Annotated in this window: 98 protein-coding genes and 4 pseudogenes (2 of these 102 running past the window's edge); 69 read left to right on the forward strand and 33 right to left on the reverse strand. The window is 72.4% G+C overall.

The genetic code is table 11. The annotated features are described in order from the left end of the window. The 4 genes and pseudogenes from ACZ4Z3_RS12955 to ACZ4Z3_RS12970 form a co-directional block, all read left to right on the forward strand. Positions 1 to 46, forward strand: the 3' portion of a protein-coding gene (locus ACZ4Z3_RS12955; protein ID WP_468501008.1) for a LapA family protein. Its footprint begins 221 nt before the window's first position; only the last 46 of its 267 coding nucleotides appear in the window; the start codon falls outside the window, past its left edge; the stop codon is at positions 44 to 46. 74 nt (positions 47 to 120) lie between these two features. Beyond that, positions 121 to 684: a GNAT family N-acetyltransferase gene (locus ACZ4Z3_RS12960; protein WP_468501009.1), complete on the forward strand. Its 564-nt coding sequence runs from the start codon at positions 121 to 123 to the stop codon at positions 682 to 684. A gap of 53 nt (positions 685 to 737) precedes the next feature. Next, positions 738 to 1,682 (forward strand): C45 family autoproteolytic acyltransferase/hydolase, encoded by a 945-nt coding sequence (locus tag ACZ4Z3_RS12965; protein ID WP_468501010.1) that lies wholly within the window; start codon positions 738 to 740, stop codon positions 1,680 to 1,682. Positions 1,683 to 1,713: 31 nt separating this feature from the next. Next, positions 1,714 to 2,034: pseudogene (locus ACZ4Z3_RS12970) on the forward strand (arginase family protein); the annotation flags it as partial. Positions 2,035 to 2,066: 32 nt separating this feature from the next. On the opposite strand, the gene ACZ4Z3_RS12975 reads toward ACZ4Z3_RS12970, so the two are convergent. Beyond that, positions 2,067 to 2,420, reverse strand: a complete 354-nt coding sequence (locus tag ACZ4Z3_RS12975) for a VOC family protein (RefSeq protein ID WP_468501011.1) — start codon at positions 2,418 to 2,420, stop codon at positions 2,067 to 2,069. A gap of 145 nt (positions 2,421 to 2,565) precedes the next feature. Here ACZ4Z3_RS12975 and ACZ4Z3_RS12980 point away from each other — a divergent pair, with 145 nt between their 5' ends. After that, positions 2,566 to 3,054 (forward strand): phage holin family protein, encoded by a 489-nt coding sequence (locus tag ACZ4Z3_RS12980; RefSeq protein WP_468501012.1) that lies wholly within the window; start codon positions 2,566 to 2,568, stop codon positions 3,052 to 3,054. A 6-nt stretch (positions 3,055 to 3,060) separates the two neighbouring features. Continuing rightward, positions 3,061 to 4,104 carry an SDR family oxidoreductase gene (locus tag ACZ4Z3_RS12985; protein ID WP_468501013.1) on the forward strand — a complete coding sequence of 348 codons (1,044 nt, stop codon included), beginning with the start codon at positions 3,061 to 3,063 and terminating at the stop codon, positions 4,102 to 4,104. Positions 4,105 to 4,229: 125 nt separating this feature from the next. On the opposite strand, the gene ACZ4Z3_RS12990 is transcribed toward ACZ4Z3_RS12985, so the two are convergent. Beyond that, on the reverse strand, positions 4,230 to 5,189 hold the full coding sequence (locus tag ACZ4Z3_RS12990) for an LLM class F420-dependent oxidoreductase (RefSeq protein WP_468501014.1): 960 nt from the start codon (positions 5,187 to 5,189) through the stop codon (positions 4,230 to 4,232). Positions 5,190 to 5,422: 233 nt separating this feature from the next. On the opposite strand from ACZ4Z3_RS12990, the gene ACZ4Z3_RS12995 reads away from it, so the two are divergent. From ACZ4Z3_RS12995 to ACZ4Z3_RS13055, 13 genes are all read left to right on the forward strand, one after another. Further along, on the forward strand, positions 5,423 to 6,913 hold the full coding sequence (locus ACZ4Z3_RS12995; protein ID WP_468501015.1) for an NAD(P)/FAD-dependent oxidoreductase: 1,491 nt from the start codon (positions 5,423 to 5,425) through the stop codon (positions 6,911 to 6,913). Then, positions 6,910 to 8,757 carry a transketolase gene (locus ACZ4Z3_RS13000; RefSeq protein WP_468501016.1) on the forward strand — a complete coding sequence of 616 codons (1,848 nt, stop codon included), beginning with the start codon at positions 6,910 to 6,912 and terminating at the stop codon, positions 8,755 to 8,757. Before ACZ4Z3_RS12995 ends, ACZ4Z3_RS13000 begins: the two co-directional genes overlap by 4 nt. Before the next feature lie 42 nt (positions 8,758 to 8,799). Continuing rightward, positions 8,800 to 9,738, forward strand: a complete 939-nt coding sequence (gene ligD, locus ACZ4Z3_RS13005; protein ID WP_468501017.1) for a non-homologous end-joining DNA ligase — start codon at positions 8,800 to 8,802, stop codon at positions 9,736 to 9,738. 62 nt (positions 9,739 to 9,800) lie between these two features. Next, positions 9,801 to 10,214 carry a gas vesicle protein GvpO gene (locus tag ACZ4Z3_RS13010; protein WP_468501018.1) on the forward strand — a complete coding sequence of 138 codons (414 nt, stop codon included), beginning with the start codon at positions 9,801 to 9,803 and terminating at the stop codon, positions 10,212 to 10,214. 93 nt (positions 10,215 to 10,307) lie between these two features. Then, on the forward strand, positions 10,308 to 10,733 hold the full coding sequence (locus tag ACZ4Z3_RS13015) for a gas vesicle structural protein GvpA (RefSeq protein WP_468501019.1): 426 nt from the start codon (positions 10,308 to 10,310) through the stop codon (positions 10,731 to 10,733). Beyond that, positions 10,730 to 11,491, forward strand: a complete 762-nt coding sequence (locus ACZ4Z3_RS13020) for a GvpL/GvpF family gas vesicle protein (protein WP_468501020.1) — start codon at positions 10,730 to 10,732, stop codon at positions 11,489 to 11,491. Before ACZ4Z3_RS13015 ends, ACZ4Z3_RS13020 begins: the two co-directional genes overlap by 4 nt. A 61-nt stretch (positions 11,492 to 11,552) precedes the next feature. Continuing rightward, positions 11,553 to 11,813: a gas vesicle protein GvpG gene (locus ACZ4Z3_RS13025; protein ID WP_355402580.1), complete on the forward strand. Its 261-nt coding sequence runs from the start codon at positions 11,553 to 11,555 to the stop codon at positions 11,811 to 11,813. Beyond that, positions 11,813 to 12,487: a DNA primase gene (locus ACZ4Z3_RS13030; protein WP_468501428.1), complete on the forward strand. Its 675-nt coding sequence runs from the start codon at positions 11,813 to 11,815 to the stop codon at positions 12,485 to 12,487. The genes ACZ4Z3_RS13025 and ACZ4Z3_RS13030 overlap by 1 nt, the downstream gene beginning before the upstream one ends. Then, a complete protein-coding gene (locus tag ACZ4Z3_RS13035) occupies positions 12,480 to 13,754 on the forward strand; it encodes an SRPBCC family protein (RefSeq protein WP_468501021.1) in 1,275 nt (424 codons plus the stop codon). The genes ACZ4Z3_RS13030 and ACZ4Z3_RS13035 overlap by 8 nt, the downstream gene beginning before the upstream one ends. Next, positions 13,751 to 14,116, forward strand: coding sequence for a gas vesicle protein (locus ACZ4Z3_RS13040; protein ID WP_055512022.1), 366 nt, complete (start codon positions 13,751 to 13,753; stop codon positions 14,114 to 14,116). Before ACZ4Z3_RS13035 ends, ACZ4Z3_RS13040 begins: the two co-directional genes overlap by 4 nt. Then, entirely contained in the window at positions 14,113 to 14,907 is a 795-nt protein-coding gene (locus ACZ4Z3_RS13045; protein WP_468501022.1) for a GvpL/GvpF family gas vesicle protein, read from the forward strand. Before ACZ4Z3_RS13040 ends, ACZ4Z3_RS13045 begins: the two co-directional genes overlap by 4 nt. Beyond that, positions 14,904 to 15,092, forward strand: a complete 189-nt coding sequence (locus ACZ4Z3_RS13050; protein ID WP_055512018.1) for a gas vesicle protein — start codon at positions 14,904 to 14,906, stop codon at positions 15,090 to 15,092. Before ACZ4Z3_RS13045 ends, ACZ4Z3_RS13050 begins: the two co-directional genes overlap by 4 nt. Beyond that, complete coding sequence (locus ACZ4Z3_RS13055; protein WP_055539027.1) at positions 15,089 to 15,370, forward strand: gas vesicle protein K; 282 nt, start codon at positions 15,089 to 15,091, stop codon at positions 15,368 to 15,370. The genes ACZ4Z3_RS13050 and ACZ4Z3_RS13055 overlap by 4 nt, the downstream gene beginning before the upstream one ends. 45 nt (positions 15,371 to 15,415) lie before the next feature. Here ACZ4Z3_RS13055 and ACZ4Z3_RS13060 read toward each other — a convergent pair whose 3' ends face one another. From ACZ4Z3_RS13060 to ACZ4Z3_RS13070, 3 genes are all read right to left on the reverse strand, one after another. Then, positions 15,416 to 15,586: a hydrophobic protein gene (locus ACZ4Z3_RS13060; RefSeq protein WP_468501023.1), complete on the reverse strand. Its 171-nt coding sequence runs from the start codon at positions 15,584 to 15,586 to the stop codon at positions 15,416 to 15,418. A gap of 43 nt (positions 15,587 to 15,629) precedes the next feature. Continuing rightward, positions 15,630 to 16,451, reverse strand: coding sequence for a class I SAM-dependent methyltransferase (locus ACZ4Z3_RS13065; RefSeq protein WP_468501024.1), 822 nt, complete (start codon positions 16,449 to 16,451; stop codon positions 15,630 to 15,632). 88 nt (positions 16,452 to 16,539) lie between these two features. Beyond that, entirely contained in the window at positions 16,540 to 18,027 is a 1,488-nt protein-coding gene (locus ACZ4Z3_RS13070; protein WP_468501025.1) for a phosphatase PAP2 family protein, read from the reverse strand. Positions 18,028 to 18,595: 568 nt separating this feature from the next. Between ACZ4Z3_RS13070 and ACZ4Z3_RS13075 the strand changes: the two genes are divergently transcribed. Then, positions 18,596 to 20,215, forward strand: a complete 1,620-nt coding sequence (locus ACZ4Z3_RS13075; protein WP_468501026.1) for an ABC-F family ATP-binding cassette domain-containing protein — start codon at positions 18,596 to 18,598, stop codon at positions 20,213 to 20,215. 82 nt (positions 20,216 to 20,297) lie between these two features. Here the strand turns inward: ACZ4Z3_RS13075 and ACZ4Z3_RS13080 are convergent, their stop codons facing one another. Beyond that, entirely contained in the window at positions 20,298 to 21,419 is a 1,122-nt protein-coding gene (locus ACZ4Z3_RS13080; protein ID WP_468501027.1) for a baeRF2 domain-containing protein, read from the reverse strand. 87 nt (positions 21,420 to 21,506) lie between these two features. Between ACZ4Z3_RS13080 and ACZ4Z3_RS13085 the strand changes: the two genes are divergently transcribed. Both ACZ4Z3_RS13085 and ACZ4Z3_RS13090 read left to right on the forward strand, forming a co-directional pair. Continuing rightward, entirely contained in the window at positions 21,507 to 21,740 is a 234-nt protein-coding gene (locus ACZ4Z3_RS13085) for a DUF6158 family protein (RefSeq protein WP_079054787.1), read from the forward strand. Then, the gene (locus ACZ4Z3_RS13090) at positions 21,737 to 22,357 is read left to right on the forward strand and encodes a TIGR03086 family metal-binding protein (protein WP_468501028.1); all 621 of its coding nucleotides are present in this window, start codon (positions 21,737 to 21,739) and stop codon (positions 22,355 to 22,357) included. Before ACZ4Z3_RS13085 ends, ACZ4Z3_RS13090 begins: the two co-directional genes overlap by 4 nt. Positions 22,358 to 22,415: 58 nt before the next feature. Here the strand turns inward: ACZ4Z3_RS13090 and ACZ4Z3_RS13095 are convergent, their stop codons facing one another. From ACZ4Z3_RS13095 to ACZ4Z3_RS13105, 3 genes are all read right to left on the reverse strand, one after another. Continuing rightward, positions 22,416 to 22,958 carry a type 1 glutamine amidotransferase domain-containing protein gene (locus tag ACZ4Z3_RS13095; RefSeq protein WP_468501029.1) on the reverse strand — a complete coding sequence of 181 codons (543 nt, stop codon included), beginning with the start codon at positions 22,956 to 22,958 and terminating at the stop codon, positions 22,416 to 22,418. Positions 22,959 to 22,994: 36 nt separating this feature from the next. Then, positions 22,995 to 23,435: a CBS domain-containing protein gene (locus tag ACZ4Z3_RS13100; RefSeq protein WP_468501030.1), complete on the reverse strand. Its 441-nt coding sequence runs from the start codon at positions 23,433 to 23,435 to the stop codon at positions 22,995 to 22,997. Between the two features lie 128 nt (positions 23,436 to 23,563). Then, a complete protein-coding gene (locus tag ACZ4Z3_RS13105; RefSeq protein ID WP_468501031.1) occupies positions 23,564 to 23,959 on the reverse strand; it encodes a DUF2795 domain-containing protein in 396 nt (131 codons plus the stop codon). A gap of 186 nt (positions 23,960 to 24,145) precedes the next feature. Between ACZ4Z3_RS13105 and ACZ4Z3_RS13110 the strand changes: the two genes are divergently transcribed. Both ACZ4Z3_RS13110 and ACZ4Z3_RS13115 read left to right on the forward strand, forming a co-directional pair. Beyond that, positions 24,146 to 24,274, forward strand: a complete 129-nt coding sequence (locus ACZ4Z3_RS13110) for a hypothetical protein (protein ID WP_468501032.1) — start codon at positions 24,146 to 24,148, stop codon at positions 24,272 to 24,274. Positions 24,275 to 24,860: 586 nt separating this feature from the next. Continuing rightward, positions 24,861 to 25,511, forward strand: coding sequence for a TetR family transcriptional regulator (locus ACZ4Z3_RS13115; protein ID WP_468501033.1), 651 nt, complete (start codon positions 24,861 to 24,863; stop codon positions 25,509 to 25,511). 306 nt (positions 25,512 to 25,817) lie between these two features. Here ACZ4Z3_RS13115 and ACZ4Z3_RS13120 read toward each other — a convergent pair whose 3' ends face one another. Then, a complete protein-coding gene (locus ACZ4Z3_RS13120; RefSeq protein ID WP_468501034.1) occupies positions 25,818 to 27,431 on the reverse strand; it encodes an MFS transporter in 1,614 nt (537 codons plus the stop codon). Positions 27,432 to 27,615: 184 nt separating this feature from the next. Here ACZ4Z3_RS13120 and ACZ4Z3_RS13125 point away from each other — a divergent pair, with 184 nt between their 5' ends. Next, positions 27,616 to 28,266 carry a TetR/AcrR family transcriptional regulator gene (locus ACZ4Z3_RS13125; RefSeq protein ID WP_468501035.1) on the forward strand — a complete coding sequence of 217 codons (651 nt, stop codon included), beginning with the start codon at positions 27,616 to 27,618 and terminating at the stop codon, positions 28,264 to 28,266. 73 nt (positions 28,267 to 28,339) lie between these two features. Here the strand turns inward: ACZ4Z3_RS13125 and ACZ4Z3_RS13130 are convergent, their stop codons facing one another. Beyond that, complete coding sequence (locus ACZ4Z3_RS13130) at positions 28,340 to 28,975, reverse strand: TetR/AcrR family transcriptional regulator (RefSeq protein WP_468501036.1); 636 nt, start codon at positions 28,973 to 28,975, stop codon at positions 28,340 to 28,342. Between the two features lie 135 nt (positions 28,976 to 29,110). On the opposite strand from ACZ4Z3_RS13130, the gene ACZ4Z3_RS13135 reads away from it, so the two are divergent. Genes ACZ4Z3_RS13135 through ACZ4Z3_RS13155 form a run of 5 tightly spaced genes read left to right on the forward strand, consistent with a single transcriptional unit; the run spans position 29,111 to position 34,948 of the window. Continuing rightward, on the forward strand, positions 29,111 to 30,256 hold the full coding sequence (locus tag ACZ4Z3_RS13135) for a VOC family protein (RefSeq protein WP_468501037.1): 1,146 nt from the start codon (positions 29,111 to 29,113) through the stop codon (positions 30,254 to 30,256). 23 nt (positions 30,257 to 30,279) lie between these two features. Next, complete coding sequence (locus tag ACZ4Z3_RS13140) at positions 30,280 to 31,218, forward strand: fumarylacetoacetate hydrolase family protein (protein WP_468501038.1); 939 nt, start codon at positions 30,280 to 30,282, stop codon at positions 31,216 to 31,218. An 18-nt stretch (positions 31,219 to 31,236) separates the two neighbouring features. Continuing rightward, a complete protein-coding gene (gene mhpA, locus ACZ4Z3_RS13145; protein WP_468501039.1) occupies positions 31,237 to 32,820 on the forward strand; it encodes a bifunctional 3-(3-hydroxy-phenyl)propionate/3-hydroxycinnamic acid hydroxylase MhpA in 1,584 nt (527 codons plus the stop codon). Beyond that, positions 32,817 to 34,784, forward strand: a complete 1,968-nt coding sequence (locus tag ACZ4Z3_RS13150) for an acetoacetate--CoA ligase (protein WP_468501040.1) — start codon at positions 32,817 to 32,819, stop codon at positions 34,782 to 34,784. The genes mhpA and ACZ4Z3_RS13150 overlap by 4 nt, the downstream gene beginning before the upstream one ends. Continuing rightward, the gene (locus tag ACZ4Z3_RS13155) at positions 34,781 to 34,948 is read left to right on the forward strand and encodes a hypothetical protein (protein ID WP_468501041.1); all 168 of its coding nucleotides are present in this window, start codon (positions 34,781 to 34,783) and stop codon (positions 34,946 to 34,948) included. Before ACZ4Z3_RS13150 ends, ACZ4Z3_RS13155 begins: the two co-directional genes overlap by 4 nt. 77 nt (positions 34,949 to 35,025) lie before the next feature. On the opposite strand, the gene ACZ4Z3_RS13160 is transcribed toward ACZ4Z3_RS13155, so the two are convergent. After that, positions 35,026 to 35,613, reverse strand: coding sequence for a TetR/AcrR family transcriptional regulator (locus ACZ4Z3_RS13160; protein WP_468501042.1), 588 nt, complete (start codon positions 35,611 to 35,613; stop codon positions 35,026 to 35,028). A 58-nt stretch (positions 35,614 to 35,671) separates the two neighbouring features. Here ACZ4Z3_RS13160 and ACZ4Z3_RS13165 point away from each other — a divergent pair, with 58 nt between their 5' ends. Together ACZ4Z3_RS13165 and ACZ4Z3_RS13170 are read left to right on the forward strand one after the other, a co-directional pair. Next, on the forward strand, positions 35,672 to 36,616 hold the full coding sequence (locus ACZ4Z3_RS13165; protein ID WP_468501043.1) for a patatin-like phospholipase family protein: 945 nt from the start codon (positions 35,672 to 35,674) through the stop codon (positions 36,614 to 36,616). After that, complete coding sequence (locus ACZ4Z3_RS13170; RefSeq protein WP_468501044.1) at positions 36,613 to 38,064, forward strand: flavin-containing monooxygenase; 1,452 nt, start codon at positions 36,613 to 36,615, stop codon at positions 38,062 to 38,064. Before ACZ4Z3_RS13165 ends, ACZ4Z3_RS13170 begins: the two co-directional genes overlap by 4 nt. Here the strand turns inward: ACZ4Z3_RS13170 and ACZ4Z3_RS13175 are convergent. Both ACZ4Z3_RS13175 and ACZ4Z3_RS13180 read right to left on the reverse strand, forming a co-directional pair. Further along, a complete protein-coding gene (locus ACZ4Z3_RS13175; protein WP_468501045.1) occupies positions 38,051 to 38,491 on the reverse strand; it encodes an alpha/beta hydrolase fold domain-containing protein in 441 nt (146 codons plus the stop codon). The genes ACZ4Z3_RS13170 and ACZ4Z3_RS13175 overlap by 14 nt on opposite strands. Before the next feature lie 364 nt (positions 38,492 to 38,855). Next, a complete protein-coding gene (locus tag ACZ4Z3_RS13180) occupies positions 38,856 to 40,658 on the reverse strand; it encodes a thiamine pyrophosphate-requiring protein (RefSeq protein ID WP_468501046.1) in 1,803 nt (600 codons plus the stop codon). 237 nt (positions 40,659 to 40,895) lie between these two features. Here ACZ4Z3_RS13180 and ACZ4Z3_RS13185 point away from each other — a divergent pair, with 237 nt between their 5' ends. Next, positions 40,896 to 41,702: an RNA polymerase sigma factor SigF gene (locus tag ACZ4Z3_RS13185; protein WP_468501047.1), complete on the forward strand. Its 807-nt coding sequence runs from the start codon at positions 40,896 to 40,898 to the stop codon at positions 41,700 to 41,702. Between the two features lie 112 nt (positions 41,703 to 41,814). On the opposite strand, the gene ACZ4Z3_RS13190 is transcribed toward ACZ4Z3_RS13185, so the two are convergent. Beyond that, on the reverse strand, positions 41,815 to 42,921 hold the full coding sequence (locus tag ACZ4Z3_RS13190) for a PAS domain-containing protein (RefSeq protein WP_468501048.1): 1,107 nt from the start codon (positions 42,919 to 42,921) through the stop codon (positions 41,815 to 41,817). A 149-nt stretch (positions 42,922 to 43,070) separates the two neighbouring features. Here ACZ4Z3_RS13190 and ACZ4Z3_RS13195 point away from each other — a divergent pair, with 149 nt between their 5' ends. The 4 genes from ACZ4Z3_RS13195 to ACZ4Z3_RS13210 all read left to right on the forward strand — a co-directional run bounded on the left by ACZ4Z3_RS13195 (position 43,071) and on the right by ACZ4Z3_RS13210 (position 47,552). Beyond that, positions 43,071 to 43,787: an ANTAR domain-containing response regulator gene (locus ACZ4Z3_RS13195; RefSeq protein ID WP_468501049.1), complete on the forward strand. Its 717-nt coding sequence runs from the start codon at positions 43,071 to 43,073 to the stop codon at positions 43,785 to 43,787. Between the two features lie 345 nt (positions 43,788 to 44,132). Beyond that, on the forward strand, positions 44,133 to 44,897 hold the full coding sequence (locus tag ACZ4Z3_RS13200; RefSeq protein ID WP_468501050.1) for a hypothetical protein: 765 nt from the start codon (positions 44,133 to 44,135) through the stop codon (positions 44,895 to 44,897). Between the two features lie 191 nt (positions 44,898 to 45,088). Continuing rightward, positions 45,089 to 46,318 (forward strand): aminotransferase class I/II-fold pyridoxal phosphate-dependent enzyme, encoded by a 1,230-nt coding sequence (locus tag ACZ4Z3_RS13205; RefSeq protein ID WP_468501051.1) that lies wholly within the window; start codon positions 45,089 to 45,091, stop codon positions 46,316 to 46,318. Between the two features lie 109 nt (positions 46,319 to 46,427). After that, complete coding sequence (locus ACZ4Z3_RS13210; protein WP_468501052.1) at positions 46,428 to 47,552, forward strand: MBL fold metallo-hydrolase; 1,125 nt, start codon at positions 46,428 to 46,430, stop codon at positions 47,550 to 47,552. Between the two features lie 45 nt (positions 47,553 to 47,597). Here ACZ4Z3_RS13210 and ACZ4Z3_RS13215 read toward each other — a convergent pair whose 3' ends face one another. Further along, positions 47,598 to 48,209, reverse strand: a complete 612-nt coding sequence (locus ACZ4Z3_RS13215) for a DedA family protein (RefSeq protein ID WP_185093495.1) — start codon at positions 48,207 to 48,209, stop codon at positions 47,598 to 47,600. A 37-nt stretch (positions 48,210 to 48,246) separates the two neighbouring features. Next, complete coding sequence (locus ACZ4Z3_RS13220) at positions 48,247 to 49,020, reverse strand: MBL fold metallo-hydrolase (RefSeq protein ID WP_468501053.1); 774 nt, start codon at positions 49,018 to 49,020, stop codon at positions 48,247 to 48,249. A 128-nt stretch (positions 49,021 to 49,148) separates the two neighbouring features. On the opposite strand from ACZ4Z3_RS13220, the gene ACZ4Z3_RS13225 reads away from it, so the two are divergent. From ACZ4Z3_RS13225 to dnaK, 5 genes are all read left to right on the forward strand, one after another. After that, positions 49,149 to 49,589 (forward strand): hypothetical protein, encoded by a 441-nt coding sequence (locus ACZ4Z3_RS13225; protein ID WP_468501429.1) that lies wholly within the window; start codon positions 49,149 to 49,151, stop codon positions 49,587 to 49,589. A 344-nt stretch (positions 49,590 to 49,933) separates the two neighbouring features. After that, positions 49,934 to 52,045, forward strand: coding sequence for a phage holin family protein (locus ACZ4Z3_RS13230; RefSeq protein ID WP_468501430.1), 2,112 nt, complete (start codon positions 49,934 to 49,936; stop codon positions 52,043 to 52,045). A 534-nt stretch (positions 52,046 to 52,579) separates the two neighbouring features. After that, a complete protein-coding gene (locus tag ACZ4Z3_RS13235) occupies positions 52,580 to 53,008 on the forward strand; it encodes an OsmC family protein (RefSeq protein WP_468501054.1) in 429 nt (142 codons plus the stop codon). 103 nt (positions 53,009 to 53,111) lie between these two features. Continuing rightward, a complete protein-coding gene (locus tag ACZ4Z3_RS13240) occupies positions 53,112 to 53,744 on the forward strand; it encodes a hypothetical protein (RefSeq protein ID WP_468501055.1) in 633 nt (210 codons plus the stop codon). A 375-nt stretch (positions 53,745 to 54,119) separates the two neighbouring features. Then, on the forward strand, positions 54,120 to 55,982 hold the full coding sequence (gene dnaK / locus ACZ4Z3_RS13245) for a molecular chaperone DnaK (RefSeq protein ID WP_468501056.1): 1,863 nt from the start codon (positions 54,120 to 54,122) through the stop codon (positions 55,980 to 55,982). Positions 55,983 to 56,038: 56 nt separating this feature from the next. On the opposite strand, the gene ACZ4Z3_RS13250 is transcribed toward dnaK, so the two are convergent. Both ACZ4Z3_RS13250 and ACZ4Z3_RS13255 read right to left on the reverse strand, forming a co-directional pair. Beyond that, positions 56,039 to 60,862 (reverse strand): hypothetical protein, encoded by a 4,824-nt coding sequence (locus ACZ4Z3_RS13250; RefSeq protein ID WP_468501057.1) that lies wholly within the window; start codon positions 60,860 to 60,862, stop codon positions 56,039 to 56,041. A 107-nt stretch (positions 60,863 to 60,969) separates the two neighbouring features. Beyond that, on the reverse strand, positions 60,970 to 61,833 hold the full coding sequence (locus tag ACZ4Z3_RS13255) for a helix-turn-helix domain-containing protein (protein ID WP_468501058.1): 864 nt from the start codon (positions 61,831 to 61,833) through the stop codon (positions 60,970 to 60,972). A 395-nt stretch (positions 61,834 to 62,228) separates the two neighbouring features. Here ACZ4Z3_RS13255 and ACZ4Z3_RS13260 point away from each other — a divergent pair, with 395 nt between their 5' ends. Further along, positions 62,229 to 62,645: a hypothetical protein gene (locus ACZ4Z3_RS13260; RefSeq protein ID WP_468501059.1), complete on the forward strand. Its 417-nt coding sequence runs from the start codon at positions 62,229 to 62,231 to the stop codon at positions 62,643 to 62,645. Positions 62,646 to 62,652: 7 nt separating this feature from the next. Here the strand turns inward: ACZ4Z3_RS13260 and ACZ4Z3_RS13265 are convergent, their stop codons facing one another. Further along, the gene (locus ACZ4Z3_RS13265; protein WP_468501060.1) at positions 62,653 to 63,486 is read right to left on the reverse strand and encodes a helix-turn-helix domain-containing protein; all 834 of its coding nucleotides are present in this window, start codon (positions 63,484 to 63,486) and stop codon (positions 62,653 to 62,655) included. On the opposite strand from ACZ4Z3_RS13265, the gene ACZ4Z3_RS13270 reads away from it, so the two are divergent. The 3 genes from ACZ4Z3_RS13270 to ACZ4Z3_RS13280 all read left to right on the forward strand — a co-directional run bounded on the left by ACZ4Z3_RS13270 (position 63,479) and on the right by ACZ4Z3_RS13280 (position 65,806). Then, positions 63,479 to 64,591, forward strand: coding sequence for an ADP-ribosylglycohydrolase family protein (locus ACZ4Z3_RS13270; protein ID WP_468501061.1), 1,113 nt, complete (start codon positions 63,479 to 63,481; stop codon positions 64,589 to 64,591). The two genes, ACZ4Z3_RS13265 and ACZ4Z3_RS13270, sit on opposite strands and share 8 nt — an antisense overlap. A gap of 164 nt (positions 64,592 to 64,755) precedes the next feature. Beyond that, the gene (locus ACZ4Z3_RS13275; RefSeq protein WP_468501062.1) at positions 64,756 to 65,061 is read left to right on the forward strand and encodes a 4a-hydroxytetrahydrobiopterin dehydratase; all 306 of its coding nucleotides are present in this window, start codon (positions 64,756 to 64,758) and stop codon (positions 65,059 to 65,061) included. A gap of 4 nt (positions 65,062 to 65,065) precedes the next feature. Next, entirely contained in the window at positions 65,066 to 65,806 is a 741-nt protein-coding gene (locus ACZ4Z3_RS13280) for a class I SAM-dependent methyltransferase (RefSeq protein ID WP_468501063.1), read from the forward strand. A 13-nt stretch (positions 65,807 to 65,819) separates the two neighbouring features. Here the strand turns inward: ACZ4Z3_RS13280 and ACZ4Z3_RS13285 are convergent. Next, positions 65,820 to 66,286, reverse strand: a pseudogene (locus ACZ4Z3_RS13285) (hypothetical protein). Then, positions 66,283 to 66,531: pseudogene (locus ACZ4Z3_RS13290) on the reverse strand (hypothetical protein); the annotation flags it as partial. The pseudogenes ACZ4Z3_RS13285 and ACZ4Z3_RS13290, both read right to left, overlap by 4 nt. Here ACZ4Z3_RS13290 and ACZ4Z3_RS13295 point away from each other — a divergent pair. Then, complete coding sequence (locus ACZ4Z3_RS13295) at positions 66,437 to 66,841, forward strand: WYL domain-containing protein (RefSeq protein WP_468501064.1); 405 nt, start codon at positions 66,437 to 66,439, stop codon at positions 66,839 to 66,841. The pseudogene ACZ4Z3_RS13290 and the gene ACZ4Z3_RS13295 sit on opposite strands and share 95 nt — an antisense overlap. A 451-nt stretch (positions 66,842 to 67,292) precedes the next feature. On the opposite strand, the gene ACZ4Z3_RS13300 is transcribed toward ACZ4Z3_RS13295, so the two are convergent. Together ACZ4Z3_RS13300 and ACZ4Z3_RS13305 are read right to left on the reverse strand one after the other, a co-directional pair. Further along, positions 67,293 to 69,977: a cellulose binding domain-containing protein gene (locus ACZ4Z3_RS13300; RefSeq protein WP_468501065.1), complete on the reverse strand. Its 2,685-nt coding sequence runs from the start codon at positions 69,975 to 69,977 to the stop codon at positions 67,293 to 67,295. Between the two features lie 146 nt (positions 69,978 to 70,123). Further along, complete coding sequence (locus tag ACZ4Z3_RS13305) at positions 70,124 to 73,039, reverse strand: glycoside hydrolase family 48 protein (protein WP_468501066.1); 2,916 nt, start codon at positions 73,037 to 73,039, stop codon at positions 70,124 to 70,126. A 660-nt stretch (positions 73,040 to 73,699) separates the two neighbouring features. Here ACZ4Z3_RS13305 and ACZ4Z3_RS13310 point away from each other — a divergent pair. The 3 genes from ACZ4Z3_RS13310 to ACZ4Z3_RS13320 all read left to right on the forward strand — a co-directional run bounded on the left by ACZ4Z3_RS13310 (position 73,700) and on the right by ACZ4Z3_RS13320 (position 77,310). After that, positions 73,700 to 75,412 carry a glycoside hydrolase family 6 protein gene (locus ACZ4Z3_RS13310; protein WP_468501067.1) on the forward strand — a complete coding sequence of 571 codons (1,713 nt, stop codon included), beginning with the start codon at positions 73,700 to 73,702 and terminating at the stop codon, positions 75,410 to 75,412. A 250-nt stretch (positions 75,413 to 75,662) separates the two neighbouring features. Continuing rightward, complete coding sequence (locus ACZ4Z3_RS13315) at positions 75,663 to 76,256, forward strand: dihydrofolate reductase family protein (protein ID WP_468501068.1); 594 nt, start codon at positions 75,663 to 75,665, stop codon at positions 76,254 to 76,256. Positions 76,257 to 76,380: 124 nt separating this feature from the next. Then, positions 76,381 to 77,310, forward strand: a complete 930-nt coding sequence (locus ACZ4Z3_RS13320; RefSeq protein ID WP_468501069.1) for a class I SAM-dependent methyltransferase — start codon at positions 76,381 to 76,383, stop codon at positions 77,308 to 77,310. Between the two features lie 83 nt (positions 77,311 to 77,393). Here the strand turns inward: ACZ4Z3_RS13320 and ACZ4Z3_RS13325 are convergent, their stop codons facing one another. Next, a complete protein-coding gene (locus ACZ4Z3_RS13325; protein WP_468501070.1) occupies positions 77,394 to 78,230 on the reverse strand; it encodes an aldo/keto reductase in 837 nt (278 codons plus the stop codon). A 231-nt stretch (positions 78,231 to 78,461) separates the two neighbouring features. Between ACZ4Z3_RS13325 and ACZ4Z3_RS13330 the strand changes: the two genes are divergently transcribed. Continuing rightward, positions 78,462 to 79,238: a Tat pathway signal sequence domain protein gene (locus tag ACZ4Z3_RS13330; RefSeq protein WP_468501071.1), complete on the forward strand. Its 777-nt coding sequence runs from the start codon at positions 78,462 to 78,464 to the stop codon at positions 79,236 to 79,238. A 40-nt stretch (positions 79,239 to 79,278) separates the two neighbouring features. Here ACZ4Z3_RS13330 and ACZ4Z3_RS13335 read toward each other — a convergent pair whose 3' ends face one another. Both ACZ4Z3_RS13335 and ACZ4Z3_RS13340 read right to left on the reverse strand, forming a co-directional pair. After that, on the reverse strand, positions 79,279 to 81,105 hold the full coding sequence (locus ACZ4Z3_RS13335) for an AMP-dependent synthetase/ligase (protein WP_468501072.1): 1,827 nt from the start codon (positions 81,103 to 81,105) through the stop codon (positions 79,279 to 79,281). Positions 81,106 to 81,412: 307 nt separating this feature from the next. Then, a complete protein-coding gene (locus ACZ4Z3_RS13340) occupies positions 81,413 to 82,288 on the reverse strand; it encodes a LysR substrate-binding domain-containing protein (RefSeq protein WP_468501073.1) in 876 nt (291 codons plus the stop codon). A gap of 144 nt (positions 82,289 to 82,432) precedes the next feature. On the opposite strand from ACZ4Z3_RS13340, the gene ACZ4Z3_RS13345 reads away from it, so the two are divergent. Continuing rightward, a complete protein-coding gene (locus ACZ4Z3_RS13345) occupies positions 82,433 to 83,473 on the forward strand; it encodes a bile acid:sodium symporter family protein (protein WP_468501074.1) in 1,041 nt (346 codons plus the stop codon). Here ACZ4Z3_RS13345 and ACZ4Z3_RS13350 read toward each other — a convergent pair. From ACZ4Z3_RS13350 to ACZ4Z3_RS13365, 4 genes and pseudogenes are all read right to left on the reverse strand, one after another. Then, positions 83,412 to 84,650: a hypothetical protein gene (locus ACZ4Z3_RS13350; RefSeq protein WP_468501075.1), complete on the reverse strand. Its 1,239-nt coding sequence runs from the start codon at positions 84,648 to 84,650 to the stop codon at positions 83,412 to 83,414. The genes ACZ4Z3_RS13345 and ACZ4Z3_RS13350 overlap by 62 nt on opposite strands. Before the next feature lie 10 nt (positions 84,651 to 84,660). Continuing rightward, positions 84,661 to 86,586 (reverse strand): exo-alpha-sialidase, encoded by a 1,926-nt coding sequence (locus ACZ4Z3_RS13355; protein ID WP_468501076.1) that lies wholly within the window; start codon positions 86,584 to 86,586, stop codon positions 84,661 to 84,663. Between the two features lie 233 nt (positions 86,587 to 86,819). Beyond that, positions 86,820 to 87,686, reverse strand: coding sequence for a formate dehydrogenase accessory sulfurtransferase FdhD (gene fdhD / locus ACZ4Z3_RS13360; protein WP_468501077.1), 867 nt, complete (start codon positions 87,684 to 87,686; stop codon positions 86,820 to 86,822). 28 nt (positions 87,687 to 87,714) lie between these two features. Continuing rightward, positions 87,715 to 87,816, reverse strand: a pseudogene (locus tag ACZ4Z3_RS13365) (2Fe-2S iron-sulfur cluster-binding protein); the annotation flags it as partial. A gap of 833 nt (positions 87,817 to 88,649) precedes the next feature. On the opposite strand from ACZ4Z3_RS13365, the gene ACZ4Z3_RS13370 reads away from it, so the two are divergent. From ACZ4Z3_RS13370 to ACZ4Z3_RS13385, 4 genes are all read left to right on the forward strand, one after another. Continuing rightward, positions 88,650 to 89,984: an OFA family MFS transporter gene (locus ACZ4Z3_RS13370; protein ID WP_468501431.1), complete on the forward strand. Its 1,335-nt coding sequence runs from the start codon at positions 88,650 to 88,652 to the stop codon at positions 89,982 to 89,984. Then, positions 89,950 to 90,087: an MFS transporter small subunit gene (locus ACZ4Z3_RS13375; RefSeq protein WP_468501078.1), complete on the forward strand. Its 138-nt coding sequence runs from the start codon at positions 89,950 to 89,952 to the stop codon at positions 90,085 to 90,087. Before ACZ4Z3_RS13370 ends, ACZ4Z3_RS13375 begins: the two co-directional genes overlap by 35 nt. A 150-nt stretch (positions 90,088 to 90,237) precedes the next feature. Next, positions 90,238 to 91,188 carry a beta-ketoacyl-ACP synthase III gene (locus ACZ4Z3_RS13380; RefSeq protein WP_468501079.1) on the forward strand — a complete coding sequence of 317 codons (951 nt, stop codon included), beginning with the start codon at positions 90,238 to 90,240 and terminating at the stop codon, positions 91,186 to 91,188. Between the two features lie 171 nt (positions 91,189 to 91,359). Continuing rightward, on the forward strand, positions 91,360 to 92,037 hold the full coding sequence (locus ACZ4Z3_RS13385) for a GntR family transcriptional regulator (RefSeq protein WP_468501080.1): 678 nt from the start codon (positions 91,360 to 91,362) through the stop codon (positions 92,035 to 92,037). Positions 92,038 to 92,065: 28 nt separating this feature from the next. On the opposite strand, the gene ACZ4Z3_RS13390 is transcribed toward ACZ4Z3_RS13385, so the two are convergent. Together ACZ4Z3_RS13390 and ACZ4Z3_RS13395 are read right to left on the reverse strand one after the other, a co-directional pair. After that, entirely contained in the window at positions 92,066 to 93,286 is a 1,221-nt protein-coding gene (locus ACZ4Z3_RS13390) for a hypothetical protein (RefSeq protein ID WP_468501081.1), read from the reverse strand. Then, complete coding sequence (locus ACZ4Z3_RS13395) at positions 93,283 to 95,967, reverse strand: hypothetical protein (RefSeq protein ID WP_468501082.1); 2,685 nt, start codon at positions 95,965 to 95,967, stop codon at positions 93,283 to 93,285. Before ACZ4Z3_RS13395 ends, ACZ4Z3_RS13390 begins: the two co-directional genes overlap by 4 nt. A gap of 308 nt (positions 95,968 to 96,275) precedes the next feature. Here ACZ4Z3_RS13395 and ACZ4Z3_RS13400 point away from each other — a divergent pair, with 308 nt between their 5' ends. The 13 genes from ACZ4Z3_RS13400 to eboE form a co-directional block, all read left to right on the forward strand. Further along, the gene (locus tag ACZ4Z3_RS13400; protein ID WP_468501083.1) at positions 96,276 to 97,457 is read left to right on the forward strand and encodes an ROK family transcriptional regulator; all 1,182 of its coding nucleotides are present in this window, start codon (positions 96,276 to 96,278) and stop codon (positions 97,455 to 97,457) included. 238 nt (positions 97,458 to 97,695) lie between these two features. Continuing rightward, entirely contained in the window at positions 97,696 to 99,342 is a 1,647-nt protein-coding gene (locus tag ACZ4Z3_RS13405; RefSeq protein WP_468501084.1) for a sugar ABC transporter ATP-binding protein, read from the forward strand. Further along, positions 99,339 to 100,358 (forward strand): ABC transporter permease, encoded by a 1,020-nt coding sequence (locus ACZ4Z3_RS13410; protein WP_107461619.1) that lies wholly within the window; start codon positions 99,339 to 99,341, stop codon positions 100,356 to 100,358. The genes ACZ4Z3_RS13405 and ACZ4Z3_RS13410 overlap by 4 nt, the downstream gene beginning before the upstream one ends. A gap of 36 nt (positions 100,359 to 100,394) precedes the next feature. Next, entirely contained in the window at positions 100,395 to 101,432 is a 1,038-nt protein-coding gene (locus ACZ4Z3_RS13415) for a substrate-binding domain-containing protein (RefSeq protein WP_468501085.1), read from the forward strand. Between the two features lie 118 nt (positions 101,433 to 101,550). Continuing rightward, entirely contained in the window at positions 101,551 to 102,825 is a 1,275-nt protein-coding gene (locus tag ACZ4Z3_RS13420; protein WP_468501086.1) for a Gfo/Idh/MocA family protein, read from the forward strand. 14 nt (positions 102,826 to 102,839) lie between these two features. After that, positions 102,840 to 103,844 (forward strand): sugar phosphate isomerase/epimerase family protein, encoded by a 1,005-nt coding sequence (locus ACZ4Z3_RS13425; RefSeq protein WP_468501087.1) that lies wholly within the window; start codon positions 102,840 to 102,842, stop codon positions 103,842 to 103,844. Positions 103,845 to 104,021: 177 nt separating this feature from the next. After that, positions 104,022 to 106,514: a PQQ-dependent sugar dehydrogenase gene (locus ACZ4Z3_RS13430; RefSeq protein WP_468501088.1), complete on the forward strand. Its 2,493-nt coding sequence runs from the start codon at positions 104,022 to 104,024 to the stop codon at positions 106,512 to 106,514. A 9-nt stretch (positions 106,515 to 106,523) separates the two neighbouring features. Continuing rightward, positions 106,524 to 107,915 carry a ThuA domain-containing protein gene (locus ACZ4Z3_RS13435; protein WP_468501089.1) on the forward strand — a complete coding sequence of 464 codons (1,392 nt, stop codon included), beginning with the start codon at positions 106,524 to 106,526 and terminating at the stop codon, positions 107,913 to 107,915. A 148-nt stretch (positions 107,916 to 108,063) separates the two neighbouring features. Next, positions 108,064 to 109,377 (forward strand): inositol-3-phosphate synthase, encoded by a 1,314-nt coding sequence (locus ACZ4Z3_RS13440; protein WP_468501090.1) that lies wholly within the window; start codon positions 108,064 to 108,066, stop codon positions 109,375 to 109,377. Then, positions 109,374 to 110,282 (forward strand): sugar phosphate isomerase/epimerase family protein, encoded by a 909-nt coding sequence (locus ACZ4Z3_RS13445; protein ID WP_468501091.1) that lies wholly within the window; start codon positions 109,374 to 109,376, stop codon positions 110,280 to 110,282. Before ACZ4Z3_RS13440 ends, ACZ4Z3_RS13445 begins: the two co-directional genes overlap by 4 nt. After that, entirely contained in the window at positions 110,282 to 110,977 is a 696-nt protein-coding gene (locus ACZ4Z3_RS13450) for an EboA domain-containing protein (protein WP_468501432.1), read from the forward strand. Before ACZ4Z3_RS13445 ends, ACZ4Z3_RS13450 begins: the two co-directional genes overlap by 1 nt. Continuing rightward, positions 110,977 to 111,825, forward strand: a complete 849-nt coding sequence (locus tag ACZ4Z3_RS13455) for a TatD family hydrolase (RefSeq protein WP_468501092.1) — start codon at positions 110,977 to 110,979, stop codon at positions 111,823 to 111,825. Before ACZ4Z3_RS13450 ends, ACZ4Z3_RS13455 begins: the two co-directional genes overlap by 1 nt. 3 nt (positions 111,826 to 111,828) lie before the next feature. Then, positions 111,829 to 112,973, forward strand: partial view of a metabolite traffic protein EboE gene (gene eboE / locus ACZ4Z3_RS13460; RefSeq protein ID WP_468501093.1) — the 5' portion only. Its footprint extends 25 nt past the window's final position; the window shows 1,145 of its 1,170 coding nt (coding positions 1-1,145); its start codon is at positions 111,829 to 111,831; the stop codon falls past the right edge of the window.

Genomic DNA, 112,973 nt, shown 5'->3' on the forward strand with positions numbered 1-112,973 from the left:
AGCGGTGTGCGGGGCGTACTGGGCGTACGTCATGAAACGCCGCTGAGGCGGCCGTCGGCACCAGGTCCCCGGCCGGGCGGCGGACGGGGGACGGGGGGCGGCTCGGCGTACCGTAACCGGGTGTCCGAGAACATCCTTCACCTCGCCGAGGGCCCCCGCGTGGGCATACGGCACTTCACCCTCGACGACGGCCCCGAGTTCATCGCGCGGGCTCGGGAGAGCCGCGACCTGCACCGCCCGTGGATCTTTCCGCCCACCACACCCGTCGCGTACGCCACCTACGCGGGGCGGCTCATCGAGGACCCCACGAGGGCCGGGTTCCTGGTGTGCGAGCGGAACGGCGGGGCCATCGCCGGGTTCATCAACATCAACAACATCGTGGAGGGCGCCTTCCAGTGCGGTGCCCTCGGCTACGGGGCCTTCGCCCACGCCGCCGGGCGGGGGCTGATGGGGGAGGGGCTCGGGCTGGTCGTCGAGCACGCGTTCACCGCCCTGGGGCTGCACCGGCTGGAGATCAACGTGCAGCCCGGCAACGCCGCCTCCATCGCCCTGGCCCGGCGCTGCGGGTTCCGGCTGGAGGGCTTCTCACCCGACTTCCTGTTCATCGACGGGGCATGGCGGGACCACGAGCGGTGGGCGCTCACCACACAGATGCGCTCCGACGATCTGGCCAACCGCCGCTGAAATTGACTACGTTGCCGTCGACCCACCGTGTGCACGAGGGAGCGGCAGCCGTCATGGGGGACCTGGGCAAGACCTTTCGCGCGATCGACGTCGGCGACGGCGGGGACGGACGGTGGGCCGCCCACACGCGCCCGCTGTGGTCGCTCGCCGAGAGGTGGATGACCGAGGAGGGCCGCACCCCCGAGGGCGCCGAGCGGGCCCGGAAGCTGTTCGAGACGCACATGCCGGAGCTGGTCCCGTTACTGGACCGGCTCGCCCGGCAGCTCGACCGGCCCGAGGCGGAGACCTTCCTCACCCTGGCGGCCCTGCGCCCCTTCTTCTCGGGCTGCACCCAGATCGGCGGCGCCGGAACCCTGCTGCGCAACTACGACTTCGACCCCGACGAGTGCGAGGGCGTGATCGTCCGCTCCCACTTCCTGCGCCCGGTGATCGGCATGCAGGACGCCGCCTGGGGGCTGCTCGACGGGATGAACGACGCCGGGCTCGCGGTGTCGCTCACCTTCGGCGGGCGGTTCGTCCACGGCCCCGGCTTCGCCGTGCTCATCGTGCTGCGTTATCTGCTGGAGACCTGCGACACCGTCGACGAGGCCGTGGGCAGGCTGCGGTCCATCCCGATCTCCCTCCCGCAGAACGTCACCCTCGTCGACCGCGAGCGGGCGGTCACCGTGTACGTGGGGCCGGACATCGAGCTGACCGAGGCCCCGGACGCCTGCGCCGCCAACCACCAGCATCTGCCGGTGCCCGAGGAGCAGGAGCGGTTCTCCCGGACCGGGCGGCGGCTGGCGGCGGTCCGTGCGGCGGGCGTGGACGTGGCGGCGATGCTCCGGCCGCCGCTCCACCAGACCGCGTACGACGAGGGGCTGGGTACGGTCTACACCGCCCACTACCGGCCCGGCGAGGGACGCGTCACCTACCACTGGCCCGGTGAGTCCTGGGAGCAGTCCTTCGACGCGTTCGCGCCGGGGGAGCGCACGATCCGCCTCGGGCGACCCGGCTGAACCGGGTCCGTCGCGGCGGGCGCCGCCCTCGATCCCCGTGGTGACCGTCGGCGACCTGGGCACCTGGGGCCCGGACGACCTCGCCCGGGTCACCGCGCAGAGCTACGAGACGCCCGAACTCGGCGGCTTCTGGGTGCACCTCGACGCCGGCGTCCTCGACCCGTCCGTCATGCCCGCCGTCGACAGCCCCGACCCCGACGGACTGTTCCCCGGCGAACCGACCGCGCTGCTCGGTCCGTTGGTGACGTCACCGCACTGCGTCGGCCTCGACGTCACCATCCACGACCCCGGTCTCGACCCGGACGGCACGGCGGGGGCGCTGCCCACGGACCTCGTGGTCGACGCCTTCGCGGGCCGGTCCGGGAGCCGAGGCACCGCCGGGGGCTATCCCGGTGCGCGACGGTCGGCGTACTCGTACACCGAGCCGTCCGGGTGCACCGCGATCAGATTGCGGCCGACGGGTGTCGGCACCGGGCCCGCCAGGACCCGGGCACCGGAGGCGGTGAGCACCCGGTTCGCCTCGTCGACGTCCTCGACCGCGATGGTCGCGGTCACCTTCCGCAGCACCTCCAGCTCGGACTCCGGGCCGCTCATCAGCAGGAAGCACCCGATGGCGGCGACCTGGACGCCACCGCGCTCGAAGCGCATCGCCGGTCCGCCCGAGAGTCTCTCGTAGAACGGCACCGCGGCCTCAAGGTCGTCGACGCAGATACGGAGCGTGGTTCCGAGAATCTCCATGCGGAAAAGCCTAGTTGGAAAACCGCCCGGACCGGCCACGCGGGAGATCGTTCCCGACGGCCGGAGCCGGCGGTGCCCGGGTGCGGGCCCGCCCGGGGGCCCGCTCGCCGCGTTACCCGGGGAGGCCGTCGGGTACTCGGGCGGCATGGACCGCTTGGATCATCTGGAACATCTGGACAAGCACCTGGTCGACGAGCTGGCGCTGGTGGCCCGCGAGACCGTGCGGGACGAACTGCGGCAGCAGACCCGCAAGCAGCGTCGCCGGGCCTCGCTCTACGCCGCGTCCGGTGCCCTCGCCCTGTACGCCGGTGCCGCGCTGGCGCTCGCCCTCGGTCTGGCGCTGTCGCTGGGCCTGCCCGACTGGGCCGCCGCGCTGATCACGGCCGTCGTGCTCGGCGCCGTGGCGTACGTCCTGAGGGGCGCGGCCCGTCCCTCCGCGTCCCGGCCCGATGCCGGGCACGGGGTCGAGCGCGCCACCGGCCATGACCATGGCGCCGGCGACATCGCGCCGGGCATGCCGCCGGGTGGTGTGGCACCGGCCGGTTACCCACCGGTCCCGTCCGTCGCCCCGGCCGCCGGGCCGGTGCCGGGTACGCCGGGCGGTGACCCGGAGACGCCGCACCACAGGGCGTGACGCGCCATGGGCGCCGCGCTGTCTGCACGCCGTCGCAGGGCCGTGGTGATCACCGGGGCCAGCGCCGGCGTCGGCCGTGCCACCGCCGTGGCGTTCGCCGCCCGGGGCGACCGGGTGGCGTTGCTGGCGCGCGGACGTGAGGGCCTCGCCGCGGCCGCCGACGATGTCGAGCGGGCCGGGGGCGAGGCCCTCGTCGTGCCCGTCGACATGGCCGACGCCAAGGCGGTGGAGGACGCCGCCCAGCGGGTCGTCGACGCCTTCGGGCACATCGACGTCTGGGTCAACAACGCCTTCGCCGGGGTCTTCGCGCCGTTCCAGGACATCACCCCCGACGAGTTCCGGCGGGTCACCGAAGTGACCTACCTGGGTTATGTGTTCGGAACCCGGGCCGCGCTGCGGCACATGCTGCCCCGTGACCACGGCACGATCGTCCAGGTCGGCTCGGCGCTCGCCTACCGGGGGATCCCGCTCCAGTCCGCGTACTGCGGCGCCAAGCACGCGATCCAGGGCTTCAACGAGTCGCTGCGGTGCGAGCTGCTGCACGACGGGTCGCGGGTGCGGACGACCATGGTGCAGCTGCCGGCCGTGAACACACCCCAGTTCGAGTGGGTGCTGAGCCGGCTGCCGGGACGGGCGCGGCCCGTCGCCCCGATCTTCCAGCCGGAGGTCGCGGCGCGGGCGGTCGTGCACGCGGCCGGGCACGGGCGGCGACGCGAGTACTGGGTGGGCGGCTCGACCGTGGCGACCCTGATCGCCAACGCCGTCGCGCCGGGGCTGCTCGACCGGTACCTCGGCCGCACCGGGTTCGCCTCCCAGCAGGACCGGGGCGAGTACCGCGGGAACGGCAACCTGTGGGTGCCCGCGGACGGCCCCCACGGGCGCGACCACGGGGCGCACGGGCGCTTCGACGCCGAGGCCGGGACCAGGAGCGCGCAGGGCTGGGCGTCACGCAACCGCGACCGGGTGGGCGCGGTGGTCGCGGTCGGCGGGCTGGGGGCCGCGCTGACCGCCGGTCTGCGCCGTCTGGGCCGGACGCCGTCGCGCCGGTAGTGAACAGCCCGGTGGGAACAGCCCGGTAGGAACAACCGGGAACAGCGAGTCCGTACGTGCGCTCGGCCCAGACGATGGGGAGAGAAGGCACCGTCTGGGCCGAGAAACCGGGGGTCCGCCGCGCGTCAGCCCTGGCGGAGCTGCGGCAGCACCTTCGTACGGTAGAAGTCGAAGAAGCCGCGCTGGTCGGGGCCGATCTGACCGACGTACACGCGGTCGAAGCCCGCCTCGACGAAGGTCCGCAGCTCACGGACGTGCTCGTCGACGTCGTCGCCGCACACCGTGTTCTCGCCGACCATCTCCTCGGTCACCAGCGGTCCCAGCTGCTCGAAGTGGCGGGGCGTCGGCAGGATCTGGCCCATCTCGCCGGGCAGGTACTGGTTCGGCCAGAGGCGGTGGGCCGTACGGACGGCCTCCTCGCGGTCCTGGCCCCAGCACACCTTCGTACCGCCGCTGACGAGCTTGCCGCCCCCGCCGCCCTTGCGGTACTGGGTCACCATCTCCTCGTCCGGACCCATCGTGATGAAGCCGTCGCCGACGCGCGCCGCCAGCCCGGCGGCCTTGGGTCCGAACCCGGAGATGTCGATCGGGACGGGCTCGTCGGGAACCGTGTAGAGGCGGGCGTTCTCCACGGTGTAGTGGGGCCCGTGGTGGGTGACCTCCTCGCCGGTGAACAGGCGCCGCATGATCTGGATGGACTCCTCCAGCATCTCCAGGCGCACGTTCGCCGGCGGCCAGTGCGTGCCGAGGATGTGCTCGTTGAGTGCCTCGCCCGAGCCGAGGCCGAGCCGGAACCGGCCCCCGGTCATCACCGCGCTGGTCGCCGCGGCCTGCGCCACCACCGCCGGGTGGATCCGGACGGTCGGGCAGGTCACCGCCGTCTCGACCGGCAGCGACACGGCCTCCGAGAGGGCGCCGATCACCGACCACACGAACGGGCTCTGGCCCTGTTCGTCGTTCCACGGGTGGTAGTGGTCCGAGATCCACAGGCAGTCGAATCCGGCCTGCTCGGCCATCCTCGCCTGCTCGATGAGGTCAGCGGGACCGAACTCCTCGGTCGCCAGGAAGTAGCCGAACTCGGGCATGGGGGGTTTCCTCCGCTGGTGCGGGTCAGGTCGCGGTCCGGGTACCCGGAGGTCACGGTGGAAACCCCCGGCCTCGCCGGCCCCCGCCGGTTTGGGCGCCCCTGCCAGGGGGACGCGATAGGCCCGTACGGCGCGGGCCCAAAGGCCCGAGATGGAGGCCGTACGCCCAGATCCGACCATCGAGGACTCCACGACCGAGGACTCCGTACGCGCGACCCCGCCGGAGGCGAACCGTGAGTCGACCCCGCATCGTGATCGTCGGTGCCGGCTTCGCCGGCTACCGGACGGCCCGCACCCTGGAGCGGCTGACCCGGAACAAGGCCGACATCACCCTGCTGAACCCGACCGACTACTTCCTGTATCTGCCCCTGCTGCCCCAGGTCGCCGCCGGCATCCTGGAACCGCGCCGGGTCACCGTCTCCCTCACCGGTACCCTGCGCCACACGCGCCTGGTGCTCGGCGAGGCCGACGAGATCGATCTGGACGCGCGCACCGTGCGCTACGCCGACCCCGAGGGCGGTGTCGGCACCCTGACCTACGACCGGCTGGTGCTCGCCGCCGGCAGCGTCAACAAACTGCTGCCCATTCCCGGCGTCGCCGAGCACGCCCACGGCTTCCGCGGCCTGCCGGAGGCGCTGTACCTGCGCGACCACGTCACCCGGCAGGTCGAGCTGGCCGCCGGCTCCGAGGACCCCAAGGCCTGCCGCTCGCGCTGCACCTTCGTGGTGGTCGGCGCCGGGTACACCGGCACCGAAGTGGCCGCCCAGGGGCAGCTGTTCACCGATCAGCTGGTGCGGGGGCAGCCGCGCTGGGACGGGGTGCGGCCCCGCTGGATGCTGCTCGACATCGCCGAGCGGGTGATGCCCGAGATGGACGAGAAGCTGTCGGCGACCGCCGACCGGGTGCTGCGGCAGCGGGGCGTCGACGTGCGGATGGGGACCTCCGTGAAGGAGGCGACGCCCAACGGAGTGCTGCTGACCGACGGGGAGTTCGTCGACACCCGCACCGTGGTGTGGTGCGTGGGCGTACGGCCCGATCCGCTCGCCGAGTCGCTCGGGCTGCCCATGGAACGCGGCCGGCTGCTCGTCGAGCCCACGCTCCAGGTGCCCGGTCGCCCCGAGGTGTTCGCCTGCGGGGACGCGGCCGCCGTGCCCGATCTCACCAAGCCCGGCTCGTACACGCCGATGACCGCCCAGCACGCCTGGCGGCAGGGCAAGGTCGCGGCCCTCAACGTGGCCGCCTCCCTCGGCCGCGGCGAGCCGAAGCCGTACCGCCACAGCGACCTGGGCTTCGTCGTGGACCTCGGCGGGGTGAAGGCCGCCGCCAACCCCCTCGGCATCCCCCTGTCCGGCCCCGTCGCCGGAGCCGTCACCCGCGGCTACCACCTGGCCGCGATGCCCGGTAACCGCATCCGCGTCGCCGCCGACTGGCTCCTCGACGCGGTCCTGCCCCGCCAGGGCGTCCAACTCGGCCTCGTCCGCTCCTGGTCGGTCCCCCTGGACACGGACTCCCCGGAACTGGCGAAGGTACCCGGTGCCCCGGCGAAGCCCGGGCCGGACGGACACGGGAGCGCCTCCGGGAGCACGGGCACGGCCGCCTCCGGGAAGCCGGGCACGGCCCGGGAGAAGACCCCGGAGCCGACCGGGGCGGCACGCGGCCGGGGGACGCCGGAGCGGACCGACACCTCGCACAAGCCCGCATCGGGTGCGGAAGGAGACTCATGAACAGCCGTCAACTGAACGAGCTGGCCCAGCAGTTGCGCGTCGACAGCATCCGCTGCTCGGCGGCGGCCGGGTCCGGGCACCCCACGTCGTCGATGTCGGCGGCGGAACTGATGGCGGTGCTGACGGCCCGGCACTTCCGCTACGACTTCGAGCGGCCCGAGCACCCCGGCAACGACCGCTTCGTGCTGTCGAAGGGCCACGCCTCGCCCCTGCTGTACGCGGCGTACAAGGCGGTCGGGGCCATCAACGAGACGGAGCTGATGACCTACCGCAAGCTGGGCAGCCGCCTCGAAGGGCACCCCACGCCGCGCCGCCTGCCCTGGGTGGAGACGGCCACCGGGTCCCTCGGCCAGGGCCTGCCCGTGGCCGTCGGCATCGCGCTCGCCGGGAAGCGGCTGGACCGCACCGGCTACCGGGTCTGGGTGATGTGCGGGGACAGCGAACTCGCCGAGGGCTCCGTCTGGGAGGCCGCCGAGCACGCCGCGTACGAGCACCTCGACAACCTGACCGCGATCGTCGACGTCAACCGGCTCGGCCAGCGCGGCCCCACCCGGCACGGCCACGACCTGGACGCCTACGCCCGCCGCTTCGCCGCCTTCGGCTGGCACACGATCGAGATCGACGGCCATGACGTGGACGCCGTCGACCGCGCCTATGGCGAGGCCGCGTCCACCAAGGGCCAGCCCACCGTGATCCTCGCCCGCACCCTCAAGGGCAAGGGCGTCGAGGCCGTCCAGGACCGCGAAGGGCTGCACGGCAAGCCCCTCAAGGACGCCGACGAGGCGATCGCCGAACTCGGCGGCCCGCGCGACCTCCGCGTCGAGGCGCCCGAACCGCCCGCCGCGCGGATGCTGCACGCCGTACGGACCGGGCACCTCGAGCTGCCCCGCTACGACCTCGGCGACGAGGTGGCCACCCGTGACGCCTTCGGGCAGGCGCTCGCCGCGCTGGGCGGCGCCCGCGGCGACGTCGTCGCCCTGGACGGCGAGGTCGGTGACTCCACCCGTACCGAGTTCTTCGCCAAGGAACACCCCGACCGGTTCTTCGAGTGCTACATCGCCGAACAGCAACTCGTGGCCGCGTCGGTGGGGCTCGCCTCGCGCGGCTGGGTGCCGTTCGCCTCGACGTTCGCCGCGTTCTTCACCCGTGCCCATGACTTCGTCCGCATGGCCTCGATCAGCGGGGCCGGGATCAATCTCGCCGGCTCGCACGCCGGGGTCGCGATCGGCCGGGACGGGCCCTCGCAGATGGGCCTGGAGGACCTGGCGATGATGCGCGCCGTGCACGGCTCGACCGTGCTGTACCCGTGCGACGCCAACCAGACCGCCAAGCTCGTCGGCACCATGGCCGACCTCGAAGGCGTCCGCTATCTGCGCACGTCCAGGGGCGAGACCCCCGTCGTCTACAGCCCGACCGAGGACTTCCCCGTCGGCGGCAGCAAGGTGCTGCGCGCCTCGGACGACGACCGGCTGACCGTCGTCGCCGCCGGGACCACCGTCCACGAGGCGCTCAAGGCCGCCGACGCGCTGGGCCGCGAGGGCATCCCGATCCGGGTGATCGACCTCTACTCGGTCAAGCCCGTCGACCGCCGCACCCTGCGGGAGGCCGCGGAGCGCACCGGCTGCCTCCTCACCGTCGAGGACCACCACCCGGAGGGCGGCCTCGGCGACGCGGTCCTGGAGGCTTTCGCCGACGGGCGCCCGGTGCCCCGCCTGGTGCGCCTCGCGGTGCGGGACATGCCGGGCTCGGCCTCCCCCGAGGAGCAGCTGCACGAGGCGGGCATCGACGCGGAGGCGATCGCGGCGGCCGGCCGCCTCCTGGTGGAGCACGCGATCGCGCGCTGACCGGCGCGGCGTGAACGGTCCGTACGGAGTGAGGAGTTGACCATGGGGGCGGCACGCACCCTGCGGGTCGGTCGGCGCGGCGTGGAGATCCACCGCCCCGAGAAGGTGCTCTTCCCCGCGGACGGCGGTGGGCAGGGCCAGGGCGGCGGCAAGGAGTACACCAAGGGTGACCTCGTGGCGTACTACCGGGCCGTCGCCCCCTTCATGCTGCCGCATCTGCGCGGGCGCCCGCTGATGCTGGAACGGCACCCCGATGGCCTCGGCGGCCCCACCTTCATGCAGAAGAACACCCCCGACCACTATCCCGACTGGATCGAGCGGGTGGAGGTGGCCAAGGAGGGCGGCACGGTCGTCCACACGGTCTGCGACGACACCGCCACCCTCGTCTACCTCGCCGACCAGGCCTGCGTCACCCTGCACCGCTGGCTCTCCCGGTCGGGCCGGATCGACCGGCCCGACCGGATGGTCCTCGACCTCGACCCGGCCGAGGACGACTTCGACCAGGTCCGCCGGGCGGCCCGCGACGTCAAGGAACTGCTCGACGAGCTGCGGCTGCCGTCGGCGCCGATGACCACCGGCTCCAAGGGCCTGCACGTGGTCGTGCCGCTGAACGGGCACGACGACTTCGACGCGGTGCGCGACGTCGCCCGGGAGATCGCCGAGGAACTGGTCCGCGCCCGCCCCGAGCGGCTCACCACCGCCGTCCGCAAGAAGGACCGGGGAGGGCGCCTCTACCTCGACATCCAGCGCAACGCCTACGCCCAGACCGCGGTCGTCCCCTTCACCGTACGGGCCCGCCCCGGCGCCCCCGTCGCCACACCGATCAGCTGGGAGCAGCTCGACGACCCCGCCGTCGACGCGCGCCGCTGGACGATCGAGGACGCCGTCGACCAGGCCCGCACCGACCCATGGGCCGGGGTGATGCGCCGGGCCCGCGCCCTCGGCCCCGCCCGACGGCGGCTCCGCACGCTGCGCGGTTGAGACCGTACGCACCCGGAAGGTTTGGCCAACGGCCGGAGGGCCACTCGGTGTTCGAGGTGGCCATGTCGAACACATCCAGCACATCCAAGACGCAGCGTTCACAGAAAAGTCAGACATCGCAGAAGAACCAGACATCACAGGAAGCGGACGAACCGGAGGGGCGGGAGTCGTCCGGGTCTTCCCGGGACGAGGCGGCCGAGAGCCGTCCCACCCCCATGCAGGTACTGCGCCACGCGCGGACCCAGCTCGCGGAGCTGACCGGCATGGCGCCCGAGTCCGTGTCGTCGTTCGAACAGACCGAGGACGGCTGGACGTTGGAGGTCGAGGTCCTGGAGATGGCCAGGGTCCCCGACACCATGAGCCTGCTCGCGAGCTACCAGGTGGAGCTCGACGCGGACGGTGAGCTCACCGGTTACCGGCGCGTCCGCCGCTACGAACGCGGGAGGGCCGACCCACGTCGTTCCGGCGGCCGCTAGGCCGTCGTCCGGCACCGGCATCCCCGGACACCGGCATCACAAGACACGGTGTCCCCAGACATCAGCATCCCCAGACAAGGAGGAACGGCCGGCATGACCGTAGTCCCGGCACAGCAGTCCGGCGGTGGAGGCGGCAGCAGCGGTCTCTACGACGTCCTGGAACTGGTCCTCGACCGAGGACTGGTCATCGACGCCTTCGTACGGGTCTCCCTCGTGGGCATCGAGATTCTGAAGATCGACGTGCGGGTCGTCGTCGCGAGCGTCGACACCTATCTGCGCTTCGCCGAGGCGTGCAACCGGCTCGACCTGGAGGCCGGGCCGCGCAAGGACCCCGGCCTGCCGGACCTCGTCGGTGAGCTCACCGAGTCCGGCGCGCGCGGCAAGTCGAAGGGGGCGCTGTCCGGCGCCGCCGAGACGATCTCCGATGCCTTCAAGCAGGCCCGCGACGACGGCCAGACCGAATCGCGACCCCGGGCCCGCAAGACCACCAGCTCGCGCAAGAGGGAGGAACAGGAGTGAGCACGTACGTCTACGGCATCACGGCCGGCTCGCACACCGCTCTTCCCGAGGGCATGGGCGGGGTCGGTGACCCGCCGCGCCCCGTGCGCATCCTGCGGGAGGGCGAGCTGGCGGCGATCGTCAGCGACGCCCCGGAGGGGCTGCGCCCCAAGCGCAAGGACCTGCTCGCCCACCAGAACGTGCTGAGCGAGGCGGGCGGGGGCGGCTCCGTGCTGCCCATGCGGTTCGGCAGCGTGGCCCAGGACGACGCGGCTGTCACCGCGGTGCTCGCCGAGCGTGCCGGGCACTACCGGGAGCGGCTGGGAGCCCTCGACGGCAAGGTCGAGTACAACGTCAAGGCCAGCCACGACGAGCAGGGCGTGCTGCACCGCGTGATGAGTGAGAACGCCGAGCTGCGGGCGCTGGCGGAGGCCAATCGCAAGGCCGACGGCGGCACCTACGAGGACCGGCTGCGGCTCGGCGAGATGGTCGCCGGCGCGGTGCAGCAGCGGGAGGCCGAGGACGCGGCGGAGCTCCAGCGGGCGCTGGAGGCGGCCGCGACCGCCGTCAGTGTGGGCCCCGAGTCCACCGGCTGGCTGGCCAATGTCTCGTACCTGGTCGACCGGCAGTCGGCCGAGGTGTTCCTCGCCGCCGTGGAGCAGCTCCGCAAGAGCCATCCGCACATCGAACTGCGGGTCAACGGTCCGCTGCCGCCGTACAGCTTCGTCGAGCCGGGCCCGGCCCAGCACGCGGAGGCGGAGGCGGAGGCGGCGCACTGACGCGCCGCGCGCACGGCGCACGAGGTCGAAGGACACGGACGAGGTCGAAGGAGGCGAGTGCATGGGTCTGATCTCCGAGGTGCTGCTGCTGCCGTTCGCACCGGTGCGCGGCAGCCTCTGGGCGGTGAGACAGGTGCTGGCCGAGGCCGAGCGCCAGTACTACGACCCGGCGGCCGTCCGAGCCGATCTCGCCCGCCTCGAGCAGCGGCTCGACGCGGGCGAGATCGATGAGGAGGAGTTCGACCGCTTGGAGGACGAGCTTCTGGAGCGGCTGGAGATCAGCGCGCGCAGGAGCACGGGAAATGGCGACGGGACGACATGATGAACCGAGTGGGACTGGGCCTCGCTGTCGGGGCCGGATACGTCCTCGGACGTACGAAGAAACTGAAGCTCGCCTTCGCGGTCGGCACCATGGTGGCGGGCAAGCGGTTGAACCTGGGGCCGCGGGGGATCGCTGACCTGGTGTCCCAGCAGCTGAAGGACAATCCGCAGTTCAAGGAGATCGGCGACCAGCTGCGCGGTGATCTGCGCGGAGTCGGCAAGGCGGCCACCGGAGCCCTGATCGAACGCCAGATCGAAGGTCTGGCGGACCGGCTGCACGGCCGCACCTCCCAGGTGCGCGACCAGCTCTCCGGAGCCGCCCCCGGGCGCTCGGACCGCGACGAGGACGACGACGCGTACGAGGACGAGGACGAGCGCGCCGAGGCGTCGGGAGAGGATGACGAGGAGGGCGCCGACGCCCGCTCCGACGCGGACGACGCCGAAGCAGGCGACGAGGGCGAGGAGCCGGAGCGTGAGCGTCCGGCGAGGAAGACCGCCGCGCGGGCCACCAAGAAGGCCCCCGCGAAGAAGACCGCCGCCCCTGCCTCGCGCAAGGGCACGGCGAAGAAGGCCGCCGCCAAGAAGACGGCCGCCAGGAAGACCACCCCGGCCAAGAAGACCGCCCGCAAGGCCACCCGGTCGCGGGCCACGAGGGGAGGCGGTGGCGATGACTGAGACCCTGGGCGCGGCGACCGACCGCGCGACGAGGACGGCGAAGGGCGCGAGCGACACGGCGAAGGGCGCGGCGAACGGCAGCCCGCTCTCCGACCTCGCCCACAGCCCCGCCGTCGACCATCTGAAGGAGGAGGCGCGGGAGTTCCTGGCCGCGCAGGCCCAGCGGATGCTGGTGGGACTCGGCCGCAAGCTCGGCGAGACCACCGGCAAGCTGAACGACATCGCCGACGGCAACAGCCCCGGCTTCGCCAAGCTGGCCCTGGAGGGCGGCCGCAAGCTCGCCGAGGGCAAGGGGCCGCTGCGCACCGCCCTGGAGGTGGGCGCGGGCCGGGCCAAGGACAATGTGCTGGGCGCCCTGAAGAACCTCGGCGGCGGCAAGGGTGGCCGCGGGGGCGGGGCGGGCAACAAGCCCACGGTGATCCTGGAGTCCGTCGACGTGGGTGTGCCCGTGCGCACCGCGTACGACCGGTGGACCCGCTACCAGGACTTCAGCACCTTCGCCAAGGGCGTCAAGAGCGCCGGCCGGGCCGACGACACCCACTCCGACTGGCAGATGAAGGTCTTCTGGTCCAACCGCAGCTGGAAGGCCCACACGACCGAACAAGTGCCCGATGATCGGATCACCTGGACGTCGGAGGGCGCCAAGGGCACGACGAAGGGCACGGTCTCCTTCCACGCGCTCGCGGACAACCTCACGCGGGTGCTGCTGGTGATCGAGTACTACCCGAAGGGGCTGTTCGAGAAGACCGGCAACCTCTGGCGCGCCCAGGGCCGCCGTGCTCGGCTCGACCTCAAACATTTCGCCCGCTTTGTCACTCTTAAGGGTGAAGGGGAGGAAGGCTGGCGCGGAGAGATCCGTGACGGCGAGGTCGTGCGCTCCCACGAGGACGTGGTGGCGGACGAGGAGCGCGAGGAGTCCCCTGACGGCGACGAGGCCCGCGACGAGCACGAGGACGCCTACGAGGACGAGGAGGGCGCCTACGACGACGAGGAGCCCGACGACGAGCCGCGGGACGCCGACGAGGCCCACGAGGAGCCCGACGAGGACGAGTACGCGGACGCCGAGGACGCCGAGGACGCCGAGGACGCCGCGGACGCCGAGGACGCCGAGGACGCTGAGGACGCCGAGGACGCGTACGAGGAGGACTCCGAGGACCCCGACGAGGCGGAGGACGCGTACGAGGACGACGTCGAGGAGGACAGCGGCGAGGAACCGTACGACTATGAGGACGAGGAACAGGCCGCCGTGGGCGGGAGCCGCCGGTGACCTTCCCCAGCCGAGTCCCCGAGCCGTACGGCCAGAACGGCAGCGCCAACCTCGCCGACATCCTGGAGCGTGTACTGGACAAAGGTCTGGTGATCGCGGGCGACATCCGGATCAACCTGCTCGACATCGAACTGCTCACCATCAAACTGCGCCTCATCGTCGCCTCCGTCGACAAGGCCAAGGAGATGGGGATCGACTGGTGGGAGACCGACCCGGCCCTGTCGTCGCACGCCCGCCGCGACGAACTCTCCCGAGAGAACGCCGAGTTGCGCGCCCGGCTCGCCGAGCTGGACGACGGCCGTCCCCGGCGTGAGCCGGAGCCGGCCGTCGAGCGCGGCCGTGCCAGAGAGGAGCCCTCATGACCGGACTGCGCTACGTGTACGCCGTGTGCCGACCCTTCGACGCGCCGCTCCAGTCCCAGATCACGGGCGTCGGGGGCGCCCCTCCCCGGCTGCTGCGCCACCACGACCTGATCGCCGTCGTCAGCGAGGTGCCCGAGCGGGACTTCGCGGAGCAGCCGCTCCGCGCCCACCTGGAAGACCTCGACTGGCTGACCGAGACCGCCCACGCCCACCAGAACGTGATCGACGCGCTCACCGTGGTCACCACCCCGCTGCCGCTGCGCCTCGGCACCGTCTTCCATGACGACAGCGGCGTACGGGTCATGCTGGAGGCCCGCGAGGAGAGCTTCCTGCGCACCCTGGACCGGCTGTCGGGCCGGGTGGAGTGGGGCGTCAAGGTGTACGCGGAACCGGAGGCCGAGGAGCAGCCCCGGGAGCCGGCGAAGGTGACCAGCGGGCGGGACTATCTGCGGCAGCGGCGGCGCAGCCGGCAGGCCCACGAGGAGATGTGGGAGAAGGCCGACCGGTTCGCCCGCCGACTGCACGAGACCCTTTCGGAATGCGCCGAGGACACCCGGCTGCACGCACCCCAGAATTCCGCCCTCTCCGGCGTACCCGGCCGCAATGTGCTGAACGCGGCCTATTTGGTGCCGCGCCGGAATTCCGAGGAGTTCGTGGAACTCGTGGACCGCACGAAGAACGAGGAACCCGGATTGCGCGTGGAACTCACCGGACCCTGGGCCGCCTATTCCTTCAGCGGTGAGGAGCCTGGAGACAGGGACTCCGATGGCATGAGCGGAGAGAATTCGTGACCGTCATAGAACGCCGGGAGGTGGCCCTCGTCGACCTGCTCGACCGGCTGCTCGCCGGCGGGGTCGTCATCACCGGTGACCTCACCCTGCGCATCGCGGACGTCGACCTCGTCCGTATCGACCTGAACGCGCTCATCAGCTCCGTGAACGCGAATGTGCCCGCACCCTGGGGAGGCAGCGAGTGACCGGCCGCAACCGTCTCGAACTGGAACCCGACACGGTGGAACGCGACCTGGTCAAGCTGGTCCTCACCGTCGTCGAACTGCTCCGTCAGCTCATGGAGCGGCAGGCGGTGCGCCGGTTCGACACCGGGGAACTCACCGAGGAGCAGGAGGAGCGCATCGGGCTCACCCTGATGCTGCTGGACGACCGGATGACCGAGCTGCGCGAGCGCTACGGCCTGCGGCCCGAGGACCTCAATCTGGACCTCGGGCCGCTCGGGCCGCTGCTCCCCAGGGACTGAACCGCCCTCGGGCGGTTCAGCGTGCCCGGTCCCCGGGGAACTCATTCACCACCTGTACCAGCGGCCCCTGCCCCCGGCTGCGGTCGTACCGCGCAGCAGGAATCCGAGGAGCCACAGGACCAGAACGGCCAGTGCGATGTACCAGAGAACCTCGATCGCGAATCCGGCACCGAAAAGGATCAGCACCAGTAGCAGTACCAGCAGGATGGGAACCATTTTGCGAACCTCCTGATGGTCCGGGTCTCCAGAATTCCAGGATTCAGGCCGGCTTACGGCAGATAATTTCTCCGTGCAGTACGGCGAACCAGCCGTCCTCCTGGCGTCCCCATTCCCGCCACGCCGCCTCGATCGTCCGCAGTCGCTCCTCGGTGGCGTGACCGCCCTCGGTGGCCCGCTCGGCGTACGCGGAGGCGACCGTGCGGTCCGCCCACAGCCCGCTCCACCAGGCCCGCTCCTCGGCGGTGGAGTACGTCCACGTGGAGGAGGTGGCCGTGATGTCGGTGAGCCCGGCCCGCAGGGCCCAGGACTTCAGTCGGCGCCCGGCGTCCGGCTCGCCGCCGTTCGCCCGCGCCACCCGCCGGTACAGGTCCAGCCAGTCGTCCATGCCCGCCGACTCCGGGAACCAGGTCATCGCCGCGTAGTCCGAGTCGCGGACAGCGATCAGACCGCCCGGCCTCGTCACCCGCGCCATCTCGCGCAGCGCCTGCACCGGGTCGCCGACGTGCTGGAGCACCTGGTGGGCGTGGACCACGCAGAAGGTGTCGTCCGGATGGTCCAGGGTGTGGACGTCGGCGACCGCGAAGTCCACGTTGGTCAGGCCCCGTTCGGCGGCCGTGGCCCGCGCCTGCTCCAGGATGCCGGGGGCGTGGTCGACGCCGGTGACGTGGCCGTCCGGGACCAGGGCGGCGAGGTCCGCGGTGATGGTGCCGGGGCCGCACCCGATGTCCAGGACCTTCATGTGCGGCTTCAGCGAACCGAGGAGGTAGGCCGCCGAGTTGGCGGCGGTCCGCCAGGTGTGCGACCGCAGTACCGACTCATGGTGCCCGTGCGTGTAGACGGCGGTCTCCCGCGCTTTCGACATGGCCGTTCCCCTTCTCCAGGTCCTGGGGAAACCGTACGCGCCCGTGCCGAATATTGAGACCGCCGTCTTGAATGTTGGACGCCGGGGGTCAGTCGAGGGGCCGGTAGACCGTGAGTGCCTCCGGGAGCTTGCGCAGCGTCAGATCGCCGTGCACCTCGGTGACTTCGCCGTCGTACGCCAGCGGGGTACCCGGTGTGACGCCCTCGATGCGGAGCCGGTTCACCCGGACCGCGGCGTGCGCGGGGGAGCGGGTCAGCGGGCCGGCGAGGGCCGCCGCCAGCAGCCGCAGCGCCGGGCGGCGCCCGCCGTGCACCACGCGGACGTCGAACAGCCCGTCGGCGAGGTCGAAACGGTGACCGGGGGCCAGGCCCAGCCGGTGGTACGTGCCGTTGCCCGCGAACAGCAGCCAGATCGGGCGCGGCCGGCCCTGGAACGTGGCCTGGAGCGGGTGCCGGTCGGAGCGCAGGACACGCACCGCCGCGATCACCCCGGCCGGCCAGCCGCCGAACATCCGCTCCCAGCGCTCGCGCTCGCGCACCAGCTCCGGGTACACGCCCACGCTGAACGTGTTGACGAAATGGCCCTCCGTCTCACCGGACCGGAAGTGGCCCACGTCCACCCGGACGGCCTCGCCCCGGCGCAGGGCGCGGCTGAGATCGCGGACGTCCTCCACGCCGAGGTCGTGCGCGAAGTGATTGAGCGTGCCGCCGGGCAGCACGGCCAGGGGCAGGCCGTGGCGCAGGGCGACCTCGGCGGCGGCGTTCACCGTGCCGTCGCCGCCGCACACGCCGAGCACTCGGGCGTGGGCGGCCGCCTTCTCCAGCTCGGCGCGCAGGTCCTCCGGTGCGCACTCCACGGTCTCGGCGCCGGGGAGCGTGTCCCGTAGGGCGCGTACCCGGTCGGCCGTACCGGAGGCGGTGTTGGCGACCATGACCAGGCCCTCGCCGTCCGGCAGCGCGGGCGCGTCCGCGCGGGGGCGGCCGGGCGGCGCGAGCTGGTCGCGGGTCGGCACCATGCCCCGGACGGCGTAGGCGGCGCCCACGCCGAACGCGGCGCCGACCAGGACGTCACTCGGGAAGTGCACGCCCGTGTACACGCGGGACAGCGCGACGGCGGTCGCGAGCGGGGCGACCACCGCGCCCCAGCCGCGGGACTCCAGCGCGACACCGGTCGCGAAGGCGGCGGCGGAGGCCGAGTGACCCGACGGGAACGACGTCGTGATCGGCTGCCGCTTCAGCTGGCGCATGACGGGGACGTTGTCCAGGACCGGGCGGGGGCGGCGCACCGTGCGCTTGCCGAGGGTGTTGATCGTCGCCGAGGCGAGGGCGAGGGAGGCGACGCCGCGGGCGGCGGCCCGGCGGGCCCTCGGGCTGCGGGTCGCGGCGATCGCCGCCGCCGTGGCGAACCAGAGGACGCCGTGGTTGGCGGCGCGGCTCAGCCTCGGCAGCATGGGGTGGGCGCCCGGCCACTCGCGGGTCGCCACCGCGTTGAAGAGGCGGCTGTCCGCGGCGAGAAAACGATCCCGGAGGATGTGGTGGCCCGGCGGGCGGACGGTGAGGTCGACGTCTGCGGTCATGGCTCCACGGGTACCCCATGGCACGGAAACCGTGTCAGGCGGGGGTGCGGTCGGACCACCGTCCGCAGGCCAGGCCCTGCGCGACGGTGCCCGGCCCGCCCTGCCCGTCCGTGCCCGTTCGTTCATGACCGGGTGGGGAGCGCACTGCCCGTCCACGCGCCGGGCTCAGGCGGGGGTGCCCTCGGGCCACCGGCGGCCCGGAGCCCGAGGCGGACCGACCGGGGCGCGGACGCGGCTCCGGAGGTCCGGCCGCCGGTGGCGGGCCGGGGGAGCGCGGCTCCGCAGCGGCTGGCGGAGCGCGCACGCCCGTCCCCGGCCGGGCGGGGATCACGCGCCGGTCCGCGGCCGGGGTGCCGGGCGGTCCGTGCCCGTGGCCGGGGGGTGGGGGCGGTGCCGGTCGTGTTGGGGCCGGGGCGGCGGGCGGTCCGCGTTCGCGGCCGACGGTGCTGAGCGGTGCCACCCGTGCCGTGGCCTGGGTGCCGCGCAGTGCCACCCGTGCCGTGGCCGGGGGCGGCGGTGTGGGTTATCGGTTTGCCTCCGGGTTCGCGGGGCTCGGAGAATGCGCCGCATGGGATATCTCGAAGCGGCGCATCTGGAGTACTACCTTCCCGACGGGAGGGCCTTGCTCGGCGATGTGTCGTTCCGGGTGGGGGAGGGGGCCGTGGTCGCCCTCGTAGGTCCCAACGGCGCCGGGAAGACCACCCTGCTGCGGTTGGTCTCCGGGGAGCTGAAGCCGCACGGGGGATCGGTCACCGTGACCGGCGGGCTCGGCGTGATGCGCCAGTTCGTGGGCTCCGTACGCGACGAGACGACCGTCCGGGACCTGCTCGTTTCCGTGGCGCAGCCCGGCATCAGGGAGGCCGCCCGCGCCGTCGACGCGGCCGAGCACGGGATCATGACCGTCGACGACGAGGCGGCCCAGCTCGCCTACGCCCAGGCCCTCTCCGACTGGGCCGAGGTCCGCGGCTACGAGGCCGAGACCCTCTGGGACATCTGCACCACGGCCGCCCTCGGCATGCCGTACGAGAAGGCGCAGTGGCGGCAGGTGCGGACCCTGTCCGGCGGCGAGCAGAAGCGGCTCGTGCTGGAGGCGCTGCTGCGCGGCACCGACGAGGTGCTCCTCCTCGACGAGCCCGACAACTACCTCGACGTCCCCGGCAAGCGCTGGCTGGAGGAGCGGCTCGCGGAGACCCGCAAGACCGTCCTGTTCGTCTCCCACGACCGGGAACTCCTCTCCCGCGCCGCCCAGAAGATCGTGAGCGTGGAACCGGGTCCCGCGGGCGCCGACGCCTGGGTGCACGGCGGCGGGTTCGACACGTACCACGAGGCCCGCCGCCAGCGGTTCGAGCGGTTCGAGGAACTGCGCCGCCGCTGGGACGAGAAGCACGCCCAGCTGAAGAAGCTCGTGCTGACGCTCCGGCAGGCCGCCGCGGTCAGCCATGAGATGGCCTCGCGGTACGCCGCCGCCCAGACCCGGCTGCGCAAGTTCGAGGAGGCCGGGCCGCCGCCCGAGCCGCCGCGCGAGCAGGACATCACCATGCGGCTCAAGGGCGGCCGTACCGGCGTACGGGCCGTGACCTGCGCCGGACTCGAACTGACGGGGCTGATGAAACCCTTCGACCTGGAGGTCTTCTACGGCGAGCGGGTCGCCGTCCTCGGCTCCAACGGCTCCGGCAAGTCGCACTTCCTGCGGCTGCTCGCCGGTGAGGACGTCGCCCACTCGGGCCAGTGGAAGCTCGGCGCCAGGGTCGTCCCCGGGCACTTCGCTCAGACGCACGCCCATCCGGAGCTGGAGGGGCGGACCCTGCTCGACATCCTGTGGAAGGAGCACGCGCAGGACCGGGGCGCCGCCATGTCACGGCTGCGCCGCTACGAGCTGACCAAACAAGCGGAGCAGCCCTTCGACCGGCTCTCCGGCGGCCAGCAGGCCCGCTTCCAGATCCTCCTCCTGGAACTCCAGGGAGTCACCGCCCTGCTCCTCGACGAGCCGACCGACAACCTCGACCTGGAGTCGGCGGAGGCCCTCCAGGAGGGCCTGGAGGCCTTCGAGGGCACGGTGCTCGCGGTCACCCACGACCGCTGGTTCGCGCGTTCGTTCGACCGCTATCTCGTCTTCGGCTCCGACGGCCGGGTCCGGGAGACCCCGGAGCCGGTGTGGGACGAGCGCCGGGTGGAGCGCGCCCGCTAGGTCGTGTCCACCGTGGTCCGCGTGTGACGCGGCGCCCGGTCCCCGGTGCGTGGTGAGCCACCGCGCACCGGGTCGGCCGGTGTCATGTCCGGCCGAGCAGCGCGCCCAGGCCGCCGACCGGGATCCCGGCCTCCGCGGCCTCGGGCGCCGGCGTCACGGAGATCGCCGGGGCGCCGGTGGTCACCACGGACCGCAGCAGGGCGTCGTCGGCCCTCGCCGACCGGGCGCGGTCCTCGGCGAGCCCGAGCGTCCGCAGCTCCGTACGGCGCACGGCCAGCTGGTCGGGGTCCTCGCCGACCCACACCGCCCGATGCGTGTCGGGTCCCTCGGCGCGGACGAGCAGCTCGTCGATCCGGTGCTCCCGCGCCGCCTCCACCAGGTCGGCCACATCCTCCACGGCCCCCCGGCGCCCCTCGGCGTCCGGGCCGCGCGCCGCGAGGAACCGCTCGACCTCCTCGGCGGCCCGCCGACGGACGTGCTCGGCGCGGATGCGCGCCACGTCCTCGTCGAGCAGCCCGCCGCCCGCCCCGTACGGGGTCTCGACCACCCGGTCCAGCAGCCGCCGCGGAAGCCGGTCCCGCACGGCGTGCCGCTCCCGTCCCTCACCCACGAGGATCAGCAGGTCGGCGCGGGTGTCCTCCTGGCACACGGCGAGCGCGTCGGCGAACTCGGCCGCGTTGTGCTCCCAGGTGTTCTCCACCCGCAGCTGGAAGTGCCGCTCCGGCCGGTCGACCGCACCGGTCCGGCGCACCGGCCACCGCCGCCCGGCCACGCCCCCGGCGCCCTCGCGTCCATGCGCGCCGCGCAGCTCGAAGCGGGCGCCCCGCCGGTCCACGTACGCCACCACGCACACCGGGTCCTCCCCGGCCAGGTCCAGCAGCGGAGCCGTGCGCGGCAGCGGCGCCCAGAAGGCCTGGTTCGCCGGGGGCGGCGCGGCCAGCGGCGGATCGAGGACCACCCGCCCGTCATGCGCGAACAGCGCTCGGCCGTGCGGCTCGGTGTCGTGCCGCAGCTCCTCCACCGCCTGGTGCACGGCCCGGCACGTCGCCTCGTCCGCCCCCTGCTCGGCGAGCTCATGGGAGACGGCGGCCGCCGCCAGGGACCGTTCCCGGGCCACGGACCGCGAGGGCGGGGCAGTACCGGCGTACACGGAGGCCCAGGGCCCCGGATGTTCGTACAGTGGATGGAGGAACGCGAGATCCATGGCTCCCTCCCGGATGCCGCTCGGGGTGACGCTTGCCGGGCGGGTACCCGGACCTCATTGGAGGCATACGAAGATCGGGGTACCACCATGACCGGAGTGCACCCGGACCAGCTGGACGACCAGCAGTTGATGAAGGAGCTGGAGTCGATCCACCGGACGCGGCACGACACGCTGCTGCACGGATCGTCCGAAGCGCTGCGCACCCACAACGAGCGGATGGCGCAACTGGAGGGCGAGTACCTGCGCCGTCATCCCCGCCGCCCGGTGGTCTCCGGGCGCACGCGCGAGGGCGCACGGGACCGAGGACCGGGGCCGTCATGACGCGTACGCCATCCGACCCGGCCGGCGACGCGTCCGGCTCGGCGGAGCCCCATCCACTGCTCGCCCGTCACGCCGAGGCCCAGGACCTCTTCGGTGGCCGGGTGCACGCCGTCCGGGCCGACCAGTGGGGTGCGGGAACCCCGTGCGCCGACTGGACGGTCCGCGACCTCGTCAACCACCTCGTCTCCGAACAGCTGTGGGTGCCGCCGCTGGTCAGGGACAGGTGCATGATCGAGGAGGTCGGCGACACGTTCGACGGGGATCTGCTGGGGCCCGACCCGGCCGCGTCCTGGGACACGGCGGCCCGCTCCGCGCGGGAGGCCTTCACCGCGCCGGGAGCGCTCGAACGGACCGTCCACCTGTCGTACGGCGACACCCCGGCCACCGCGTACTGCGCGCAGATGATCGCGGACCTCGTCGTCCACACCTGGGACCTGTCCCGCGCGATCGGCGCGGACGAGCGGCTCCCCGAGGACCTCGTGACGTTCACTGCGCAGGAGATCGCCCCGTACGCGGGGGACCTGGAGAAGAGCGGGCTGTTCGCGGCCCCCGTGGAGCCGCCGGCGGGCGCCGACGCGCAGACCGCGCTGCTGTGCCTGCTCGGCCGCCGGCCGTAGCGGGGCAACGAGCAGGGGCGCCCGCACGGCTGTGCGGGCGCCCCTGTGGCTGCCGGGCTCAGACGCCGGCTGTCTGGAAGACGTCGAGGAAGGCCTCGCAGAACGCCTTCAGGTCGTCGGGCTTGCGGCTGGTGATCAGCTTGTTGGGCCCGTGGTCGCAGACCCTCACCTGCTCGTCGACCCATTCGCCGCCCGCGTTGCGGATGTCCGTGCGCAGGCTGGGCCACGAGGTGAGGACCCTGCCGCGGACCACGCCCGCCTCGACGAGCGTCCACGGCGCGTGACAGATCGCCGCGACCGGCCGGCCCCGCTCGAAGAACTCCCGCACGAACGAGACCGCCTTCTCGTCCATCCGCAGGAAGTCCGGATTGGCCACCCCGCCGGGCAGCACCAGCGCGTCGAACGACTCGGCGGCCACCTCGCCGACCACGTCGTCGACGGCGAACGTGTCCGCCTTGTCCAGGTGGTTGAACGCCTGGACGCGGCCCGGCCGCGTCGACACCAGCACCGGCTCGTGACCGGCGTCCTTCGCCGCCTGCCAGGGCTCGGTCAGTTCGATCTGCTCCACACCCTCCGGTGCGGTCAGGAATGCGATACGCATACGCGTTCGATCTCCTTTCTTCTCGGACGTCGCAGGTCAGACGGGGTTCCCGCCCGGCCAGGTGTCCGGTTCGGCGCGGCTGATGTCGGCGAGCGCCGAGTTCGGGTCCTGGGCCACGGCCAGATCGCCGAGGCTCACCATGCCCACCGGGTGCCCGTCCGCCAGGACCGGAAGCCGCCGTATCGCGTGGTCCCGCATCAGCGCGACCGCCGTGGACACCGTGTCGTCCGGCCCGATCACCACGGGGTTCGGGGTGCACACGGCCTGGGCGCTCACCGTCAGCGGGTCCACGCCGTCGGCGACGGCCCGCAGGGCGATGTCACGATCGGTCAGCACCCCGACGAGCTGCTCGTCCACGGTGACCAGGACGTCCCCGACGTCCTGCGCGCGCATCAGCTGCGCCGCTTCCACGAGTGAGGCGTCCGGGCGGACCGCCACGACGCCCGGCGTCATGACGTCCCTGACGAAATCAGCCATGGTGGTCTGCCTCTCGTTGCTGCTCCCGGGATGCGGGGGACACGTCCGCGTGGGTGGGACGAGGCCCGCAGTACCCGTGAGCGGGGCGGCCATGCGCCCCGTCGTGTGCGGTTTCCGTGCCCGTCCGGTCACCCCTTCCCGTCGCCGTCCCGGGTGCCGACCACCGCCTCCGCGAGCTGGTGCACGGAGTCGTAGCGGTCCTTCTTCGGCAGCCGCTCCAAGGGTTCGACGAGGTTGTCCGGGGCGTGCTTGTCGCGCATGACGCGGATGAGCTCGCCGGGCCGTGCCGGGAACGAGGTGCGGCCGAGGACACGGGCCAGCTCCAGGCGCAGCGTCTCCACCCGGGCGGGCGCGCGGCTCGGTGTCACCGGCCCGTGCGCGACCTCCGGGTCGTCCTCGGCGTACGGCTCCGGGTCGTGCCACTCCTCCGTCCGGGTGGGATGCCCGGATCGGAGCAACCCCTGGAGTTCGTGCTTCATCTCGTCGTCGCGGTGGACGTTCAGCCGGTCGCTGCCTCGCTGCATGACTCCCCTCCATGGTTGGTCTGGCCCCCGCGTACCCGAGGACCCGGTGTCGACACGGGCGTTCCGGCGGCGGCCGGATCCGTCCCTCGGGCCGGGTTCCGCTTGCCGCCCGGGTTTGCCCGTCCGCCCTGGGGAGACCCGGCCTGACGCCCCCCACCGCACATTCCCTGGGGAAGGACCGGGCCCATGGCGGTGTTCGCCGTGATCATTCCGATGCTGATGCTCGGCGCCGTTCTGGCGCTGGGCCGCTACGAGGAGGTGCTGCTATCACCCGTCGAGGACCCCGAGCCCGACCCGGTGGTACCCGCCTCCTGACGGCCCCCTGACGCGCCGCGCTGGGCGAACGCGGCCCAGCCCCGGCTTTTCTCGACGCGGATCGGCGCCTTCCGTGCTCCCTGAGCCGGCGGCGGGTTGGGGACACGGCGGCGGGGGGTCCTGCGGGTCACCGACCGCGTGCCCGAGCCCGGCCCGAGCGACCAGCAACTCCAGCTCACCGGCAGCCAGGTCGACAAGAAAGCCGGCGAGTCGGCGCTGAGGGACCTCGCCGTCGACTTCTTCGCGCACAACAGCGCCGAACACGACATCCGGGCCCAGCTGCGTGCGGACATCGACCGGATGCCGGTGGAGGACGCCTCGGTCCCGTGGCCCGAGGAGCTGTCACCGCACCAGACCGTGGCCGTGCTGCACCTGCCCGCCCAGGACGCCTACAGCGACGCCCGCCGCCGCTACGCCGACGACGTCCTCTCCTTCAGCCCCTGGCACGCCCTGGAGGCCCACCGCCCGCTGGGCTCCATCATGATCACGGCGTGCCGATCCGCGGCTGTGGCCGGGGATCGGCACGGGGCCACGTGTCAGAATGAGGGCACCCCCTGTTCGTCCTTCCTTCATCGAGGTCCTTCCCGTGTCCCAGCCCGTCGGCCGCGTCCCGCAGCGACGCAACGCACGGTCCAACCGGGCGCGCATCCTGGCCACCGCACGCCAGGAACTCGGGCGGAACCCGGACATCACCCTGGAGGAGCTGGCCCGCGCCTCCGGTGTCGTACGGCGCACGCTTTTCGGGCACTTCCCCGGACGGGCGGCGCTCCTGGAGGCACTGGCCGAGGAGGCCGCCGAGGCGCTCCGGTCCGCCGCTGCGGTCGGCGCGACGGCGACCGAGCCGGCGGAGCGGGCGCTCACGCACTTCTCGCTGTCGATGTGGCCCGTCGGCGACCGCTACCGCATGCTTCTGGCGCTCGCCCAGCGGGACCTGGGCATGGAACGTGTCGCCGAGATCCTCAAGCCCGCCCGCGTCAATGTCACGGCCATCCTGGAGCGCGGGCAGCGAGACGGTGTCTTCCACTCCCACCTGCCGCCCGCGGTGCTGAGCGCCGGTCTGGAGGCCATGACGGTCGCCCTGCTGGAGCAGGTCAACATCGGGGCGCTGGAGGACGACGGCACCCGGGTGGCCGTCACCACGCTCATCACTGCCGGCGTGCCGGAGAAGCACGCGCGCGTCGTGGTCGAAGAGGTGGTCGCTGCCACGGCCACCGCGGAGGCTGTCTCTGACGGGTGAGCCCGCGGCACGGCTGCGCACGCAGGCGTTCGAACAGACCCCGGTCGAAGGCACCGGGGCCTGCCCTCGACCGGCGGTGCACGGTTGCCGGTCGGCGGGCCTCGTAGCTCCGCTTTCGCCGGATTGTGCCGGGCCCTCAGGTGCGGACAGCAGAAAGGGACGGTGCCGGGTGTCCCCTCCCGGCACCGTCCGGGGCCGTGCGCCGCTCAGGCACAGCCCGTCCTGGGCGGAGAAGGCCGGAAACGAGTTCCCGGCCCCCGGCCCCCAGTCCCCGGCCTGCGGCCATGGGCCGCAGACCGCGTGGGCTCAGGCGCCCACGGTCTCGGTCTGCTCCTGGGTGGTCTCGGCCGCTTCTTCCTGACGGTGTTTGCCGGCGTCCGTGCGGCCGGGCAGGACGGCGATGACGATCAGGGTCCCGGCGGCCATGATGAAGCCGCCGATGAGGCTGGTGTGCGCGATGGCGTGGGCGAAGGACTCGTGCACCGCCCCCAGCAGGGTCTGGGCCTGTTCGGCGCCGCCCTGCGGGTTCTTGGCGACCTGTTCGGCGACCGCGATGCCGCCGCCGACCGAGTCCTTGGCTGTGTCCAAGGCCTCGGCCGGGAGGTGGCCGCCTACCAGGTCGGTCAGCTTGTCCTTGTAGGAGGTGGCCAGCAGCGAGCCGAGGACGGCGATGCCCAGGGCGCCGCCGAGTTCCAGGGCGGTGTCGTTGGCGCCGCCGCCGACGCCCAGCTCGTCCTCCGGGAAGGAGCCCATGATGGTGTCGGTGGCGGGCGACAGGCTCAGGCCGATCGCGAAGCCGAGCAGCAGCAGGGGGGCCAGGAAGTCGGTGTAGGTCGAGCCCGACTCGATCCGTGTGAGCAGGAAGACGCCGGCCGTGCCGATCACCATGCCGGTGCCCACGACCAGCTTCACGCCCAGCTTCGGGGCCAGCTTGCCGGTGACCGCGGCGCCGACGAACACCGCGCCGGCCAGCGGCAGCAGGCGGATGCCGGTCTCCAGGGCGTCGTATCCGAGGGCGAACTGCAGGAACTGGGTGGAGTAGTAGATCGAGCCGAAGGTTCCGAAGAAGAAGAACAGCACCGCGAGCATCGAGCCGCTGAAGGGACGCTCGGCGAACTTGCGCACGTCCAGCATCGGGTTCGGGTGCTTCAACTCCCAGGCCACGAAGGCCAACAGGCCCATGCCGGCGACCACGGCCGCGGTGATCGGGCCGACGCCCCAGCCGAAGTGCGGGCCCTCGATGGTCGCGTAGACCAGCGAGCCGACGGAGACGATCGAGAGCAGACCGCCGATGTAGTCGATCCGGCCCATGCCTTCCGCCTTCGACGGCGGGACCAGGAGCAGTGCGCCGACGACACCGAGGACGGCGACGGGGACGTTCATCAGGAAGGTGGAGCCCCAGGCGTGGTCCTCCAGCAGCCACCCGGCGGCCAGCGGGCCCGCGGCGATGGCGAGCCCTGAGGTGGCGGACCATGCCGTGATGGCCTTGGCGCGCTCACCGCGAGGGAAGATCGCCACCAGCAACGAAAGCGTGGCCGGCATGACGACGGCGGCACCGACACCCATGATCGCGCGGGCGGCGACGACCAGGTTGGTCTCGTCGACCAGGCCGCCCATCACCGAACCGCCGATGAAGATCGACAGGCCCAGGACCAGGGCACCACGGCGGCTGTACTTGTCGCCTATCGCGCCGAGCACGAGCATCAGCGCGGCGTAGGGGACGGTGTAGCCGTCGATGACCCACTGCAGGTCACTGCTGCTCAGGCCCAGGTCCTTGGTCATGTCGGGGGCGGCCACGATCAGCGATGTGTTCGCCATGACGACGATCAGCAGGCTCAGGCACAGGACCAGCAGGGCCCACCAGCGGCGTGGATAGGGCTCGGTCATCTTCTCGACGGGGGTGTTCGCAAAGAGCGGCATCGGGGGCTCCTCGGCAGAGGGGAAGCGGAGGCTTCGGGTGCGGATCGATGGGGGAGCGGTGCGTGCGCGGACAGGACTGGGCGCGGCACCGAGAGCAGTTAATTGCCCGTTGATGTGCAGACTATTTTATTGCCCGTCCGTGTGCAACTATCGAGTCGCCCTCCCCGTCGACCGGAGGTCCGACATGACCCACTCACCCCTCGCGGCCGCCCCTGAACGCAGCCGAACCCTGCTCACCCGGGCCCGCATCCTCGAAGCGGCCAGGCGGGAACTCGGCCGTGACCCCGACGCGAGCCTCGGTGACATCGCCGAGGCGGCGGGTGTGGTGCGCCGTACCGTGTACGGCCACTTCAACGGTCGGGCCGCACTGGTGGAGGGGCTGGTGGAGGACGCCGCACAGGCGCTGCGACAGGCGCTGCGACAGGTGTTCGTGGCCCCGCCGGTTCCGGCGGAGGATGCCGTCACGGAGTTGGCGCGCTTCGTCCTCGCCGTATGGCCCGTCGGTGACCGCTACCGCATCCTGCTCCGTCTCGCCCCCCAGGACCTCGGGGCCGAACGAGTCGCAGAAGTCCTCGCCCCGGCGCGCGACATGGCGGAGGCGATCATCGGCCGGGGGCAGCGGCAGGGCCTCTTCCAGACCAGCGTTCCGCCGGCCGTGCTGGCCCGGGCGCTGGAGGGGCACCTGCTGGGCCTTCTGGACTGTGTGACCGGCGGGGCCTGGAGCGACGACGGCACGGGCACCGCGACCGCGGCCCTGATCGCGATGGGCGTGGCCGCCGGCCATGCCGCCACCTGTGTCCGGGGGCTCGTGCGGCCCGAGGGCGACGGCGCTTAGGCGCCTTCCCGAAGCATCAATCGCCGCGGCCCGCGGCCCGCGGCCCCGGCCTTCGTCGTCCGCCCGGGTTTCGTCAGCCGAGGTCGGGGAGGGGACGCCGGGCGACCTCGTGGGCGTCGTCCGTCGGCAGGCCCAGCATGCGCAGGACCATCTCGGCGAGGTCCGCCGCGGCCTCGTCGCCGTCCACCTCGGGGTGGGCGAATCGCAGCTCCACCAGGGACAGCAGGGTTCCGCCCAGCGCGGACATGGCGACCGTCGGGTCGACGGGGCTGAAACGGCCGGAGGCGATGCCGGCCTGGAGATCGCGCAGTGCCCGGCGTGCCAGTCCGTTGTCCGAGTGGATGTGGCCGAGGCCGCGGCGGCGCAGGACCTGCATCAGCTCCGGGTGGGAGTCGGCCATGCGGGCGCTCAGCCGGAAGCCGGCCGCGAGGAGTTCCGCCGGGTCGTCGATCCCGGCCAGGCGCTCGTCGAAGTTCTGGCCGAACTCCTCCAGGGCGTCCACCACGGCCGCCTCGAACAGCTCCGTCTTGGAGTCGAAGTGGTTGTAGAAGGAGCCGAAGCCCACGTCCGCGCGCTCGGCGATCGCCTGGATGCTGGCGCTGGTGTCCCCGGTCTCGGCGAGTATCTGCCGGGCCGCTCGCACGAGAGCCCTGCGGGTTTCCGCGCGACGCCGCTCGAACCGGTTGCTGGGCGGGGCTGACGTAGGCATGCGCAGAGTCTAACCGCCGGGACGACGGCGATCGCAGTCCTGATGAATTCATCATTTCCTGCCGCGAACACCTTGACGATGAAACTGTCACAGTTGATGCTTTCATCATTACGGCGATGTTGCTCGGAGGGCACCATGTCTGAAACTCGCGTCAACGGGGCCGACGTCATCACGGCCCACCAGGACCTCCACAGCGAGCAGGGAGCCCTGCGCGGCGAGCACCCCGGCCGCTCCCGGAACCCGGTGATCAAGGTGGCGGACCTGGCCTGGCTGGAGTTCGAGAAGCCCGACCTGGACCGCGCCGAGGTCTTCGCCCGGGACTTCGGGTTCGGCGTCGCCGCCCGCACCGAGCGGGAGCTGTGGCTGCGCGGCACCTTCGCCGGCTCACCCTGCATGGTGATCCGCAAGGGGCGCACCTCCCGCTTCATCGGCCCCGCCTTCCGCGCCGCCGGGCGCGCCGACCTGGACCGGCTGGCTCGCGCCACGGGCAGGGACGTGCGGGACGCGGACGTGCCGGGCGGCGGCAAGGTGGTCGACCTGCTCGACCCCTCGGGCTTCCCCGTGCGGGTCGTGCACTGCGGCGAACAACTCCCCGCGCTGCCGGAACAGCAGCCGCTGCTCCTCAACTTCGGCACGGATCACCGTCGTACGAACGCCACGCAGCGGCCGCCGCGCGAACCGTCCCGCATCCAGCGTCTCGGTCATGTGGTCCTGGAGACCCGCGTGTTCGGCCGGGCTCTGGACTGGTACCTGGACATCCTCGGCATGATCGTGTCCGACTTCCTGTTCCTGGACGGCCAGCGCGACCGCGGCCCGACGATGGCGTTCATCCGCTGCGACCTGGGCAGCCTGCCCGCCGACCACCACACCCTGGCCATGCACCTGGGCCCGGGCACGGGGTACGTCCACTCCGCGTACCAGGTCACCGACCTCGACTCCATCGCCGCTGGGGGCGAGTACCTCAAGGAACGGGGCTACAAGCGCAGTTGGGGCATCGGACGGCACATCCAGGGCAGCCAGCTGTTCGACTACTGGCGCGACCCGGACCGCTTCATGCTGGAGCACTTCGCCGACGGCGACCTGTTCTCCTGCGACGTCGAACCCGGCTGGGCCCCGATGTCCACCAGCGGCCTCGCCCAGTGGGGGCCGCCGGCCACCCGGGACTTCCTCGGCGCGAGCCCCTCCCCACAGCGCGTCCGCGACGTCATCGAGGCCCTGCGCGGCGACAACGAGATGGACCCAGCACGACTCTTCGGCCTGCTCAAGGCCGCCAACTCCTGACCCCCTTCACAGAGAGCCACGTCATGAGCACCAATGTCCTGCGCACCACCGACGGCTGGTGGGTCGTCCGAGGCGACCGGGCCGTCCCGGTCGAGACCAAGGCCGTGACCACCGCCGAGCTGCTGGCCGACCGGCCGGCCGTCCGTGAGGCCGCCGCCTCCGGCGAACCGGGCACGCCCGTGGCCGGCATGGTCGCGCTCTCGCCGGTCACCACGCCCTGCCGGGTGGTGGCCCAGATGGTCAACTACCGCAGCCACGCCCGTGATTCGGGCTTCACCGGCGACATCCCGCCCGCCTTCTTCCGCAAGGCGTCCGGCTCTGTCAGTGGTCCCGGCGAGGCTGTCGTACGCCCCCCGCACGTGAAGTTCCTCGACTACGAAATCGAGTTGGGCCTCGTCATGGGTGCGTCCCTGCCCGTCGGCACGGTCGTCGGGGAGCGGGACCTGCCCTCGTACGTCGCCGGGCTCGTCGTCACCAATGACGTCAGCGCCCGTGACGTCCAGCTGACCAAGACGCAGTTCTACGAGAGCAAGTCGTACCCCACCTTCACGCCGACCGGTCCGTACCTGTCGTTGCTGGAGCCGGAGGACTTCGCTCATCTCCTGGACCTGCGGCTGAAGCTGAGCGTCAACGGCGAGCTGCGCCAGGACCGCACCCTGGCCGACATGATCGTCCGCCCGGCGCAGGCACTGACCCTGCTGGCCCGCTTCCAGACCCTGGACGCCGGCGACCTGCTGCTCACCGGCACCCCCGGGGGCACGGCGCTGAAGGCCCCGCCGAAGCCGGTGGAGAAGATCGGCGCGCTGCTGCCGCCCGCGGTGAAGTGGAAGGCGTTCTTCAAGAGCCAGGCGAAGAACCCGCACTACCTGCACGCGGGTGATGTCATCACGGCGACGATCGCGACCCCGGACGGCCGGATCGACCTCGGCGAGCAGCGCACGCCCGTCACGGACGCGAACTGAACCCGAGGTGAGCCGCACATGACCGTCGATCAATCCGCACGTGTGCCCGTCGTGATCGTCGGCGCCGGGCCGGTGGGCGTGACCGCCGCCCTCCTCCTGGCCCGGCGCGGAATCCGCAGTCTCGTCCTCGAACGCCACCAGGACGTCTATCCGCTCCCGCGTGCCGTCGCCACCGACGACGAGGTGTGCCGCATCCTCCAGGCCGCGGGCGTGGGGGAGGAGTTCACCGCGATCGCCCGCCCGGCGAAGGGGCTGCGGCTGCTGGACGCCCGGCACCGGACGATGGCCGAGTTCCGCCGCACCGGGCACGGCCCGCACGGCTACCCGCAGACCAGCATGTTCGACCAGCCCGAGCTGGAACGCGTGCTGCGCGACGCCCTGGCCCGGCGCCCCGAGTGCGAGCTCCGGGGCGGAGTGGAGGTCACGGGCATCGGCCCGGACTCCACCGGCCCCGTACGGGTCACCTACCGCGACGACGACGGCGAGCACGAGGTGTGGGCCGACGCGGTGCTCGGCTGCGACGGCGCGAACAGCCTCACCCGCGAGGCCATCGGCGCCGCGTGGGAGGACCTGCGCTTCGAGGAACGCTGGACCGTCATCGACGCCCGCACGACGGCCGACGTGCGCTGCTGGGAGGGCGTCGACCAGGTCTGCGACCCGGATCGGCCGGCCACCTTCATGCGGGTGGGCGAGGACCGCTACCGCTGGGAGTTCCGGCTGCGCGAGGGAGCGGAGCAGCCGGTCCGTGAGTTGGTCGCCCCGTGGCTGCCACCCTCGTACGACGGGGACTTCGAGGTCGTCCGCGAGACGCAGTACACCTTCCGGGCGCGCGTCGCCGACCGCTGGCGCAGCGGGCGGGTCTTCCTGCTCGGCGATGCCGCCCACCTCACCCCGCCGTTCGTCGGGCAGGGGCTGTGCTCGGGGCTGCGCGACGCCTACAACCTCACCTGGAAACTCGCCCGCGTCCTCCAGCAGGGCGGGAACGAGCGGCTGCTGGACACCTACGAGAGCGAACGCAAGCCGCACGCACGGCATGTGGTCCGCCTCGCGGTCGCCATGGGCTGGGCCATGACCGGCGGCCAGGACGGCGCCGCCGCGATTCGCCGCAGGCTCCTGGCCGCGGCCTGCCGCATACCCGGCCTGACCGAGCTGGCCGGCCGCGACCTCAGCCCGCCCCTGACCGCCGGCCCCCTGGTGCGGCGCAAAGTCCGCCGGGGCCTGGCAGGCACGCACTGCCCGCAACCGTGGACGAGCGCCGGCGGACGGCGTACCCGTCTCGACGAGCTGCTCGGCGACTTCTTCACCCTCCTGACGACCACCGAGCCTGGCCCCTCACTGACCGCGCTCGCCCACAGCCTCGACATACGCGCGCTCTCCGTGACGGACCTCGGCGACGACGGCACCCTCGCCGCCTGGCTGCGCGCCGGACGCGCGGACGCCGTACTGCTCCGCCCCGACCGCGTCGTCATGGACGTCGTCCCGGCCGGTGCACGCGACTTCACCTCGACCGTCGACTGGGCGGCCCTGCTGCACACCACACGAAGCCCTGTCCCTTCCGAACGGACGCCGCCCAAAAGCCTGTTGAGGAGCACGACGCGATGAGCACGCCCTTCTTCACCTCCGATCCGCGGACGGCGGCCGCCAGTCGCATCGCGGAGTTCGCCCGGCGTCAGGGCATCGACCCGGACGACTACGCCGCCCTGCACCAGTGGTCGGTCACCGACCTGGAGGGCTTCTGGGGCGCGGTGTGGGAGTACTTCGACATCGACGCCGACACCCCCTACGAGCAGGTGCTGGCCGAGGAGAGGATGCCGGGCGCCCGCTGGTTCCCCGGGGCCACCCTCAACTACGCCCATCACGCCCTGCGTAACCTGGCCGACGAGGGCGTGGCGATCCTCGCCCTCGACGAGACCGGCACCGGGTACGAGGTCACGGGGGAGCGGCTGCGCGCGCTGGTCGCCTCCGTCGCCGCCACCCTGCGCGACCTGGGCGTCGGCAAGGGCGACCGGGTCGTGGGCTATCTGCCCAACACCCCGCACGCGATCGTCGCGTTCCTCGCCGCCGCGAGCCTGGGCGCCGTCTGGTCGGTGTGCGGACAGGACTACGCCCCGCAGGCCGTCGCCGACCGGTTCGCCCAGCTCGAACCCACCGTGCTGATCGCCGCCGACGGCTACCTCTTCAACGGCACCACCCACGACCGCCGCGACGCCACCCTCGACCTCGCCCATGCCCTGCCGACGCTGAAGGCCACCCTGCTGGTGGACCACGTGGGCCTGCCCTGGCCATCGCGGACGTACCCGTCCCTGGTCACCCCGTGGGAGGACGCCGCCACCCGCACCGAGGAACTCACCTGCACACCCGTGCCGTTCGACCACCCCCTGTGGGTCGTCTTCTCCTCCGGCACCACCGGCCTGCCCAAGGGCATCGTGCACGGCCACGGCGGCGTCCTGCTGGAGCACCTCAAAACCCTCGGCCTGCACTCGGACCTCGGCCCCGGCGACCGGCTCCTGTGGTACACGACCACCCACTGGATGATGTGGAACCTGGTCGCCTCGACCCTGCTGACCGGCGCGACCACGTGCACGTACGACGGCAGTCCGGCGCCCTTCGCCAAGCTCGACGTCCTCTGGGAACTGGCCGCCCGCCACCGGATCACCGTCTTCGGTACCAGCCCCCAATACCTGCTGGGTATGGCCAAGTTCGGCATCGACCCGTCCGGCCATGACCTGTCGTCGGTCCGCGTGGTCGGCTGCACGGGGTCCGCCCTGCCGGCGTCCGCCTACCCGTGGGTCCGCGACCATGTGGGGGAGCGGGTGCTCCTGGCCTCCATCAGCGGCGGCACGGACGTGGTGTCGGGCTTCGCGGGCAGCGCTCCCAACACTCCTGTCTGGGCCGGGGAGCTGTCCGCACCCCACCTGGGTGTGGCGCTGGCCGCGTACGACGCCGAGGGCTCGCCGGTCGTGGACCAGGTCGGCGAGCTGGTCGTCACCCGCCCCATGCCGTCGATGCCGCTGTCCTTCTGGAACGACCCCGACGGCGCCCGTTACCGCGATGCCTACTTCTCCTCCTACCCGGGCGTCTGGCGGCACGGTGACTGGATCACCGTCACGGGTCATGGCTCGGTGATCGTCCACGGCCGTTCCGACAGCACGCTCAACCGCAACGGCGTCCGGCTCGGCAGCGCCGACATCCACGACGTCGTCGAACGCCTCCCCGAGATCACCGAGGCCCTGATCATCGGCGCGGAGGAACCCGACGGCGGCTACTGGATGCCGCTGTTCGTGGTCCCCGCGGCAGGGGTGACGCTCGACGACGCCCTGCGCGAGAGGATCAAGGAGGCCATCCGCACCGGGGCCTCCCCCCGCCACGTCCCGGACGAGATCCTCGAAGTGCCGGGCATCCCGCACACCCGCACCGGCAAGAAACTGGAGGTCCCGGTCAAGCGCCTGCTCCAGGGCGCCCCTGTGGAGCAGGTCGTGAATCCGGCCGCCCTGGACGCCCCCGACCTCATCGCCTACTACGCCGACTTGGGCGAGGAGCGCCGCAAGAACAGGACCACCGCATGAGAACAGTGCTCGCCATCGCCCTGTCCCTGGTCTTCCTCCCCCTGGGCCTGGCGAAGATCGCCGCGGTGCCGTTCATGCGCCGGGCGGCGGCCCACCTCGGCATGACACCGGGCCACTACCGCGGCCACTGGGCGCTGGACCGGAACCGCCAGACCACCCCCTGAACTGCAAGCTGTCTCGGCGGACGCTCGCATCAGCCACCCGGCGCGAGCCCGGGTGCCTGCCGTGATCCGGGGCGGAGTCAGTCGGTCATGACCTGACGGAGCAGGTCCACGAGCGGCTGTACGGGGACGGTGGGGTCGAACGCGCGCTGGACGCCGATGCCGATCCCGAGACTGAGAAGGACGAAGGCGGCGGTGTCCGCGGGCATGTGGGGCGTGACGCCCAGTTCCTGCATCTGAGCCCGGATGAGGTCCGCGAGGGCCTCGGTGACGGCACGCCGTCGGTGGGCGAGCTGTTCGCAGACGTGTGCGTCGCGGCGGTTGGCGGTGGCGAACTCGACTTCCAGCGCGGTCCACGAGCTGTCGCCTATGTGCTGCTCGGCCCACCGGGCGAAACCCGCGAGCCTGTCCTCCAGGCGGGGCGCGTCTCCCATCTCGGCGGCGATGTACGCCACTTGCCGCAGGGCAATGCGGTCCAGGACGGCCAGGCAAAGATCGTTCTTGGTCGCGAAGTTGGAGTACACCGCGCCCTTCGAGTAGCCGGCGGCCTCCGCGACCCGCTCGATGGACGTCTTCGTGAAGCCATCGTGCAGGAAGAGGTCGTGCGCGGTGTCGAGGACGTGTTCGCGGGTGCGGGCCTGGCTCTCGGCCCGGGTCAGTCTTGCCACGCCTGCAGAATACCGCTAGCTTCCGGATTCCATTGATATCTGAATTCCAGGGGGATCTGTGGTTCCACGGCGTGCACTGGTGGTCGGGTGCGGCGGCACGCTCGGCTTCGCCTGGACGGTCGCCGCGCTCACCGCGGTGGAAGCGGAGCTGGACTGGGACGTGCGGACCGCCGAGGTGTCGGTGGGGACGTCCGCCGGGGCAGAAGTCGTGTCCGTTCTCGGCTCCGGGCGGTCCGTGTCCGACCTGCTCGCGGCGGTACGGGGAGAGACTGGCGCGGACCCGGTGCTACTCGGACACGTCCACGCCCACCCGGGTGCACTGCCTCCCGTCCCGTGGCCCGGACTGCCGGGGTCGGGGCTGGTGACCGCTGCCGTACGCGGCCGGGTCTCGCCGGGGTCGGGGTTGGTGGGGCTGCTGCCGCGCGGCCGAGGTGATGCGCGTTGGCTGCACCGATTCGGTGCCGCGCTGGCGGAGGGCCGCCCGTGGCCGGATTCCACGCACACCTGGCTGGTTGCGGCCGACGCGCGCTCGGGCCGGCGGGTCGCGTTCGGCGCGCCGGGAGCTCCGGCCACGGACCTGGGCAGCGCGATCGCCGCGTCCTGGGCGATCCCGGGCTGGTTCCCGCCGGTGCGGATCGACGGGCGGACCTACCTCGACGGCGGCGCCGTGTCCCCGACCTCGGCGGACCTCCTCGTACCCCTAGGGCTGGACGAGGTGGTGATCGTCGCTCCCATGTCGACCTCCGGGGGCGCGCCCGCCACCGGCCTGAGCCGTCTCGAACGGCTCCTGCGCCGCTGGATGACCCGGACCGTCGACGCCGAAGAACGCCTCTTGCGTGCGGCGGGATGCCGCGTCGTCCGGATCGAGCCCGGGGTGGAGGAACTGGCCGTGATGGGGGCCAACTTCATGGACCCACGGCGGCGTGCGGCCACGCTCGACGTCTCCCTGCGCACCGCACCCGACCGCGTCAAGCGAGCCATCGACAGGAGCATCGCGGCATGAGCACACACGTCGAGGTCATCGTCGTCGGCGCCGGCATCTCGGGGGTTGGGGCCGGGGCCAGGCTCCGCAGCGCCGGTATCCGGGACTTCCTGATCATCGAGGCGGCCGACGACTTCGGCGGCACATGGCGGGCGAACACCTATCCGGGCTGCCAGTGCGACGTACCGTCCCGCCTCTACAGCTACTCCTTCGCTCCGAACCCGGACTGGACGCGGGTGTACGCGCACCAGCCGGAGATCCTCACGTACGTGAGGCGGGTCGCCGACACGTACCGGCTGCGCGAACACACCCGGTTCGGGGTGCGTATGACCCAAGCGCGATGGCAGCCCGGCCAGGCCCGCTGGCTCGTCAGTACCGACGCCGGTGAGTTCACAGCCCGGTTCCTGATCGCCGGCGCCGGTCCGTGGAACGAGCCTCTCGTCCCGGACGTCCCCGGCCTCGACGGTTTCCCCGGCGAGGTGTTCCACTCCGCGCGCTGGAACCACGACTACGACCTGCGCGGCAAGCGCGTCGCGGTGTTCGGCACCGGCGCCTCGGCCGTGCAGTTCGTCCCGGCGATCGCCCCCGACGTCGCCCGCTTGCATGTGTTCCAGCGCACCGCCCAGTGGGTGCTGCCCAAGCTGGACCATCACATACCGAAGGCCGAACGGTGGGCGATGCGCCACCTGCCGGGCGCGCGAGCCGCGGTGGCAGGGCTGGAGTACCGGGCCATGGAGACGCTCGGACGTGGATTCCGGCGCCCCGGGCTGATGCGTGGCGTCCAGGCCGTCGCACGGGCCCACCTGCGGGCCACGGTCCGCGACGCCGAACTGCGCCGCAAGCTGACCCCCGACTACACCATCGGCTGCAAGCGCATCCTGTTCTCCAACCACTACTACCCCGCGCTGAGGCGACCGAATGTCGACGTGCACGCCGCCGCGGTGCACGCCGTCGAAGGCAACACCGTGCACGGCGCCGACGGCAGCGCCGCCGAGGTGGACGCGATCATCCTCGGCACCGGCTTCCACATCCTCGACACGCCGCTCGCGGGCCTCGTCCGAGACGGAGCCGGCCACTCGCTCGCCGACCGCTGGCAAGGCTCCCCCGAGGCGTACCTCGGCACCGTCGTCGCTGGATTCCCCAACGCGTTCCTGCTCCTCGGACCCGGCCTGGGCACCGGGCACTCGTCGGCGTTCGCCATTCTGGAGGCACAGCTCGACCTTGTCCTGGGCGCCATCAACGCCGCACGGGAGGAGAGTTGGGCGGTGCTGGAGGTACGCGGCGACGTGCAGGCCGCGTACAACGCCCGGCTGCAGACCGCGCTGGCCGGCACCGTCTACAACGCCGGTGGGTGCAGGAGCTACTACCTCGACGCCAACGGCCGCAACAGCTTCAGCTGGCCTTGGTCCACCGACCGGCTTCGCGCCGAGGTCGGTCGCTTCGAGCCGCAGGACTTCACCGCTTCCTGAGCCGAGGGAACTCATCGTGCCAACAGCGTCCGGAGGGGCGGGGGCCCGCGCTGCGGTGTGGCTGCGGCCACTGATCCTCGTCGGCGTGTTCCGCGCCGTCCCCCCGCGGGTCACCCCTGCTGCCCTTCGCCCAGCAGGAGTCCTGACCTGCGCGTTTCGCCTGGGGTGGTGCCCGGATCTTGATCGGGAGGCGAAAGTCCGCCGACTTCCCGGCCACCACGATCCTCGGAGCCGTCTCGGCGGCCAGGTCGCAGGCCGCCAGGCAGTCGTCCAGACGGGCGGGGAAGGGGTTCTCGGGCGCGAGACGGTATGCGGGAAGCAGCACGCGCGCCTGCGGCCAGCGCCACTTGAGCGCCCAGGGAGCGCCCCCCGGCAGCGGATCCGACCCGGCCGCCCCCGGGCAGGGTAGAGGATGACAAGGGGGCATTCCCGCGAACAACTGACGTGACGGTCGCGAAGACCGCGCTGGTCACCGGCGCGTCGTAGGGTGCCGGCGGAGCGGCCACCGTGCACAGGGACGAGGCGCGCAGTCGGATGGAGGCTGACGGCTTCGGCGCCGCCCGGCTCACCCCTGCGGAGCGACCGCGGGGATGGGCGGTCGCTCCGAAAGAGGCTCGACGCCCAGCACCTCGCCGAGCAGCCACCAGGACGTCTGACTCGGGCACATGGCGTGACGTCGGGACTTTCCGCCGCACCACGACGCCAGGCAGGGCACTGAACCGTTCACCGTGCTACTGAACTGGCCATTGAACTGTTTCGTGCGCTACGGAACTCTTCAGTGCCGTTCGACATCACTTCTTGCTCTTCGGCTTCGTGCTCGGCAGGAACTCCTGCACCTTCGCCTTGAAACCCTGCTTGATCATGGAACCCCGGTCGGCGTCGCCCTTGAGGATCGAGGCGGCCGTGGCCTCCATCTGCTCCCAGGTGGCGTGCGGCGGGATCGGCGGCACCGCCGGGTCCGTGAGGAACTCGACGACGGCGGGGCCGTCCGCCTCCAGGGCCGCCCGCCAGCCCGCCTCGACGTCCTCCGGCTTCTCGACCCGGATGCCGGTCAGCCCCAGGGAGCGGGCGAACGCGGCGTACTGGACGTCCGGCAGCTCCTGCGACGGCAGGAAGGACGGCTCGCCGCCCATCGCCCGCAGCTCCCACGTCACCTGGTTCAGATCACGGTTGTTCCAGACGCCCACCACCAGCCGGGGATCCTCCCAGCCGTCCTTGTACTTGGCCGCCGTGATCAGCTCCGCCAGACCGTTCATCTGCATCGCGCCGTCCCCGACCAGGGCGATCGCCGGACGGTCCGGATGGGCGAACTTCGCGCCGATCGCGTACGGCACCCCGCAGCCCATCGTGGCCAGCGTGCCCGACAGCGACGACCGCATGCCGTCCCGCAGGGTCAGATGGCGGGCGTACCAGTTCGCCACCGAACCGGAGTCCGAGGAGATGATCGCGTTGTCCGGCAGCAGCGGATCGAGGGCGTGGGCCACGTACTCCGGGTTGATCGGATCGGCCGACAGCTCCGCGCGCCGCGTCATCACCTCACGCCAGCGCGCCACACCCGCGCACACCTCGTCGAACCACTCCCGGCCCCGCTGAGGGTCGATCATCGGGATCAGCCGCTCCAGCGTCGCCCTCGCGTCGCCGACCAGGTTCACCTCGTACGGGTAGCGCATCCCGACCATGTGCGGGTCGATGTCGATCTGGACCGCCCGCGCCTTGCCGTACTCGGGCAGATACTGCGAGTACGGGAAGGACGAGCCGATGGTCAGCAGCGTGTCGCAGTCGCGCATCAGCTCGTACGAGGGGCGCGTGCCCAGCAGTCCGATCGAACCCGTGACGTACGGCAGCTCGTCGCTCAGCGCGTCCTTGCCGAGCAGGGCCTTCGCGACCCCCGCGCCCAGCAGCTCGGCCATCCGCTGGACCTCGGCGCGTGCCCCGGCGGCTCCCTGACCGACCAGGACGGCGACCTTGTCGCCGGCGTTCAGGATCTCCGCCGCCCGCTCCAGCGACTCCTGAGAGGGGACCGTCGTCCAGGAACCGCCGCCCAGGCTGGAGGGGACCATCTTGAAGTCGTGGGTGGGCGGCGAGTAGTCCAGTTCCTGCACATCGCCGGGGACGATGATCGCGGTGGGCGCCCGGCGGGCGTAGGCGGTGCGGATCGCCCGGTCCAGGACGTTCGGTAGCTGCTCGGGCACGGTCACCGTCTCGACGAAGTCCGAGGCCACGTCCTTGAACAGGGTGTGCAGGTCCACCTCCTGCTGGTATGAGCCGCCCATCGCGCTGCGATGCGTCTGGCCGACGATCGCGAGCACCGGCACGTGGTCCAGCTTGGCGTCGTACAGACCGTTCAGAAGGTGGATCGCGCCGGGCCCCGACGTCGCCGCGCACACCCCGATACGGCCCGAGAACTTGGCGTAGCCGACCGCCTGGAACGCCGACATCTCCTCGTGCCGTGACTGGATGAACCGCGGCCGGTCCTCCGCCCGGCCCCAGGCGGCGAGCAGCCCGTTGATGCCGTCACCGGGATAGCCGAAGACATGTTCGACTCCCCATGCGCGCAGCCTGCGCAGGATGTGGTCGGCGACATACGTGCCCATACTGGACCTCCCAGGGTGTTTTTCCTCAGGCCCGAGTCACCCGGTGGGGAGGAGAAAAACCTGCGTGTGTTTGCCGCGCATGAAGCGGGGCAGGCGCACCTCAGTGCTTCGGACAGGAGGCACGTCCGTGGGATCGGCGATCCATCCATCCATCACGGGTGTGCCCCATATGTGCACGTCCGCGCCCCCCACGGTGACCGCCCCCCCCAGAGCACATCTAGGGAGTTGCGACGCACCATGCGTACTCAGGCAAGCGCGAAGCACCACCCGCACGACGACGCCCCCGACACCGCCGAGGCGTTCCGGAAGCTGGCGACACTACCCCCCGGCCCGGAGCGGGACACTCTCCGGGCACAGATCGTCGAGGCGTGGCTGCCCATGGCCGAACGGCTCGCCGGGCGGTTCCGCAGCCGCGGCGAGAGCTACGAGGACCTGCGCCAGGTCGCGGCCCTCGGCCTGGTCAAGGCCGTCGACCGCTACGACCCCGAGCGCGGCAACGCCTTCGAGAGCTATGCGGTACCCACCGTCACCGGTGAGATCAAGAGGCACTTCCGGGACCACATGTGGACCCTGCACGTGCCGCGCCGGGTCCAGGACCTGCGCAACCGGGTCCGGTTCGCCACCCAGGACCTGTCCCAGACGATCTCGGGCCGCCGGCCCACCGTGGCCGAGATCGCCGCACACGCCAACATGAGCGAGGAAGACGTCCAGGTCGGGCTGGAGGCCCTGGAGAGCTTCACGGCGCTTTCCCTGGACGCCGAACTGCCGGGGAGCGAGGACGGCTACTCGCTCAGCGACGCGCTCGGCGCGCCCGACCCCGCGCTCGACACCGTCATCGACCGCGAGGCGGTCAAGCCGCGGCTCGCCGCGCTGCCGGAGCGGGAGCGGGCGATCCTCTACATGCGGTTCTTCGGGGACATGACGCAGAGCCGGATCGCGGAGCAGCTGGGCATTTCGCAGATGCACGTCTCCCGGCTGATCAGCCGGTGCTGTGACCGACTGCGCGATCAGGTGATGCAGGACGCCGGTGGCCCCTCCGACTGACCTCCGCCGTCCACGCAAGCACCGACACGACCGGCCGGCCGGCCCCTGCGGGGTTCGGCCGGCCGGTCGTACCCCACTGAGGGCTGACGCTTTCCGCGAAGACTCCCCTCGGTCACCTGTGGGCGTCCATCGCGAGGGCGATGTGGCGGGACATCGTGTCCGTCGCCCGGGCCTCCGCCATCGAGAAGGCCAGCCGGGCGCCCGAGCGGAAGAGGGTGAGGACGCCCCTGACCGTGCCGTCGGGGGCGGTCAGGGGGACCGACAGGAGTGAGGTGACGTCGGCCCGGACGAGGACGGGGGCGCCCGTGGCGTCGTGGCCGAAGGCGTCGGGGTCCGGCGGGCGGACCTGGAGGGCGGTGGAGCCGCCTCGGGCGGCGGACACGACCAAGGGGCAGGTGGCCGGGTCCTGGTCCGCGAGGAGACCCGCCTCCTTGCCGGAAGGGGCCAGCACAGTCGTACGGGTCAGCCGGGGGGACGCCGTGTCGGCCACGACCCAGTCGGCGAAGTTGCCGTGCAGCACCCGGGCCGCACGGTCGAGGGCCTCGGCGGCGGGCGCGGTGAGCAGAGCCGTCGTCATGGCGTCCAGCAGATCCATGAGCGCCGCGTGGCGGGTCGTCTCCGCGAGGTCGGGCAGGGGACGGGCGGAGCTCTCGAGGGTCGGCATCCGGTGCCCCGCCGGCTGGAGGACGGCCAGCACGGTGGTACGGGGCTCACCACTGGGGCGCAGCGCCGTCAACGTAGCCCGGACCGGCACGGAGGGGCGCTGCTGGAGGTGCACGGTGAGACTGCGGTCGCCCTCGCCGCGCGCCACCGCCGCCACCTGACCCCGGAACGCGCTTCGGTCGGCGTGCGCCAGGAACCCGGTGAGCGGGCGGCCGGTCGCGTAACCCGCGCGCACGCCGGTGAACGCGCTCGCCGACTGGTTGAGGCGGCGCACCACCGTCTCCCGGTCCAGTAGGGCCACGGGCAGCGGCAGCAGTTGGAAGACGGCCTTCACCAACCGGTGTTCCCGCGCGGCCGACGAGGTCCCACCGGGCGGTCGCGCCGTGAGCCGCTCGTACCGCGGCCACAACTGGTCCGCCACGTGGTCGAGTTCGAAGATCGCCGCGTCCAGCACCGTCGGCAGGTCGTCGGCCGGCACCGACCTGGCCGTCTTCAGCTCCGCGACGCGGCGTACGAAGTCCGCCAGCTCCTCGCCGAATTCGTCCGTCTGAGCCATGCGACGAACGTAACGCGTGAGAGGCGTTCACGGGATGGCCTGGCACACGGCACGACGTCGGTCCTCCGCCACCTCCGCGCGCAGGGCCCGCCGCGTCCGTTTTCCGCGCGGGCGAACGGGAACGCGACCCACGAGAGGAGGCGCACAGCATGCCGGAACCCGAACATGTCGGCCTCCCGCACGGGGAATCGCCCGAGTCCGCCCTTCCGGCGAGGAGGCTCTCCCAGCTCGTCGAACACGCCGCCCGCTGCACCAGCGACTGCTGCGGGGCGAGCAGCATGGTCCTCGACGACGGTGCGGAGCGGCCCACGGCCGTCACCCACCCCGACCTCGCCGGGCTGGTCGCGGTCCAACTCCGGTCGGGCGAGGGGCCGATCCCGACGGCGTTGGAGCGCGGGGAGCCGGTCGACGCGGCGGATCTCCTGAGCGACGAACGGTGGCCGGACTATCGGGCCGTCGCCCTCGACGCGGGCATACGGTCCAGTGTCACCCTGCCGTTCCGGCGGGCGGGCCTGACCCTCTCGCTCAGTCTCTACAGCTTCCGCGCCGGCGCGTTGGGGGACGTGCCGCACGGGCCCGCCCACGCGTTCGGGGATCTCGCGGCGACGTGCATCGTCCGTGACCGGTCGTACCGGGCGGCGCTCACGGAGCTCGACCAGCTCGGTGCGGCGCTGCGGACGCGGCCGGTCGTCGATCAGGCGTGCGGGATCGTGATGCATGTCCTCGGCTGCGATGCGGAGGACGCGTTCACTGTGCTGCGGCGTATCTCGCAGAGCACGAACCGTAAGTTGGCGGAGGTGGCTTCGGCGGTGGTGGAGAAGCGGGGGAGGGGGTTGGAGCGGGAGTTGGTGTCCCTTTCCGGGTGAGGCGGAGGGCGAGGGCGCCTTGGAGCTCGGGGGTGCGGGTTCGTCGGCGGGTGCGGGTGCGGGTGCGGGTGCGGGTGCGGGTGCGTTGTGGCTTGTCGCGCGGTTCCCCGCGCCCCTGAAGGAGCGGGCCCGCGGCCCGCCCTTCGACCCCCGCTTGTCCTTCGCTTCGCACCCCCGCCCCTCACTCACCCCACCGTCGTCTCAAACGTGCCGTCACCCGATCGGCGGGGGCGGTCCCGCTAATGGGGCTCGGTGGCGGGCGGGGGGCCGGGGTGGGGGGTCTGATGGGGAGGGCGGGGCGCGGTGGGCGTGTCCCGAGTCGAAGTCGGCTGAGGAGCCCCGCCCATGCGCCGCAGATCCCGTGTCCTGTCCGCCGCCGTCCTGGCCGGTGCCGTGCTCGGCGTCGCGGCCCCCGTCGCGTACGCGGATCCGGCGGCCGAGGTCGCCCCGCACGAGGCCGCGCCGGGCGAGACCGTCACGATCTCCGTCTCCTGCGACCCGGCCGGCGGTCCGGCCCCCGAGAGCATCGACGCCAGCTCACAGGCGTTCGAGCAGGGCACCGTCACACTGCAACGGGTCCCCGGCAACGACGACCCGGCGGGTGGCCCCTCCTACCAGGGCACCGCCCGTATCGCCCCGCCCGCCGACGTCGAGACCGGCCCGGACGCGGCGGGCGGCTCCACCGAGTGGGGCGTCGACGGCGTCTGCCCGGCCCCGCCCGGCGCCGAGCAGAAACAGTGGAGCGCCGCCTTCACCGACGACCTCGACGGCCACCAGCCCACGCATCACCCCACGGACCAGCCGACGCATCACCCCACCGACCAGCCGAACCACTGGCCCACGGACCAGCCGACGCATCACCCCACCGACCAGCCGAACCACTGGCCCACGGACCAGCCGACGCATCACCCCACCGACCAGCCGAACCACCGGCCCACCCACCACGACACCCACCGCCCCGCGCCGGTCCAGCGCGGCGTGCAAGCGGGCAGCGGCGGTGCCTTCACCGACTCCGTCCCGGCCATGGTCGCCGGCGGCCTCCTCATCGCCGGCGCGCTCGGCGCAGCCGTCCACCGGCTGCTGCACCGCCGGGGCCGGTGGACGCCGTGACCGCGCGCCGCTGTGACCGGCGCGACGCGACGCGGTGCTCATGCGGCGCGTGAGCCGGGGTACTGGCAGGCCGAGGGCGTGGAACGCGCGTCACGGGGTACGACGGAGCACGCGCGGCCACGGCGGAGCACCATGGACAGCGCGGGAGCGCTGAGCACCGGACAACGCGACGACACGGCGCGGAGGCACAGATGCGGCGGACGGTACCGGGAAGAGGTCCGGTGGGGCACGGCCCCGTCCGCTACGGTCCGCCCCTTCCCGACCAGGGACTGCCGCTCCTGCCCGAGCTGACCGCAGTGCTCTCGGCCGCCGCCGGCCGCCCCGAGGCCGTACCCCTCGGCGGTTCCCCCGCCCTCCTGGACGCGGCCTGCGGCTACTGGGACCGGCGCGGGCTGCCCACCACTCCCGACCGGGTCGTGGCCGCCCCCGGCGCCCCCGCCCTGCTGCTGGCGCTGACCGCCGCGATCGGCGGCGACGTCCTGCTCCCCCGGCCGTGCGCCGCCTGGTGGGAGCCCGAGGCGCGGGCGCTCGGCAGATCCGTCTTCCACGTCCCGACACCCGCCGAGTGCGGCGGCGTACCCGACTCGTACGCGCTGCTGGAGACCGTGCGCAGGATCCGCGACGAGGGCGGGGACCCCCGGCTGCTCGTGCTGTGCGTCGCCGACGACCCGACCGCCACCGTGGCCCCGCCCGAGCTGGTCCACGAGACCGTGGAGGCCGCCGCGGGGGAGGGCCTGCACCTGGTCAGCGACGAGACCTGGCGCGACACCCTGCACGACCCGCACGACCCCGTGCTGCTCAGCCCCGCCGAGATGCTGCCGGACCGGGTCACCGTGGTCACCGACCTCGCGGGCCCCTTCCTGCCCCCGGGCTGGCCCGCCGCCGTCGCCCGTTTCCCGGCCGACGGCATCGGCGGCGGGCTGCGCGACCGGGTCCTCGACGTGCTCACCGCGCTCGGCGCCCGTGTCGCCACGCCGGTCGCCGCGGCCGCCGCGTACGCGCTCGACGAACCCGGCCCCGTCAGCGAGCGGCTCGCCGGTGCGGTCCGGCTGCACGCGCGGCTGGCCGCCGCCGCGCACCGGGCCGTGATCGCCGCCGGGGCGCTCGCCCTGCCCCCGCGCGCGGGCCGGCACCTCTACGTCGACCTGGCCCCGCTGCGCCCGGCGCTCACCGCGCACGGTGTCGGCGACGCCCAGGAGCTGGAGGACTTCCTCACCGCCCGGCTCGGCCTGCCCGCGCCCGGTGGGCACCGCTTCGGGGACGACCTCGGGGCGCTGCGGTGCCGCCTGTCGACGGGACTGTTCCTCGGCACCGCCGACGAGGAACGGGCGCAGGCCCTGGCCGCCCACGACCCCCTCGAACTACCCCATGTGGAAAGCGCGTTGACCCGGTTCGGATCGGCCCTGGAGGATCTCCGATGACGAGGGAGCCCGGAGCCACCGGATCGTGTCCGCGCCGATCGGCCGACCGCCCGCGGTCCGGCCCGCGACGACGATCCCACGACGACGCCCAGCGATGGGAGCCTCCTCGATGACGCAGCAGTCCGAGTCGACCCCCACCCCCTCCGCGGCCTCCTCGTCGCCCGTCTCCGCGCCCCCCGAGGACACCGACGATCCCGCGTCCTCATCCGGCCTCGGTGTCCTGGAGCCGAGGCCCACGTCGCCCTTCGCCGTCCCCCTGCCGCCCCCGGCGCCCGCCGAGCCCCGCCCCCTCGGCGAGCGGCGCCGCTGGCCCGCGTCCTTCGCCGGCCGGCTGACCACCCCCCTGCCCGGGCTGCGGGCGTTCGCGCGCTTCGCCCGCGAGGGCTCGGTACGGCCGGGCCCCGAGGGTCTCGTCGACATCCCCCGACTGCCGTACGAGCCCGGCCCGTTGCCCCGCGTCGACGCGTGTACCGTCGCCGTCACCTGGGCGGGGCACGCGAGTTGGGTGGTGCGGATCGGCGGACTCACCGTTCTCACCGACCCGGTCTGGTCCCGCCGCATCCTCGGCACGCCCGCCCGGATCACCCCGGTCGGCGTGGCCTGGGGCGCGCTGCCGCGCGTCGACGCGGTCGTCATCAGCCACAACCACTACGACCACCTGGACGCGCCCACGCTGCGCCGACTCCCGCGCGACACACCGGTGTTCGTGCCCGCCGGTCTCGGCGGCTGGTTCCGCCGCCGCCGCTTCACCCGCGTCACCGAGCTGGACTGGTGGGAGGCGGCCGAACTGGACGGTGTCCGCTTCGACTTCGTACCGGCCCACCACTGGTCGAAGCGCACCCTCACCGACACCTGCCGCTCCCTGTGGGGCGGTTGGGTCCTCACGGCGTCCGACGGGAAGCGGGTGTACTTCGCGGGCGACACGGGCTACGGCCACTGGTTCTCCCTCATCGGCCGCCGCCACCCCGGCATCGACCTCGCGCTCCTGCCGATCGGCGCGTACGACCCCCGCTGGTGGCTCAGCGACGTCCACTGCGACCCCGAGGAGGCCGTCCGCGCCTTCCAGGACCTCGGCGCCCGCCGTATGGCCCCCATGCACTGGGCCACGTTCGTCCTGTCCGCCGAACCGGTCCTGGAACCCCTCACCCGCGTACGGGCGGCCTGGGAGGCGGCAGGACTCCCGCGCGAGAACCTGTGGGACCTGCCGATCGGAGCGTCCCGGATCCTCACCTGAGGACGGCGGCGCACCACGCCCAGCCCTTGAGAGGACGCCGAACTCTCAGCGGACGAACCGCCGCCACACGCTCGGAGCCACGCTGATCAGCAGCGTCAGCAGAACCGCCGCCAGAACCCCTTCCCAGGGCTCCGCGAACAGCGACCCGCCGAGGATCCCGATCAACTGGTACGTGACCGCCCAGGCGAGGCACGCCGGCAGGTTCCCCCGCGCGAACCGCCGCAACGGCATCTCCGCCAGCAGACACGCAAGCATCACCGGGAGCCGGCCGGCCGGCACCAGCCGGGACAGCACAAGCACGGCCACCCCGTGCCCGTCGAGCTTCCGCTGGGCCTGGGCCAGCCGGTCCTCCGGTGCCCGGCGGCGGATCGCCTCCAGCCAGCGCGAGCCGTTCTTCGAGCCCATGCCGCGCCGCCCCAGCCAGTACAGGGCGATGTCCCCGAGGAACGCGGCCACCGACGCCACCACGAACACCATCAGCAGCGCGAACGGCGCCGTCTGGTGGAACGCCACCACTGCCGCCGAACTGACCAGCGCGCCCGTCGGCACCACAGGCAGCAGCGCCCCCGCCAGCACCAGCAGGAACAGCGTCGGATAGCCGATCGCCTGCTGAGTCGACTCGTAGGGCAGGGGAGTGGCGGCGACGGACAGCACCATCACCGGCCGCCCTCCGCGACCCCGCGCGACCGGCGTCTCATTCCGCCACCCCCGGTCGCACGCTCTCGCCGTGCTCCAGCCGGTGCACCGCCACCCCGGGCGCACGCAGCGCGGCGAGGCGTACGAACTCCGCACCGGGCGCGTGGAATTCATGGGGGCGCACGGCGTCCATCCCGATCGGCCAGTATGTGCCGTAGTGCACCGGGATCGCGCTGTGGGGCGCGAGCAGCGCGAGCGCCTCCGCCGCGCGCCCCGCATCGAGATGCCCCTCGCCGAGACAGGGCCCCCAGCCGCCGACCGGCAGCAGCGCCACGTCGACCGGCCCGACCTCCTTGGGCATCGACTCGAACAGCCCGGTGTCCCCGGCGAAATAGGTCCGCGCCTCACCCTCGACGACGAACCCGAGCGCCGGTGAGCGGTGCGGCCCGACCGGCAGGCGCCGCCCGTCGTGGCGGGCGGGCACGGCACGGACGACCAGGTCACCGACGCTCACCTCGTCCCCGGGCGCCACCTCGCACAGCCGCAGATGCCGCAGCCTGCGCAGCCCCCGCACCTGGCGCGGCGCCCCGCGCGGCACCACCAGCCGGGTACCCGGCGCGAGCCGGGCCAGGGACGGGACATGCAGATGATCGGCGTGCAGATGGGACACCAACGCCACGTCCGCGACCGCCGCCTCGGGCGGGGGCGTCGCCCCGCGGCGCCGGCGCAGATGCGCGAGCCGGCGCGTGAACAGCGGGTCGGTGAGCACGCGTGTGCCCGAGTCCTCCACCGTGCAGGTGGCATGACCCCACCAGGTGACCTCCACCGGCACTTCTTTCGCCTCCTTCGCGCTACTCCCCCGAGCCTACGGGCTGGAGTAGGGTCTCAGGCTCTGGACCCGGAGGTGAGGGGGACGCCGTGGGAGACAACAGTGACGCCTTCGCCCTGTCCTGCCAGGAGATGCCCCGTGAGTGCCCGGGGCGGACGGCGGGACGCGGAGCGGTCGTGCGGGTCGCCGCCATCGCCAGCCTGACACCCCTGGAGGAGCTGGAGGCGGACCCCTTCCTGGTCGACTCCCGCAGCCAGCACGCCATGTGCGCCCGCTGGGCCGCCGAGCGCGGCTACGTGGTCACGCGCGAGCTGCTCGTCCGCGGTCTGCGCCCCGACCACTGCGCCCTGTGGGCCGACGTCGACGCCGGCCACGTCGACCTCTTCGTCGCCCCCAGCCGCCGCGTCCTCGAACGCGCCCTCGCCTCCGTCGAGGACTTCACCGCCGAGTGCGCCCGCCGCGGTGTCCGCGTCGAGACCGTGGGCCGCGCCGAACCCGCCTACGACGCCCAGATGAAGGCCAGCGTCCACCGCCGACTGTCGATGCCGACAGCGGGCTACGACGGCCGCTGAGCGCCGAGGGCCGCTGAGTAACGAGGGCCGCCGCTCGCCGAGGGCCGCTGTATGCCGAGAGCCGCTGCTCGCCGAGGGCCGCTGCACGCCGGGAACGCCGCCCGCCGAGGGCCGCTGGACACGTGGGCCCCCGTGCCGGAGGCCGCGCGCGGCGCCGACTGCCCAAGGCCGACCGCACGCTCCGTGCCGTGCACGGGACGCACCCCGGGCCTGCCTCCGTGCCACCCCTCGGTGCCACCCCGGCTCCCCGGCCCTTGTGACAGGCTGGGCGCAGGAACGGGACGTGAGGGTGGCCGGGCGTGGGCGGTGAGCGTTGGCGGAGGGTGCTGAGCGGGTTCTGGCGGATGCTGGCCGTATGGGCGGTGTCGACGCTGACGATGCTGGTGCTCGCGGGCGCCCTGCCCGACTTCCGGCTCCAGGCCGGCACCGGCGAGAGCTCCACCCAGATCGCCGTCACCGCCGCCCTCGGCGCGGGGGTCTTCGGTCTGCTGTCCTCCCTCGTGTGGCCGCTGCTCGTACGGGCGTTGCTGCTGGTGCCCGCCCTCGTCCTCGGCCTGCTGGTCTTCTTCCTCAACGGCTCGCTGCTCCTCATCGCCCTGCGGATCAACCCGTCCGGTCAGGGTGAGGCCGCGCCCGAGACCGCCGTGGTCGTGGCCGCCGTGATGTCCGCGGTCGCCTCCGCGACCGGCGGCGCCCTCGCCGTGCGCGACGACGACGCGTACCGGCGCCGCCTGTACCGGCTGGCCGACCGCCGCCGCAGGCACGCCGGCGGGCCGCCCGGACCCGTCGGACCCGGCACCGTCTTCCTCCAGCTCGACGGCGTCGGCCACGACGTGCTGGAGGCGGCCACCGCGAAGGGCCTGATGCCGACCGTCGCCGCCTGGCTCGGCGCGCCCGCGCCCGGCACCGGGCACGTCCGCGCCACCCACCGGCTCACCCCGTGGCGCACCGACTGGTCCAGCCAGACCGGCGCCAGCCAACTCGGCATCCTGCACGGCAGCAACCACGACGTGCCCGCCTTCCGCTGGTACGAGAAGGAGAGCCGGGAGGTGATGGTCTGCAACCGCCCCTCCAGCGCCGCCGAGCTCCAGCGCCGCGCCATCGAGCGCACCGGCGACGGTGGTCTGCTCACCGTCGACGGCGCGAGCCGCGGCAACCTCTTCAGCGGCGGCGCCGAGCAACTCGCGCTCGTCCTGTCCATCGCGGCCCGCCGCGGCAGGCAGAACCGGTCCCGCGCCGGGTACTTCGCCTACTTCTCCGACCCCGCCAACGCGGTCCGCACCGCCCTGTCCTTCGCCGCGGACGTGCTGCGTGAGATCGGCCAGTCCACCCGCGCGCGCCTTCGCGAACAGCGGCCCCGCGTCAAACGCGGTGGCCTCTACCCGTTCATCCGCGCGTTCGCGACCGTCGTCGAACGCGATGTGGTCGTCGCCGCCGTCATCGGCGACATGTTCGCGGGACGCGCCGCGATCTACGCGGACCTCGTCGCCTATGACGAGGTCGCCCACCACTCCGGCCCGCACAGCCGGGACGCGGAGAAGATCCTCGAACGCCTCGACCGCTCCATCGCGTTGATCGCGCAGGTCGCCGAACACGCCCCCCGCGCCTACCGCATCGTCCTGCTCTCCGACCACGGGCAGAGCCCCGGCGAGACCTTCCTCGGCCGCTACGGCCTCACCCTCGGCAACCTGGTCCGCGCCGGCTGCGGCCTGCCCGTGCCGCGCAAGGCGGAGCGCACCCACAGCGGCGCCGAGGCCCGCTCGGCGGTCCGGGCCGCGCTGCGCATCCCCGTCGAGGAGGGCGTCGAGGAACACCGCCCGACCCGCCGCTCCGAGCCGGTCGTGCTCGCCTCCGGCAACCTCGGCCTGGTGTCCTTCCCGGACGTGCCGCACCGGATGAGCCGGGAGGAGATCGACGCCCGCCACCCCGCCCTGCTGTCCACCCTCGCCAACCACCCCGGGGTCGGCTTCGTCCTCGTCCGCAGCGAGGAGCACGGCGGCCTCGTCCTCGGCGCGCACGGCTCGCAGATCCCCGTCGACGAACTGAGCGACGACCACCCCGGACCGCTGGCCGACTTCGGCCCGGGCGCCGCCGACGCCGTACGCCGCACCCACGGCTTTCCGCACACCGCCGACATCATGGTCAACTCCTGGTACGACCCCGAGGAGGGCGAGGTCCTCGCCTTCGAGGAACAGATCGGCTCCCACGGCGGCCTCGGCGGCTGCCAGTCCCGCCCCTTCCTCCTCTCCCCCCTGGCCCTCTCCGCACCGGTCGAGGAGCACGAGGAGCTGGTCGGAGCGGAACACATCCACCGGGTCCTGAGGCGCTGGCTGAGAGAGGCGGACGGCCCGCAGGTACCGGTGGGGGCGCAGGTGCCCCGTAGGGGCGCGGGGAACTGCGCGACCAGCCCGAACGAACCCGCACCCGCCAACCCGCAGGACCCGGCAGACGCGTAGGCACCCCCGGCCCCAAAAATTCGGCTGCGCCTCTTCGAACAGGCGCCCATCGCCAACGCGGACATAGCCCACGCCCACGACATCGCCGTCGCGGCCGTCGACGCGACGGCCGGCGAGATCTACATCAACCCGCTCCGCGACTTCGAGGACGAGGAGTGGCGGTTCATCCTGGCCCACGAGATGCTGCATCCGGCGCCCGCGGGCCACGCGGTGACGCGGGATCAGTGGCGTGGTACGAACCCCCCGGATGTGCTCGGTGAGCCGGTTCGTCGTCGCGTCCCGGTCGCCTGGCGCCGTCCGCCCCTGCCCCGTGGTCGTCCTTTCACTCAGCGTGCGCGCCAAGCCGGTTGTGTCTCGGAAGACTTGGAAATGTCCGACCACGGCTGGGACTGTACGGCGTTCCCGTGGTGTACGTCAGGCGAACGATCGATCGACCGCGGCGGGACACCGCCCCGTCGGCTGGGTCCCGGGCGGCTCGGTGTGATCGGATGGGTCCGACCCCGTTGGAACGGGACCCACGTGAAAGGAAGAACCGTGGCTACCACGCGCTCCGCACACACCGTATGGGAAGGCAACCTGCTCGAGGGCAACGGTGTCGTCACCTTCGACTCGTCCGGCGCCATCGCCGAGCAGCCGGTGACGTGGGCCGCTCGCACGCAGGAGGCGAACGGCAAGACCAGCCCCGAGGAGCTGATCGCCGCCGCCCACTCCAGCTGCTTCTCGATGGCGTTCTCGCACGCCCTCGCCGGCGCCGGCACGCCGCCCACCAAGCTCGTCACCTCCGCCGACGTGACGTTCCAGCCGGGTGAGGGCATCACCGGCATCCACATCACCGTCGAGGGCGAGGTGCCCGGTCTCGACGAGGCGGGCTTCGTCGCGGCGGCCGAGGACGCCAAGGTGAACTGCCCCGTCAGCCAGGCCCTCAAGGCCGTGCCGATCACCCTGTCGGCCAAGCTGGCCTGACCCGCGGACCCACGGCGGCCGGACCCGTCACCCCCTCGGGGGCGATGGTCCGGCCGTCGGTGTCCCGCATGCGTGCCGCGCCGGGCGCGAGCACATTGGGCGCATGAGTGACGACGCACAGCCATCGGCGCCCGACGCGGAGCTGAGAATCGCCGCCGCCTTCACCGGCGGCATCAGCCTCGCCGTCTGGATGGGCGGCGTGGCCCGAGAGCTGAACCTGCTGACGACCGCCGCACGCGCCGACGCGTCCGGCACGCCCGCCGGGCTCGTGCGTGCCCGCTACAAGCGGCTGCTCGCCCCGCTGCGGCTCGACGTCAGCGTCGACGTGCTCTGCGGCACCAGCGCCGGCGGCATCAACGCGGCCCTCCTCGGCCTCGCCACCGCACGCGGCTGCGACCTGGGCGGACTGCGGTCGCTGTGGCTGGACCAGGGAGCGCTCGGGAGCCTCCTGCGCGACCTGGACGAGCCGCGACCGCCCTCCCTCCTCCGGGGCGACGAACGACCCACCCCTCCCGGCGAGCCTGCCGCAGACGTCGATGTGGGTGGCGCTCGGCCTTCAGCGGCTGATCGCGGCGGAGGAACTGCCCTGTGTCGCCGGACCGGCCGAGGCGGACCAGAAGGCGGGCGGCGCCCTGGCCGCGGCCGACTCGTCCAGCGCTATCGGCGGCGCTACCCCGACGCCCGACGCCCGACGCCCGGCAGCCGGTCGCCCCGGACACCGTCGACGAGTTCCTGAACGCCTGCCGGATCTCCGAGGAGACCTTCCGGCGGGAGAAGGACAGCAGGCTGCTGAAGCACACGGTGTCGCACGCCGCCGTGGTGACGGCCAACGCCGTCCGCACGACGGTCGACCGATGGTCCTGGCGCCTGCTCTTTGGCGGTGTGAGCCGGGCGCTGCGCCTGGCGCACGCGATGCGCGGACGCATCTGACCCTCGCCCGGCCGCACCCGCCGGGGCCCCGTGCCCCGTGGGGGACGCCCCCGTGCCCCATTGACAAGAGGGCACTCAAGTTTTGTGCTGGTGGTAGGAGCCATGGGTCGGCCGGCGGGCGTACGGGCGCGACCCGGGCGGAACCTTGCGGGAAGCGGAACCTTGCGGGAAGGGGACGGCGATGGGGCGTGCGGTCGGAATCGATCTCGGGACGACGAACTCGGTGGTGGCCGTGCTGGAGGGCGGCGACCCGACCGTCGTCACGAACGCGGAGGGCCAGCGGACCACCCCCTCCGTGGTGGCCTTCGCCAAGAACGGCGAGGTCCTCGTGGGCGAGGTCGCCAAGCGGCAGGCCGTGACGAACGTGGAGCGCACCGCGCGCTCCGTCAAACGCCACATGGGCGACGGGGGCTGGCGCTTCCCCGAGCAGGGCTCCTTGGACGGCACCCGCCTCAGGGCCCAGGAACTGTCCGCCCGAGTGCTGCAGAAGCTGAAGCGGGACGCCGAGGCGTACCTCGGCGACGATGTCACCGACGCGGTGATCACCGTCCCGGCGTACTTCGACGACTCCCAGCGGCAGGCCACCAAGGAGGCCGGGGAGATCGCCGGTCTCAAGGTCCTGCGGATCATCAACGAGCCCACGGCCGCGGCCCTCGCCTACGGCCTCGACCGGGGCGACGAGCAGACCGTCCTCGTCTTCGACCTCGGCGGCGGCACCTTCGACGTCTCGCTGCTGGAGATCGGTGACGGCGTCATCGAGGTCAAGGCCACCAACGGGGACACACGTCTCGGCGGCGACGACTGGGACCAGCGGGTCGTCGAGTACCTCGTCAAGAGGTTCAAGGGACAGCACGGCATCGACCTCGGCAACGACAAGATGGCGCTCCAACGGCTCCGGGAGGGCGCCGAGAAGGCCAAGATCGAACTGTCCAGCTCCTCCGAGACGTCCATCAACCTCCCGTACGTCACCGCCTCCGCCGAGGGCCCGCTGCATCTGGAGGAGCGGCTGACGCGCGCCCAGTTCCAGGACCTGACGGCCGATCTGCTCGACCGCTGCAAGACACCCTTCCACCAGGCGGTGAAGGACGCCGGGGTGAAGCTCTCAGCGATCGACCACGTCATCCTCGTCGGCGGCTCGACACGGATGCCCGCCGTGACCGAGCTGGTGAAGGAACTCACCGGGAAGGACCCGCACAAGGGCGTGAACCCCGACGAGGTGGTGGCCGTGGGCGCCGCGCTCCAGGCGGGTGTCCTCCGCGGCGACGTGAAGGACGTCCTGCTGCTCGACGTCACCCCGCTGTCGCTGGGGATCGAGACCAAGGGCGGCATCATGACCAAGCTGATCGAGCGGAACACCACGATCCCGACCCGGCGTTCGGAGATCTTCACCACGGCCGCCGACAACCAGCCCTCGGTCGGCATCCAGGTCTACCAGGGGGAGCGGGAGATCGCCGCGTACAACAAGAAGCTCGGCGTCTTCGACCTCACCGGCCTTCCGCCGGCGCCGCGCGGGGTGCCGCAGATCGAGGTGGCCTTCGACATCGACGCCGACGGGATCATGCACGTCTCGGCGAAGGACCTGGCGACCGGGCGCGAACAGAAGATGACCGTCACCGGGGGTTCCGCCCTGCCCAAGGACGACATCGACCGGCTGATGCGGGAGGCCGAGCAGTACGCGGAGGAGGACCGGCGGCGCCGGGAGGCCGCGGAGACCCGCAACCAGGCGGAGCAACTCGTCTACCAGACCGAACGGTTCATCCGTGACAACGAGGAGCGGGTGCCGGCCGACATCCGCGGCGAGGTCGAGGCCGCCGCGGCCGAGCTGAAGCAGCTCCTCGACCACCCCGAGGACACGGCCGCCCTCCGGGCCGGCATCGACAAACTCGCCACGGTCAGCCAGCGCATGGGCCAGGCGATGTACGCGACGGCCTCAGGGGCGCAAACCGAGGAACCCCGCCCCGGCCCGGACCCCGCCGACGAGGAGGGCGTCGTGGACGCGGAGATCGTCGACGACGACAAGAACACGAAGGGGGGCGCGGCCTGACGGAGCCGGCGGCCCCGTACCGTGGGGCCCGCCCCCCCCTCACGAGGCGCCGGCGCTCAGACGCCACCCGTGCCGCCCCGCTCCGACGCGTCGCCGCCCCGTTCCCGGTCCCAGGCCGCCGCGAACATCTCGTGCAGGGGCGCGGGCGGCAGGATGCGGCCGAAGGGGGAGGCGACCTGACTGCCCCACAGCGGACGCACCCCGTAGGCGTGCAACTTCACGGTTTCGAGGGGCAGATGAGGGGCCTTCAGCTCGGTCCAGTCCCCGGGCAGGAACAGGGTCCGGCCGGCGCGCGCCCGCTTGGCCGCGACGACCGCTCCGGTGCCGAGCAGTCCTTCCCGGACCTGCGCGTGCCGCTTGGTCGACCAGCCGTTCCAGCGTCGTACGTCGCGGTCCGTGGGCGCGGCCAGCGTGGCCAGTTGGAGGTACAGGGCGGCGGCGTCCGCGCCGACCGAGAGTTCCCTCGCCGCGCGTGCGACCAGTTCCGGACAGGACCGGCGTGGATCCGCCTCGTACGCCCCGGCCGGAACCGCTCCCGAGGAGGACCGGTCCCTCATCCGCTCCAGGCCGCCCCCCACCAGCAGTGGCGCCACCCGGTCCAGTGCCTCGGCCAGGCCGGTGATCCCCCTCACCCGCTGCCACACCCCCGGGTCGGCGACCTCGCGCGGGCGCAGGAACGCGTCCCCGCCGGGCGCGCACACGACGAGGGGGCCGGAGTCGTAGGCGGCCACCGGGACCGGGCCTTCCGCCTTGCGCCGGTCCGCCGCCACCGGCAGCCGCTCGGGCCCGAACCGCTCCGCGATCCGTGCCGGGGTGTCCTCGACCTGCCCGCCGGGCAGCGCCAGGAGCAGGTCCGGGCGGTCCAGTTCGGCTCGCAGTCGCTCGTACAGGGCCAGCGCGCCCGCCACGGCCGGATCACCGACCGGCCGGTCCGTCCAGGCCCACACCAGAGCGGCGGCGGCACTCCGGACGTCGAGGCCCACCGGGGTGCCGTAGGGCAGCTCGGTCTCCGCCGACACGGCCCGCACGTCCACCCCGTGGCCGTACGGGGTCGCCACCAGCTCCCAGCCCGCCGCCTCCACGGTCGTGTCCGCCGCTGCCTCGTAGCCACCCGCGAGCCGCCGGGCCCAGACCTCGGACAGCCCCAGCCCGGCCTCCAGGGCGTCGGCGGCCTCGTCGTGCACGACGGGTTCGGCCCCCATGCGTTCCCGCCACACGGCGGCCATCCGCTCCACGGCCGCCTCGACACCACCGGGCCGCCACAACTCGGTCGGGTCCTCGGGCAGAGCGGCCGCGAGGACGGCCCGCCCTCCCTCGGCCCCGAGCCGTGCCCGCAACCCGTCGTAGGACTCGGCCGTGAACGGGGAGGCCCGGTAGGGGGCCTTCCGCACCAGGGCACGGTCCTCCTCACGGTCGGGCCGGCCGACCAGACCGGCCACGACGAGCCGGGCGACGGCCCTTCGTACGCCCGTCAGTGCGGCGAAGCGCGCGGCCGCCGCCTCGGTCACCGGAACCGGGCCGTGCGCCTCGACAGCCGTGACCAGGACACGCATCCGGGCGGCGTCGTCCCGCCGCACCCGGACATGCCGTGCCCCCGGGACCGCCGCACACACCGGGTCGTCGTGCGGATCGCCGACGGCGGCCGCCACGAACCAGCACTCCCGCCCGTCGGCGCGATCCGTCCCGGACGCCACCGCGATCCCGCGCTCACGCAGGTCCTCCAGGGCCTCCACCGAGGCGCGGCCTACCCACCACCGGCCGCCGGCGCGGGCGAACGGCTGGTCGGCCCAGGTGTCGAGCAGCGCCACCAGGGCGGCTCGTGCCGCGTCCGGGGTGGGTGCCACCGCCGCACGCCAGGCCACCGCGTCGATCGCCCCCAACAGCTGCGACCAGTCCCGCGGCGGTGCCGGGGGCGAGAGCCGTCGCACTTCCTCCGCGAGCGTCCCCGCCAGGCAGGCGCCGTCCGCGGCGAGCGCGCTCAGCGTCGCCGGCAGGGCGACGTCGGGGCTCCTGCGCCACGGCGCCCGTTCGCCGTCCGCGACCAGCCCGAACAGTGCGGGCAGCAGCGCCGTGTCCGGCGCGGACCGGCGCGGCGGTGACGGCGGCGCCTGCGCGAGCAGGGTGACCCTCCGGTGCAGGGCGAGCCTGCGCTCCTCCACCCGGGCGGCCCGCTCGGCCACCGCGACGACCGCCTGGGCCAGCACCGGGTCGGTGACGCCGGGCAACTCCCGCGCCACGGCGGCGCGCAGTGCCTCACCGCCGGCGCGCAGTGCCTCACCGCCGGCGCGCGGTGCCGCCCCGTCGGCGCGGGCGGCCGTCAGCAACGCCTGCGCCGCCTCCCGCCCCACGGACCGCAGGGCCCGGGACCCGGCCTCGTCCCGGGTGCGCAGCAGGTACCAGAAGGCGGGTGGCGGGGCCACCCCGCCCGAGACGGTGGCCGCCCGGGCCGGCCGCCCCCGCGGATGCCTCGGTGAGCGATGTCCGTCCACCTCCCACAGCAGGGTCCCGTCGGCGCTGTACGCGCGCACCCCTGTCCGGGTCTCCGCCTCGGCGAGGACCACGTCCTCCACCGCACCCCCCGGTGGCGCCCACAGCCCCCACGGCTCCTGACCGGGCCGGTCGATGTCGAACCTGGCCGTGCGCCCGTCCACGCTCTCCACCAGGTAGTGGTCGGGCGCGTGATCGCGGTGCCGGGTGCGGAACAGCACGCGCGTCCCGACCAGCCCGTCCCGGCTGCCCAGCGGCGAGTCGGTCACGGCGGCGGGCAACGGTGCCAGCTGCAGGGCCTCGACGGCCAGGGACATGCCTGCCTCGGACGACTCCGTGCCCGGAGCGGAGCCCGGCGCGCGACCGGGGAAGTCCGGCAGCGCCACCTCACCGCGGGGCTGTCCGCCGACCCGGTCGACCACCTCCCAGGGGCGTCTCCCGAAGACGGCGTTGGTCCAGATCCGGGTACCGTCACCGAGCTGCAGCTCGTCGTTGTCGATCCCCTCCCGTCCGCCCGGCCGCAGCACCCGCCGGCCACCGTGCCGCCCGCCCCCGTCCGCGGTCTCGAACTGGAAGCCGTACGCCCCGTCCAGGCTGCCGCCGAAGGGCACCAGACCGCCCACCTCGTCCGGTGTGAACGGCTCGTGGGGCCGGTCGGCCCAGACGGCGGTGTCGCAGTGGTACGGGTCCCGGGCGAGGGTCCAGCTCACCAGGAAGGAGCCGCCCACGTAGTGGACGGCGAACATGGTCGCCCCGTCGGGCACGGTGAACCGGCAGGACCCCCGCACACCGTCCGGGGCGACGGCGACCGCCCGGTCCCGCCCGAACACCGTCAGCACCGGCCATGTGGAGGTCACGCCCATCACTCCCGGCGGGGCCCCGCCCGCCGCCTGCTCCGGCTCATGACCGGCCGCGCCGCGGGCGAACTCCGCGTACACCGACTCCAGGGCCGGCCACGCCAGTTCCTCCGGCAGACCGGCTCTCAGCGAGCGCCGCAGCGCACCGGCCGCGCCCGCCTCGGCGAGGGCGTCGGAGATCCCGTCGAGCGCCGCCACCGTGGGCCGGTCCAGGAGTACCTCCAGCTCGGCCACCGCTTCCTCGGCCCCCGCCATCCCGCCGCCCGCCACGGTGTCCACGAGCCTGCCCACCCGCCCGGCGACCTCGTGGGCGATGCCCTCGACACCCGGCAGCAGCGTCACCGCCGATCCGGCCCGGCGGCGGTCTGCCGGCGACCGGCCGGGCAGCAGGTGCGCGTGCACGGTGCCCTCCAGCCGCGGACCGAACACGGGGTCGGCGGCCAGTGCCGTCAGGTCCCGCCGGGACCGCTCGCCCCAGAACCGCATCCCGATCTCCGGTCCGGGGTCGACCACGGCGACCCCGGCCGCCAGACAGGAGTCCAGCACGTCCGCGTCGAAGCCCTGGTAGTGGTGCCGGGTGGTGTGCAGGGTCACCGGGCTGCTCTCCGCCCGCAGCCGCGGCCCCAACCGGCCCACCAGATCGAGGAATTCCACCGGGAGCGGCTGACGCGCGACCCCTCCGCCGGACTGCTCCGCGTACTGGTACATGTGCGTGAAGCGGCCCACCCAGTGGGCCAGGCCGCCCTCGGGCACCACCCGGCCGGATGCCATCGCCTCCGTCGCCCCGCAGCCGGTCAGCAGGCGCAGCCAGGCCCCGCCGTCGGTGACACCCTGCGGGAAGATCTCCACCAGCCCGGCGGCGATCGCGTCCGCCGGCGGATGGGCCGTCAGGACCGGTTCGGCGGCGGCCAGCAGCGAGTCCGGCACCGTCTTCTTCCGTGCGACGGACAGGATCGCGCCGACCGCGCGGGCCACGTCGTCGTCCCCGTGCCCGGCCGCCTTGGCGGACGCCCGCACCCGCCGCACCAGATCCGCCGGCAGGTCCGCCGGCGAGTTCGCCCACGCGATCAGGAAGTCCTCCAGTGCGGTGTGCGCGTCCGCCGGCGGGAAAGCCTCGGTGAGGAACCGCTGGTGGGCGCCGAACTCCTTCGCAGGCATGGCCCCGCCCGCCGCGAACAGCAGCGCGTTGGCCCGGCGGTAACCGGGGTCCACCGGCAGCCGGTGCTCCGCCTCGGCCGCCCGAGCGGCCGCGTAGGCCCGTCCGCCGGGCCTGCTGCCGTAGCCGATGAGCCGGTGGCCCACGGTGTCCCAGAACCACGGCAGATGCGCCGGCGGCAATCGCCGTGCACGCGCCGCCATCGCGTCGACGAACCGGCCGGGCCTGGTCCAGGTACGGCCGAGTCGGGTGCGCATGTCCTCGATCGACTCACGTGCCTCCGCGGCGGCCGCGGGGTCGTGGGCGGCGGCCCAGTCGGCGTACGTGGTCGAGGCGTGCGGACCCGTCGTCGGCAGCAGCGACTCCAGAGAGGCGATCATGCCGGGATCGTCGCACGCCCCACTGACAGGCCCGCCGCCGGAGCGGTCCACCCGCTGCCGAACCCCGCCGTCCCCCCGCCGCCGGCCCGGATCACTCGTGGGCGGGCTCAGTACGTGTCGCGGTACCGCCGCAGGATGTCGCGGGTGCGCTCCGCGGAGGCCGCGTGCGCGGCCATGTGGTCGAGGACCTCCAGATGGAGGGCGACCTCACGGCGCGAGTCGAGGTAGAGGGCGCCGGTGAGGTACTCCGTGTAGACCATGTCCGGGAGTTCCGGCTCCGCGAAGCGGAAGAGGGCGAACGGGGCGTACGTGCCCGGATGGGGCCCGGCGGCGAACTCGGCGACCTGGAGGATCACATGGTCCTTCTCGGTGATGTCCAGCAGCCGGTCGATCTGGTCGCGCATGACCTGGGAGCGGACGCTCACCGGCCGTCTGAGCGCCGTCTCGTCCATGATCACCCACAGGTGCGGCGGGTGCTCGCGGGTGAGGAGCTTCTGCCGTGCCATGCGCAGCGACACATGCCGTTCGATGGTGTCGGGCCCGGTCTGCCCGAGGGTGCCCGCCTCCATCACGGCCCGCGCGTACTCCTCGGTCTGGAGCATCCCGGGCACGAAGTGCGGCTCGTACTGCCGGATCAGATGGGCCGCGCCCTCCAGGCTCACATACAGGCTGAACCAGTCGGGCAGCACATCGTGGAACCGCTGCCACCAGCCGGGCTTGTTCGCCTCCTCGACGAGCTTCACGAACGAGGCCACCTCGTGCTCGGCGACACCGTACGTGGTGAGCAGGACCTGCACGTACGGGATCTTCAGCGCGACGTCGGCGGTCTCCATGCGCCGCACGGTGGCCGGGGCGACCCGCAGGACGCGCGCGGCCTCCTCGCGCTTGAGCCCGGCGGCCTCGCGCAGTTCCTGGAGCCGTCTGCCGAGCACCACCTGACCGACGGTGGGCGCGGGCCGCCGCTCACTCACGCCACGCCTCCCCACGCGCCGAAGTACGCGTCCAGTCTGTCATGTTCGGGTGCACATCTCATGAGGTCGAGCGGAACGGGCAGCCCCCGGTTCCGGTTCGACCGCGACGACGCCGTGGCGGAACACGACACGGCGACCCCAAAGAGTAAAGGACGCTTCCGAAGAGTGAGCAACGGTTCCCCAGCGTGACATCCGTCATGGCCCCCTCCGAAGCCGCCCGCCCGGCATGACCTCCGAGGTAATCGACCGCCGCGCCCCGTACCCGGCAAGGTGAGGGCAGCGGGTTCCGGGCCGGCGCACTCCGGCCCGGGGCCCGGCCCCGGCGGTCCGCACGGCCGCCCCCGGCCGCCCGCTTCCCAGCCGACCGACTCCACCTCGACGGAGGGTGATGCCCCATGTCCGCGACCCCGCTCGCCGCTCTCGCCCGGACGACCGACCCCCGGACCATGCTGCGCCGCTTCCTGGCCGCGGACGCCGCCGTGACCGGGGTGAACGGGCTCGCCTACCTCCTCGCCGCCGGGCCGCTCGGCCGGCTCCTCGGGGTCGGCCCGGGCCTGCTCGCCGCGCTCGGCGCCTTCCTCACGGCGTACGCGGTGGGCGTGGCCCTGCTCGCCGCGCGCGGGCGTCCGCCGGTGCGGCCCGTGCACGCGGTCGTCGAGGCCAACCTCGCCTGGGCCCTCCTCAGCCTCGTCGCCCTCGCCCTGTGGCTCACACCGAGCACGGCGGGCGCGGTGTGGACGGTGCTCCAGGCGCTGACGGTCGCCGGGTTCGCGGCGGCGCAGTACACCGCCCTGCGGGCAACCGTTGACTGACCGACCGTCACATGGACAGTGACTGGAGGTACTTGACCGTCGCCGGGTCGGCCGGGAGGAACGTCTCGATGGCCAGCTCGGCCACGGTCACGTCCATGGGCGTGTTGAACGTGGAGATCGACGAGATGAAGGACAGCACCCGGCCCGCGTGCTCGATCCGCATCGGCAGCGCGAAGGACACCCCCACCTCCTCCTCGGGCTCCTCGTCGGCCGTGCCGGGCGGCAGCGGATACGCCGCGACCTCCTCGTACAGGGCGCGCAGCGGCTCCGAGCGGCGCAGGGCGATCTGGCGTTCCATCTGCTCCAGCAGATGACCGCGCCAGGCCCGCAGATTGCGGATGCGAGGCGCCAGGCCCTCGGGGTGGAGGACCAGCCGCATCGCGTTCAGCGGCGGCACCAGCAGCGACTCGGGGACGCCGTCGAGCAGCATCGCGATGCCCCGGTTGGCGGCCACCACGCGGTACGTCGCGTCGAGGACCAGCGCCGGGTACGGCTCGTAGCCCTGGATCAGGCGCTCCACGCCCTCGCGGAGGGCCGCCATCGACGGGTCGTCCAGCGAGGTCTGCGGGTAGCGGGGCGCGTAACCGGCGGCCAGGAGCAGCGCGTTGCGGTCCCGTACGGGCACGTCGAGGTGCTCGGCGAGCCGCAGCAGCATCTCCTCGCTGGGCCGGGAGCGGCCGGTCTCCACGAAGCTGATGTGCCGCGCCGACGAACCGGCCCGCAGCGCCAACTCCAGCTGGCTGACGCGTCGTTGTTCCCGCCATGCCCGCAGCAGAGGGCCGGCTCCCCGGTCGGGAGGGGTGACGGGACGACTCGTGGTGCCGGACGGGACAATGGTCATACGTCAGAACGTAGCCGAGGCGATCGAGGAGTGGCGCGTGTACGACCCGTGGAACCCGTCCTGGGAGGCGACGGCGGTGTACCGGGCGCGGGTGCGGGGTTGCCTGCTGGGCGGGGCGGTCGGGGACGCGCTCGGCTACCCCGTCGAGTTCGCCTCGCTCGCCGTCATCCGCTCCACGCACGGCGACCGCGGGGTGACCGGCCTCGTCCCGGACGTGGACGGCGCGGTCGGGCGGGTCAGCGACGACACCCAGATGACCCTCTTCACCGTCGAGGGGCTGCGGCAGGCGCACGAGCGCGCGCGCCTCAAGGGCATCGAAGGGGCCTGGCCCCAGCTGGTCCGGGAGGCGTACGGCCGCTGGCTCGACACCCAGCGGCAGCCCGGCCCCGGCCCGCGCCCCACCTCGGGCCTCGCCGCCCTGCCCTGGCTGTACGCCCGCCGCGCCCCCGGCAACGCCTGTCTGTCCGGCCTCGCCCAGGTCCACCATCCCGACCCGGCCGCCCCGCTGGGGAGCCCCGGCCCGGTCAACCCCGAGTCGAAGGGCTGCGGCACCGTCATGCGCTCGGCGCCCTTCGGGCTGGCCCGCGTCCCGGCGGAGGCCGCGTTCGGGATGGCCGCCCGCGCCGCCCGGATGACGCACGGGCACCCCACCGGCGGGTACGCGGCGGGCGCGCTCGCCGCGATCGTCGCCCACCTGGTCGCCGACGAGTCGCTGGAGGGCGCCGTCCTGCGCACCCTGCGGCTGCTGTCCCGCCACCCCGGACACGAGGAGACCAGCAGGGCCCTGAACCGTGCCCTCGACCTGGCGGCCGAGGGCGCCCCCACGGCCGGGAAGGTCGAGTCGCTCGGCGAGGGCTGGGTCGCCGAGGAGGCCCTGGCCATGGGCGTCTACTGCGCCCTCGCCACCCACAGCGTCAGCGAGGCCCTCCTCCTCGCCGTCAACCACTCAGGCGACAGCGACTCCACCGGCTCCATCTGCGGCAACCTCCTCGGCGCCCACTACGGCGACCACGGCCTGCCGCACGACTGGCTGGCCGCGACCGAGGGCCGCGCCGACATCACCGTCCTGGCGGACGACTTCGCGGCGGAGAGCGTACGGAAGTGACGGCCGGGGTTCGGATCCGTCCGGACCCCCAGGGCGTGCCGCCCGGCCGAATGCGTACGGCGTCCGCCGTCCCCGTGCGGTGTGACCAGGACCGCGGCGGCCCTGCTGTGGCACGCTGAGAGGGACCGCACGTCATGGAGGGGACGTCACGGAAGGAGCGGGCCATGCCCGTCGAACCCTTGTCGCAGAAGGAGATCGAGGACCGGCTCGCGGAACTGCCGGGCTGGTCGCTGGACGGGGACCGGATCGCCCGCACCTACCGGCTGGCCTCGCACTTCGCGGCGACCGCGATGGTCGTGCACATCGCCCGCACCCAGGAGGAGCTCGACCACCACTCCGACCTCACCCTCGGCTACAACACCGTCTCACTGACCGTCCACACGCACAGCGCGGGCGGCGCCGTCACCGAGAAGGACTTCGAACTGGCCCGGCGGGTGGAGGAACTCGCCCCGGGCCACGGGGCGAGCTGAGCCGGTGCTCGACTACGACAAGGAGGCGGGCGACTACGACGCCCTGCGGGGCGGCGAGCCCCGCGCCGAGGCCGCCGCCGACGCCGTACTCGGACTCGTCCCCCGGGGCGCGCGCAGTCTGCTCGACGTCGCCTGCGGCACCGGCATCGTGACCCGGCGGTTCGCCGCCGCCCGCCCCGGGATGCGGGTGACGGGCGTCGACCTCACCACCGCGATGGCGCGCCGGGCCGCCGCCCGCCTCCCCGGTGCGATCGTCCTCGGCGACAGCCGCCGACTTCCCTTCCCCGACGACGCGTTCGACGCCGTCACCAGCGTGTGGCTCCTCCATTTGCTCGCGGACCCGGACGACGTTCGAAGGGTCGTCGGCGAGTGCGCCCGTGTGCTGCGTCCGGGCGGTGTGTACATCACCACCGTCGACAAGGGGGCCGCCCACAACGTCGGCAGCGACATCGACGCCGTCCTCGCCACCCGCCCCCGCAGCCCGGCCACGGACACCTCGGCGGCCGTCGGGAAGCACGCCGACGAGCACGGGTTGCGCCCCGCCGGCGAGGCCCGCTTCCCGGGCCGCGGCCAGGGCCGCAGCCCCCGCCGCGCTCTCATGGACCTGCGCCGAGGCTGGTTCGTCACGCTCCCGCCAGGTGATCCCCTCGCCGACGACTTCGCCGTACGCCTCGCGGCCCTTCCCGACCAGGACCGGCCCCGCCCGGACCCGGAGTTCTCGCTCCGGGCGTTCCGCAAGAGGTGACCCGGGCCGGCGGTCAGGTCACCGCCGGCCGCCGGAACTCCATGGTCCAGTTGGTCAGCCAGGTCTCCCCGCCGTCGAGCGAGAACGCCTGCTCCCAGCGGGCGGTGGTCGCGGACACGCCGGACCACACGAACCGCACCCGGAGGTCCTTGCCGTCGTGCGTGTCGTCTCCGTGGAACTCGCCCGACCGCCCTCGAACCGGCCGACTACCGGCGGGAACAGCCGCCCGCTGCGGCTGGACGACCAGTTCAGCGACCACACGCGGGCCTCCGGGTCGAACAGCCGCAGCGTCAGCCCCTTCGACCCGAGGTGCGGCAAGTCGATCTCGTCGATGTTCGCCGCCCCGTCGGACGGGGGCAGGCAGCGGCTGGTGGCGGGGAACTCCTCCCAGTCGCCGTCCGGGTCGAGGAAGTCGGTGCGGCGGCGGTGGCGGACCTCCCACCCGCCGTGGAAGAAGTCGAAGTCGTGTGGCCCGCTCATGCCCGGCCCCCGGTGGTTCCGGCGGGCAGGGGAGAAGCCAAGTAGGCGTCCAGATCAGGGAGTTGTGGTGCGAGCATATGGCGTACCCAGGCGTCGCGTTCGGGTGCGATCGGCGGCAGCTCCCAGACACAGCCGATCCACGGCCGCCCGGTGGCGACGAAGCGCGCGGGATCGCGGTCGGGGCAACCGAGGACGGGCCGGCCCGCCGCCGCGCCCCCGAAGTGCAGGACGTTGTCCCACACCCAGCAGCGCGACTTCCACGACCGGCTGCACCGCGCCGAGGCCGTCGTCCGCCTGGCGCCCGGCACCCGACTCACCGGCCCGCAGGGACGCGCGGTGGAAGAGGGCGGCCGCCTGGACGACGACGGCTGGACCCGGGCCACCGTCCCCGTCGAGTCCCTCGACCGGGCCCACGACGACTTTCTGCGGCTCGGCAGCGCGGTGGAGGTCCTGGAGCCGGCCGAACTGCGCGAGCGCATCGCCCGCACGGTCACCGAACTCGCCGCGAGATACGGACCCGTGGGCGGCAACTCCGGTGCGCCCGGCCGCGACTGAGGAACCCGTCTGTCCTCCCGGGAGGTACCCGGTGCGGCCTGCGGTGGCGCACCGGCCACAGGGAGGCGCCGACCGGTCCGCCCGCCGGCGGCACCACCCCGGAGGGGCTGGCGTACACCTACGAGGCCAACGACGCCTCCACCCCCGGCGCGCCCTGACCGGCATGACGACGTAGACACGAACGGATGTATTTTCGGCCGTCCTGGTGACGTCGGCCGTTCCGGGCGGGATCATCGTCCGGCCCGCCCCGTCCAGCACGCCGTCACCTCCAGGGCAGCGGCCGAGAAAGACCGACGATGACCTTGTCCCGTGTCGTCACCGCCGCACCGGCGATCATCATGCTCGTCGCCGCCACGGTGATGCTCCTGTGGTGGATCCGGCACCGTGACGACGAATGAATGAGGGCGCGCGCCGTGACCGGCGCGCGCCCTCGTCGCGTCCCGCTCGGGTGTCAGGTCACCGTGCAGGACTGGTCACCGAGCCGGAAGGCGGTCGGTCTGCCGTTCGTCCCCGACCAGCTTCCGGTGAAGCCGAAACTCACCGACGATCCCGCCGCGACATTCGCGTTCCAGGCGATGTTCTTCACCGAGACCGCCGCACCCGACTGGGTGTGGGCCCCGTTCCACAACTGCGTGACACTCTGGCCGTTCGGGAAGGACCAGTTGAGGGTCCAGCCCGACCAGGCGCCGGTGCCCGTGTTGGCCAGCCGCACATCGGCCTGGAAGCCGCCCGACCACTGGTTGGTGATCTTGTAGGTCACCGCGCAGGCGCCCGTCGGCTGCGGTTCCGGATCGGGATCCGTGCCGCCGCCCGTGTCGGAGGTGTCGCCGTAGATGACACCGCGACCGTTGGTGGAGAGGTACACCCGGCCGTAGACCCGCGGATCACCCGTGATCGCCGCGCCGGTCCAGCCCCACTGATGGGCGTCGTCGTTGATCCGCGTCCACGTGGCGCCCTTGTCCGTCGAACGGAAGATGCCGCGCGTCCCGCCGATCCTGGCGCTGGTGTACAGCGTCTGGTACGAGGCGCCCGCGGCCGCCTTGCCGAAGCCGATGGTGTCGGCCTGCGCGACGTTCGACAGCTTGGTGAAGGTGGCGCCGCCGTCGGTGGAGTGCCACAGCCCGTACGCGCCGCCCGTCTCCCCGCCCGCCAGCCACACGTCGCCCTTCGTGCCGGGCAGCGCCTTGAAGCGCACGCTGTCACCGCTCGGCAGGCCGCTAGCGTTCGACGCGGTGAAGGTCGCGCCGCCGTCCGTGCTCACGTAGAACTTCCCGGACTTGAAGCCGTAGAAGGTCTTCGGGTCGACCCGGTCGGACTCGACGATCGCGCCGGACGGTATCCCGCTCGACTCCTGCCACGACGTTCCGAAGCCCGTGGTGTACCGCACGCCGGTGCCCGCCGGGCTCCACACGAAGCGGCTGCCGTCCGCGCCGGCCGCGACCGTGCCGCCGCCGCTCACCCCCGACGGATCGGTGCCCGCGAACCAGTTGGCGCCGTTGTCCGTGGAGAACGCGATGTGCGGCCCCGAGTCCAGGTTCCCCACCCGGACCACGGTGTTCGGGTCGGTCTCGGCGAAGTCCAGACTGGTCGTCGTCGTGAAGTTCGGCTGGGTGAACATCATCGACGGGACCTTCGTCAGATCCGTGTGCCGGAAACCGCCGATGTCACCGAGCGCGCTGAGCAGCGGGGCCCCGGACGGGGGAGAGGCGAGGTCGTTGACGGCCGTCTCCTCCAGTCCCCGCACCATCGGCTTCACGGTGAACTTGGCGCCGCTGTCCCAGTTGGTGAGGTTCTCGGTGCCGTAGATCGTCGCGCCCGTCCCGTACATCATGCGGTTCGAGTCGAACGGGTCGATCTCCAGCGACTCCGTCATCCAGCCCAGCTTCGGCGTCTGCTCCGGCGGCGACGGGTTCGCGCCCCACGTCAGCCACGGCGACGACGAGACGTCCATGGTGAAGCGGTTCTCGCGGTTGGGGTACGAGGTGTAGTCCCACGCCCTCGTCCAGGTCGCGCCCTTGTCGGTGGAGCGGAAGATCTGGGTGTCCGGCCACCAGGAGCTGTACGCCGTCGCCATCACCGTGCCCGGCTTCTGACGGTCCACCGTGAGTCCGCTGAAGCCGTAGTGCGTGTCGGCCTCCGCCACCGGGCTGATGTTGGTCCAGGTCCCCGTCGCCGTCGCGTACCGGTAGAGCCGGCCCTTGCCGCCGTCGTACGGGCCGCCCGTGTCGCTGTACGCCACGTACAGATGGCCGTTCGTCGCGTCCAGGACGCCCTTGTGGGCCAGTTGGCCGGTCGGTTGCCCGGCCACCCGTGACCAGGTCGCGCCCGCGTCCGTCGACCGGTAGACCGCGTTCTCCTTGTCGGCGACACCGACGTAGATCGTCTTCGTGGCGGTGCCCGCGCCGCCCGTCGACTCGTCGAAGGTGACCCAGACGATGCCCTGGTTGTCGCTGGAGTACCCGCTCGTGTCGGAGGGGTCGGCCACGTAGTCGCCGACGTTCGGGAAGTTCGTCACCTGCGACCAGGTGGCCCCCGAGTCCGTGGAACGCCACAACCCCTTCCCGCTGGGCGCCCCCAGATACAGCACGCTGTTCCTGTGGGGGTCCACCGCGAGCCGCTCACCCATGCCGCGCCCCGGCATGTTCCCGCCCAGTTTGAACGGCAGATTCGCCCTCTGCCAGCTCGCCCCCCGGTCGGACGAGCGGTAGATCGCGCCGTTGCCCGGGTCCCAGCTGTTGGTGTAGGTGCCGGCCGCCACGTACACCTTGTTCGGGTCGACCGGGTCGGAGGCGAGGCTCACCACACCCGTGTGCCCCCAGTCGTCCCAGCCGACGGAGTCCAGCAGCGGCGTCCACGTCTTCGACGACTCCACCCAGCGGTACGCCCCGCCGATGTCCGTGCGGGCGTACGCGAGGTTCTTCTCCTTGCGGTTGAACACGATGCCGGGCACGAACCCGCCACCGTCGATGCGGGCGTTCTTCCACGTGTAGGTGTCCGCGGCGATCGACACCTTCTCGCCGGCCCGCTCGGCTTGCTCCGCCTGTCCGGCCCGTTCGGCGGCCAGCGCGGGTGGGGAGCCCGCGAGGAGACCGGCCGCGAGGGCCAGGACTGTGGTGAGGATGCGGGTTCTTCGCACGGTGAAGTCCTCTCCGGACGCGTGGGGGAGGCGGATGGACGGCGGCGTGAACGGCCGGGCGGCCCCCTGTGCGGGTGGGGACCGCCCGGCCCAGGTCCTGCCCCCGCCGGAGCGCAGGACCTCGTACCCGGAGCTTCAGCGGGGACTTATTCGAGGAGCTCCGCGTACGCACCCATGGCCAGTGCGATGTCCGCCTGGGCCCAGAACCGGTGGTACGTGAACGACGGCGCGGCGCCACCCGCCAGATACGCCTCGATCTTCGACCAGGCCGGGTCGTCCTCGTAGAACGACCGGATCGACTCGAACGTCGACGACGAGTTGATCGCGTCACCGTTCGGCATCGTGCCCGTCCATCCGCTCGGCACGTACACCCGGTCGTCGAACCGGTTGTAGTCCGTACGGGTCTCCGGGACGGCGACACCGAGCCCGTCCTGGTAGTGCTCCCACATGCCGTCGAGCAGCGCCTTGGCGACCCGGGCCGCGTCGGCGTCACCGGAGCGGTCGGCGTAGTACGTCAGCGTCTTGGCGTAGGAGCCCGCCACGCCGACGTCGTCGGTGTAGTCGGCGACGGTGACGTGCAGCCCGCTGTTGGAGCCGGGGCTGGACGGGTTCCAGGTGTTCGGGGCACCGGACCACTGGAGCGTGGAGGGAATCCGGTACGTCCCGTCGGGGTTGATCGTGGTCTTGGACAGCGCCCAGTCGACCCACTTGTCGAGGACCGTCTTCGCGGCGGCGTTGCCCGTCTGCTGGTAGTACTCCGCGACCCGCTCCATGGACCACGTCTGGAAGCCGAACCACTGGTTGGACGGCGGGTCGTGGTACACGGGCTTCTCGTCGTAGTACATGCCGTAGAAGGTCGGCGTCCCGGCCGGGGGAGTGGCGTACCGCCCCGCCCAGCTGTTGGTGGCGCCGCCGGCGATCGCGCCCTCGTCGGACTGGAGCCAGCGGTAGAACTCGATCTGCCGGTCCAGGGACTTGGCCCAGTCCGCCTGCCCGGTCGCCGACTTGGGCTTCAGCGGGGCGTAGTTGGCGAGGGCGTACGCGGCGAGCGGGTTCTGGTAGCCGCCGTGCGCGTGGCTGGAGCCGATGCGCCAGGCCCAGCCGGCGTTGGTGTCGGTGGCGCCGCCCCACGCGTAGTACCAGGAGAGCAGGTAGAAGGAGGCGTCCTTGCCGGTGCCCGCGGGGCAGGTGGTCGGCCCCACGCAGTTCCCGACCTTCTTGAAGTACTTGTCGTACATCGCGTAGCGCAGGTAGTCGCCCATCTTCGCGGCCTTGCCGATGGTCGCGGAGACGTCACCGCCCTTGCCCTGCTGCTTGGCCCACACGTCCGCCCAGTACGCGGCCTGCACGGCGCGCGCGTCGGCGTCCGGGGCGTTGGTGAACTTCCACTGCTTGGCGTAGGAGGCGTCACGGGTGAACAGGTCCAGGTACCCGTTCCTGCCGCCGTACTTGAACTGGTCGCAGGTGGGCTGCGGGACGGTCTCCCACACCGACTCCTGCGGTCCGCGCTGGAAGGTGTTGATGTACGACGGGCCGGTGTCGGCCGGACCGGCCTCGCACTTGCCCGGCGAGTTGCCGTAGCCGTAGACGTTGTCCACGTCCTGCAGCCAGTGCATGCCGTAGATGTCGTCCGTGTTGTAGGCGCTCTTCAGCTCCGCGGCGATCGGGTCCGAGCCGACCGAGACCGACGTGTTGAGCTGCGCCGGGTACTCATTGGGGGTGTCGTGCTCGGGGGCGTACGTCGCCGGCTTGTTCGCCGTGTAGAAGGAGTTGGTCGGCTGGTCGGCCTTGGTGGGGATCATGTACTTCTCCATGATCTCCCAGGCGCCGTTGAACTTGGACCAGTCGCCCGTGACCTTGCCGTACATGGCCTGGAGCCACAGGAGGTAGCTGTACGCCTCCGAGGTGGTCTCATGGCCGTGGTCCGGCGCCTCGACGATCAGCGTCTCCACCGAGTGGTACGGGATGCCCTCGGGGGAGAAGTAGCCGTTCGCCGGGTTGGTGATCTTGCCGTAGAGCTCCAGGAAGCGGGCGTCGTACACCTTCGACGCCGCCAGCTGCGTCACCGTCACCGCGCCCTTGGCGTGGCCCGTCGCCGTCGACTCGAAGACCGCGGCACCCGTGCCCGAGGAGTCGGCCGTGACGGTCACCTTCTGGGCCGTGTTCCAGTTCTGCGGCGTGAACGTCAGCGACGCGCCACCCGTGACCGACAGGCCCGAGTTGCCGGAGGCCCGCGCGGTCGTCACCGTCACATTGCCCGACGGCCGGGTCGAGAGCTTCACGTCGTACGTGCCCGTCTTGCCCTGCTGCACGCCCAGTTGCGTCGGTGAGACCACCACCGCGGGTCCCGAGGCGACCGTGATGCCGACCGGCGCGGAGTCCGCCGACGCGCCCAGGCTGTCGTACGCCTTGGCGACCAGCGAGTGGCTGCCCACGGACAGACCGGTGGCCGAGAAGGTGTACGGCGAGGTCGTGTCCGTGCCCAGCAGCCTGGTGTCGTCGTAGAACTCCACCTTGGTGACGGTCGCGTTGTCCGCGGCCGCGGCGGTGGCCGCCATCGGCACCGGGTCGCCCTGCGAGTACGTGGCACCCGCGGTCGGGCTGGTCAGCACGGTGATCGGCGGCTGGTGGGCGCCGACACACGCGGTGCCGTTGATCGCGAAGTTGGTCGGCGCGGTGTTCGTGCCGCTGTAGGTGAACTGGGCGCCGGTGCTCACCGCGCCCCCGACGGCGATGGTGCCGTTCCAGGACGCGTTCTTCGCGGTCACCGTCTTGCCGGACTGCGACCAGGTGCCGCTCCAGCCGCTGGTGAGCGTCTGGTTGCCCGCGTAGGAGTACGTCAGAGTCCAGCCGTTGATGGCTTCGGTACCCCGGTTGCTGAGGGTCAGCTCGGCGGTGAAGCCCGAGCCCCAGTCATTGGTCTTGTAGTCGACGTTGCAGGCCACGGCCGCCGCGGCGGCGGGGGACGATCCCGTGCCCAGCATCGTCAGGGGAAGAGCGAGGGCCGCGACCACGGCGGTCCACAGGCGCCGTGCGGTACGGCGTCCGCGTCTGGGGTGCATGCTCTGGTTCCTTCCGTGCGGCTCTTACGAAGGTGGGGGCGGAGCAGCAACAACAAGCCTTGAACCAGTGGGAGCGCTCCCATATTGAGGAGAGGGGTGCAGGCGGTCAAGGTGCTTGAAGAGTCGAAAAGATTCGACGACGGGCGACGAGATTTGTGGCGGGCAATAACGCAACACCCCTGTCTTTTACCGTCGCTTGGCGCTACCTTCACCAGCACCAGTGGGAGCGGTTCCACCAGTCGACGCGGCCGTCACGGCGCGCCCGATCTGCAAGGAGTCGCTCATGCGCCACCCCCCGCGTTCAGGTCTTTTACTCGTCTCCGTGAGCGGGCACGCCCCGCCGGACGGTGACGGGCCGCCGGTGTCCGAGCTGCCCGGCGACAGGGTCGTCCAGCGGGTTCGCGGACACCTGCGACCTGGATCCGCGGCCGTGGAACCGACCCACCCCGCCCCGCGGCGATCCGCTTTTCGCCCGGGCCGGAACCGGAGCACATGGCCGGCTCCCGCCGGCCCGGCCTGAACTCCGCCCGCGACGACAGTCCCACGTCGTCGGGCGTCGGGCCGAGCGAGCGTCCGCGCCGCCCCGGCGGACGGGCACCCCGCACGACCCCCTACGGAACCTCCACGTACACCCCACTACGGAAGAGGAAACCCGCACTCATGAGCCGTACCAGAACAGCACTCCTCGCGGCGATGGCGCTGGTCGCCGGCGCCGCCGGGACCGCGGTGGCCGCCGTGCCGGACGACTCCGGCATCCGGGCGATCCCCTGCACCGTCGACTACAAGGTGCAGAACCAGTGGTCCACCGGCTTCACCGCCGCCGTCACGATCACCAACAACGGCGCCGCGAAGTCCTCGTGGTCCGCGAAGTGGTCGTACGCGGGCAACCAGCAGGTGGGCAACGGCTGGAACGCGAAGATCTCCCAGAGCGGCAGCGCCGTGACGGCCTCCAACGAGACGTACAACGGCTCCCTCCCGACCGGCGGTTCGGTCAGCTTCGGCTTCAACGCCTCCTACAGCGGCTCCAACGCCGTCCCGGCGACCTTCACGCTGGACGGTGTCACCTGCAACGTCGACGACGGCGGTGGCGGTCCGGGCGAGCCGGGTCCGGGCAACCCCGGCTCACGGGTGGACAACCCGTACGCCGGCGCCAAGGTGTACGTGAACCCGGAGTGGTCCAGGAACGCCGCCGCCGAGCCGGGCGGCAGCCGGATCGCCAACCAGCCCACGGGTGTGTGGCTGGACCGCACCGCCGCCATCGCGGGCGCCGGCGGCAAGATGGGGCTGCGGGCCCACCTCGACGAGGCGCTGCGGCAGAAGGGCTCCGACCAGCTCGTCGTGCAGCTGGTGATCTACAACCTGCCCGGCCGTGACTGCTCGGCCCTCGCCTCCAACGGCGAGCTCAAGGCCGACGAGATCGACAAGTACAAGACGCAGTACATCGACCCGATCAAGGCGATCCTCGCCGACCCGAAGTACGCCTCGCTGCGCATCGTCACCACGGTCGAGATCGACTCGCTGCCCAACCTCGTCACCAACACCGGCAGCCGCCCGACGGCCGTGCCGCAGTGCGACGTGATGAAGGCCAACGGCAACTACGTCAAGGGTGTCGGCTACGCGCTCAACAAGCTGGGCGACGTCCCCAACGTCTACAACTACGTCGACGCCGGCCACCACGGCTGGCTCGGCTGGGACGACAACTTCGCCCCCTCCGCCGCCATCATGAAGGAGGCGGCGACCGCCGAGGGCGCCACGGTGAACGACGTCCACGGCTTCATCACCAACACGGCGAACTACAGCGCCCTCAAGGAGAACAACTTCACCATCAACGACACCGTGGGCGGCAAGTCGGTCCGCGAGTCGAAGTGGCTCGACTGGAACCGCTACGTGGACGAGCTGTCCTTCGCCCAGGCCTTCCGGGCGCAGGCCGTCTCGGCCGGCTTCAACGCGAACGTCGGCATGCTGATCGACACCTCCCGCAACGGCTGGGGCGGCACCGCACGGCCCACCGGACCGGGCGCGAGGACGACCGTCGACACCTACGTCGACGGCGGCCGCTACGACCGCCGCTTCAACACCGGAAACTGGTGCAACCAGGCCGGAGCCGGTCTCGGCGAGCGTCCGCAGGCGGCCCCGGCGCCGGGGATCGACGCCTACGTGTGGATGAAGCCCCCGGGCGAGTCCGACGGGGCCAGCTCCCAGATCCCGAACGACGAGGGCAAGGGCTTCGACCGGATGTGCGACCCGACGTACACGGGCAACCCGCGGAACAACAACAACATGTCCGGCGCCCTGGGCAACGCGCCGCTGTCCGGGCACTGGTTCTCCGCCCAGTTCCAGGAGCTGATGCGGAACGCGTACCCGGCGCTGTGACCTTCGCCGGCTGAGAGGATCCGCCAGGGGCGCGCACTTCCCCCACCCCCTGGCGGGTCCGGCCGCACGGCACGCCCGCACGCGCGACGGCCGCCCGTCCCCTTCCTCACGGGGGCGGGCGGCCGTTGCCGTTTCGGTGGCATGGTGGTGTGACGCACGTCACCGTGGCGTGGACGGGTGGGGCGATGAGTTCCGGACGGCACCCCGGTCTTCACCGCCGTACACCCCGAGCGGACGAGGAGACCACCCCATGCGCATCGTCATCACCGAGTTCATGAGTCTGGACGGCGTCGTGCAGGCCCCCGGCGGCCCCGAGGAGGACACCGACGGCGGCTTCGCCCACGGCGGCTGGACCCAGGAGTTCTTCGACCCGGAGGTGGTCGGCGGGGCCTGGGACGAGGCGCTGCGCGCGGCCGACGCGCTGCTGTACGGGCGTCGCACCTGGAAGGCGATGGCCGGGGCCTGGCCCGAGAGCACCGGTGACCCCTTCGCCGACCGGATCAACGCCCTCCCCAAGTACGTGGTCTCCAGCACCCTCGGCGACGACGAGCTGACGTGGAACACCACCCGCGTCCCCGGTGAGGAAGCCGTCGCCCACATCCGCAAGCTGCGCGAGAGCGAAGGCGGCGACCTGCTCGTCATGGGCAGCCCCAGCCTCGCCCGGACCCTCCTGCACGAGGGCCTCGTCGACGAGCTGCGGCTGATGGTCATGCCGGTCGTCCTCGGCGGCGGAAAGACGATCTTCCCCGACGGCGGCGCCAAGCACACCCTGAAGCTGGTCTCCACGGTCACGAGCCCCACGGGCGTGAACGTCTGTGTCTACCGGGCCGCCGACAAGGGCTGACCCCCGGAGAGTCTGAAGCCCGGAGCGCGCGAAGCCCGGAGAGTTTGCCGTTACGGCAAGAGAGGTTGCCGTCCAGTGGCGCGTCGGCGCAGGCTGACGGCAACCGGAAGAGAGGCTCACCACCATGGGACACCACCACCAGCACGGCCAGGGCGACGGCCACGGGCGCGGGCACGGGCATGGCCACGGGCACGGGCGTCACGACCACACCGACATCGACTGGGCCGAGCTGGCCGAGCACCTGGAGGAGCAGGCGGAGCTGTTCGCGCCGCTGAACCGCCAGGCCGCCGCCTGGGTGGCCGAGCGGCAGCCGGAGCCCGGGCTCGTCGTCGACGCGGGCAGCGGTCCGGGCGTGGTGAGCACACTGCTCGCCGACACGTTCCCCGGCGCCCGGATCGTCGCCGTGGACGGCTCGGGGCTGCTGCTGGAGCGGGCCCGGTCCCGGGCGGAACGCCTCGGCGTGGCCGACCGGTTCGCCACCCTGGAGGCGGACCTCCCCGAGGGGCTGGTCGAGTTGGAGTACCCCGTGGACGTGCTGTGGGCGAGCCGCAGCCTGCACCACCTCGGCGACCAGCGGGCCGGCCTCGCCGCCTTCGCCGAACGGCTGGCCCCGGGCGGGGTGCTGGCGCTCGTCGAGGGCGGGCTGCCCACGCGGTTCCTGCCGCGGGACATCGGCATCGGCCGTCCCGGACTCCAGTCCCGGCTCGACGCGGTGGAGGAGCTCTGGTTCGGCGAGATGCGGGCCGCCCTGCCCGGCACGGTCGAGGAGGCGGAGGACTGGCCGGGCCTCCTCACCGCCGCGGGCCTGCGTGACGCGACCTCCCGCACCTTCCTGCTGGACCTGCCGGCCCCGGTGTCGGAGGCGGCACGCGCCCACGCCCTCACCATCTTCCGGCGGCGCCGGGAGACCCTCGCGGAGTACGCGGACCACCTCGACCCGTCCGACCTCTCCACACTCGACCGGCTGCTGGACCCCGACGACAAGGCGAGCCTCCACCACCGCCCCGATGTGTTCGTCCTCGCGGCCCACACGGTCCACCTAGCCCGCGCGTGACGCGGGCACGGGGGCGGTGGGCGCCCGTGGCGCACGAAACCGCCCGCCGGAGCATCTCCGGCGGGCGGTCTCGTCGGTGAGCCTCAGGCCATGTCGAAGGTCGCCGGGTCGGGACCGATGCGGCGGTCCTCGTTCAGCGCGCTGATCGCGGCGATGTCCTCGGTGTCCAGGGAGAAGTCGAAGACCTCGATGTTCTCCTTGATGCGGGACGGGGTCACCGACTTGGGGATGACCACGTTGCCCAGCTGGAGGTGCCAGCGCAGCACGATCTGGGCCGGGGTGCGGCCGTGCTTCTGCGCGATGGCGATGATCGCCGGGACCTCCAGCAGGCCCTTGCCCTGGCCGAGCGGCGACCAGGCCTCGGTGGCGATGCCCTGCTCCGCGTGGTACTCGCGGGAGGCGTGCTGCTGGAGGTGGGGGTGCAGCTCGATCTGGTTGACCGCCGGGATGACGCTGGTCGCCTCGATCAGCGTCTCCAGGTGCTCCGGAAGGAAGTTGGAGACACCGATGGCCCGCGCGCGGCCGTCGGCGTACAGCTTCTCGAACGCCTTGTACGTGTCGATGTAGGAGCCGCGGGCCGGGACCGGCCAGTGGATCAGGTACAGGTCCACGTACTCCAGGCCGAGCTTGTCCAGCGACTCGTCGAAGGCGCGGAGCGTGGCGTCGTAGCCCTGGTCGCTGTTCCAGAGCTTGGTGGTGACGAAGAGGTCCTTGCGGGGGACGCCGGAAGCGGCGAGCGCCTTGCCGGTGCCCCGCTCGTTGCCGTAGATCGCGGCCGTGTCGATGCTGCGGTAGCCGGCCTCCAGCGCCGTGCCGACGGCCTGCTCGGCCTCGTCGTCCGGCACCTGCCAGACGCCGAAGCCCAGCTGGGGCATCTCGACGCCGTTGTTCAGGATGATCGGGGGGACCTTGCTGCTCACGAGCTCTCGATCCTTAAAGTCGTCGGTTGGTGCTTCCCATCGTCAACGATCACGGCACGCGATGCATTCCTGAGCGGCCCGCTCGCACACCGAATCGCAGAATGGCCGGAAATGGATCCGACGGTTCTACGTTATCGGTCCGGACCATTGACCGAACACCGTCACACGGGAAGTCTTGCACCGTTCCGACGTACATCACTGAACTCCGGTCACGTACGTGAATGGATGGCCATGACCCCCACACGCAGGACCCTCCTCGGCGCCGCACTCGGCGGCACGGCCGCCGCCCTCGGTCCACCGGTCACCGCGCACGCCGCCTCCTGGCAGCTGAAGTGGTCCCCCTCGGCGAGCGCGGACGGACTCCGCGCCTTCGAGACGATCGAGGACGACCGCGCCGACTCCCACACCGCCGGCGCGCCGCACATCCGAGCCACCGGCGACACCTGGCGGTTCGACATGCACACCGTCGACCGGGACACCTCCACCGACCGGCAGCGCCAGGAGGTCACCGGCCTGCGCACGTCCAGCGGCTTCCTCCGCTGGACGGAGGGGCAGACCTGGCGGGTCACCTACCAGATGTATCTGCCGAGTTCCCTCCAGGCGACCACCAGCTTCACCCACATCATGCAGATGAAGCAGCCCGGCAACGGCACCTCCCCGCTCGTGGTGCAGTCCCTGCGCCGGGTGAACGGGGCCCAGACCATCGAGCTGAAGCTGCCCATCGACGACATCCTGGTCGGCCGCACCGACCTGGCGCCCCTGCACGACTCCTGGACCGACGTCGACTTCCAGGTCAAGGTCGGCGACGGTTCGGCGGGTTCGGTGCGCTGGATCCTCAAGAAGGGCTCGACGACCCTGATCGACGTCTCCCGCACCGGCGTCGACACCTTCCTCGCCGACCGGCTGCGCCCCAAGTGGGGCATCTACCGCTCCCTCGGCGACACCTCGGGCTCCCTGCGGAACTGTCACATGCTGCTGCGGAACATGCGGGGCTACCAGCTGGTCTGACCCGGGTGCGCGAAGGAGGGCGGGCGTGTCCCCGGCGCTCTCACGCCCGGTACAGCGCCTCCACCTCCTTCGCGTACATCTTCTCGATCGCCTTCCGCTTCAGCTTCAGCGACGGCGTCAGCAGACCCTGCTCCTCGGTGAACTGGTGCGCCAGTATCCGGAACGTGCGGATCGACTCGGCCTGCGAGACCAGAGTGTTGGCGGCGACCACCGCCCGCCGCACCTCGGTCTCCAGCTCCGGGTCGCGCACCAGGTCGGCCGGTGACAGCTTCGGCTTGCCGTGCATCTGGATCCAGTGCTCGACCGCCTCCGCGTCGAGGGTGACGAGCGCGGCGATGTACGGCCGGTCGTTGCCGACGACGATGCACTGGGCGACCAGCGGATGGTCCCGCACCCGCTCCTCCAGGATCGCCGGGGAGACGCTCTTGCCGCCCGAGGTCACCAGGATCTCCTTCTTGCGCCCGGTGATCGTGAGGTAGCCGTCCTCGTCGAGGGCGCCCAGGTCCCCGGTGGCGAGCCAGCCGTCGTGCAGGGTCTCGTCGGTGGCCTTGGGGTTGTTGAGGTACCCCTGGAAGACATTGGGGCCGCGCAGCCACACCTCGCCGTCGTCCGCGATGTGCACGGTCATGCCCGGGATGGCCTGGCCGACGGTGCCGTACCGGGTGCGCTCGGGCGGGTTCGCCGTCGCGGCCGCCGTGCACTCCGTCAGCCCGTACCCCTCGTAGATGTGGATGCCGGCGCCCGCGTAGAACAGGCCGAGCCGGCGGTCCATCGCCGAGCCGCCGGACATCGCGTACTTGATCCGGCCGCCCATGGCCTCCCGGATCTTCGCGTAGACGACCTTGTCGAAGAACTGGTGCTGCACCCTGAGGCTCGCCGAGGGGCCGGGCCCGATGCCCCAGGCCTTCGCCTCGATCGCGTCCGCGTACTTCACGGCGACCTCGACGGCCTTCTCGAACGGGCCGGCCCTGCCCTCCCGCTCGGCCTTGCGCCGGCTCGCGTTGAACACCTTCTCGAAGATGTACGGCACCGCGAGGAAGAACGTCGGCCTGAAGGCGGCCAGGTCCGGCAGCAGCACGGCCGCGCTCAGCTGCGGCTGGTGCCCGAACTTCACCTTGCCCCTGATCCCGGCCACCTGCACCATCCGCCCGAAGACATGCGCGAGCGGCAGAAACAGCAGGGTCGCCGGCTCCTGGCCCCTGCGGGACTCGAACAGCGGCGCCCAGCGCTCGATGACCGTGTCCGCCTCGACCATGAAGTTGGCGTGGGAGATGACGCAGCCCTTGGGGCGGCCCGTGGTGCCGGAGGTGTAGATGATCGTCGCGACCGACTCCGGGGTCACCGCCCGCCGGTGCCGGTGCACCACCTCGTCGTCGAGCTGCGCGCCCGACTCGTACAGCTCCTCCACGGCGCCCGCGTCCAGCTGCCACAGCCGGCGCAGCTGCGGCAGCCGGTCGATGACCGTGGCGATGGTCATCGCGTGGTCCTCGTGCTCGACCATCGCGGCCGTGCACTGCGAGTCGAACAGCATCCAGAAGACCTGCTCGGCGGAGGAGGTCGGGTAGATGGGGACGACCTGGGCGCCGATCGTCCACAGGGCGTAGTCGAACAGGGTCCACTCGTACCGGGTGCGGCACATGATGGCGACCCGGTCGCCGAACCGAACCCCCTGCGACAGCAGGCCCTTCGCGAGCGCCAGCACCTCGTCACGGAACTCGGCGGAGGTCACGTCGCGCCACTCGCCCCGCTCGTCCTTGCGGCCGAGCGCGATGTACGTCGGGTCCTCCCGGGCGTACTCGAAGACGACGTCGGCCAGACCGCCCACCGGCGGCGCCGACGCCAACGGAGGGTTGGTGAACTCGCGCAAACCCGCTCCTCGTGGCGCTCCGCACAGCGCGTGAAAGCTACCTCACCGGGAGCCGGGATGGGAGGGGAATCGGAGGGGACGAATCGGCAAGATCAGTACGAGCGGGTAGCCGGAAATGTGTGCAGAGGGGAAGAGTCAGGGCGAAATCCCTTACGGCACAGTAGGTTTCGGCACCGTAATCTCCACCGAATCTGTACGACCCGATTACGGCCGCCGCCGGGGCCGGGTCGCGCCGCTTCACGTCCGGCCCCGGGGCTTCCGGTCGCACGGACCGGCATCAGTTCCAGCGCGGTCGCGCACCGTGCCGTCACACCCCACGGGCCCGGCCGTGCAGGCGGTCGCCGCCGGAGAGGATCGCCGCGGCCAGCGCGTCCGCCGCGCTCGTCGCCGCTCCCGGACGCCGTCCGTGCACGAGCACGAAGTCGACCTCGCCCAGCTCCGGCAGCCCCGCCCGCTCGGGCACCCGGACCAGACCGGGGGGCACCAGCCGACGGGAATGAGCCATCACGCCGAGGCCCGCGCGGGCGGCGGCGATCAGGCCGTTGAGGCTGCCGCTGGTACAGGCCACCCGCCAGGCGCGGCCCTCCCGCTCCAACGCCTCCAGGGCCAGCGCGCGGGTGATGCCCGGCGGCGGGTAGACGATCAGCGGCACCGGGCGGTCGGGGTCGAGGCGCAGCCGCTCCGCGCCGATCCACACCAGCCGGTCCGTCCAGACCGGCTCGCCGCGCGGGTCCTCCGGGCGCCGTTTCGCGAGCACCAGGTCGAGCTTGCACGCCGCCAGTTGCTCGTGGAGTGTGCCGGACAGCTCGACCGTCAGCTCCAGGTCGACCTCGGGGTGGTCGTGCCGGAAGCCCTCCAGGATCTCCGGCAGCCGGGTGAGCACGAAGTCCTCCGACGCTCCGAAGCGCAGCCGGCCGCGCAGCCGGGTCCCGGTGAAGAACGCCGTCGCCTGCTCGTGCACCTCCAGCAGGCGGCGCGCGAACCCCAGCATCGCCTCGCCGTCCTCCGTCAGCTCCACCGAGTGCGTGTCCCTGGTGAACAGCTGCCGCCCGGCCGCGTCCTCCAGGCGGCGCACGTGCTGGCTGACCGTGGACTGGCGCAGTCCCAGCCGCCGCGCCGCCTGGGTGAAGCTCAGCGTCTGCGCCACGGCGAGGAACGTCCGCAGGTGCGTGGGGTCGTACATGAGGGGCACCCTACGCCTGGTCATCACGAAACGCGATGGCTGTCAGAGCCGTATGACGGATTCCCGATCACGGGGTGGGAGAGGACCATGGAGACGGGCTCTCCGGCCCCGCCGCACCCCCCGATCGAAAGCACGTGGAGCACCGTGAAACGCCTGTGCCGGCCGAGTTGGATGCCGATCGACCCGTACATCCTGCTGCTGCTCGGGACGGTGGGTCTCGCGGCGCTCCTCCCGGCGCGGGGTGCGGCCGCCGAGGTCGCCTCCGGCGCGTCCACGGCCGCGATCGCCTTCCTGTTCTTCCTCTACGGCGCCCGGCTCTCCACCCGTGAGGCCCTCGACGGCCTGAAGCACTGGCGGCTCCACGTCACCGTCCTGGCCTGCACATTCATCGTCTTCCCGCTGCTGGGCCTGGCCGCCCGGGGCCTCGAACCGGTGTTCCTGAGCCACTCCCTCTACACGGGCCTGCTCTTCCTCACCCTGGTCCCGTCGACCATCCAGTCGTCGATCGCGTTCACCTCGATGGCCCGTGGGAACGTTCCCGCCGCGATCTGCGCGGGCTCCTTCTCCTCCCTCGCCGGCATCGTCATCACCCCGCTGCTCGCGGCGAGCCTGCTCGGCGGCAGCGTGGGCGGCTTCTCCGCCGACGCGGTCTGGAAGATCGTGCTCCAGCTGCTGGTGCCGTTCGTCGCGGGGCAGCTCGCCCGCCGCTGGATCGGTGGCTTCGTCACCCGGCACAAGCGGATCCTCGGCCTCGTCGACCGCGCCTCGATCCTCCTCGTCGTCTACGTCGCGTTCAGCGAGGGCATGGTGCGCGGCATCTGGAGCCAGGTCAGCCCGCTGCGGCTCGGCGGACTGCTGGTCGTCGAGGCCGTGCTCCTCGCGGTGATGCTCACGCTCACCTGGTACGGCGCGAAGCTCCTGCGCTTCGGCCGGGCCGACCGGATCGCCATCCAGTTCGCCGGCTCCAAGAAGTCCCTCGCCTCCGGACTGCCCATGGCGAGCGTCCTGTTCGGCGCCGAGGCGTCCCTCGCCGTGCTCCCGCTGATGCTGTTCCACCAGATGCAGCTCATGGTCTGCGCGGTCATCGCCAAGCGCCGCTCGCACGACCCCGTTGAGGCGGAGGTCACGGAGCGGCGAGACGGAGGGACACGAACCGAGGTCGGTACAAGGACACGTTCCGCGTGATGTTCAGCTGCGCCGCCGCCGCGTTCGCGTCCAGCCAGTTGACGTCGTAGCTGAGGACCAGCCGCCCGTCGCCGCCGAGCGCCTCGTGCGCCTGCGGGTTGTACGCCGCGACCCCGTCCCTCGGCAGCGGCGGGCCGAACCCCTTGGTGGGCCCGTGCCAGGGCCCGGTGGGGGAGCAGGCCCAGTACGCGGTGACGGTCGTCAGGCCCTCGGTCCCGGCGGCCATCGTGAACAGCACATAGGTGCGCCCGTCCCGGACGACGCTGAAGGCGCTGCCGACGCCCTTGTCCTCCCCGTTGCCCAGCACCGCCGCGGGCCGCCCCCGCACCGCCCACCGCGAGCCGTCCCAGTACTCCCACGCGCCCGGCTCCCCGAGCCTGCCGCGCGGCACCCGGGCGACATACGCGTGGGAGGTCGGCCGGGAGGCGGCCTGGGCGTCGGTGCCGCCGAAGACGTACGTCCAGTCGCCCGCGTCGACGGCCGTCGTCCCGAACAGCACCCGCCGCGCGGGATCGGCGACCGACGCCTGGTCGAGGACCGTCGTGACCCCCTCCAGCCGCAGCGCGGGCAGCGACAGCGTGGCCACCTCGGTGGCCGTGGGCACCCCGTAGATCCAGGGTGCCTGACCCGCCGTACGCGTCCACAGCAGCACCCTGACGACCTTCTCGGCGGAACCGGGGGAGCGGGGTTCGACGCGGGCGGCCACCGGCCAGCGCCACTGCTCGGGCGCCGGGTCCGGGAAGACCGGGGCCGGGAGCGTGGACTCCAGCCGGCCCGAGGGGGACATGACGACCGCCGAGTTGCGGACCAGGGGCGTCGCGACGTCCCGCCAGGCCACGGACTCGCCGACGGGGTTGGGCGGCGCGTGCACCTGGCCCAGATAGGTGTCGGAGAACAGCCACAGCACCCGCCCGTCGGGCAGGCGCACCGAGTGGGTGCCGTCGCCGCCGGTCCAGTCGTCGGTGCGGGTCGCGTCGTCGCCGTAGCGGGCGAACTCGCCGGTCAGCGGCTCGTCCGGCTCCCAGTCGCGGACGGTGCGGGCCGTGCAGGCGCGGCCGCCCTCCCGGTCGTCGTCCGGGAGGGCGGTGAGCAGCACGGCCGCGAGGGCGAGGACCAGTGCCAGAACGATGACCGGTCCCGCCCCCGTCCGCCGTCGTGCTCCCGCGTCGTCGGGCACGGGAGGGACGTTAGTGGCCCCGGTCCACGCGGTCCATGGGCAGCCACAGGATCGCGCCGCGCCGCGCGGCCGTGTCCCCGGCCCGCAGACCGGCCACCTCGTCGTCGCTCAACGCCCGGTCGTCGACGAGCACTTCGTCGAGCGCCCCGGTGAAGTGCACCCGGCTGTCGACGCGTTGCCCGAGGTGCACCCCGAACGGCGAGTTACGGCTGACCGATCCGGCGACGTCGGCGACGGCGAACCGTGTCCCGTCCACGAACAGCGTCAGCTGCCCGCCGCCGCGCCGCAGCGCCAGGTGGTGCCACCGCCCGTCGTTGTACGCGCCCGTCGACCGCACCGACACGGTTCTGGGCGCCGCGGCACCGTCCCGCACGGTCATCAGCGCCGTCAGCCTCCCCGACGCCGGCTCACCGCGCACCCACACCTGGGGCTGCGTGGTCCCGACCCCGCCCATCCACAGCAGCGGATGCTCCCCGGTGGCCGCCGTGTAGCGGAACCAGAGCGAGGCGGTGAACTCCCTGTCGTGGAGCGGCAGTCGGGACCGGTACGGCAGCCGTACGGCGTCGTCGGCGCCGTCGAACGCGATCGCGCCCCCGAACGCCCCGTCCGTGGGCCGCGCACCCCCGAGCACGGCGGCCCGCCCGCCGCCGGGTGCCCGGTCGGGAGTCGTCGGGTCGGGGCCCCGGCGCGGCTTCAGCCAGTCCTCCGCGAACCGGGCGAAGCGGATCTCGTCGCGGGCGTCGACGGCACCGCCCTCGTACAGCAGCCCCACGACATCGTTGCCGTCGACGCCGCGGTCGATCCGCACCAGGTCCGAGTAGCCGGACCAGTCGGTGGTGACGACCGTGCCCCGGTCCACGCTCTCCCAGGTGCGGCCGCCGTCGTACGAGGAGCGGATCGCCATGGTCCGGCGGCGGTCCGGGTCGGCGGGCCCGGCCAGCAGCAGGCGGTCGCCCAGCCGCAGCACGGAGCCCTGCACCTGGGGCATGTACAGGTCCGGGAGCGCCCGGAACGGGGAGGCGAAGCTGCGACCGCCGTCCCGGCTGACCGTCTGGCTGCGGTGCCCGAGGTCGGTGCCGTCCTGCTCGCGCCCGCTCACCAGGACCGAGCCGTCGGCGCGTTCGGTGAGCGTCAGCTCCGACGGCTTCTGCCGGAACGTTCCGTCGGCTGCGATCGGCCAGGTGTCGGTGGCGCCGATCCGCCAGTTCTCGCCGCCGTCGTCGCTGGTGACGAGCGCCGCGTGGTTCGCGGAGACCCGGCCGTCCGCCCAGGTCTCGGCGTTCACGCCGAGAACCAGGCGGCCCGCGTGCCGGCCCCGGGTGAGCTGGATGCCGTGCACCGGCCCGGTGGCGTACCAGGAGTTCCAGTGGGCCGGGCGGATCCGCTCGGCGAGCGACCGCGGCTCGGACCAGGTCAGTCCGTCGTCGTCGCTGTACTGGAGATGCGGGGTGCGGTCACAGGGCACGTCGCAGCTCGCGCTGTCCGTGCGGCCCGTGTTGTGGGTCTCCGCCAGCACGATGCGGCCGGTCTCCCGGTCCACGACGGGGGCGGGGTTGCCGTGGGTGTCGCCGGCGCCCTCGTTGACGACCTGGAGCGGGCCCCAGGTGCGGCCGCCGTCCGTGGACCGCTTCAGCACGAGGTCTATGTCGGCCGCGTCCCCGCAGTTCAGGACGCGTCCCTCGGCGAAGGCCAGCAGGGTTCCCGCCGTGCTCCGCACGATCGCCGGGATGCGGAAGCAGGCGTAGCCGGGGTCCTGGGACGCCTTGAAGAGAACCTGTTGCTCGAACTCGGCGGCGCCGGTCCTTGGTCGGTCCTCCGCTCCGGCGGGGTGGGGGAGGGCGAGGAGTGCGGTGGTGGTGAGTACGGCGGTGGTGAGTGTGGGGGTGAATACGGCGGTGAGGGTGGATCTGAGACGTGCGCGAAGACTCGACGGCACGGTGCGGCCAGCCCTTCATACGTCCGGATGAGAGGACGTCGGACGTCCCATGTCCGAGGTCCGGCCACAGACGGTACGGGGGGTTGGAGGGGCCGACAAGAACCGTGCGGGTGGTGTGTCAGCCGGGCGCCTATGGTCTCGGGGGTACGGGTGGTGCCGGCGGGTGCGGGTGCGTCGTGGTTTCTCGCGCGGTTCCCACCCACCCGCACCCGGCAACGCACCACGGGAGCCGGTCAGCCGCCCCGGGTGGCCCTGGCCCGCAGGGCGATCCGGTGTTCACCCGCGTACACGTTCATGGAGGCTCCCCGGAGGAAGCCGACGAGGGTCAGCCCCGTCTCGGCGGCCAGGTCCACCGCCAGTGACGACGGCGCCGACACCGCCGCGAGGACCGGGATCCCGGCCATCACCGCTTTCTGTGCCAGCTCGAAGGAGGCCCGCCCCGACACCAGCAGCACGGCCCGGGACAGGGGCAGCGCCCCGTTCTGGAGTGCCCGCCCGATCAGCTTGTCCACCGCGTTGTGCCGGCCCACGTCCTCCCGTACGTCGAGCAGCTCGCCGTCCTCGCTGAACAGGGCCGCCGCGTGCAGGCCCCCGGTCCGGTCGAAGACCCGCTGGGCCGCGCGGAGCCGGTCGGGGAGGTCCGCGAGGAGGCCGGGGTCGAGGCGGACCGGGGGAACGTCACCGCCGTGCGTGTCGTCCATGGGCCAGCGGGCCGTCGTACGGACCGCGTCCAGGGACGCCTTGCCGCACAGCCCACACGACGACGTGGTGTAGACGTTGCGTTCGAGGGTGATGTCCGGGATCACCACCCCGGAGGTCGTCCGCACGTCCACCACGTTGTACGTGTTGGAGCCGTCGGCGGTGGCGCCCGCGCAGTAGACGATGTTCTGCAGGTCGGACTTCTCGGCGAGGACGCCTTCGCTGACCAGGAACCCGGCGGCGAGCGCGAAGTCGTCGCCGGGGGTGCGCATGGTGATCGCGAGGGGCTTGCCGTTGAGGCGGATCTCCAGTGGCTCCTCGGCGACGAGCGTGTCCGGGCGTGAGGAGACCGCCCCGTCCCGGATGCGGATCACCTTGCGTCGTTCGGTGACTCGTCCCATGTCCTGCCCCTGTCCCGACCGGTGCCGATCAGTCCCGGTTCTGTACGCGCTGGTGGCCGGAGCGGCCCTTGATGCACAGATTGCCCTTCACGATCTCATTGTCCTGCACATGGAGCGTGAGGTTGCAGCCACCTCGACGCATCCGTCGGCTTTGGTCTCGGACATGTCCATGTCCTAGGGTCCGCGAGCGAGAACGATCAACGGGGTGACCGGATGCGCGTGACAAGGGCCTTGGCAGCCGTGGTGGCCGCAGGTGCGATGGCCGTGTCCCTGGCCGGATGCGACGACGAGTCCGGGAGCGGTGACGAGGAGTCCGTCGTCACCGGGCAGCGCAACGGAGGTGCCACGAGTGACCTGGCGGGCGGGCTGACCACGCGGCAGGAGCTCATGCTCGACAACCTCCCGGAGTCCGGGTCGGTCATGGCGGCCGGTGAGTACCTGCAGCGGTTCACGACCTGCGAGCAGTACAGCATCGACCCGGCCGACACCCGCTACTACCCCATGGACGAGGAGTTCGACGAGAGCTGGGGCGTGCGCTTCCGCGGCACCTGCGACGACGCGGGCGACAGCCACATCCGTGTCTTCTGGACCGGGAAAGACGGCATGAAGACCTTCCAGGAGGCCTACCGCGCCGACATCGCCGAGCGGATCGAGAAGTCCCCGAGCGCGGTCATCGACGGCGGCTTCGCCATCGGCGAGGACTTCGCCGTGATCGCGCCGGACCCCGACAGCATGCGTCAGCTGTCCTCGTCGTTCCTGCTGGTCCTCAACTGCAACCCGAACTTCGAGCCCGTCGGCGACATGAGCACCGCGCCCGCGCAGGTCGACGGATGTGTGCTGACGGACGACTTCACCGACCGAGCTGTACCGTACGACCGTTCGGCGCGCGTCGCATACCGTTCATCGCATACGGCCGACGTGCCGCCTTCTCAACTACCCGGCTACTCCCTACCGTCCGGGATCATGAGTCCCCCCGTCGCGCCCGTGGGCTGGAGCCGCTGGCTCGTTCCCCCCGCCGCCCTCTCCGTCCATCTCTCCATCGGACAGGCCTACGCCTGGAGCGTGTTCAAGCCGCCGCTCGAATCCGCGCTCGGCCTCAGCGGCACACAGAGCGCGCTGCCCTTCCAACTCGGCATCGTCATGCTGGGGCTGTCCGCCGCGTTCGGCGGGACGCTCGTCGAGCGCAACGGGCCGCGCTGGGCCATGACCGTGGCCCTGATCTGCTTCTCCTCCGGTTTCCTGATCGCCTCCCTGGGCGCGGCCACCGAGCAGTACTGGCTGATCGTCTTCGGCTACGGCTTCGTCGGCGGCATCGGCCTCGGCATCGGCTACATCTCGCCCGTCTCCACCCTGATCAAGTGGTTCCCGGACAGGCCCGGCATGGCCACCGGCATTGCCATCATGGGCTTCGGCGGCGGTGCGCTGATCGCCTCGCCGTGGTCCGCGCAGATGCTGGAGTCCTTCGGCGCCGACTCCTCCGGGATCGCCGTCGCCTTCCTCGTCCACGGACTGTCCTACGCCGTGTTCATGACCCTCGGGGTGCTGCTCGTGCGGGTGCCGCGCGGCGAGAAGCCCGTCCAGAGCGGACCGAGCGCCTTCGAGGGCCCGCAGGTCTCGGCCCGCGACGCCATCCGCACCCCGCAGTTCTGGTGCCTGTGGGTCATCCTCTGCATGAACGTGTCCGCGGGCATCGGCATCCTGGAGAAGGCCGCCCCGATGATCACGGACTTCTTCGCCGAGTCCTCCACCCCGGTCTCGGCCGGCGCGGCGGCCGGCTTCGTGGCGCTCCTGTCGGCGGCCAACATGGCGGGCCGCATCACCTGGTCGTCGACCTCCGACCTGATCGGACGCAAGAACATCTACCGCGTCTACCTCGGCGTCGGCGCCCTGATGTACCTGCTCATCGCGCAGTTCGGCGACTCCTCGAAGCCGCTGTTCATCGTCTGCGCCCTGGTGATCCTCTCCTTCTACGGCGGCGGCTTCGCCACGATCCCCGCCTATCTGAAGGACCTCTTCGGCACCTACCAGGTCGGAGCCATCCACGGCCGGCTGCTCACCGCCTGGTCCACGGCCGGTGTCCTCGGCCCGCTGATCGTCAACTGGATCGCCGACCGCCAGGAGGAGGCGGGCAAGAGCGGCCCCGACCTCTACGGCACGTCCTTCTTCATCATGATCGGCCTGCTCGTCGTCGGCTTCGTCGCCAACGAACTGGTCCGGCCCGTCCACCCCCGCTTCCACATCCCCGCCCCGAGGGAGGCCGCCGATGTCGTCCAGCGACAGCAGCCCGAATCCGCCTGACCGGCGCCCGCTGATCGTCTTCGCCTGGATGTGGGTGGGCGTACCGCTCGCCTACGGACTGTACGAACTCGTACGAAAGGCCACGCAACTGTTCACCGCATGACTGCTCGGTCGAGTACGTGGATGTCCAGGAGTCTGACAGAAGCCCACAACATGGGTTCGTCTTTACTGTCGCCTCACTCGCCCCCCTACCCGTGGGTCACTGCGCAGACTGGTGAATCCCGCTGACCACAGGCTATGAGGGGGAACACCCATGATCGGCTCGCGCATCGCCGCCGTCGGCCACTACCAGCCCGCCAAGGTGCTCACCAACAAGGACCTGGCGGGCATGGTCGACACCAGTGACGAGTGGATCACGACCCGTGTGGGCATCCGCACCCGGCACATCGCGGGACCCGACGAGCCCGTCGACGAGCTGGCCGGGCACGCCGCCGCCAAGGCGCTCGCGACGGCCGGTCTCGCCGCCGCCGACATCGACCTCGTGGTGGTCGCCACCTCCACGGCCGTCGACCGTTCCCCGAACATGGCCGCCCGGGTCGCCCGCCGGCTCGGCATCCCGTCCCCGGCCGCGATGGACGTCAACGTCGTCTGCGCCGGCTTCACCCACGCCCTCGCCACCGCCGACCACGCCGTCCGCGCGGGCGGGGCCACCCGGGCGCTCGTCATCGGTGCCGACAAGATGTCCGAGGTGACCGACTGGACCGACCGTACGACCTGTGTGCTCGTCGGGGACGGCGCGGGCGCGGCGGTCGTCGAGGCGGCCGACCCCGCCGACGGGGCGCCCGGCATCGGACCGGTGCTGTGGGGCTCGGTGCCCGAGATGGGGCACGCGGTACGGATCGAGGGGACGCCCGCCCGGTTCGCCCAGGAGGGGCAGAGCGTCTACCGCTGGGCCACCACCAAGCTGCCGCCCATCGCCCGCGCCGCCTGCGAGAAGGCCGGCCTCGCCCCCGCCGACCTCGCCGCGGTCGTCCTCCACCAGGCCAACCTGCGCATCATCGAGCCCCTCGCGGAGAAGATCGGCGCCGTCAACGCCGTCGTCGCACGGGACGTCACCGAATCCGGGAACACCTCGGCCGCGAGCATCCCGCTCGCCTTCTCCAAGCTCGTCGAACGCGGCGAGATCTCCAGCGGCGACCCCGTGCTGCTGTTCGGCTTCGGCGGAAACCTGTCGTACGCCGGACAGGTCGTCCGCTGCCCCTGAGCACCGCCCCGGTGGTGATGTGACGAGTCAGACGCGTCAACTCCCTGGCCCACGGGGCTCGTAGGCTGTAGACGAAAGACGATCCATGCTGGCTGTTGACCTCGACTTTCCAGTACGGGCCGTTCGCTTTCCGTGTGCAGTACGCCCAGTGGTGCTCTGGAGGGGGACCCGATGTCGTCGACAGGGCTGCCGCAGGGGGCCGTGCCCAAGCTCGAACGTCCCGGCCCGCTGCGCGACCGCGTCTACGAAGCCCTGCTCGAACTGATCACCACCCGCGCCCTGCGCCCCGGCCGGCATCTGGTCGAGAGCGAACTGGCCGGCCGGCTCGGGGTGTCCCGGCAGCCGGTCCGTGAGGCTCTCCAGCGGCTGAACACCGAGGGCTGGGTCGACCTGAGGCCCGCGCAGGGCGCGTTCGTGCACGAGCCGACGGAGGAGGAGGCCGACCAACTCCTCACCGTCCGCACCCTGTTGGAGGCGGAGGCGGCCCGCCTCGCCGCGGCGAACGCCGGTACGGCGGGGATCACGGCGCTGGAGGAACTCTGCGCGGAGGGAGAGCGGGCCGTCGACGCGGACGACGTGGACGCCGCCGTCGCGATGAACGCCCGCTTCCACGCGAAGGTCATGGAACTCGCCGGCAACACGGTCCTCGCCGAACTCGCGGTCCAGGTCGACCGCCGCGTCCGCTGGTACTACACGCCGGTCGCCCGGCAGCGCGGCCATCAGTCCTGGAACGAACACCGCGCACTGATCGCGGCGATCTCGGCCCGCGACGAACAGCGGGCGACGGAGGTCATGCGGGCGCACACGGAGCACACCCGCAGGGCTTACCACGAGCGGCCTCGGCCGTAGCGCGGGTCAGGACTCCGCGCCCGACAGGTCAGGACTCCGCGCCCGACAGGTCGAAGGTGGCTGTGCCGCGATGGCTGAGGGCGACGAGGGCGTCGGGGCCGTCGAAGTCGACGTCGACGACTTCGCCGTGGAGATCGATGGAGGCGAGCGCCCGGCTGTGGATGCCGCTCAAGGACGGGCCCGCGCATGCCTGGGACGCCATCGACAGCGCCATGGGGAGCAGGAACCACGCCAGCGGCTCACTGCGGATCAGCAGGAACCAGCCGCAGAAGGCCAGGAGGCCGACGACGCGGTTGACCCACTGCCACCTGTAGATCATCCGCAGGTCGACGATGTGCACGGCGGATCCCTGAACCAGCGCGAGCCGTACACCTCGCCGGATCGGGTGGGCGGCCGCGAGCAGCCCGGGGACACTGAAGGCCAGGGTCCGGAGCGGCATGGCGCGGGGGCGCGAAACCGCCCCGACGGTCATCACGGTGTCGAGTTCGTCCTTGCCGGTGACCAGAGCCAACGAGGCACGTCCCCGGTCGACCAGACGGCACTTGCGCACGGCGGTCCTGCGCTTGTCGATCATTCCGGCCAACGCCTGCGCGTGGGGATTCCAGGCATGTTCGCGAAACGCCGCGTTGAGGTTGAAGGGATAGGCGGTGCCGTAGTTCATCCAGCCGCACGAGAGGCCGGTCGAGGACTGCGTGTCCTCCGTCCAGCGAAGCACCCAGAGATTGCGTGAGGGCTTCGTACCGAGAAAGGTGCGCGTCACCGTCGAGTCGTTCGCGCAACTGAGGACGCACGGCCGTCCCCGGACGCTTCCGAGGGACACCGACAGGACCCTGTTCTGGTGGGCGGGAACCTTCATGGAAGACCATTCCGGGTCCTCGTCGAGAGTGAACACACGGACCGCCCCGGATTGTTCGCCCGCCACCACCCGGAGCCTGTCGCCCTGGCATCGGGCTGCGAGTGCCGAGACGGCCGAGTCGCACGAGCCTATGGGCGCGTCCGTTCCGTTCCTCAGGTCGAGGGCGAACACCCGGGCGCCGGAGCTCACGATGAGCAGCGCGGTTCCGTGATGGGTCACGCAGTCCGTGTACTCGGGCTCGAACCGTGCGCTGTGCCGGGCCACCACCTGCCCGTCGGAGCAGTCGCGCAGGACGACGTGGTCGGGGTGGACGACGACCACCACCCGGCGGCCGTCGAGTTCCGTGGTGTGCACGGCGAGCGGTTCACTGAGCCGTTCCGTTCCTCGGCTCACTCGGGCACCTCGGGAAAGTCCCAGATCCGTACGGCGCCGGAACGCTGTCCGGCCGCTATCACCACATGGCCGTGGCGCAGTTCGAGGACGCGCACCTGGCTCACCGCCGAGCGCACGTCGTAGAAGTCGGAGACCGAGAGGCCCGGCCGCGTCAGCGAGAAGAGTTCCAGGGGCCGGTCGCAGTAGTCGTATCCGGCGATCGCGAATGTACTGCCGCCCCGTGTCCACACATCGACGTCCCGGACGGACTCGGGGCAGCTTCGGAGCTGTTGCGGGGCACGATCCAGATGAACCCGGAAGATCGTGTGATCGCCCTTGCCGACGAGGAACTGCGGGGGATCCGTTCGGGGGATGACCTGAATGCCCCTGGCGTAGCCACTGCCTCCGTAACAGCTCTCACTGCGGCCGGTCTCCAGATCGATGAGCTGGACGCCGTTCCAGGCACTCACGACGGCCCGGGGTCTTCCCTCGACCGGGGTGACGACGACGGTCGCCTCGCTCCGCATGAAATCGCATGCCCTGTTCATGGTCAGGGCAGGGAGCCGGCTCGCCCCCAGAACGTCGAAGCGGTGCAGGACGGAGTCGTCGGTCACACAGAACAACCGCAGCTCGCCCCCGACCTCGGCGAACGCCACCGCACTCGTCTCACTGTCCGAGACCGCGTCGCCGACGGGCCAGCCGCCGAGTGCCCGGTTGCCCCCGAACACATCCCAGAGCTGGACCCGCGTCGCGCTGCTCGTCGCCATGAAGACACGACCGTCCCCGACCACGGTGTCCAGGCCGGTGATGTGTCTCCCCTCCGTGATCGTGCCGCTGACGACCGGACGGTTGGCGTCGACGTTCCACACCTCGATCTCACCTATGTGGGAGACGACCGCCAGATACTGTGCGCCGCCGTACCGGAACGCCGACATCCGGGTTACCTCTCCGGACAGCTTGGTGAGGGTGTAGCCGCTGCGCCGGGGACGCAGGTCGACCCAGCGGGCCTTCCAGGGCGAGGTGTCGGGTACGGGCGGCATACGGGCCCGGAGGGTACGGGCGTCATGGGTCCGCACCGCCAGGTCGAGGGCCGCCGGCCGCAGTTCCGGCTCCGTGCGGCGGAAGTCCGCGGCGGCCTGCCGGTAGGCGTTGATCGCCGCCCGCACCTCCGACATGTCCCGGTCGGCGGGCAATCGGTGGCCGTCCAGCGCCCCGAGGAGCCGGTACGGGATCGCGCCGAGCAGATACGCCGGGTCGAGCATCAGCTCGTCGAGGACCGGGTGGCCGCCGGCCTTGGCGATGTGGGTGGCCAGGTAGGCATGGGTGTAGAAGCTGGCCCGTCCCCAGTCGCGGGTTCCGTCGGCGCGCACCGGCGTGTGGTCGACGAGGTGGTCGACGAAGCACCGGTGCACCGCCTGAGGATCCGGCACCGCGCGCAGATGCTCCGTGAGGGAGAGATGGTGGGGCTGGTAGACGGTGTGCCCCTGGTCCGTCGACCTGACCGCGTAGCTTCCCACGTGCTCGCGCAGCCAGAGCACGTCGTCGTAGTCGTAGCGCCGCCCCGCCATCCGGCTGGCGAGGCCCGCCCAGATGTCCTCGTCCGGAAGGCCGTTGCCCTCCGCGAAGGCCAGCGGGCGCAGCAGGTCCAGGGCCCGCTCGGCCTGCTTCCGGCCGAGCCGCTCGGTCAGGTCCCGCTCCAGGATCTCCCCCGGCAGACGCGGCAGTTCGGTCTCCCACCCCGGGCGGAGGTCGGGCGGCTCCGCACGGGCGGCGAGCATCCGGGCCAGCAGACGGCCCACCAGGAACGACGGCTCGGCCACCTGTGCGACGCCCTCGGCCACCCGGGACACCGTCCCCTCGGGCGTCCGCCGGAACGGGCTGTCCCCGGTCGCCTGGAGCAGGACGTGTTCGACGTGGCGCCGCAGGCCCTCCGGGTCGGCGAAGTCGCCGTCCAGGTCGACCATGTCGCACAAGTCGTGCAGACGGGTGGCCAGTTCGGTGCGCATGCCGAGGAGGAGGCGTACCGAGCCGTCCAGGAGCAGGGGCTTCAGGACCTCGTCGACCAGCAGCTCCGGCCGGTCGGTCTCGTCGACCGCGTCGATGAGGACGACCGGGGCCGACGTCGTCGAGCGACGGGCGGCGTGGGCGACGGCGTCGACGATCGCCTCCGCCCTCAGCCCGGCCGCGTGGATCACCGTGGTGAAGCTGTTCCGGGGAGGGAGGGCCTCCTCGCGGACACCGACCCGGTCCACGGGGACGTGCGCGTGGTGGCGGGGATCCGCCAGGGACGCGATCAGTCCGAGGACGGCCGTCTTCCCCGATCCCGGGCCGCCCGAGACGACGAGGCCCCGGCGGTTGTCCGCCGGGTCGGTCAGCCAGGTCACGATCCGGCGCAGTGCCTCCCGACGTCCGGTGAAGTCCCAGGTGACGCCGTCCGTCCGGACCGAGGCCCTGGCCTTCGGCAGGAAGTGCCGTGCGAACGCCTGGCGTTGCCGCTCGTCGGCGGCCCGCTCCCGCTCGATCCGTTCGTGCCCGGCGAGGGCCCTGAGGTCCTGTGCCGCGACGTGCTCCCCGCCCGTCCCGATGTACACGGTGGCGTGGTGGATGTCGCGCCCGGCGACGAGGGAACCGGTGCCCTCGGCGATCAGCGTGTGCGGGCGGGACCGGCCCCACGGAAGGCCCCACCGAAGCCGTGCACGCAAGCCGCGGCGCCTCATGAAGCCGTCGCTCTGTCCATGCCGGTTTCGTATACCCGTCCGAGGCGCCGTGCAAAGCAAGCCGCCCTGGCCTGGGCTGATGTACGGCTCTGTGATCATGTGGGTCCGAGATGCGGCGGTAACCGGACGCTTCTTTGTCCTGTGAGTGGAGAAAGTTGGCGCCAATGTGTGCTCGACTTCTTCCCAGTCGTGGTGACCACTGCTACGTTCCCTGCGAAAGCAAGCCACCCTGAGGTGGCCGGAACCCAGCGCGACACAGGCCGGTTTGAGGCGGGGAGGGGCTCGTGAGACGGATGACGGCTCGTCCCGCGAACGCGCATCAGGCACGGCTGCTGAAGCTGTTGCGGGACGGCGGACCCCACTCCCGCGCGCAGCTCGGCGACCGGGTCGACCTCTCCCGGTCGAAGCTGGCCGTCGAGGTGGACCGGCTGCTGGAGACGGGTCTGGTCGTGGCCGACGGACTCGCCGCCTCGCGCGGCGGCCGGCGCTCGCACAACATCCGGCTCGCCCCCCAACTCCGCTTCCTCGGCGTCGACATCGGCGCGACCTCGATCGACGTCGCGGTCACCAACGCCGAGTTGGAGATCCTCGGTCACATCAATCAGCCCATGGACGTCCGGGACGGCCCCGTCGCCGTCTTCGAGCAGGTCCTCTCGATGGCCGCCAAGCTGAGGGCCTCGGGGCTCGCGGAAGGGTTCGACGGCGCCGGCATCGGCGTCCCCGGGCCGGTCCGCTTCCCCGAGGGCGTCCCGGTGGCCCCGCCGATCATGCCCGGCTGGGACGGGTTCCCGGTGCGCGAGGCGCTCAGCCAGGAACTCGGCTGCCCGGTGATGGTCGACAACGACGTGAACCTGATGGCGATGGGGGAGCAGCACGCGGGCGTGGCCCGTTCCGTGGGCGACTTCCTCTGCGTCAAGATCGGCACCGGCATCGGCTGCGGCATCGTCGCCGGCGGCGAGGTCCACCGCGGTACGACGGGCAGCGCCGGCGACATCGGCCACATCCTCGCCGTACCGGACGGCCGCCCCTGCGCCTGCGGCAACCGGGGCTGCCTGGAGGCCCACTTCAGCGGCGCCGCGCTCGCCCGCGACGCCAAGGAGGCCGCCCAGCAGGGCCTCTCGATGGAGCTGGCCTCCCGGCTGGAGACCAACGGCACCCTGACCGCCGTCGACGTCGCCGCCGCGGCCGCCGCCGGTGACGCCACCGCCCTCGACCTGATACGCGAGGGCGGCAACCGCACCGGCCAGGTCATCGCCGGACTCGTCAGCTTCTTCAACCCCGGCCTGGTGGTCATCGGCGGCGGGGTGACCGGCCTCGGCCACACCCTCCTCGCCGCCATCCGCACCCAGGTCTACCGCCAGTCCCTACCCCTCGCGACCGGCAACCTGCCCATCGTGCTCGGGGAGTTGGGGCCCACCGCCGGAGTCATCGGCGCGGCCCGCCTCATCAGCGACCACCTGTTCTCACCCGCGTAGCCACTCCGTTCGACAGCACCGGGGACCACCCGCACCAGGTCGTCCTCCACACGGCACCCCGCACCGAGCCGCAGCCCGTTTCGAGCCGCACACCGCACCGAGCCGCACAGCCCGCCGAGCCGCACACCGCACGACCGCACAGTGCCCTGCCCTGCTCGACCCGCGCCCTGCCCGAACGCGCCTGCCCCGCAGGCTGATTCGCCCTGCAACCGGCCCGCACGCCCGCCAAGGGGAACTCATGGCACCAGAATTACCGCTGCTCACCATGTCCGGCATCACCAAGTCGTTCCCCGGCGTCCGGGCCCTCGACGGCGTCGACCTCGATGTGCAGGCGGGGGAGGTCCACTGCCTGCTCGGTCAGAACGGCGCCGGCAAGTCCACCCTGATCAAGGTGCTCGCGGGCGCCCACCAGCCCGACGACGGCACCATCGGCTGGCGGGGGGAGCCCGTCACCCTCAAGTCGCCGATCGCCGCCATGCGGTTGGGCATCGCGACCATCTACCAGGAACTGGATCTGGTGGAGCACCTCTCCGTGGCCGAGAACGTGCATCTGGGGCACGAGCCGACGACCGCCGGATTCGTCGTCCGGGGCAAGGCGGCACGCGCCTCGACCGCCGCTCTGCTGAAACGCCTCGGGCACCCCGAGATCGATCCGGCGCGGCTCGTCGGTGAACTCTCCGCCGCCCAGCAGCAGATCGTCTCCATGGCGCGGGCGCTCTCCCACGACGTACGCCTCATCGTGATGGACGAGCCGTCCGCCGCCCTCGACCCCGACGAGGTCGACAACCTGTTCAGGATCGTGGGGGACCTGACCGCCGACGGGGTCGCCGTCGTCTACATCTCGCACCGGCTGGAGGAGATCCGCCGGATCGGCGACCGGGTGACCGTACTGAAGGACGGCCGCGCCGTGGCCGGCGGACTGCCCGCGAAGTCGACGCCGACCCGCGAGGTCGTGGCGCTGATGACGGGACGGAACGTCGAGTACGTCTTCCCGGACCGGCCGCCCGCCCCGCCGCCGGAGGCCACCACACCCGTACTGGAGGTGCGGGGGCTCGCCCGTGACGGGGAGTTCGAGGCCCTCGACCTCGACGTCCGGCCCGGCGAGATCGTCGGCCTCGCCGGACTCGTCGGCTCCGGGCGCTCCGAGATCCTGGAGACCATCTACGGCGCCCGCAAGCCCTCCGCCGGGGAGGTCCGCGTCGACGGACGGCCGCTGCGGACCGGCAGCGTACGGGCCGCCGTACGCGCCGGGCTCGGACTCGCCCCCGAGGAACGCAAGGCGCAGGCGCTGCTGATGCTGGAGTCGGTCACCCGCAACGTGTCGGTGTCGACGATGTCCCGCTTCGCCCGCGTCGGCTGGATCGACCGGAGCGCCGAGCACCGGGCCGCCCGCGCCGCGACCCGCGAGCTGTCCCTGCGCCCCGACAACCCCGCCGTCCCCGTCCGCACCCTCTCCGGCGGCAACCAGCAGAAGGCGGTCCTCGCCCGCTGGCTGCTGCGCGGCTGCCGGGTGCTGCTGCTGGACGAACCGACCCGGGGCGTCGACGTGGGCGCCCGCGCCGAGCTGTACGCGGTGGTGCGCCGCCTCGCCGACGAGGGCCTCGCCGTGCTGCTGGTCTCCAGCGAGGTGCCCGAAGTCCTCGGCCTCGCCGACCGCGTGCTCGTCCTGCGCGAGGGCCGGGTCGTGCACACCGCGTCCGCCCGCGACCTCGACGAACACCGCGTCCTCGACCTCGTGATGGAAGGAAGCCCCGTGGCAAGTGCAGCCAGTCCCGCCGGCGCGGGCAGCCCGGCGACCGGCGCGGCAGGACCGGCGACCGGTGCGGTCGGCCAGGTGTCCGGCGTCACCGGCCCGGCGACCGGCGAAGGGAGGCCGGCGTCATGACCCAGCACGCGTCCCCGCCCCGCGACGGCACCGACAAGGTGACACCGGTCGCCGAACCGCCCGCCTGGCGCACCGTCCTCTTCCGCGCCGACGTGCGCACCCTCTCCCTCCTCGGCGTCCTCGCCGCACTGATCGTCATCGGCGGCCTCACCAAGCCCGACGAGTTCCTCGACACCCGCAACCTCCAACTCGTCCTCACCCAGGCCTCCGTGATCGGTGTCGTCACCGTCGGCATGACCTTCGTCATCACCTCCGGCGGCATCGACCTGTCGGTGGGCGCGATCGTCGCCCTGGCCTCGGTGTGGGCCACCACCGTCGCCACCCAGGAGTACGGCTTCGCCGGCATCCTCTTCACCGCGGTGATCGTCGGCGTCGGATGCGGCATGGTGAACGGGCTGCTCATCGCGTACGGCGGGATGGTCCCCTTCATCGCCACCCTGGCCATGCTCGCCTCCGCCCGCGGTCTCGCCCTCCAGATCACCGACGGCAAGACCCAGATCGTCGAGGTGCAGGGCGTCCTCGACCTCGGGGAGCGCGACGCGTATGTCCTCGGTATCCCGCCCCTGGTCCTGGTCTTCGCGGTCGTGACGGTCATCGGCTGGCTCGTGCTGAACCGCACGACGTTCGGCCGGCGCACCGTCGCCGTCGGCGGCAACGCGGAGGCCGCCCGGCTCGCGGGCATCGACGTCCGCCGTCAGCGCCTCTACCTCTATCTGCTCTCCGGGCTGTGCTGCGGCATCGCCGCGTTCCTGCTGATCGTGCTGGCCGGCTCGGGCCAGAACACCAACGGCAACCTGTACGAACTCGACGCCATCGCCGCCGCGATCATCGGCGGCACCCTGCTCACCGGCGGCCGGGGCACCATCACCGGCTCCGTGCTCGGCGTCCTGATCTTCACCACGATCACCAACATCTTCGCGCTGAACAACCTCCAGAGCGACGTCCAGCAGATCGCCAAGGGCGCGATCATCGTCGCCGCGGTCCTGGTCCAGCGACGCACGGCCAGCACGACCTGACCCACCGAAGAGTCCCCACCGGAAAGGTCCACCGCCATGCCACAGTTCCCCAGCCGCAGAGGACTGCTCCTCGGGACCGCCGCCGTCTCGGCCGGCACCCTCCTCGTCGGTTGCACCAGCAATGACACCGGCGACAAGGCGGCCGCCGACAAGCAGCCCGCCGCCGACGACAAGCCCGGCAAGGAAGTGACCATCGGCTTCGCCGGCCCCCAGGCCGACCACGGCTGGCTCAACGCGATCAACGACAACGCCAAGAGCCGCGCCGAGCGGTACGAGGACGTCACCCTGGAGATCACCGAGGGCTCCAACGACACCGCCCAGCAGATCGGGCAGATCGAGACCCTCATCAACAAGAAGGTCGACGTCCTGGTGGTCCTGCCCGCCGACGGCAAGGCCCTCACCCAGGTCGGCCTCAAGGCCATGCGCGCCGGCATACCCGTCGTCAACCTCGACCGGATCTTCAACTCCCCGCAGGCGTACCGCTGCTGGATCGGCGGCGACAACTACGGCATGGGCCTCAACGCCGGGCACTACATCGGCGAGAAGCTCAAGGACAAGTCCGACGCCCGGGTCATCGAACTCGCCGGCCTCGACAACCTGGAGCTGACCAAGCAGCGCACCCAGGGCTTCGACGACGCCCTGAAGAACTACCCCAACATCAAGAAGGTCGCCCGCCAGGCCGCCGAGTTCACCGTGGAGTCCGGGCAGGCCAAGATGGCCCAGCTCCTCCAGGCCCAGTCGAAGTTCGACGCGCTGTGGAACCACGACGACGACCAGGGCGTCGGCGCGCTGCGCGCCATCGAGCAGGCCGGACGCGACGACTTCCTCATGGTCGGCGGCGCGGGCGCCCTCTCCGCCTTCCAGGCCATCGAGAAGGACGACGGTGTCCTCAAGGCGACCGTCCTCTACCCGCCGACCATGGCCGCCTCCGCGATCGACCTCGCCCGCGCCCTCGGCCAGAGCAAGGGCATAGGCGGCCTCGCCGAGTTCGAGATCCCGTCCTCGCTGACGCTCTACTCGGCCGTCGTCGACAAGGACAACGTCGACCAGTACATGTCCACCGGCTTCAAGTGACGGCTCCCGCCGGACGGGCCCGACCGGACCGACCACCGGGAGCCGGCAGCCACGGCTCCCGGAGATCCGGGCACGGCCCCACCCCCCACCGCGCCGCGACCACGAGGAGGACACACGCATGGGACAGCCGCAGCACCCCGACCAGGCCGAGGCGGAGGAGGCGGGGACCCCAGGGGCCGGCGCCGGGACCTGGCCCGCCGGGCTCGCCGGCGGGGCCGGCAGACCGCCGCTGCGGGTCGGCATGGTCGGGTACGCGTTCATGGGGGCCGCGCACTCACAGGGCTGGCGCACCGCGGGACGGGTCTTCGACCTGCCGCTCAGCCCGGTCCTCGCCGCAGTCTGCGGACGCGACCGGGAGGCCGTGCGGGCCATGGCCGACCGGCACGGCTGGGCCACGACGGAGACCGACTGGCGGGCCCTCGTCACCCGCGACGACATCGACCTCGTCGACATCTGCACCCCCGGCGACAGCCACGCCGAGATCGCCCTCGCCGCCCTGGCCGCGGGCAAGCACGTGCTCTGCGAGAAGCCGCTCGCCAACACGGTCGAGGAGGCGGAGGCCATGACGGCGGCGGCCGAGGAGGCCCACGCGCGCGGCCAGGTGGCGATGGTCGGCTTCAACTACCGCCGGGTGCCCGCCACCGCGCTGGCCCGGCGCATGGTCGCCGAGGGGCGGCTCGGCGCACTGCGCCACGTACGGGTGACCTACCTTCAGGACTGGCTCGTGGACCCGGAATTCCCGCTGACCTGGCGGCTGCGCAAGGAGACGGCCGGTTCCGGGGCGCTCGGCGACCTCGGGGCGCACATCGTCGACCTCGCGCAGTTCCTCGCCGGGGAGCCGGTCGTCGGGGTGTCGGCGCTGACCGAGACCTTCGTACGGGAACGCCCCCTGCCCGCCGGGGCGTCCAGCGGGCTGGCGTCGACCGGGGGCTCCGACGCGCGCGGGGCCGTCACGGTCGACGACGCCGCCCTGTTCACGGGCCGCTTCGCCTCCGGCGCGATCGCCTCCTTCGAGGCCACCCGGTTCGCCACCGGCCGCAAGAACGCCCTGTGCATCGAACTCAACGGTGAGCGTGGCTCGGTGGCCTTCGACCTGGAGCGGCTCAACGAACTCTCGTACCACGACCACACCGAGCCCGGCGCCCACGCCGGCTTCCGCCGCATCCTCGTCACCGAGTCCGACCACCCCTACCTGGACGCCTGGTGGCCGCCGGGCCACGGCCTCGGCTACGAGCACACCTTCGTCCACCAGGCCCGCGACCTGGTCCACGCCGTCGCGGCGGGCGAGCGGCCCGCACCGTCCTTCGCGGACGGACTCCAGGTGCAGCGTGTGCTCGCGGCGGTCGAGGAGAGCGCCGAGAAGAACTCCGTCTACACCCCCACCGCGGTCTGAGGAGGCCCCGCACCATGCCGCGCACCTTCACGCTCTTCACCGGCCAGTGGGCCGACCTGCCCCTCGAAGAGGTCTGCCGCCTCGCCCGCGACTTCGGCTACGAGGGACTCGAACTCGCCTGCTGGGGCGACCACTTCGAGGTCGACAAGGCGCTCGCGGACCCGTCGTACCTCGCCTCCCGGCACCAGCTCCTCGAGAAGTACGGCCTGAAGTGCTGGGCCGTCTCCAACCATCTCGTCGGCCAGGCCGTCTGCGACGCCATCATCGACGAACGCCACCGGGCCATCCTGCCCGCCCGGATCTGGGGCGACGGCGAGCCCGAGGGCGTACGGCAGCGGGCCGCCGCCGAGATGGCCGACACCGCGCGGGCCGCCGCCGCCTTCGGCGTCGACACCGTCATCGGCTTCACCGGCTCCGCCATCTGGCACCTGGTCGCCATGTTCCCGCCCGCCCCCGAGTCGATGATCGAGCGCGGCTACGAGGACTTCGCGACCCGCTGGAACCCGATCCTCGACGTCTTCGACGCCGAAGGCGTGCGGTTCGCCCACGAGGTCCACCCGAGCGAGATCGCCTACGACTACTGGACCACCCAGCGCGCCCTGGAGGCGGTGGACCACCGGCCCGCCTTCGGCCTCAACTTCGACCCCTCGCACTTCGTGTGGCAGGACCTCGACCCGGTCGGCTTCCTGTGGGACTTCCGCGACCGGATCTACCACGTCGACTGCAAGGAGGCCCGCAAGCGCCTCGACGGCCGCAACGGCCGCCTCGGCTCGCACCTGCCCTGGGGCGACCCGCGCCGCGGCTGGGACTTCGTGTCCGCCGGCCACGGCGACGTGCCGTGGGAGGACGTCTTCCGGATGCTCCGCTCGATCGGCTACCAGGGCCCGATCTCCGTCGAGTGGGAGGACGCCGGCATGGACCGGCTCCAGGGCGCCCCCGAGGCCCTCACCCGCCTCAAGGCGTTCGACTTCGAAGCGCCGTCGGCCTCGTTCGACGCGGCGTTCGGCGGCAACGACTAAGTCCCTTCCGGCCGGGAGTCCCCGCTCGGGACTCCCGGCCCGGCCCCCGGCCCAGCCCATCGGGCCGGCTGTCCGGCCGGGTCCACACGGCCCTGCCGTGTCTCCGGGGTGACGGCGCACCCCGGCGTACCGCACACACCCGCACCGTACGACCAAGCCCCTCCTTGGAGGCCTTTCGTGCACCCGTACGACGACAACGGACGCCCCACCAGCCCCTTCAGACGCCGCAGAGTCCGCGGGCCCCTGGCTCTGCTGAGCGGTCTGCTGCTCGCCGGCGCCTCGCTCTCCCTGACCTCGCCCGCCGCCGGAGCGGCCGAGGCCGCCCCGCGGGCCACCGCGGCAGAGGACTTCCAGCAGGTCACCCTCGCCAAGGGCGAACCCGAGGTCGGCGAGCCCATGTCGCTCGCCGTGCTCCCGGACCGCTCGGTGCTGCACACCTCCCGCGACGGCGAACTGCGGCTGACCGACGCGGCGGGCAACACCCGCCTCGCCGGCAAGCTCGACGTGTACTCCCACGACGAGGAGGGCCTCCAGGGCATCGGCGTCGACCCCGGCTTCGCCGACAACCGCTTCATCTACCTGTACTACGCGCCCCCGCTGAACACCCCGGCCGGGGACGCCCCTGAGACCGGCAGCGCCGCCGACTTCGCGCCCTTCGACGGCGTCAACCGCCTGTCCCGCTTCGTCCTGAAGACGGACGGCACGCTCGACAAGGCCAGCGAGAAGAAGATCCTCGACGTGCCCGCCTCGCGCGGCATCTGCTGTCACGTCGGCGGGGACATCGACTTCGACGCGGCGGGCAACCTGTACCTGTCGACCGGCGACGACAGCAACCCCTTCCAGTCGGACGGCTTCACCCCCATCGACGAGCGCGCGAACCGCAACCCGGCCTTCGACGCGCAGCGCACCTCCGCCAACACCAACGACCTGCGCGGCAAGATCCTGCGCATCAAGGTCAACGCCGACGGCTCGTACGCCATACCCGACGGCAACCTGTTCGCGCCCGGCACGGACAAGACGCGGCCCGAGATCTACGCGATGGGCCTGCGCAACCCGTTCCGCTTCAGCGTCGACAAGAAGACCGGCATCCTCTACGTCGGCGAGTACGGCCCCGACGCGGGCGCCGCCAACCCCTCGCGCGGCCCGGCCGGCCAGGTCGAGTTCGCCCGCGTCACCAAGCCCGGCAACTTCGGCTGGCCGTACTGCACCGGCAAGAACGACGCCTACGTCGACTACGACTTCGCCACCGGGGCCTCCGGCGCGGCCTTCGACTGCGCGGCGCCGAAGAACACTTCCCCGAACAACACGGGCCTGACCGAACTGCCGCCCGCCGAGCCCGCCTGGATCCCCTACAACGGCAACTCCCTGCCGGAGTTCGGCGACGGCTCCGAGTCCCCGATGGGCGGCCCGGTCTACCACTACGACGCCTCCCTCGACTCCCCGGTGAAGTTCCCCGAGGCCTACGACGGGGACTTCTTCGCCGGTGAGTTCGGCCGCCGCTGGATCAAGCGCATCACCAGCGACGCCGACGGCACCGTACGCTCCATCGCCGACGTGCCGTGGACGGGCACCCAGGTGATGGACATGGCGTTCGGCCCGGACGGCGCGCTGTACGTCCTCGACTACGGCATCTCCTGGTTCGGCGGCGACGAGCACTCCGCCCTGTACCGCATCGAGAACGCCACCGACGGCCACTCGCCGGTCGCCCAGGCCGCCGCCGACCGCACCTCCGGCCAGGCGAGACTCAAGGTCCGCTTCTCCTCCGCGGGCACCAGCGACCAGGACGGCGACGCCCTCACCTACCGCTGGGACTTCGGCGACGGCTCCACGTCCACGGCGGCGAACCCGACGCACACCTACAAGAAGAACGGCACCTACACGGCGACCGTCACCGCGAAGGACCCCTCCGGCCGCACCGGCAGCGCCAGCGTGCGGATCGTCGTCGGCAACACCGCGCCCAAGGTGACCCTGGAACTCCCGCAGGACGGGCAGCTGTTCGCCTTCGGTGAGTCCGTACCGTTCAAGGTCAAGGTCAGCGACCCGGAGGACGGCCGGACCATCGACTGCGCCAAGGTCAAGGTCACCTTCGTCCTCGGCCACGACAGCCACGGCCACCCGGTGACCTCCGCCAACGGCTGCACCGGCACCATCCAGACCAGCGCCGACGGCGGCCACGACGAGAACGCCAACATCTTCGGGGTGTTCGACGCCGAGTACACCGACGGCGGGGGCGGCGGCCAGGACCCGCTGACCACCCACGACCGGCACGTCGTCCAGCCCAAGCACCGCCAGGCCGAGCACTACGGCGACTCCTCCGGCATCACCGTCCAGTCGAAGGCCACCGCCCACGGCGGCAAGACCGTCGGGGACGTCTCCCACGGCGACTGGATCTCCTTCAAGCCGTACGTCCTGTCCAACGCCACGAAGATCACCGCGCGGATCTCCTCCGGAGGCGCGGGAGGCAAGCTGGAGGTCCGGGCGGGCTCGCCCACCGGCCGGCTGCTCGGCAGCACCACCGTGCCGGTCACCGGCGGCTGGGAGAACTTCCAGGACGTCACCGCGAACCTGACCAGGGCCCCGCGCGGCACCACCACGCTCTACCTGGTGTTCAAGGGCAGCGGCTCCGGCGGACTGTTCGACGTGGACGACTTCACGTTCACGACGAGGTGAGGAGCGACCATGCGAACGAACGGACGTATGGCGACGGCCGCGATCGGCGCCGCCCTGCTGATCGGCTGCGTCTCGGGACCCGCCGTGTCCGATGAGGCGGCCGACGCCGGTACGGCACACGGCTCCGCACAGGCCCGGGTGCTGGTGTTCTCCAAGACCGCCGGCTTCCGGCACGACTCCATCCCCGAGGGCATCACCGCCGTACGGGAACTGGGCGCCGCCCACGGCTTCCGCGTCGACGCCACGGAGGACGCCGGCGCCTTCACCACCCGCAACCTCGGCCGGTACGCCGCCGTCGTCTTCCTCTCCACCACCGGCGACGTCCTGAACCCGGCCCAGCAGACCGCCTTCGAGCGGTACATCGGACGCGGCGGCGCCTACGTCGGCATCCACGCCGCCGCCGACACCGAGTACGACTGGGCGTTCTACGGCGGGCTCGCGGGCGCGTACTTCCAGTCGCACCCCGCGATCCAGCCCGCGACGGTCGACGTCGAGGACCACGCCCACCCGGCCACCGCCTCACTGGGCGCGACCTGGAACCGCACGGACGAGTGGTACAACTACCGCTCCAACCCCCGTGAACGGGCCCATGTGCTCGCCTCGCTCGACGAGTCGTCGTACAGCGGCGGCACCATGAACGACGACCATCCCATCGCCTGGTGCCAGAACTACCGGGGCGGCCGCGCCTTCTACACCGGGGGCGGCCACACCAAGGAGTCGTACGCCGAGCCCGCCTTCCGGCAGCACCTGCTGGGCGGCATCCGATGGGCGATCGGCGAGGTCCAGGCCGACTGCCGGCCGGAGAACGGCTACCGCCCGCTGTTCGACGGCACCTCCCTGGACGGCTGGCGGCAGGCCGGGCCGGGCTCCTTCGAGCGCGGCGCCGACGGCACGCTCACCTCCAGTGGCGGCATGGGCATGCTCTGGTACGCCGACCGCAGCTTCGGGTCGTACTCCCTGAAGCTCGACTGGAGGACGGACGGCGCCTCCGGCGACGACAACTCGGGGGTGTTCGTGGGCTTCCAGCCCTCGGACGACCCGTGGTCGGCCGTGAACAACGGCTACGAGATCCAGATCGACGCCACCGACGTACCCGAGCGGACCACCGGGTCCGTCTACGGCTTCCGCTCCGCCGACCTCAGGAAGCGCGACCGCGCCCTGAATCCGCCGGGGGAGTGGAACACGTACGAGATCCGCGTGGAGGGCGAACGCCTCCGCGTCTGGCTCAACGGCGTGCGGATCAACGATTTCACCAACACCGATCCGGCCCGCAGCCTCAGGGACGGTCACGTCGGCATCCAGAACCACGGTGCCGACGACCGGGTGTCCTTCCGTGACGTCCGGATCAAGGAACTGCCCGCGCGGACCGCCGGCACGGCGGCCCCGCCCTCGGGCGACTGAACGGCGGCGGGCGGGGGACGCCGGACCTCCGCCCGCCGCCTCACCCTCCCGGCGTACCCACATTCCGGCGTACCCGCATTCCAGTGCCTGCCAGGTCCGCCCGGCGCGTCCGGGTCCCCGCACCACGTGCTCGACAAGGAGGCTGCCCATGTCCGCGTCCCCGCCCGTGTCCGTGCCGGGTTCCGCGCCGCGTGTCGGCGTCTGGCTGATCGGGGCCCGCGGCTCCGTCGCCACCACCGTCGTCGCGGGCTGCGCGGCCCTCACGGCGGGCCTGCACGCCCCCACGGGCATGGTCACCGAGACCCCCCTCTTCGCGGGCTCGGGCCTCCCACCCCTCGCCTCCCTCGTCTTCGGCGGCCACGACACCACGGACTGCCCCCTGCCCAAACGCGCCGAGGCCCTGGCGGCGGGCGGCGTCCTGCCGCACGGTCTGCCCGAGGCCGTCACCGCCGAACTCGCCGCCGCCGACGGCGAGATCAGGCCCGGCGGCCCCCTCCCCGGCGACACCCGGACCCCCGACGAGCTGATCTCCGCCTTCACCGCCGACCTCCAGGACTTCGTACGACGCCGGGGCCTCGCCCGTGCCGTCGTCGTGAACGTGGCCTCCACGGAGCCCGCGCCCGCCGGCACCGCCCCGCCGCCCAGTTCCCTGTACGCGGCGGCCGCCCTGCGCGCCGGCTGCCCCTACGCCAACTTCACCCCGTCGACGGGCCTGGACCACCCCGCCCTCGCCTCCCTGGCGGAGTCGGCGGGCGTGCCCTGGGCGGGCCGTGACGGCAAGACCGGCCAGACCCTGCTCCGGTCGGTCCTCGGCCCGATGTTCGCCCAGCGGGCGCTGACCGTCCGGGCCTGGTCCGGCACGAACCTCCTCGGCGGCGGCGACGGTGCCGCGCTCGCCGACCCGGCGGCCGCCGCCGCCAAGAACGCCGGCAAGGAACGCGTCGTGACCGACACCCTCGGCAGGGCCCCCGAGGGCGAGACCCACATCGACGACGTCCCCGCGCTCGGCGACTGGAAGACCGCCTGGGACCACATCGCCTTCGACGGCTTCCTCGGTACCCGCATGGTCCTCCAGACCACCTGGCAGGGCTGCGACTCCGCGCTCGCCGCGCCCCTGGTCCTCGACCTCGCCCGCCTCCTCGTCCGCGCCCACGAAGCGGGCCTGGCGGGCCCCCTCCCCGAGCTGGCCTTCTACTTCAAGGACCCGGTGGGCGAGGCCCCGTCGGCGCTGGGGGAGCAGTACGCGGTGCTGGCGGGGTTCGCGGAGCGGCTGCGGACCGGAGGACGGGACCTGTCGTCGGCCGCCGCGGTGGCCGAGGACCCTCTTCCCGCCGGGCCGGACGACGGGCCGCCGGCGGCCGGGCGCGGGCCGGGGCGGACGCCCCTGGCAGAGCCGCGCCGGCCGGGCGGACCGGGGCCGCGCCCGCTGCGTGAACCGGGGCCGCGAGGTGAGGCCCGATGACTGTCCGGGCCACACCCCTCGCCTTCGGCTACGGCACCAACGGTCTCGCCGACCTCCGGCTCGACGACGCCCTCGCCCTCCTCGCCGACCTCGGCTACGACGGTGTCGGGCTGACCCTCGACCACATGCACCTCGACCCGCTGGCCCCCGGCCTCGCGGCCCGCACCCGGCGGCTCGCACGACGGCTCGACGCCCTCGGCCTGGCCGTCACCGTGGAGACCGGCGCCCGCTACGTCCTCGACGCCCGCCGCAAACACGGGCCGACCCTGCTGGACCCCGACCCGGAGGACCGCGACCGCCGCGCCGGCCTGCTCCTGACCGCCGTACGGGTCGCCGCCGGCCTGGGCGCCCACGCCGTGCACTGCTTCAGCGGCGTCACCCCGCCCGGCACCGACGAGGACACCGCCTGGAAGCGCCTCCCCGACGCGCTCGTCCCCGTCCTCGACGCCGCCACCGCCGCCGGCGTCCCGCTCGCCGTCGAACCCGAACCCGGCCACCTCCTCGCCACGCTCGCCGACTTCCACCGACTGCGCGATGCCCTCGACAGCCCCGCCGCCCTCGGCCTCACCCTCGACATCGGCCACTGCCAGTGCATCGAACCCCTCCCGCCCGCCCACTGCGTCCGCGCCGCCGCGCCCTGGCTGCGCCACGTCCAGATCGAGGACATGCGGCGCGGTGTCCACGACCACCTGCCGCTCGGCGAGGGCGAGATCGACTTCCCGGCCGTCCTCGACGCGCTGGCCGCCGTCGACTACCGGGCCCTGACCGTCGTCGAACTGCCCCGCCACTCCCATGCCGGCCCGCACCAGGCCGAGCGGTCCCTCGCCTTCCTCCGCCGGGCGACCGGCCGCCCGGCGGGGCCGCCGCAAGGTCCCGCCGCCGCACCTCCCGGGAGCACCTCGTGATCCGCCACCGCCCCCCGACACAGGCCGACCCGGCGACCCACCCCGGCCACCCGGCCCACACCGCCCCCGCCGCACTGCGCGGCCCGCTGACCGCGCGGCTCGACGACCCCGCCCGCGCCTGGCTCGACCGGGCCCTCGCCGAGGCCGCCGACCATCCCGGCACCCACGGCCCCCTCTCCGTGTGGGAGCTGCGCCTCGCCGAGGCGGGCCGACGCTGCGGCACCGAGCACGCCGACGCCGTCCGCGTCCTGATCCTGCACGCGGCCCGAGCCGACACCGCCGCGCTCGACCGGGTCTACCGGCAGGGCACCGCCGACGAGCGCCGGGCCGTGCTGCACGCCCTGCCCCACCTCGTGCCCGGCCGCGACGCGCTGCACCTCGTCGAGGACGCCCTGCGCACCAACGACACCCGCCTCGTCGCCGCCGCCCTCGGCCCCTACGGGGCCCGCCACCTCGGCCCGCACGACTGGCGGCACGCCGTCCTGAAGTGCCTGTTCACCGGCGTACCCGTCGACGAGATCACCGACCTGGCACGCCGCGCCCACGGCGACACCGAACTCGCCCGCATGCTCGGCGCGTACGCCGACGAACGCACCGCCGCGGGCCGTCCCGTGCCCGGGGACCTGCACCGCGTCCTGGCCCTGACCGCGCCCCCACCGGCCGACGGGACCGGCACCGACGGCAAGGAGACCTGATGCGCATCTTCGACCCCCACATCCACATGACGTCCCGCACCACCGACGACTACGAGGCGATGTACGAGGCGGGCGTCCGCGCGGTCGTGGAACCGGCCTTCTGGCTGGGGCAGCCCCGCACGTCCCCGGCCACCTTCCTCGACTACTTCGACTCCCTGCTCGGCTGGGAGCCCTTCCGGGCCGCCCAGTACGGCATCGCCCACCACTGCGCGATCGCCCTCAACCCCAAGGAGGCCAACGACCCGCACTGCACCCCCGTCCTGGACCACCTGCCCCGTTACCTCCTCAAGGACCGCGTCGTGGCCGTCGGCGAGATCGGCTACGACTCCATGACGCCGGCCGAGGACCTCGCCCTGGAACACCAGCTCCAACTCGCCGCCGACCACGGCCTGCCCGCCCTGGTGCACACCCCGCACCGCGACAAGCTCGCCGGACTGCGCCGCACCGTCGAGGTGGTACGGGCCTCCGAGCTGCCGCCCGAGCGGGTGCTGCTGGACCACCTCAACGAGACCACCGTCAAGGAGGCCAAGGACAGCGGCTCCTGGCTGGGCTTCTCCGTCTACCCCGACACCAAGATGGACGAGGAGCGCATGGTCGCCGTCATCAAGGCGTTCGGCACGGAGAAGGTACTGGTCAACTCCGCCGCCGACTGGGGCAGGAGCGACCCCCTGAAGACCCGACGGGTCGCCGACGCCCTGCTCGCTGCCGGGTTCGGCGAGGACGACGTGGACCTCGTGCTGTGGCGCAACCCGGTCGCCTTCTACGGGCTCAGTGGCCGTCTCGACCTCGACACCGCCCCGACCGGCGCCACCCACGAGGGCAACAGCATCCTGCGCGGCGGGGAGTGACCCATGCGCTTCCGCCACCCCGACGGATCCACCGTCCATCTCGCCTACTGCACCAACGTGCACCCGGCCGAGACCCTCGACGGTGTCCTCGCCCAGCTGCGCGACCACTGCGAGCCCGTCCGGCGGCGCCTCGGCCGCGACCGCCTCGGCGTCGGCCTGTGGCTCGCCAAGGACGCTGCCGACGCCCTGATCACCGACCCGTCGGCCCTGCGCGGGCTGCGCGCCGCACTGGACCGGCGCGGCCTGGAGGTCGTCACCCTCAACGGCTTCCCGTACCAGGGCTTCGGCGCCGAGGAGGTCAAGTACCGGGTGTACCGGCCGGACTGGGCCGATCCCGAGCGCCTCGACCACACCACCTCCCTGGCCCGGGTGCTCGCCGCGCTCCTCCCCGACGACGTCACCGAGGGCACCGTCTCGACGCTCCCGCTGGCCTGGCGCACCGCCTACGACGACAGGCGTGCCGACGCCGCCCACGCGGCCCTGCGCACCCTCGGTGAACGCCTCGACGCCGTCGCCGAGCTGACCGGCCGCTCGATCCGCGTCGGCCTGGAACCCGAACCCGGCTGCACCGTCGAGACCACCGCCGACGCCATCGGCCCGCTCACCGCGATCGGCCACGACCGCGTCGGCGTCTGCGTCGACACCTGCCACCTCGCCACCTCCTTCGAGGACCCGCACACCGCCCTGGACGCGCTCGTCCGGGCCCGCGTCCCCGTCGTGAAGGCCCAGCTCTCGGCCGCCCTGCACGCCGAGCACCCCCACCTCCCCGAGGTCCGCGAGGCGCTCGCCGCCTTCGACGAACCCCGCTTCCTGCACCAGACCCGCACGGCCACCGCCGCCGGTCTGCGCGGCACCGACGACCTGGGCGACGCCCTCGCGGGTGACGCCCTCCCCGACGCGTCCCCGTGGCGGGCCCACTTCCACGTCCCGCTGCACACGGCGCCCGCCGCCCCCCTCACCTCCACCCTCCCGGTCCTCAAGGCCGCCCTCAGCCGCATGGTCGGCGGTCCCCACCCCCTCACCCACCACCTGGAGGTCGAGACCTACACCTGGCAGGCCCTGCCGGCGGAGCTGCGCCCCACCACCCGCGCCCGCCTCACCGACGGCATCGCCGCCGAACTCGGCCTGGCCCGCGACCTGTTGACGGA

Source organism: Streptomyces sp. NPDC030296, from assembly GCF_055572815.1.

Excerpts from the sequence above, each read along its gene's own strand:
- ACZ4Z3_RS12965 (WP_468501010.1), top strand. The coding sequence starts at position 738 with ATGGGGGACCTGGGCAAGACCTTTCGCGCGATCGACGTCGGCGACGGC.
- ACZ4Z3_RS12975 (WP_468501011.1), bottom strand. The coding sequence starts at position 2,420 with ATGGAGATTCTCGGAACCACGCTCCGTATCTGCGTCGACGACCTTGAG.
- ACZ4Z3_RS12980 (WP_468501012.1), top strand. The coding sequence starts at position 2,566 with ATGGACCGCTTGGATCATCTGGAACATCTGGACAAGCACCTGGTCGAC.
- ACZ4Z3_RS12985 (WP_468501013.1), top strand. The coding sequence starts at position 3,061 with ATGGGCGCCGCGCTGTCTGCACGCCGTCGCAGGGCCGTGGTGATCACC.
- ACZ4Z3_RS12990 (WP_468501014.1), bottom strand. The coding sequence starts at position 5,189 with ATGCCCGAGTTCGGCTACTTCCTGGCGACCGAGGAGTTCGGTCCCGCT.
- ACZ4Z3_RS13000 (WP_468501016.1), top strand. The coding sequence starts at position 6,910 with ATGAACAGCCGTCAACTGAACGAGCTGGCCCAGCAGTTGCGCGTCGAC.
- ligD (WP_468501017.1), top strand. The coding sequence starts at position 8,800 with ATGGGGGCGGCACGCACCCTGCGGGTCGGTCGGCGCGGCGTGGAGATC.
- ACZ4Z3_RS13010 (WP_468501018.1), top strand. The coding sequence starts at position 9,801 with ATGTCGAACACATCCAGCACATCCAAGACGCAGCGTTCACAGAAAAGT.
- ACZ4Z3_RS13015 (WP_468501019.1), top strand. The coding sequence starts at position 10,308 with ATGACCGTAGTCCCGGCACAGCAGTCCGGCGGTGGAGGCGGCAGCAGC.
- ACZ4Z3_RS13025 (WP_355402580.1), top strand. The coding sequence starts at position 11,553 with ATGGGTCTGATCTCCGAGGTGCTGCTGCTGCCGTTCGCACCGGTGCGC.
- ACZ4Z3_RS13030 (WP_468501428.1), top strand. The coding sequence starts at position 11,813 with ATGAACCGAGTGGGACTGGGCCTCGCTGTCGGGGCCGGATACGTCCTC.
- ACZ4Z3_RS13035 (WP_468501021.1), top strand. The coding sequence starts at position 12,480 with ATGACTGAGACCCTGGGCGCGGCGACCGACCGCGCGACGAGGACGGCG.
- ACZ4Z3_RS13045 (WP_468501022.1), top strand. The coding sequence starts at position 14,113 with ATGACCGGACTGCGCTACGTGTACGCCGTGTGCCGACCCTTCGACGCG.
- ACZ4Z3_RS13060 (WP_468501023.1), bottom strand. The coding sequence starts at position 15,586 with ATGGTTCCCATCCTGCTGGTACTGCTACTGGTGCTGATCCTTTTCGGT.
- ACZ4Z3_RS13065 (WP_468501024.1), bottom strand. The coding sequence starts at position 16,451 with ATGTCGAAAGCGCGGGAGACCGCCGTCTACACGCACGGGCACCATGAG.
- ACZ4Z3_RS13070 (WP_468501025.1), bottom strand. The coding sequence starts at position 18,027 with ATGACCGCAGACGTCGACCTCACCGTCCGCCCGCCGGGCCACCACATC.
- ACZ4Z3_RS13075 (WP_468501026.1), top strand. The coding sequence starts at position 18,596 with ATGGGATATCTCGAAGCGGCGCATCTGGAGTACTACCTTCCCGACGGG.
- ACZ4Z3_RS13080 (WP_468501027.1), bottom strand. The coding sequence starts at position 21,419 with ATGGATCTCGCGTTCCTCCATCCACTGTACGAACATCCGGGGCCCTGG.
- ACZ4Z3_RS13085 (WP_079054787.1), top strand. The coding sequence starts at position 21,507 with ATGACCGGAGTGCACCCGGACCAGCTGGACGACCAGCAGTTGATGAAG.
- ACZ4Z3_RS13090 (WP_468501028.1), top strand. The coding sequence starts at position 21,737 with ATGACGCGTACGCCATCCGACCCGGCCGGCGACGCGTCCGGCTCGGCG.
- ACZ4Z3_RS13095 (WP_468501029.1), bottom strand. The coding sequence starts at position 22,958 with ATGCGTATCGCATTCCTGACCGCACCGGAGGGTGTGGAGCAGATCGAA.
- ACZ4Z3_RS13100 (WP_468501030.1), bottom strand. The coding sequence starts at position 23,435 with ATGGCTGATTTCGTCAGGGACGTCATGACGCCGGGCGTCGTGGCGGTC.
- ACZ4Z3_RS13105 (WP_468501031.1), bottom strand. The coding sequence starts at position 23,959 with ATGCAGCGAGGCAGCGACCGGCTGAACGTCCACCGCGACGACGAGATG.
- ACZ4Z3_RS13110 (WP_468501032.1), top strand. The coding sequence starts at position 24,146 with ATGGCGGTGTTCGCCGTGATCATTCCGATGCTGATGCTCGGCGCCGTT.
- ACZ4Z3_RS13120 (WP_468501034.1), bottom strand. The coding sequence starts at position 27,431 with ATGCCGCTCTTTGCGAACACCCCCGTCGAGAAGATGACCGAGCCCTAT.
- ACZ4Z3_RS13125 (WP_468501035.1), top strand. The coding sequence starts at position 27,616 with ATGACCCACTCACCCCTCGCGGCCGCCCCTGAACGCAGCCGAACCCTG.
- ACZ4Z3_RS13130 (WP_468501036.1), bottom strand. The coding sequence starts at position 28,975 with ATGCCTACGTCAGCCCCGCCCAGCAACCGGTTCGAGCGGCGTCGCGCG.
- ACZ4Z3_RS13135 (WP_468501037.1), top strand. The coding sequence starts at position 29,111 with ATGTCTGAAACTCGCGTCAACGGGGCCGACGTCATCACGGCCCACCAG.
- ACZ4Z3_RS13140 (WP_468501038.1), top strand. The coding sequence starts at position 30,280 with ATGAGCACCAATGTCCTGCGCACCACCGACGGCTGGTGGGTCGTCCGA.
- mhpA (WP_468501039.1), top strand. The coding sequence starts at position 31,237 with ATGACCGTCGATCAATCCGCACGTGTGCCCGTCGTGATCGTCGGCGCC.
- ACZ4Z3_RS13150 (WP_468501040.1), top strand. The coding sequence starts at position 32,817 with ATGAGCACGCCCTTCTTCACCTCCGATCCGCGGACGGCGGCCGCCAGT.
- ACZ4Z3_RS13155 (WP_468501041.1), top strand. The coding sequence starts at position 34,781 with ATGAGAACAGTGCTCGCCATCGCCCTGTCCCTGGTCTTCCTCCCCCTG.
- ACZ4Z3_RS13170 (WP_468501044.1), top strand. The coding sequence starts at position 36,613 with ATGAGCACACACGTCGAGGTCATCGTCGTCGGCGCCGGCATCTCGGGG.
- ACZ4Z3_RS13175 (WP_468501045.1), bottom strand. The coding sequence starts at position 38,491 with ATGCCCCCTTGTCATCCTCTACCCTGCCCGGGGGCGGCCGGGTCGGAT.
- ACZ4Z3_RS13180 (WP_468501046.1), bottom strand. The coding sequence starts at position 40,658 with ATGGGCACGTATGTCGCCGACCACATCCTGCGCAGGCTGCGCGCATGG.
- ACZ4Z3_RS13185 (WP_468501047.1), top strand. The coding sequence starts at position 40,896 with ATGCGTACTCAGGCAAGCGCGAAGCACCACCCGCACGACGACGCCCCC.
- ACZ4Z3_RS13190 (WP_468501048.1), bottom strand. The coding sequence starts at position 42,921 with ATGGCTCAGACGGACGAATTCGGCGAGGAGCTGGCGGACTTCGTACGC.
- ACZ4Z3_RS13195 (WP_468501049.1), top strand. The coding sequence starts at position 43,071 with ATGCCGGAACCCGAACATGTCGGCCTCCCGCACGGGGAATCGCCCGAG.
- ACZ4Z3_RS13200 (WP_468501050.1), top strand. The coding sequence starts at position 44,133 with ATGCGCCGCAGATCCCGTGTCCTGTCCGCCGCCGTCCTGGCCGGTGCC.
- ACZ4Z3_RS13205 (WP_468501051.1), top strand. The coding sequence starts at position 45,089 with ATGCGGCGGACGGTACCGGGAAGAGGTCCGGTGGGGCACGGCCCCGTC.
- ACZ4Z3_RS13210 (WP_468501052.1), top strand. The coding sequence starts at position 46,428 with ATGACGCAGCAGTCCGAGTCGACCCCCACCCCCTCCGCGGCCTCCTCG.
- ACZ4Z3_RS13215 (WP_185093495.1), bottom strand. The coding sequence starts at position 48,209 with ATGGTGCTGTCCGTCGCCGCCACTCCCCTGCCCTACGAGTCGACTCAG.
- ACZ4Z3_RS13225 (WP_468501429.1), top strand. The coding sequence starts at position 49,149 with ATGCCCCGTGAGTGCCCGGGGCGGACGGCGGGACGCGGAGCGGTCGTG.
- ACZ4Z3_RS13230 (WP_468501430.1), top strand. The coding sequence starts at position 49,934 with ATGCTGGCCGTATGGGCGGTGTCGACGCTGACGATGCTGGTGCTCGCG.
- ACZ4Z3_RS13240 (WP_468501055.1), top strand. The coding sequence starts at position 53,112 with ATGAGTGACGACGCACAGCCATCGGCGCCCGACGCGGAGCTGAGAATC.
- dnaK (WP_468501056.1), top strand. The coding sequence starts at position 54,120 with ATGGGGCGTGCGGTCGGAATCGATCTCGGGACGACGAACTCGGTGGTG.
- ACZ4Z3_RS13250 (WP_468501057.1), bottom strand. The coding sequence starts at position 60,862 with ATGATCGCCTCTCTGGAGTCGCTGCTGCCGACGACGGGTCCGCACGCC.
- ACZ4Z3_RS13260 (WP_468501059.1), top strand. The coding sequence starts at position 62,229 with ATGTCCGCGACCCCGCTCGCCGCTCTCGCCCGGACGACCGACCCCCGG.
- ACZ4Z3_RS13270 (WP_468501061.1), top strand. The coding sequence starts at position 63,479 with ATGGTCATACGTCAGAACGTAGCCGAGGCGATCGAGGAGTGGCGCGTG.
- ACZ4Z3_RS13265 (WP_468501060.1), bottom strand. The coding sequence starts at position 63,486 with ATGACCATTGTCCCGTCCGGCACCACGAGTCGTCCCGTCACCCCTCCC.
- ACZ4Z3_RS13275 (WP_468501062.1), top strand. The coding sequence starts at position 64,756 with ATGCCCGTCGAACCCTTGTCGCAGAAGGAGATCGAGGACCGGCTCGCG.
- ACZ4Z3_RS13305 (WP_468501066.1), bottom strand. The coding sequence starts at position 73,039 with ATGCACCCCAGACGCGGACGCCGTACCGCACGGCGCCTGTGGACCGCC.
- ACZ4Z3_RS13310 (WP_468501067.1), top strand. The coding sequence starts at position 73,700 with ATGAGCCGTACCAGAACAGCACTCCTCGCGGCGATGGCGCTGGTCGCC.
- ACZ4Z3_RS13315 (WP_468501068.1), top strand. The coding sequence starts at position 75,663 with ATGCGCATCGTCATCACCGAGTTCATGAGTCTGGACGGCGTCGTGCAG.
- ACZ4Z3_RS13320 (WP_468501069.1), top strand. The coding sequence starts at position 76,381 with ATGGGACACCACCACCAGCACGGCCAGGGCGACGGCCACGGGCGCGGG.
- ACZ4Z3_RS13330 (WP_468501071.1), top strand. The coding sequence starts at position 78,462 with ATGACCCCCACACGCAGGACCCTCCTCGGCGCCGCACTCGGCGGCACG.
- ACZ4Z3_RS13340 (WP_468501073.1), bottom strand. The coding sequence starts at position 82,288 with ATGTACGACCCCACGCACCTGCGGACGTTCCTCGCCGTGGCGCAGACG.
- fdhD (WP_468501077.1), bottom strand. The coding sequence starts at position 87,686 with ATGGGACGAGTCACCGAACGACGCAAGGTGATCCGCATCCGGGACGGG.
- ACZ4Z3_RS13370 (WP_468501431.1), top strand. The coding sequence starts at position 88,650 with ATGAGTCCCCCCGTCGCGCCCGTGGGCTGGAGCCGCTGGCTCGTTCCC.
- ACZ4Z3_RS13375 (WP_468501078.1), top strand. The coding sequence starts at position 89,950 with ATGTCGTCCAGCGACAGCAGCCCGAATCCGCCTGACCGGCGCCCGCTG.
- ACZ4Z3_RS13380 (WP_468501079.1), top strand. The coding sequence starts at position 90,238 with ATGATCGGCTCGCGCATCGCCGCCGTCGGCCACTACCAGCCCGCCAAG.
- ACZ4Z3_RS13385 (WP_468501080.1), top strand. The coding sequence starts at position 91,360 with ATGTCGTCGACAGGGCTGCCGCAGGGGGCCGTGCCCAAGCTCGAACGT.
- ACZ4Z3_RS13400 (WP_468501083.1), top strand. The coding sequence starts at position 96,276 with ATGACGGCTCGTCCCGCGAACGCGCATCAGGCACGGCTGCTGAAGCTG.
- ACZ4Z3_RS13405 (WP_468501084.1), top strand. The coding sequence starts at position 97,696 with ATGGCACCAGAATTACCGCTGCTCACCATGTCCGGCATCACCAAGTCG.
- ACZ4Z3_RS13410 (WP_107461619.1), top strand. The coding sequence starts at position 99,339 with ATGACCCAGCACGCGTCCCCGCCCCGCGACGGCACCGACAAGGTGACA.
- ACZ4Z3_RS13415 (WP_468501085.1), top strand. The coding sequence starts at position 100,395 with ATGCCACAGTTCCCCAGCCGCAGAGGACTGCTCCTCGGGACCGCCGCC.
- ACZ4Z3_RS13420 (WP_468501086.1), top strand. The coding sequence starts at position 101,551 with ATGGGACAGCCGCAGCACCCCGACCAGGCCGAGGCGGAGGAGGCGGGG.
- ACZ4Z3_RS13425 (WP_468501087.1), top strand. The coding sequence starts at position 102,840 with ATGCCGCGCACCTTCACGCTCTTCACCGGCCAGTGGGCCGACCTGCCC.
- ACZ4Z3_RS13435 (WP_468501089.1), top strand. The coding sequence starts at position 106,524 with ATGCGAACGAACGGACGTATGGCGACGGCCGCGATCGGCGCCGCCCTG.
- ACZ4Z3_RS13440 (WP_468501090.1), top strand. The coding sequence starts at position 108,064 with ATGTCCGCGTCCCCGCCCGTGTCCGTGCCGGGTTCCGCGCCGCGTGTC.
- ACZ4Z3_RS13445 (WP_468501091.1), top strand. The coding sequence starts at position 109,374 with ATGACTGTCCGGGCCACACCCCTCGCCTTCGGCTACGGCACCAACGGT.
- ACZ4Z3_RS13455 (WP_468501092.1), top strand. The coding sequence starts at position 110,977 with ATGCGCATCTTCGACCCCCACATCCACATGACGTCCCGCACCACCGAC.